This window comes from Streptomyces sp. NPDC053431 (genome assembly GCF_044544925.1).
Lineage (GTDB): Bacteria > Actinomycetota > Actinomycetes > Streptomycetales > Streptomycetaceae > Streptomyces.
Genome location: NZ_JBITXX010000010.1, coordinates 127,212 through 242,554 on the forward strand (window position 1 = coordinate 127,212; position 115,343 = coordinate 242,554).

89 protein-coding genes and 1 pseudogene (1 of these 90 only partly in view) are annotated in these 115,343 nt (G+C 73.8%); 71 read left to right on the plus strand and 19 right to left on the minus strand.

Going from position 1 to position 115,343, the window contains the following annotated elements:
- A partial coding sequence (locus ACIGXE_RS23315; protein ID WP_399750560.1) for a helix-turn-helix domain-containing protein occupies positions 1-436 on the minus strand: 436 nt, incomplete at its 3' end.
- A gap of 107 nt (positions 437-543) precedes the next feature.
- Positions 544-675, minus strand: a complete 132-nt coding sequence (locus ACIGXE_RS23320; protein WP_399750346.1) for a hypothetical protein — start codon at positions 673-675, stop codon at positions 544-546.
- A gap of 255 nt (positions 676-930) precedes the next feature.
- Between ACIGXE_RS23320 and ACIGXE_RS23325 the strand changes: the two genes are divergently transcribed.
- Genes ACIGXE_RS23325 through ACIGXE_RS23365 form a run of 9 tightly spaced genes read left to right on the plus strand, consistent with a single transcriptional unit; the run spans position 931 to position 15,667 of the window.
- On the plus strand, positions 931-6,738 hold the full coding sequence (locus ACIGXE_RS23325; protein WP_399750348.1) for an amino acid adenylation domain-containing protein: 5,808 nt from the start codon (positions 931-933) through the stop codon (positions 6,736-6,738).
- A complete protein-coding gene (locus ACIGXE_RS23330; RefSeq protein WP_073898706.1) occupies positions 6,735-6,944 on the plus strand; it encodes an MbtH family protein in 210 nt (69 codons plus the stop codon). Before ACIGXE_RS23325 ends, ACIGXE_RS23330 begins: the two co-directional genes overlap by 4 nt.
- Positions 6,941-8,209, plus strand: a complete 1,269-nt coding sequence (locus ACIGXE_RS23335) for an MFS transporter (protein WP_399750350.1) — start codon at positions 6,941-6,943, stop codon at positions 8,207-8,209. Before ACIGXE_RS23330 ends, ACIGXE_RS23335 begins: the two co-directional genes overlap by 4 nt.
- A complete protein-coding gene (locus ACIGXE_RS23340) occupies positions 8,206-9,018 on the plus strand; it encodes a thioesterase II family protein (protein ID WP_399750352.1) in 813 nt (270 codons plus the stop codon). The genes ACIGXE_RS23335 and ACIGXE_RS23340 overlap by 4 nt, the downstream gene beginning before the upstream one ends.
- Positions 9,018-10,787 carry an amino acid adenylation domain-containing protein gene (locus ACIGXE_RS23345; protein WP_399750354.1) on the plus strand — a complete coding sequence of 590 codons (1,770 nt, stop codon included), beginning with the start codon at positions 9,018-9,020 and terminating at the stop codon, positions 10,785-10,787. Before ACIGXE_RS23340 ends, ACIGXE_RS23345 begins: the two co-directional genes overlap by 1 nt.
- Positions 10,784-12,043 carry a cytochrome P450 gene (locus tag ACIGXE_RS23350; protein WP_399750356.1) on the plus strand — a complete coding sequence of 420 codons (1,260 nt, stop codon included), beginning with the start codon at positions 10,784-10,786 and terminating at the stop codon, positions 12,041-12,043. The genes ACIGXE_RS23345 and ACIGXE_RS23350 overlap by 4 nt, the downstream gene beginning before the upstream one ends.
- Entirely contained in the window at positions 12,040-13,641 is a 1,602-nt protein-coding gene (locus tag ACIGXE_RS23355) for a condensation domain-containing protein (protein ID WP_399750358.1), read from the plus strand. The genes ACIGXE_RS23350 and ACIGXE_RS23355 overlap by 4 nt, the downstream gene beginning before the upstream one ends.
- A complete protein-coding gene (locus ACIGXE_RS23360) occupies positions 13,638-14,930 on the plus strand; it encodes an acetyl-CoA carboxylase biotin carboxylase subunit family protein (protein WP_399750360.1) in 1,293 nt (430 codons plus the stop codon). The genes ACIGXE_RS23355 and ACIGXE_RS23360 overlap by 4 nt, the downstream gene beginning before the upstream one ends.
- Positions 14,927-15,667 carry a thioesterase II family protein gene (locus ACIGXE_RS23365; protein WP_399750362.1) on the plus strand — a complete coding sequence of 247 codons (741 nt, stop codon included), beginning with the start codon at positions 14,927-14,929 and terminating at the stop codon, positions 15,665-15,667. The genes ACIGXE_RS23360 and ACIGXE_RS23365 overlap by 4 nt, the downstream gene beginning before the upstream one ends.
- A 93-nt stretch (positions 15,668-15,760) precedes the next feature.
- Here ACIGXE_RS23365 and ACIGXE_RS23370 read toward each other — a convergent pair whose 3' ends face one another.
- Positions 15,761-16,777, minus strand: a complete 1,017-nt coding sequence (locus tag ACIGXE_RS23370) for a GlxA family transcriptional regulator (protein ID WP_399750364.1) — start codon at positions 16,775-16,777, stop codon at positions 15,761-15,763.
- A 137-nt stretch (positions 16,778-16,914) separates the two neighbouring features.
- Here ACIGXE_RS23370 and ACIGXE_RS23375 point away from each other — a divergent pair, with 137 nt between their 5' ends.
- From ACIGXE_RS23375 to ACIGXE_RS23385, 3 genes are read left to right on the plus strand one after another with little or no spacing between them, the layout of a single operon-like run.
- Positions 16,915-19,668, plus strand: a complete 2,754-nt coding sequence (locus tag ACIGXE_RS23375) for a YfhO family protein (RefSeq protein WP_399750366.1) — start codon at positions 16,915-16,917, stop codon at positions 19,666-19,668.
- 39 nt (positions 19,669-19,707) lie between these two features.
- Entirely contained in the window at positions 19,708-20,673 is a 966-nt protein-coding gene (locus ACIGXE_RS23380) for a glycosyltransferase family 2 protein (protein WP_399750368.1), read from the plus strand.
- A 3-nt stretch (positions 20,674-20,676) separates the two neighbouring features.
- Positions 20,677-21,963: a polysialyltransferase family glycosyltransferase gene (locus tag ACIGXE_RS23385; RefSeq protein WP_399750370.1), complete on the plus strand. Its 1,287-nt coding sequence runs from the start codon at positions 20,677-20,679 to the stop codon at positions 21,961-21,963.
- A 134-nt stretch (positions 21,964-22,097) separates the two neighbouring features.
- Here the strand turns inward: ACIGXE_RS23385 and ACIGXE_RS23390 are convergent, their stop codons facing one another.
- Positions 22,098-22,874 (minus strand): VOC family protein, encoded by a 777-nt coding sequence (locus ACIGXE_RS23390; protein ID WP_399750372.1) that lies wholly within the window; start codon positions 22,872-22,874, stop codon positions 22,098-22,100.
- A 212-nt stretch (positions 22,875-23,086) separates the two neighbouring features.
- Here ACIGXE_RS23390 and ACIGXE_RS23395 point away from each other — a divergent pair, with 212 nt between their 5' ends.
- Positions 23,087-23,914, plus strand: coding sequence for a sulfurtransferase (locus tag ACIGXE_RS23395; RefSeq protein ID WP_399750374.1), 828 nt, complete (start codon positions 23,087-23,089; stop codon positions 23,912-23,914).
- A 734-nt stretch (positions 23,915-24,648) separates the two neighbouring features.
- Here ACIGXE_RS23395 and sepH read toward each other — a convergent pair.
- Positions 24,649-25,701, minus strand: coding sequence for a septation protein SepH (gene sepH, locus ACIGXE_RS23400; protein WP_399750376.1), 1,053 nt, complete (start codon positions 25,699-25,701; stop codon positions 24,649-24,651).
- A gap of 432 nt (positions 25,702-26,133) precedes the next feature.
- Here sepH and ACIGXE_RS23405 point away from each other — a divergent pair, with 432 nt between their 5' ends.
- Positions 26,134-26,970, plus strand: coding sequence for a hypothetical protein (locus ACIGXE_RS23405; RefSeq protein ID WP_399750378.1), 837 nt, complete (start codon positions 26,134-26,136; stop codon positions 26,968-26,970).
- Positions 26,971-26,973: 3 nt separating this feature from the next.
- Here ACIGXE_RS23405 and ACIGXE_RS23410 read toward each other — a convergent pair whose 3' ends face one another.
- Together ACIGXE_RS23410 and ACIGXE_RS23415 are read right to left on the minus strand one after the other, a co-directional pair.
- The gene (locus ACIGXE_RS23410; protein WP_399750380.1) at positions 26,974-28,326 is read right to left on the minus strand and encodes a D-arabinono-1,4-lactone oxidase; all 1,353 of its coding nucleotides are present in this window, start codon (positions 28,324-28,326) and stop codon (positions 26,974-26,976) included.
- A complete protein-coding gene (locus ACIGXE_RS23415; protein WP_399750383.1) occupies positions 28,253-29,527 on the minus strand; it encodes an MFS transporter in 1,275 nt (424 codons plus the stop codon). Before ACIGXE_RS23415 ends, ACIGXE_RS23410 begins: the two co-directional genes overlap by 74 nt.
- 193 nt (positions 29,528-29,720) lie before the next feature.
- Between ACIGXE_RS23415 and ACIGXE_RS23420 the strand changes: the two genes are divergently transcribed.
- Together ACIGXE_RS23420 and ACIGXE_RS23425 are read left to right on the plus strand one after the other, a co-directional pair.
- The gene (locus ACIGXE_RS23420; protein ID WP_399750385.1) at positions 29,721-30,848 is read left to right on the plus strand and encodes a ferrochelatase; all 1,128 of its coding nucleotides are present in this window, start codon (positions 29,721-29,723) and stop codon (positions 30,846-30,848) included.
- A 13-nt stretch (positions 30,849-30,861) separates the two neighbouring features.
- Positions 30,862-31,662 carry an inositol monophosphatase family protein gene (locus tag ACIGXE_RS23425; protein WP_399750387.1) on the plus strand — a complete coding sequence of 267 codons (801 nt, stop codon included), beginning with the start codon at positions 30,862-30,864 and terminating at the stop codon, positions 31,660-31,662.
- A gap of 229 nt (positions 31,663-31,891) precedes the next feature.
- Here the strand turns inward: ACIGXE_RS23425 and ACIGXE_RS23430 are convergent, their stop codons facing one another.
- Positions 31,892-32,065 (minus strand): hypothetical protein, encoded by a 174-nt coding sequence (locus ACIGXE_RS23430; protein ID WP_399750388.1) that lies wholly within the window; start codon positions 32,063-32,065, stop codon positions 31,892-31,894.
- A 360-nt stretch (positions 32,066-32,425) separates the two neighbouring features.
- On the opposite strand from ACIGXE_RS23430, the gene ACIGXE_RS23435 reads away from it, so the two are divergent.
- From ACIGXE_RS23435 to ACIGXE_RS23450, 4 genes are all read left to right on the plus strand, one after another.
- Positions 32,426-33,079 carry a response regulator transcription factor gene (locus ACIGXE_RS23435; RefSeq protein ID WP_345485078.1) on the plus strand — a complete coding sequence of 218 codons (654 nt, stop codon included), beginning with the start codon at positions 32,426-32,428 and terminating at the stop codon, positions 33,077-33,079.
- Between the two features lie 4 nt (positions 33,080-33,083).
- Positions 33,084-34,319 carry a sensor histidine kinase gene (locus ACIGXE_RS23440; RefSeq protein WP_399750390.1) on the plus strand — a complete coding sequence of 412 codons (1,236 nt, stop codon included), beginning with the start codon at positions 33,084-33,086 and terminating at the stop codon, positions 34,317-34,319.
- 396 nt (positions 34,320-34,715) lie between these two features.
- Complete coding sequence (locus tag ACIGXE_RS23445; protein ID WP_003955561.1) at positions 34,716-35,012, plus strand: DUF4193 domain-containing protein; 297 nt, start codon at positions 34,716-34,718, stop codon at positions 35,010-35,012.
- 12 nt (positions 35,013-35,024) lie between these two features.
- Positions 35,025-36,032: a hypothetical protein gene (locus ACIGXE_RS23450; protein WP_399750392.1), complete on the plus strand. Its 1,008-nt coding sequence runs from the start codon at positions 35,025-35,027 to the stop codon at positions 36,030-36,032.
- A 194-nt stretch (positions 36,033-36,226) separates the two neighbouring features.
- Here the strand turns inward: ACIGXE_RS23450 and ACIGXE_RS23455 are convergent, their stop codons facing one another.
- Positions 36,227-36,715: a DUF3093 domain-containing protein gene (locus ACIGXE_RS23455; protein WP_399750395.1), complete on the minus strand. Its 489-nt coding sequence runs from the start codon at positions 36,713-36,715 to the stop codon at positions 36,227-36,229.
- A 58-nt stretch (positions 36,716-36,773) separates the two neighbouring features.
- Here ACIGXE_RS23455 and ACIGXE_RS23460 point away from each other — a divergent pair, with 58 nt between their 5' ends.
- The 8 genes and pseudogenes from ACIGXE_RS23460 (at position 36,774) to ACIGXE_RS23495 (ending at position 44,437) form a co-directional block, all read left to right on the plus strand.
- The gene (locus tag ACIGXE_RS23460; protein WP_399750398.1) at positions 36,774-37,358 is read left to right on the plus strand and encodes a PaaI family thioesterase; all 585 of its coding nucleotides are present in this window, start codon (positions 36,774-36,776) and stop codon (positions 37,356-37,358) included.
- Positions 37,358-37,870, plus strand: coding sequence for a dUTP diphosphatase (dut, locus tag ACIGXE_RS23465; RefSeq protein WP_399750401.1), 513 nt, complete (start codon positions 37,358-37,360; stop codon positions 37,868-37,870). Before ACIGXE_RS23460 ends, dut begins: the two co-directional genes overlap by 1 nt.
- A gap of 1 nt (position 37,871) precedes the next feature.
- Positions 37,872-38,630: a DUF3710 domain-containing protein gene (locus ACIGXE_RS23470; protein WP_399750403.1), complete on the plus strand. Its 759-nt coding sequence runs from the start codon at positions 37,872-37,874 to the stop codon at positions 38,628-38,630.
- 234 nt (positions 38,631-38,864) lie between these two features.
- Positions 38,865-39,533, plus strand: coding sequence for an ABC transporter ATP-binding protein (locus ACIGXE_RS23475; RefSeq protein WP_399750562.1), 669 nt, complete (start codon positions 38,865-38,867; stop codon positions 39,531-39,533).
- A gap of 214 nt (positions 39,534-39,747) precedes the next feature.
- Positions 39,748-42,308, plus strand: a pseudogene (locus ACIGXE_RS23480) (ATP-binding protein).
- A 224-nt stretch (positions 42,309-42,532) separates the two neighbouring features.
- Positions 42,533-43,219: a response regulator gene (locus ACIGXE_RS23485; protein ID WP_399750406.1), complete on the plus strand. Its 687-nt coding sequence runs from the start codon at positions 42,533-42,535 to the stop codon at positions 43,217-43,219.
- A gap of 72 nt (positions 43,220-43,291) precedes the next feature.
- Entirely contained in the window at positions 43,292-43,690 is a 399-nt protein-coding gene (locus tag ACIGXE_RS23490) for an OB-fold nucleic acid binding domain-containing protein (protein ID WP_393008098.1), read from the plus strand.
- Positions 43,691-43,693: 3 nt separating this feature from the next.
- Entirely contained in the window at positions 43,694-44,437 is a 744-nt protein-coding gene (locus tag ACIGXE_RS23495; RefSeq protein WP_399750408.1) for a DUF3159 domain-containing protein, read from the plus strand.
- A gap of 250 nt (positions 44,438-44,687) precedes the next feature.
- Here ACIGXE_RS23495 and ACIGXE_RS23500 read toward each other — a convergent pair whose 3' ends face one another.
- The gene (locus ACIGXE_RS23500; RefSeq protein WP_399750411.1) at positions 44,688-45,365 is read right to left on the minus strand and encodes a potassium channel family protein; all 678 of its coding nucleotides are present in this window, start codon (positions 45,363-45,365) and stop codon (positions 44,688-44,690) included.
- Positions 45,365-46,033, minus strand: a complete 669-nt coding sequence (locus ACIGXE_RS23505) for a TrkA family potassium uptake protein (RefSeq protein WP_046911473.1) — start codon at positions 46,031-46,033, stop codon at positions 45,365-45,367. The genes ACIGXE_RS23500 and ACIGXE_RS23505 overlap by 1 nt, the downstream gene beginning before the upstream one ends.
- Positions 46,034-46,412: 379 nt before the next feature.
- Here ACIGXE_RS23505 and ACIGXE_RS23510 point away from each other — a divergent pair, with 379 nt between their 5' ends.
- The 7 genes from ACIGXE_RS23510 to ACIGXE_RS23540 all read left to right on the plus strand — a co-directional run bounded on the left by ACIGXE_RS23510 (position 46,413) and on the right by ACIGXE_RS23540 (position 54,469).
- The gene (locus ACIGXE_RS23510; RefSeq protein ID WP_399750414.1) at positions 46,413-48,464 is read left to right on the plus strand and encodes an APC family permease; all 2,052 of its coding nucleotides are present in this window, start codon (positions 46,413-46,415) and stop codon (positions 48,462-48,464) included.
- A gap of 170 nt (positions 48,465-48,634) precedes the next feature.
- Positions 48,635-49,963, plus strand: coding sequence for a class I SAM-dependent RNA methyltransferase (locus tag ACIGXE_RS23515; protein WP_399750416.1), 1,329 nt, complete (start codon positions 48,635-48,637; stop codon positions 49,961-49,963).
- Between the two features lie 104 nt (positions 49,964-50,067).
- The gene (locus ACIGXE_RS23520) at positions 50,068-51,729 is read left to right on the plus strand and encodes an SWIM zinc finger domain-containing protein (RefSeq protein ID WP_399750419.1); all 1,662 of its coding nucleotides are present in this window, start codon (positions 50,068-50,070) and stop codon (positions 51,727-51,729) included.
- A 398-nt stretch (positions 51,730-52,127) separates the two neighbouring features.
- Positions 52,128-52,688, plus strand: a complete 561-nt coding sequence (locus ACIGXE_RS23525; protein WP_399750422.1) for a DM13 domain-containing protein — start codon at positions 52,128-52,130, stop codon at positions 52,686-52,688.
- Between the two features lie 296 nt (positions 52,689-52,984).
- A complete protein-coding gene (locus tag ACIGXE_RS23530; protein ID WP_399750425.1) occupies positions 52,985-53,332 on the plus strand; it encodes a TetR/AcrR family transcriptional regulator in 348 nt (115 codons plus the stop codon).
- 65 nt (positions 53,333-53,397) lie between these two features.
- On the plus strand, positions 53,398-53,706 hold the full coding sequence (locus tag ACIGXE_RS23535) for a hypothetical protein (protein ID WP_399750428.1): 309 nt from the start codon (positions 53,398-53,400) through the stop codon (positions 53,704-53,706).
- A gap of 52 nt (positions 53,707-53,758) precedes the next feature.
- Positions 53,759-54,469: a TetR/AcrR family transcriptional regulator gene (locus ACIGXE_RS23540; protein ID WP_399750430.1), complete on the plus strand. Its 711-nt coding sequence runs from the start codon at positions 53,759-53,761 to the stop codon at positions 54,467-54,469.
- Here ACIGXE_RS23540 and ACIGXE_RS23545 read toward each other — a convergent pair.
- Positions 54,466-54,981, minus strand: coding sequence for an ATP-binding protein (locus ACIGXE_RS23545; RefSeq protein ID WP_399750433.1), 516 nt, complete (start codon positions 54,979-54,981; stop codon positions 54,466-54,468). The genes ACIGXE_RS23540 and ACIGXE_RS23545 overlap by 4 nt on opposite strands.
- Before the next feature lie 195 nt (positions 54,982-55,176).
- Positions 55,177-58,284 (minus strand): TIM-barrel domain-containing protein, encoded by a 3,108-nt coding sequence (locus tag ACIGXE_RS23550; RefSeq protein ID WP_399750435.1) that lies wholly within the window; start codon positions 58,282-58,284, stop codon positions 55,177-55,179.
- 347 nt (positions 58,285-58,631) lie between these two features.
- Between ACIGXE_RS23550 and ACIGXE_RS23555 the strand changes: the two genes are divergently transcribed.
- From ACIGXE_RS23555 to ACIGXE_RS23565, 3 genes are read left to right on the plus strand one after another with little or no spacing between them, the layout of a single operon-like run.
- A complete protein-coding gene (locus tag ACIGXE_RS23555) occupies positions 58,632-59,888 on the plus strand; it encodes an extracellular solute-binding protein (protein WP_399750437.1) in 1,257 nt (418 codons plus the stop codon).
- A 35-nt stretch (positions 59,889-59,923) separates the two neighbouring features.
- Positions 59,924-60,910, plus strand: coding sequence for a carbohydrate ABC transporter permease (locus tag ACIGXE_RS23560; protein ID WP_399750440.1), 987 nt, complete (start codon positions 59,924-59,926; stop codon positions 60,908-60,910).
- Positions 60,907-61,794: a carbohydrate ABC transporter permease gene (locus tag ACIGXE_RS23565; protein ID WP_399750444.1), complete on the plus strand. Its 888-nt coding sequence runs from the start codon at positions 60,907-60,909 to the stop codon at positions 61,792-61,794. The genes ACIGXE_RS23560 and ACIGXE_RS23565 overlap by 4 nt, the downstream gene beginning before the upstream one ends.
- 41 nt (positions 61,795-61,835) lie before the next feature.
- Here ACIGXE_RS23565 and ACIGXE_RS23570 read toward each other — a convergent pair whose 3' ends face one another.
- A complete protein-coding gene (locus ACIGXE_RS23570; RefSeq protein WP_399750447.1) occupies positions 61,836-62,621 on the minus strand; it encodes a DeoR/GlpR family DNA-binding transcription regulator in 786 nt (261 codons plus the stop codon).
- Between the two features lie 253 nt (positions 62,622-62,874).
- Between ACIGXE_RS23570 and ACIGXE_RS23575 the strand changes: the two genes are divergently transcribed.
- The 10 genes from ACIGXE_RS23575 (at position 62,875) to ACIGXE_RS23620 (ending at position 73,753) form a co-directional block, all read left to right on the plus strand.
- Complete coding sequence (locus tag ACIGXE_RS23575) at positions 62,875-63,747, plus strand: SIS domain-containing protein (protein WP_399750449.1); 873 nt, start codon at positions 62,875-62,877, stop codon at positions 63,745-63,747.
- 140 nt (positions 63,748-63,887) lie between these two features.
- Positions 63,888-64,928, plus strand: coding sequence for an ROK family protein (locus ACIGXE_RS23580; protein ID WP_399750452.1), 1,041 nt, complete (start codon positions 63,888-63,890; stop codon positions 64,926-64,928).
- On the plus strand, positions 64,925-65,851 hold the full coding sequence (locus tag ACIGXE_RS23585; RefSeq protein ID WP_399750455.1) for a 1-phosphofructokinase family hexose kinase: 927 nt from the start codon (positions 64,925-64,927) through the stop codon (positions 65,849-65,851). The genes ACIGXE_RS23580 and ACIGXE_RS23585 overlap by 4 nt, the downstream gene beginning before the upstream one ends.
- 9 nt (positions 65,852-65,860) lie before the next feature.
- Positions 65,861-66,721, plus strand: coding sequence for a ketose-bisphosphate aldolase (locus ACIGXE_RS23590; protein ID WP_399750457.1), 861 nt, complete (start codon positions 65,861-65,863; stop codon positions 66,719-66,721).
- 204 nt (positions 66,722-66,925) lie between these two features.
- Positions 66,926-68,185, plus strand: a complete 1,260-nt coding sequence (locus ACIGXE_RS23595; protein ID WP_399750564.1) for an SLC13 family permease — start codon at positions 66,926-66,928, stop codon at positions 68,183-68,185.
- Positions 68,186-68,469: 284 nt separating this feature from the next.
- The gene (locus tag ACIGXE_RS23600; protein WP_399750460.1) at positions 68,470-70,512 is read left to right on the plus strand and encodes a calcium-binding protein; all 2,043 of its coding nucleotides are present in this window, start codon (positions 68,470-68,472) and stop codon (positions 70,510-70,512) included.
- A 170-nt stretch (positions 70,513-70,682) separates the two neighbouring features.
- On the plus strand, positions 70,683-71,105 hold the full coding sequence (locus ACIGXE_RS23605; protein ID WP_399750463.1) for a cell division protein SepF: 423 nt from the start codon (positions 70,683-70,685) through the stop codon (positions 71,103-71,105).
- Between the two features lie 55 nt (positions 71,106-71,160).
- Positions 71,161-72,747, plus strand: a complete 1,587-nt coding sequence (locus tag ACIGXE_RS23610) for an AAA family ATPase (RefSeq protein WP_399750465.1) — start codon at positions 71,161-71,163, stop codon at positions 72,745-72,747.
- On the plus strand, positions 72,734-73,117 hold the full coding sequence (locus tag ACIGXE_RS23615) for a nucleotide pyrophosphohydrolase (protein WP_399750467.1): 384 nt from the start codon (positions 72,734-72,736) through the stop codon (positions 73,115-73,117). Before ACIGXE_RS23610 ends, ACIGXE_RS23615 begins: the two co-directional genes overlap by 14 nt.
- A gap of 126 nt (positions 73,118-73,243) precedes the next feature.
- Positions 73,244-73,753, plus strand: coding sequence for a DUF6099 family protein (locus ACIGXE_RS23620; protein ID WP_399750469.1), 510 nt, complete (start codon positions 73,244-73,246; stop codon positions 73,751-73,753).
- Positions 73,754-74,131: 378 nt separating this feature from the next.
- On the opposite strand, the gene ACIGXE_RS23625 is transcribed toward ACIGXE_RS23620, so the two are convergent.
- Positions 74,132-74,368, minus strand: coding sequence for a hypothetical protein (locus tag ACIGXE_RS23625; protein ID WP_399750471.1), 237 nt, complete (start codon positions 74,366-74,368; stop codon positions 74,132-74,134).
- A 251-nt stretch (positions 74,369-74,619) separates the two neighbouring features.
- Between ACIGXE_RS23625 and ACIGXE_RS23630 the strand changes: the two genes are divergently transcribed.
- The 16 genes from ACIGXE_RS23630 (at position 74,620) to argF (ending at position 104,183) form a co-directional block, all read left to right on the plus strand.
- On the plus strand, positions 74,620-75,543 hold the full coding sequence (locus tag ACIGXE_RS23630) for an LLM class F420-dependent oxidoreductase (protein ID WP_399750473.1): 924 nt from the start codon (positions 74,620-74,622) through the stop codon (positions 75,541-75,543).
- Positions 75,544-75,547: 4 nt separating this feature from the next.
- Entirely contained in the window at positions 75,548-76,450 is a 903-nt protein-coding gene (gene mmuM / locus ACIGXE_RS23635; protein ID WP_399750475.1) for a homocysteine S-methyltransferase, read from the plus strand.
- A 421-nt stretch (positions 76,451-76,871) separates the two neighbouring features.
- Positions 76,872-78,485, plus strand: coding sequence for a 3' terminal RNA ribose 2'-O-methyltransferase Hen1 (locus tag ACIGXE_RS23640; protein ID WP_399750477.1), 1,614 nt, complete (start codon positions 76,872-76,874; stop codon positions 78,483-78,485).
- Positions 78,482-81,058: a polynucleotide kinase-phosphatase gene (locus ACIGXE_RS23645; RefSeq protein WP_399750479.1), complete on the plus strand. Its 2,577-nt coding sequence runs from the start codon at positions 78,482-78,484 to the stop codon at positions 81,056-81,058. Before ACIGXE_RS23640 ends, ACIGXE_RS23645 begins: the two co-directional genes overlap by 4 nt.
- Positions 81,059-81,599: 541 nt before the next feature.
- Positions 81,600-82,325 (plus strand): Crp/Fnr family transcriptional regulator, encoded by a 726-nt coding sequence (locus tag ACIGXE_RS23650; RefSeq protein ID WP_399750481.1) that lies wholly within the window; start codon positions 81,600-81,602, stop codon positions 82,323-82,325.
- Between the two features lie 85 nt (positions 82,326-82,410).
- Complete coding sequence (locus ACIGXE_RS23655; protein ID WP_399750483.1) at positions 82,411-83,349, plus strand: hypothetical protein; 939 nt, start codon at positions 82,411-82,413, stop codon at positions 83,347-83,349.
- Complete coding sequence (locus ACIGXE_RS23660; RefSeq protein WP_399750485.1) at positions 83,346-85,748, plus strand: hypothetical protein; 2,403 nt, start codon at positions 83,346-83,348, stop codon at positions 85,746-85,748. The genes ACIGXE_RS23655 and ACIGXE_RS23660 overlap by 4 nt, the downstream gene beginning before the upstream one ends.
- Positions 85,745-87,115, plus strand: a complete 1,371-nt coding sequence (locus ACIGXE_RS23665) for a hypothetical protein (protein WP_399750487.1) — start codon at positions 85,745-85,747, stop codon at positions 87,113-87,115. Before ACIGXE_RS23660 ends, ACIGXE_RS23665 begins: the two co-directional genes overlap by 4 nt.
- On the plus strand, positions 87,112-87,687 hold the full coding sequence (locus tag ACIGXE_RS23670; RefSeq protein WP_399750489.1) for a Pycsar system effector family protein: 576 nt from the start codon (positions 87,112-87,114) through the stop codon (positions 87,685-87,687). The genes ACIGXE_RS23665 and ACIGXE_RS23670 overlap by 4 nt, the downstream gene beginning before the upstream one ends.
- Before the next feature lie 7 nt (positions 87,688-87,694).
- On the plus strand, positions 87,695-90,160 hold the full coding sequence (locus ACIGXE_RS23675; RefSeq protein WP_399750491.1) for a VWA domain-containing protein: 2,466 nt from the start codon (positions 87,695-87,697) through the stop codon (positions 90,158-90,160).
- A gap of 240 nt (positions 90,161-90,400) precedes the next feature.
- On the plus strand, positions 90,401-93,805 hold the full coding sequence (locus ACIGXE_RS23680) for a tubulin-like doman-containing protein (RefSeq protein ID WP_399750493.1): 3,405 nt from the start codon (positions 90,401-90,403) through the stop codon (positions 93,803-93,805).
- Positions 93,802-96,327 carry a hypothetical protein gene (locus ACIGXE_RS23685; RefSeq protein WP_399750496.1) on the plus strand — a complete coding sequence of 842 codons (2,526 nt, stop codon included), beginning with the start codon at positions 93,802-93,804 and terminating at the stop codon, positions 96,325-96,327. The genes ACIGXE_RS23680 and ACIGXE_RS23685 overlap by 4 nt, the downstream gene beginning before the upstream one ends.
- The gene (locus tag ACIGXE_RS23690; protein ID WP_399750498.1) at positions 96,324-98,597 is read left to right on the plus strand and encodes a hypothetical protein; all 2,274 of its coding nucleotides are present in this window, start codon (positions 96,324-96,326) and stop codon (positions 98,595-98,597) included. Before ACIGXE_RS23685 ends, ACIGXE_RS23690 begins: the two co-directional genes overlap by 4 nt.
- Positions 98,588-101,695 carry a hypothetical protein gene (locus ACIGXE_RS23695; RefSeq protein ID WP_399750500.1) on the plus strand — a complete coding sequence of 1,036 codons (3,108 nt, stop codon included), beginning with the start codon at positions 98,588-98,590 and terminating at the stop codon, positions 101,693-101,695. The genes ACIGXE_RS23690 and ACIGXE_RS23695 overlap by 10 nt, the downstream gene beginning before the upstream one ends.
- Before the next feature lie 40 nt (positions 101,696-101,735).
- On the plus strand, positions 101,736-102,968 hold the full coding sequence (locus ACIGXE_RS23700) for an arginine deiminase (protein WP_399750503.1): 1,233 nt from the start codon (positions 101,736-101,738) through the stop codon (positions 102,966-102,968).
- 201 nt (positions 102,969-103,169) lie between these two features.
- Positions 103,170-104,183, plus strand: coding sequence for an ornithine carbamoyltransferase (argF, locus tag ACIGXE_RS23705; RefSeq protein WP_399750505.1), 1,014 nt, complete (start codon positions 103,170-103,172; stop codon positions 104,181-104,183).
- An 88-nt stretch (positions 104,184-104,271) separates the two neighbouring features.
- Here the strand turns inward: argF and ACIGXE_RS23710 are convergent, their stop codons facing one another.
- Positions 104,272-104,715, minus strand: coding sequence for a MerR family transcriptional regulator (locus tag ACIGXE_RS23710; RefSeq protein WP_399750507.1), 444 nt, complete (start codon positions 104,713-104,715; stop codon positions 104,272-104,274).
- An 81-nt stretch (positions 104,716-104,796) separates the two neighbouring features.
- Between ACIGXE_RS23710 and ACIGXE_RS23715 the strand changes: the two genes are divergently transcribed.
- Entirely contained in the window at positions 104,797-105,639 is an 843-nt protein-coding gene (locus tag ACIGXE_RS23715; protein WP_399750509.1) for an MBL fold metallo-hydrolase, read from the plus strand.
- Positions 105,640-105,749: 110 nt separating this feature from the next.
- On the opposite strand, the gene ACIGXE_RS23720 is transcribed toward ACIGXE_RS23715, so the two are convergent.
- Positions 105,750-106,214 (minus strand): ATP-binding protein, encoded by a 465-nt coding sequence (locus tag ACIGXE_RS23720; protein WP_399750511.1) that lies wholly within the window; start codon positions 106,212-106,214, stop codon positions 105,750-105,752.
- Between the two features lie 329 nt (positions 106,215-106,543).
- Here ACIGXE_RS23720 and ACIGXE_RS23725 point away from each other — a divergent pair, with 329 nt between their 5' ends.
- The 3 genes from ACIGXE_RS23725 to ACIGXE_RS23735 all read left to right on the plus strand — a co-directional run bounded on the left by ACIGXE_RS23725 (position 106,544) and on the right by ACIGXE_RS23735 (position 110,324).
- On the plus strand, positions 106,544-107,371 hold the full coding sequence (locus tag ACIGXE_RS23725; RefSeq protein WP_399750566.1) for an enoyl-CoA hydratase family protein: 828 nt from the start codon (positions 106,544-106,546) through the stop codon (positions 107,369-107,371).
- The gene (locus tag ACIGXE_RS23730) at positions 107,356-109,812 is read left to right on the plus strand and encodes a bifunctional salicylyl-CoA 5-hydroxylase/oxidoreductase (protein ID WP_399750513.1); all 2,457 of its coding nucleotides are present in this window, start codon (positions 107,356-107,358) and stop codon (positions 109,810-109,812) included. The genes ACIGXE_RS23725 and ACIGXE_RS23730 overlap by 16 nt, the downstream gene beginning before the upstream one ends.
- A gap of 122 nt (positions 109,813-109,934) precedes the next feature.
- Positions 109,935-110,324, plus strand: coding sequence for a VOC family protein (locus ACIGXE_RS23735; protein ID WP_399750515.1), 390 nt, complete (start codon positions 109,935-109,937; stop codon positions 110,322-110,324).
- 48 nt (positions 110,325-110,372) lie between these two features.
- Here ACIGXE_RS23735 and ACIGXE_RS23740 read toward each other — a convergent pair whose 3' ends face one another.
- Both ACIGXE_RS23740 and ACIGXE_RS23745 read right to left on the minus strand, forming a co-directional pair.
- On the minus strand, positions 110,373-111,179 hold the full coding sequence (locus ACIGXE_RS23740; RefSeq protein ID WP_399750517.1) for a PaaX family transcriptional regulator C-terminal domain-containing protein: 807 nt from the start codon (positions 111,177-111,179) through the stop codon (positions 110,373-110,375).
- A 4-nt stretch (positions 111,180-111,183) separates the two neighbouring features.
- A complete protein-coding gene (locus tag ACIGXE_RS23745) occupies positions 111,184-112,839 on the minus strand; it encodes an AMP-binding protein (protein WP_399750519.1) in 1,656 nt (551 codons plus the stop codon).
- A 402-nt stretch (positions 112,840-113,241) separates the two neighbouring features.
- Between ACIGXE_RS23745 and ACIGXE_RS23750 the strand changes: the two genes are divergently transcribed.
- The 3 genes from ACIGXE_RS23750 to ACIGXE_RS23760 all read left to right on the plus strand — a co-directional run.
- Positions 113,242-114,372 carry an acyl-CoA dehydrogenase family protein gene (locus ACIGXE_RS23750; RefSeq protein WP_399750521.1) on the plus strand — a complete coding sequence of 377 codons (1,131 nt, stop codon included), beginning with the start codon at positions 113,242-113,244 and terminating at the stop codon, positions 114,370-114,372.
- Complete coding sequence (locus ACIGXE_RS23755; protein ID WP_399750523.1) at positions 114,369-114,767, plus strand: RidA family protein; 399 nt, start codon at positions 114,369-114,371, stop codon at positions 114,765-114,767. Before ACIGXE_RS23750 ends, ACIGXE_RS23755 begins: the two co-directional genes overlap by 4 nt.
- A gap of 109 nt (positions 114,768-114,876) precedes the next feature.
- Positions 114,877-115,343 carry the 5' end (the start) of an MFS transporter gene (locus ACIGXE_RS23760; RefSeq protein WP_399750525.1) on the plus strand. The gene runs 1,084 nt beyond the window's last position, so the window shows 467 of its 1,551 coding nt (coding positions 1-467); its start codon is at positions 114,877-114,879; its stop codon lies beyond the right edge, outside the window.

Genomic DNA, 115,343 nt, shown 5'->3' on the forward strand with positions numbered 1-115,343 from the left:
GGGGGGGCCCGCGCCCGGCCGCGCGCCCCCCGCGGGGGGGGGGGGGGGGGGGGGCCCCCCCCCCCCCGGGGGGGGGGGGGGGGCGGGGGGCGGGGGGGGGGGGGCCCCCCCCCGCCCCCCCCACGTCCACGTGCTCGGCGCGCAGGAGCGCCGACTCGAGCATCCGCCGGGCGTGCCCGGACTCCTCGCCCGCCACGAGGACCGCGGCGAGGACGTCCACCAGGTCGGAGGGGTCCGTCGCCTCGAAGGCGCCGGCCGGGACGCCGAGGCGTTCCGCGAGGATGGCGACGGCGCGCTCCGTGGGCGGGCGGGCGCCCGATTCGAGGCGCGACAGGTAGGCGGAGGACATGCCGGGGCCGGTGAGGTCCGACTGGGTCTTTCCGCGCTGCTGCCGGAGTTGCTTCAGTCGGCGGCCGAATGAGGGCTGCGTCAGCATGTTTCGTCCCCAGGCTCGTGTCCGTGTTCCCCCTCCCTGACCGCAATGTTGTCAATCAGGTACTTGATAAGTCAAACAGTGAGTGAATTCGCGGTGGGCGAGTGCTCTCACGGCCATTCGATGGACGCCTGCTGCGCCGTGTTCCGGAGGGGTTCCCCGCCCTGCGCGACGACGGTCGCGGAGGTGCCCAGGGCGACGACGGCGAGGGCGGCCAGAAGTATGCGGCTGATGCGTTTCATGGGGGGTTTCTCTTTCTGTTCGCCACCTCGGACCAGGGTCGGGCCCGGCGGCGGCGACACTCCGTCCGGGCGGTCGTCCGAAGTGTCTGACCAGGGGTTACATCCTGAAGGTAGCGAGTTGCCTCGGGTTAGGCAAGAGATTGACAAGATCTGGCAAGTGCTCTTACGTTCTCGTCATCAGTACGGTTCCGCCGATCACTTTCCGGTCGAGTGCGGACGTACGTCGCACCCTTCTCGGAAGCGGGGGATCTGGGCATGCCGAACAGCGCTGCCAACCATTCGACCGAAGCGACTCTGGTGAGTGCCTTCCTGGCAACCGTCGAGCGCCATCCGGCACGCGTCGCCGTCAAGTGCGGGGCGGACACGCTGACCTACGAGGAACTCGACGCCGCGTCGACCGCCCTCGCGGCACGCGTCCAGGCGCGGACCGACCAGCCCGCCCGGCCGCTCGCGATCCTCCTGGAGCGCTCCTGCGACATGGTGGTGGCCGCCCTCGCGGTCCTGAAGACCGGCTCGTCCTACGTGCCGCTCGACCCGGGAGCCCCGGCGGCCCGCCTGGCCACCATCCTGGAGGACGCGGCGCCCGCGCTCGTCCTCACCACCGCCGAGCTGGCCTCCGCGCTCCCCGCCGGGCAGGACGTCCTCGTCCTCGACGACCCCGCGCCGGAGACGCCGGCCGCGCCCCCGCGGCCCGTGACGATCACCCCGGACACCCGGGCGTACATCATCTTCACCTCGGGAACCACCGGCCGCCCCAAGGGCGTCGAGGTCACCCACGGCAACGTCGTGCGGCTGTTCACCGAGACCGAGTCGCTCTTCGGCTTCGGGCCCGACGACGTCTGGTCGATGTTCCACTCCTTCGCCTTCGACTTCTCCGTCTGGGAGATCTGGGGCGCCGTCCTGTACGGCGGCACCGTCGTGATCGTCCCCGGGGACGTCGCCAAGGACCCCGCCCGCTTCCGCGCCCTGCTGCGCGACGAGCGGGTCACCATGCTCAGCCAGACCCCCACCGCCTTCGGCCAGCTGATCGCCGAGGAGCGCGGCCACGAGGACCGGCTGCCCGTACGCTCCGTGGTCTTCGGCGGCGAGGCCCTGCGGTTCTCCGACCTCGCGCCCTGGATCGCCAAGTACGGCGACGCCACGCCCGAGCTCGTCAACATGTACGGCATCACCGAGATCACGGTGCACGCCACCCACCGCCGGGTCACGGCCGCCGACCTGGCGCAGGACCGCAGCCTCATCGGCCGCCCGCTGCCGGACCTCGGCATCGAGCTCCTGAACGAGGACCTCACCCCGGTCGCCGAAGGGGAGACCGGCGAGATCGTCGTCACCGGACCCGGCGTCGCCCTCGGCTACCTCGGCCGCCCCGACCTGACCGCCGAGCGCTTCGTCACCCTCACCGCGGCGGACGGCTCGCCGCTGCGCGGCTACCGCTCCGGCGACCTCGCCCGCCGGCTGCCCGACGGCGACCTCGAATACCGCGGCCGCCGCGACGCCCAGGTCAAGATCCGCGGCTTCCGCATCGAGCTCGGCGACATCGAGACCGCGCTGGGCGCCCACCCGGACGTGCGCCAGGCGGCCGTCGCCGTCAAGGAGTTCGACGGGGAGCGCGAGCTGGCCGGATACGTCGTGCTCGCCGACGGCGCCGCCCTGGACGTGGCGCGGCTGCGCGCCCACCTGCTCGCGCTGCTGCCCTCGTACATGGTGCCCGTCGCCTTCCGGGCGATGAGCGAGTTCCCGATGACGGTCAACGGCAAGCTGGACCGCGACAAGCTGCCCGCGCCGGCCGCCACCGCCGCCGAGACCGCCGCCGTCGCCGGGGCGGCGTCCGCCCGCTCGCTGCGCGAGGAACTGCTGTGCGAGCTGTTCGCGCAGGTCCTCGGCCGCACCTCGGTCACCCCCGACGACGACTTCTTCGCCCTCGGCGGCCACTCCCTCATGGCGATCCGCCTCGTCAACCGCATCCGCGCCGTCCTCGGCCTGGAGGTCGCCGTCAAGGACCTCTTCGACGCCCGCACCCCGGGCGCGCTCGCGGCCCGGGCGCACACCGGACGCACCCGCCCGGCCGTACGGGCCCGCACCCGCGAGGGCGACGCCCCGCTCTCGTACGCCCAGCAGCGGCTCTGGTTCCTGCAGCAGGTCCACGAGGGCACGGCCGCCTACCACATCCCGCACGCCCTGCACCTCACCGGCAGCATCGACGTCGCCGCGCTGGAGGCGGCCGTGCGCGACGTGGTGGCCCGCCACGAGGTGCTGCGCACCGTCTATCCGCAGCGCGACGGCGTCGCCCACCAGCGCGTCCTCGCCGCCGCCGACGCGCGGCCGGAGCTGAAGGTCGTCGAGACCACGCCCGAGCTGGTCGACGAGCAGGTGACGGCCGCCGCCCGCGCCCCCTTCGACCTCACCCGCGACCTGCCGCTGCGCGCCCGGCTACTGCGCACCGGCGACGAGCAGTGGGTCCTGCTCCTCGTCCTGCACCACATCGCGGGCGACGGCTGGTCGCTCGAACCCCTCATCCGCGACCTGGCCCGGGCCTACACGGCGCGCCTGTCCGGGGCGGCCCCCGACTGGGAGCCGCTGCCCGTCCAGTACGCCGACTACGCGGCCTGGCAGCACGAGCTGCTCGCGGGCGAGGACGACCCGGACAGCCTCGTCTCGCGCCAGCTGGACTTCTGGACGAAGACGCTCGCGGAGCTTCCCGACGAGCTCGACCTGCCCACCGACCGGCCCCGGCCCGCCGGCGGCGACTTCGCCGGCGACATGGTCGTCGGCGACCTCGACCCGGAGCTGCACACCGCGGTGGCGGCCCTGGCCCGGACCACCGGCACCACCGTCAACATGGTGCTCCAGGCCGCCGTCGCCGCCCTGCTCACCCGGCTCGGCGCGGGCACCGACATCCCGCTCGGCAACGCCGTCGCCGGCCGCACCGACGACGCGCTGACCCCGCTCGTGGGCTTCTTCGTCAACAGCCTGGTCCTGCGCGCCGACACCTCCGGCGACCCCAGCTTCGTCGAGCTCCTCGGGCGCCTGCGGGCGGTGAACCTGTCCGCGTTCGACCACGAGGACCTGCCGTTCGAGCGGCTCGTGGAGGCGCTCAACCCGGTGCGCTCGGCCGCCCGCCACCCGCTGTTCCAGGTGATGGTGGCCGCCCAGAACAGCATGCCGGACGACTTCGGCCTGCCCGGCGTCACCGGCACCGCCTACCCCGTCCTCAGCGGCACCGCCAAGTTCGACCTGTCCTTCAAGTTCGAGGAGCGGCGCGGCGCCGACGGCGAGACCCTCGGCATCCGGTCCGCCCTGGAGTACAGCACCGCGCTGTTCGACCGCGACACCGCCGAGTCGATCGCCGACCGCCTCGCCCGGCTGCTGCGCGCCGTCGCCACCGCCCCCGCCACCCGGCTCAGCCAGGTCGAGCTGCTGACCGAGGCGGAGCGGGCGTCGCTGGTGCGCTGGAACGACACCTCGACGCGGCCCGCCACCACCGAGCTGACCGCCGAACTGGTCGAACGCCAGGCGGACGCGACGCCGGACGCCGTCGCCCTCACCCAGTCCGGCGCCACCTGGACCTACCGCGCACTCGACGAGCGCGCCAACCAGTACGCCCACCGGCTGCGCGCCCTCGGCGTCGGCCCGGACAGCCGTGTCGCGCTGTGCCTGCGGCGCGGCCCCGAAGCCGTCGCGGCGATCCTCGGCGTGTGGAAGGCCGGCGGCGCCTACGTCCCGCTGGACGCCGAACACCCGGCCGAGCGGCGCGAGTTCATGCTCGCCGACTGCGGTGCCGGCGTCCTGCTCACCGAGGCCGACCTCGGCGACGACCTCAGCCTGCCCGAGTCGGTGCGGCTGCTGCGGGCCGACCGCGACGAGGAGCTCGCCGCCGCCCCCGTGCACCGCCCCGCCCCCGTCGCGGGCGCCGGCGACCTGGCGTACATCATCTACACCTCGGGCTCCACCGGCCGGCCCAAGAGCGTCCTGATCGAGCACCGCGGTGTCGCCACCCGCCTCACCGACGTGATCGAGCGCTTCCGGCTCACCCCTGCCGACACGAGCCTGCAGATCACCGCCCTGGGCTTCGACCCCTCCGTCCGCGAGCTGTTCGCGCCGCTCGCGGTCGGCGCCACGGTGGCGCTGCTGCCCGCCGACGGCGCCCGCGACCCGCGCGTCGTCGTCGACGAACTGCGCGCCGTCCGCCCCACGGTGATCCTGTTCATCGTCCCGTCCCTCCTGGAAGCCGTGCTCTCCTACGACCTCCGGCCCGCCGACGTCGCCGCGCTGCGCCTGGTCGGCACCGGCGGCGAGGCGCTGCGCGCACCGGAGGCGGGCACGCTCCTGAACGAGTGGGGCTGCGAGGTCGTCAACCAGTACGGCCCCACCGAGAACACGATGATGTCGTGCGTCCACCCGGTCACCGCGGCGGACCTCGACGGGCGCATCCCCGTCGGCGGCCCGCTCTCCCACACCCGCGTCCACGTCCTCGACGCGCACCTGAACCCGGTGCCCGTCGGCGTCGTCGGCGAGGTGTACCTGGCCGGCATCGGGGTCGGCCGCGGCTACCTGGGCCGCGCGGGTCTGACCGCCACCCGCTTCGTCGCCGACCCCTTCGGCGGGCCCGGCGAGCGCATGTACCGCAGCGGCGACCTCGCCCGCCGGCGCAAGGACGGCACGCTGGACTTCGTCAGCCGCGTCGACGGCCAGGTCAAGCTGCGCGGCTTCCGCATCGAGCTCGGCGAGATCGAGGAGGTGCTGGCCGAACACCCGGCCGTCGCCCGCGCCGCGGTCGTGGTGCGCGAGGACCAGCCGGGCGACCGGCGCCTGGCCGCCTACGTCGTGCCCGTCGAAGGCGCCGAGGCGCCGACCCCGGACGAGCTGCGCGGCCAGGTCGCCGCCCGGCTGCCCGACTACATGGTCCCGGCCGCCTATGTCCCGCTCGACGCGCTGCCGCTGCGCGGCAACGGCAAGCTCAACCGCGACCTGCTGCCGCGCCCCGAGATCGGCGCCACCACCTCCGGCCGGGCCCCGCGCAGCCCGCGCGAAGAGGTCATGTGCCAGCTGTTCGCCGAGGTCCTCGGCCTGCCGCACGTCAGCATCGACGACGACTTCTTCCAGCTCGGCGGGCACTCGCTGCTGGCCGCCCGGCTCATCGCCCGGGTCCGCGCCGCCCTCGGACTCGAACTGTCGATGGTCTCCTTCTTCGAGGCGCCCACCGTCGCCGGCCTGGCCGAGCGGGCCGGCGTCGACAACGGCGCCGCCGCCCTGGAGACGGTCCTGCCGCTGCGCACCGGCGGCGACCTGAAGCCGCTGTTCTGCATCCACCCCGGCGGCGGCCTCGCCTGGAGCTACTCCAGCTTCCTCAAGTACGTACCGGAGAACATGCCCGTCTACGGCATCCAGGCCCGCGGCCTGCTGCACCCCGACGACATGCCCGCGACCGTACGGGAGATGGCGGCCGCGTACGTCCAGGAGGTCCGGCGCATCCAGCCCCAGGGGCCCTACCACTTCCTGGGCTGGTCCTTCGGCGGCGTCGTCGCCTTCGAGATGGCCACCCAGCTGCAGGCCGAGGGCGACGAGACGGCGCTGCTCACGATGCTCGACTGCTACCCGGGCGTGCCCGACCACTACCGCGTCAACGAGCAGAACATGGTCGCCGCCCTCCTCGACCCCGAGCGGCCCGGCGTGGTGCCGCAGGCCGGCTCCAAGGAGATCACCGACGTCCTGGAGGTGCTCAAGCAGGACACCGGCGCGCTGGCGAGCCTCACCGAGGACCAGCTCGTCGCGCTGCTGACGGCGATGTCGCACAACCGCCACATCGTCAAGGACCACGAGCCGGAGAAGTTCCTCGGGGACGTGCTCTTTTTCCTGGCCACCGAGGGCCGTAACGACGGCGCGCCCATGCCCGACGTCTGGGAGCAGTACGTCGCCGGCCGGGTCACCTGGCACTCCGTCAAGACCACCCACACCGCCATGAACCAGCCGGAGTCGCTGGCCCAGATGGGGCCGGTTCTCGCAGAGGCGCTGGCCGAGATCACCGCTGCCCGGCGCAGCGAGAAGCAGGGGAATGACCGATGACCAATCCGTTCGACGACGAGACCGGCCGCTTCCAGGTGATCGTCAACGCCCGGGGACAGCACTCGCTGTGGCCCGAGTTCGCCGAGGTGCCGGCCGGCTGGTCGGTGGTCCTGCCGACCGACAGCCGTGAGGCGTGCCTCGCCTACGTGGAGGCGAACTGGACCGACCTGCGTCCCGCCCCCGTCGAGGAGGGCGCACCGGTATGACCAGCGACTTCGCGGTCCTGAAGGACCGCTCCGTGCTCGCGCTGTTCGCCGCGAGGTCCACCTCCCTGCTCGGCAACGCGATCGCTCCGATCGCGCTCGCGTTCACCGTGCTGCACCTGCCCGGCGGTTCCCCGACGATGCTCGGCGTCGTCCTGGCCGCGCGGCTGCTCAGCCAGGTCACGTTCGTGCTGCTCGGCGGGGCGATCGCCGACCGGCTGCCGAAACTGCGCGTCATGGTCGGCGCCGACCTGGCCGCCGGCCTCACCCAGGGGCTCGCCGCCGTCCTGGTCATCACCGGACACGCCACCCCGTGGATGCTGGCCGGCTTCGCGGCCCTCGCCGGAGCGGCGACCGCGCTCTTCGAGCCCGCCTCGCGCTCCGCGATGCCGCTGCTCGTCTCGGGCGACGACCTGCAGTCCGCCAACTCGCTGCTCAAGCTCTCGATGCGGGGCGGCGGCATCCTCGGCGCCGCCCTGGGCGGTGTGCTGGTCTCCACCATCGGGGCCGGGAACACCATGGTCGTGCCCGCCGCGACCTTCACGCTCTCCGCGCTGCTGCTGCTCGGCGTCAAGGTCGCCCACCAGCCGCCGCCGTCCGACGCGCCCACGCTGATCCGGCAGATCCGCGAGGGCTGGCAGGAGTTCACGGCCAAGCAGTGGGTCTGGGTGATGGTCTCCCAGCTCGCCTACGTCAACGTCCTGCTCGCCGGCAGCTTCTACGTCCTCGGGCCGGTCATGGCCGACCGGTCCCTGGGCGGGGCCGGCGCCTGGAGCGTGGTGCTCATCGCGCAGGCCCTCGGCTTCATCGTGGGCAGCGTGGTGGCCATCAAGTTCCGCCCGCGCCGCCCGGTGCGCGCGGCCGCCCTCCTCACCATGGGCTTCCCGCTGTCGGTGCTGCTCATGGCCGCCGAGGCACCGCTCGCGGCGATCGCCGTCGCCACCTTCCTGGCCGGCGTCGTCATCGACGTCTACGAGGTCCTGCTCGACACGGCGCTGCAGAAGAACGTGCCGCCGCACGCCCTGTCGCGCGTCATGTCCTACGAGTCCCTGGGCTCCTTCGCCCTGGTGCCGCTGGGCATGGCGGGCGCCGGTCCGGTGGCCGACGCCGTGGGTGTGCAGACCGCCCTGTACGGAGCCGCCGCGCTGATCATGCTCGCGGGACCGGCCGTCCTGCTGCTGCGCTCGGTGCGGACCGTGACCGACGTACCCGAATCCGAGGCCGGGCACGAGGCCGGGGCCGAGGCCGCAGAGAAGAGCAAGGCATGACCGCATCCGCCCACGCCGCCCCGACCGCCCCCGCGAAGTTCCCGCGCTCCCTGCTGCGCAAGCCGTCGGACGACGCGGCCGCCCGCGTCTTCTGCTTCCCGTACTCGGGTGTCGGCGCCTCGATGTTCAACCGGTGGCCGCGGATGATCGGGGAGGTCGAGATCTGCCCCGTGCAGCTGCCGGCCCGCGAGAACCGCTTCCGCGAGGCCCACTACGGCACCTACCAGGACCTCGCGAAGAACCTCGCCGACGAGCTGCTGCCCTACCTCGACCGGCCGGCCGTGTTCTTCGGGCACTGCGCGGGCTCCCTGCCCGCCTTCGAGACCGCGCTGCGCCTCGCGGAGCTGGGCGGACCGGTGCCGCGCGAGGTCGTCGTCTCCGCGCAGGTCGCCCCGCAGGACTGCCCCAAGGACCGGTTCCTGGACATGACCGACGAGGCGCTCGGCGCCGAGCTGTCGGAACTCGTCGTCGCCCGCGGCGGCGAGGCGCACCCCATGCTGATCGAACTGACCCTGCACGTGCTGCACCAGGACCTCGACGCCAACCGGGTCTACCACCGGCCGGAGCCGGTCCGGCTGCCCTCCGCCGTCACCGCCCTCACCTGGAGCGAGGACCCGGAGATCGAGCCCGCCGAGCTGACCGGCTGGCGGGAGTGGTCCGAGCAGGTCACCTTCACCGAACTGCCCGGCGCGCACTACGCGTTCCTGAACGCCCCGGCCGAACTGACCCGGCTGCTGCACTCGCTGGCCCTGCCCGGCGCCCCGCTGCCCGCCGCGGCCGTCTCCTCGCCCGCCGAAGGACACCACTGATGACCGACACCATCGACTCCCTGTTCGCCCGCCTCGCGGCCGAACACCCGCACCGCACCGCGGTCACCGGCGACGACGCCACGCTGACGTACGCCGAACTCGACATCCGCGCGAACCGGCTGGCCCACCGTCTGCGCGCCGAGGGCGTACGCCCCGGCGAGATCGTCGCCCTCGCCGCCGGCCGCGGCGCCGCGACCGCCGTCCACCTGCTCGCCGTCCTCAAGGCGGGCGCGGCCTACCTCGGCCTCGACCGCCGCCAGCCGGCCGCGCGCCGCGACCTGATCCTGCGCGACGCCGCGGTCCGCGTGGTGCTCGCCGACAAGGGCGCCGCCGACGACCTCGGGGACGCGTACACCGTGCTCGTCCCCCAGGACGAGCCCTCGGACGAGACGGAGACCGGAACCGCCCCGCCGGCGCCCGTCGCCGGCGGTGACCGCGTCGCCTACGTCGCCTACACCTCCGGCTCCACCGGCACCCCGAAGGGCGTGTGCGTCCCCCACCGCGCCGTGCTGCGCCTGGTGCGCGGCGCGGACTTCCTGACCGCCACGCCCGACGACGTGTTCCTGCACTTCGCGCCGCTCGCCTTCGACGCCTCCACGCTGGAGGTCTGGGGCGCCCTGCTGAACGGCGCCCGCCTCGCCGTCGCGCCCGACGGCGACCTCTCCCTGGAAGGACTGCTCTCCTTCGTACGGGAGGAGCGGGTCAGCGTCATGTGGCTGACCGCCGGCCTCTTCCACCAGGCCGTGGACCTCGGGCTGCGCGACCTGCCCGCGCTGCGCCATCTGCTGGCCGGCGGCGACACCCTCTCGGCCGCACACGTCGACCGGGCGCTCGCCGCGCTCCCGCACACCGTCGTCGCCAACGGCTACGGGCCCACCGAGAACACCACGTTCACCACCGTGCACGCCATGACCGAGCCGACCGGGGCGACGGCCGTCCCCGTCGGCCGGCCCGTCTCCGGCACCGGCGTCCTGCTCCTCGACGAGCGGCTGCGCCCCGTCGCCGACGGCGAGACCGGCGAGATCTACGCGACCGGCACCGGCCTCGCCCACGGCTACCTCGGCAACCCGGGCCTGACCGCCGCCCGCTTCGTCGCCGCCCCCACCGGCGTCCCGGGCGAGCGCATGTACCGCACCGGCGACCTGGCACGCCGCACCGCCGACGGCACCCTGGAGTTCCTCGGCCGCGCCGACGGCCAGGTCAAGATCCGCGGCTTCCGCATCGAGACCGGCGAGGTCGTGGCCGCGCTGACCGCCCTGCCCGCGGTCGCCCGCGCCGAGGTCGTCGCCCCGCGCGACGGCTCCGGCACCCGCCGGCTGATCGCCTACGTCGTCCCCGCCGACACCGCGGCCCGGCCCTCCGCGCTCGAGATGCGCACCCGGCTCGCCGAGACCCTGCCCGCCTACGCCGTCCCCTCCCTGGTGCGCGTGGTCGACGAGCTCCCGCTCACCCCGAACGGCAAGGTCGACCGCACCGCGCTGGAACAGCGCTCCGTCCAGGAGCGCCCCGAGGTCAACGCCTCCCACCGCGCGCCCGAAGGCGTCCTGGAGCAGGCCGTCACCGGCATGTGGTGCGACCACCTGGGCCTGGAGGGCATCGGCGCCGACGACGACTTCTTCGAGCTCGGCGGGCACTCGCTGCTCGCGGTGGCGCTCATCGCCGAACTGCACCGCGAGTTCGGCGTGGAGATCTCCCCGATCTCCTTCTACCTCGACCCGACCCCGGCCGGACTGGCCCGGTCCCTGACCCAGGCGGGAGTGACCAGGTGAAGCTGACCGACGTCACGGCCGCCGACCGGGCCGCGGTCGACCTGTCCCGCGTCGACCTGTTCGACGCGGCCTACCACGCAGAGGGCGACCCGCACGCCGCCTGGGCCGTGATGCGCGAGCAGGCCCCGCTGCACCGCAGCGAACTGCCCGACGGACGCGCCTTCTTCAACGTCACCCGCTACCACGACGCCTGCCGGGTCCTGGGCAACCACCGCGAGTTCACCTCCGAGCGCGGCAGCCTGCTCAGCCAGCTCGGACACGACGACGCCGCCTCCGGCCGGATGCTCGTCGCCACCGACCCGCCCCGCCACAGCGAACTGCGCCGCCCCCTGAACAAGATGTTCACCGGCCGCGGCCTGGCCCGCAGCGAGGACCGCATCCGCGAGGCCGTGCGCTCCCTGGTCGCCGGCGCCCTCGACGGGCCCGTCTGGGACCTGGCCCAGCAGGCCACCATGCTGCCGATGGCCATCGCCGGCGCCCTGATGGACCTGCCCGAGCCGGACTGGAAGGACCTGGTCCAGTGGACGGGGATGGCCGCCGCCCCGCAGGACCCGGTGTTCACCATCCGCAACCCGCACGCCACCCTCGCCATCGCGCACCACCAGCTCTTCGAGTACTTCGCCACGCAGTACGAGGCCCGCAAGGGCACCGACGGCGACGACGCCTTCCGGCTGCTGATGACCATGCGGGACGGCGAACTGACCCGCGAGGAGGTGGTCGTCAACTGCTACAGCCTGCTCCTGGGCGCCAACGCGACCACCCCGCACACCGTGGCCGGCACCGTCCTCGCCCTGATGGAGCGCCCCGACCAGCTCCGCGCCGTGCGCGAGAACCCCGAGCTGATCCCCTCGCTCGTCGAGGAGGGACTGCGCTGGACCTCCCCGGCCAGCAGCTTCCTGCGCTACGCCGTGGACGACGTGGAGATCGCCGGGGGAGTGGTGCCCCGGGGCGAGGCCGTCGCCGTGTGGGTCGGCTCCGCCAACCGCGACGCCGACGTCTTCCCGGAGCCGTACCGCTTCGACGTGCGCCGCTCCGACAACCGCCACATCGCCTTCGGCTACGGCGCCCACTACTGCCTGGGTGCGACCGTGGCACGCCTCACCCTGCGCCTGTTCTTCGAGGAAGTCCTCGACCGGTTCGAGGAGTTCGTGCCGGCCGGCGAACCGCAGCACCTTGTGTCCAACTTCGTCGCGGGCTTCACCAGCCTTCCGGTCCGCGCCGTACCGCGCCGCGTCGAGGCGGTGGCGGGCCGATGAACGAGAGGAACCCCCACACCATGGAGCAGTCCGCGACGGACCTGACCGCCGTACTGACCGGCATCGTCGGCGAGCAGCTCGGTGGCCAGGAGGTCGACCCCGACGACGACTTCTACGCCCTGGGCGGCGACTCGCTGATCGCCCTGCGCGTCGTCTCGGCCGTGCAGGAGCGGGGCATCGCGATGACCCTCAAGGACCTTCTCTTCCACCCGACCGTCCGCGAGCTGGCCGCCCACCTCGCGACACAGGCCCCCGCGCCCGCCGCCGCCCCGGCGCCGGCCGCGGAGCGGGACGCGCTCCTCGACCCCAGCGACCGCATCCTCGTACCGGCCGGCGTCGCGGCGGCCCTGCCCGCCTCCGCCCTCCAGGTCGGCATCATCTACCTGTGCGAGACCAGCGGTGACCCGGAGCTCTACCACTCCATCATCGGCTGGGAGACCGTCGCCGCCTTCGACGAGCGGCTGTTCCGCGAGGCCCTGGCCGAACTGTGCGACCGCCACGCCGCGCTGCGCACGTCCTTCGACCTCGGCACGTACTCCGAGTCGGTGCAGCTGCAGTGGGAGAAGGTCGAACCCCCGCTGACCGTCGAACGGATCGGCGACGACAACCCGGCCAAGGGCCACGACAGCATCCGCGACTGGAGCCGCGAGGGCCTGACCCTGCCCATCGACTGGAGCCGGGCGCCCCTGTTCCGCTGCCACGTCGTGGCCCAGCCCGACTCCTTCCACGTCGCGATCGCCAGCCACCACGCGATCGTCGACGGCTGGAGCTACGGCCGGCTCATCGTCGACCTCCTGGAGCTGTACGCCGCCAAGCTGCGCGGCGAGGACGCCGAACTGCCGCGGCCGCCCGCCACCGGCGAGCACGACTTCATCGTCGCCGAGCGCGAGCTGCTCGCCTCCGGCGAGGCCGCCGACTTCTGGCACGGGCAGGCCGACAGCGAGCCGCTGCTGTTCTCCCGCGGGCAGTTCCACGGCGCGGCCAACGCGGTCGCCGGCGTCGAGTTCACCGTGCCCGGTGCGGTGCTCGACGGCATGCGCGCCACCGCCCGCGACGCCGGCGTCTCGCTGAAGTCGCTGGCGCTCGCCGCCCACGCGCGTGCCCTGTCCGCCTGGACCGGCCGCGACGACGTGGTCACCGGTGTCGTCGTCAACACCCGCCCGGAGCGGCCGGGCGCCGACCTGATGGTCGGCCTCTACCTCAACACGGTGCCGCTGCGGCTGACGGACCTCGGCGCGCCCCTGCCCGAGCTGGCCCGCAGGGCCCACGCGTCGGAGCGCGACGGAGCGCCCTACCGGGCCTTCCCGCTCGCGCAGATCGAGAGCCGCCTGGGCCGGCCGCCCTTCGACGTGACCTTCAACTTCATGAACTTCCACGTCTACGAGGACCTGGACGGCACCCAGGGCCTGCGGACCCGCGACTGGTGGGTGAAGGGCAAGCCGAGCTTCCCCTTCCGCGTCGACTTCGAGGTCGACGGCGCCGAGGCCGGCAGCCGCGTCTCGGTCGCCTACGACCCCGCGCTGCTCGACGAGGCCCGCGTGCGCGAGTACGCCCGCCACTTCGAGGCCGCCCTCACGGCCGCCGGAGGCACCGCATGAGCGAGCGTCGCCGCACCCTGGCGGTGCTCTACGACGACGGCGCGGCCTCCGCGGGCGAGATCGGGGTCGGCCTGGCCGACCTCGGGGACATCGTGTTCCTGCTCCCGCCCACCGGCCACGCCGAACGGCTGCGGCCCGTCCTGGAGAACTTCGGCACCGTCGTGCCGCTCACGGGCACCACGGAGGGCGACATCGCCCTCGCGCGGGACCTGGCGCCGGACGCGGTGGTGACCTACAGCGAGCGCATGGTCCGCAGGACGGCGGAGATCGCCGAGGCGCTGGGCCTGCCGTCCCACACCCCGGAGGTGGCCGCGACGGTCACCGACAAGATCCGCCAGCGCCAGGTGATGCGCGACGCCGGCGTCGACAAGGTCCGCTCCCACCCGCTGAGTTCACCCGACGAGTGGCCGCGGGTGTACGACGCCGTGGGCCTGCCCGCCATCGTCAAGCCGGTGCGCGGCGGCGGCAGTCGCGACACCTACGCCGTCACGACCGCCGCCGAGGTGGCGGAGCTGCTGCCGCGGCTGTTCCCGGAGGGCGCGGAGGCCGCGTACACGGTCGAGGAGCTCCTGGAGGGCGTGCCGAGCGCGCCGTACGGGGACTACGTGTCCGTGGAGAGCGTCTGCACGCCGCAGGGCGTGCGGCACCTGGCGGTGACCGGCAAGTTCCCGCTGCTCAAGCCGTTCCGCGAGCTGGGCAGCTTCTGGCCCTCGCACCTGCCGGACGACGTCCTGGCGGAGGTCACCGACCTCACCACCCGCGCCCTGGACGCCCTCGGAGTGCGCTACGGCATCACCCACACCGAGCTCAAGCTCACGGCCGACGGCCCGCGCGTCATCGAGGTCAACGGCCGGCTCTCGGGCCATCTCAACCTGATGAGCCGCCGGGTCTGCGGCGTCGACATGGTGCGCCTCGGCGGCCTCCTCGCCCTCGGGGACACCTCGCAGATCCCGGAGTTCGACTACGGCGGCCGCGTCCACTTCCTGTTCAACACCATGGCCCCGGTGGAGCCGTGCCGGCTGGAGGCCATCCACGGGGCCACGGACGTGCGCAAGGTGGAGGGCATCGACGGCATCCGCCCCTACGTCCGCCCGGGCACCGACCTGGCCGGCGGGGTGATGACCACGCCGCTGGACGTCATCTGGGGCTCCTGCGCCGACCACACGGCGATGCTCGACGCCCTGGAGGAGGCGCTGCCGAAGCTGACGTACGTCTTCACCCGACCCGACGGCACCGTGCGCGAGGCGACCGCCGCGGCGCTCACCGACGTGAGCGAGGCGGGCGCATGACGGCCGCGGTGGGCCCCAGGACCTGGCTGCGCAGGTTCCACAGCACGCCCGACCCGGCGACCCGCCCGGTCCAGCTGGTGTGCCTGCCGCACGCGGGCGGCGCGGCGGGCTACTTCGTCCCCCTCTCCGCGGAACTGTGCGAGGTGGCCGACGTGCTGGCCGTCCAGTACCCCGGACGCCAGGACCGCTGGCAGGAACCCGCCGTCGACGACCTCCACGAGCTGGCCCGGCAGGTCGTCGCCGCGCTCGAACCGGCCCTGGACGACCGCCCGGTGGTGCTGTTCGGACACAGCATGGGCGCCCTGGTGGCGTACGAGGCGGCCCGCCTCCTGAACCCCGCGCGGCTGTACGTCTCCGGATGCCCCGCCCCCTCGCGCGGCGTCGAGAGCGAGCGGGAGATCACCGACGACCAGGGCATCCTCGACGACCTGCGGGCGCTCGACGGCACGGACGCCGAGCTGCTCTCCGACCCGGCGCTCCTGGAGCTGATCCTGCCCGCGCTGCGGGCGGACTACCGGGCCGTACGCACCTACCGCTGGCGGCCGGGCCCCGAACCGTCCTGTCCGCTGACGGTGCTCACCGGCGACCGCGACCCCCGCACCCCCGCGGACGCGGTCCTGGAATGGAAGCGGCACGGCACACAGGACATCCGCTTCCGCGCGTACGAGGGCGGCCACTTCTACCTCACCGAGCACACCCGGGAGGTCGCGGAACTGATCGCCGCCGACCTCGCCTGAACCCGGCGGGCCGATCGGCCGCGCGCCCCGGGTCCTGTCGTCGAACTCCCGTCGTCGCCCGTCGCGGGGCGGGCGGGAGTTCGACGACAGGACCTAGGGAGCGCCCGCCGCAGGCACGACCGACGGCACCGCCCGGAAACGGCGCCGGTACTCCATCGGCGTCGTGTCGAGCCTCCGCCGGAACGCCCGCACCAGCGTGTCCGTCGTGCCGAAACCGCAGCTGCTCGTGATGCGTTCGAGGGTCGCGTCGGTCGACTCCAGCATGTGGCGGGCGCGCTCGACGCGGGCCGACTCGACGTAGGCGCTCGGGGTCGTCCCGAGCTCGGCCTTGAAGATCCGCGTCAGCTGGCGCTCGCTGACGTGGGCGCTGGCGGCGAGGTCCGCGAGGGTGAGCGGGGAGCCGAGGTTGCGGGTGATGTAGTGCCGCAGGTCCTCGACGCGCCGGGTCGTGGAGACCGGTTCGAGCGGCACGCTGAACTGGCTCTGCCCGCTGGGCCGCTTCAGGTACATCACCAGCTGCCGCGCCACGCGCAGCGCCAGCGTCTCGCCGAAGTCGTCGGCCACGAGCGCCAGCGAAAGATCGAGGCAGGAGCTGATGCCGGCCCCGGTCCACACGTCGCCGTCCCGGATGAAGATCGGGTCGGCGTCGACCTCCACGGCCGGGTGGTCGGCGGCGAGCTGCTGCGCGGTCGACCAGTGGGTGGTGGCGCGCCTGCCGTCGAGCAGCCCGGCGGCGGCCAGGATGTGCGCGCCGACGCAGACCGAGGTGACGCGCCGGGTCCGCTCCGCCAGGGTCCGGACCCACCCGACCACCGTCGGATCGACCAGGGCGCGCACCCGCCGCTCGCCGTCCACCTCGACGGAGCCGGGCACCAGCAGCGTGTCGATGCTCCTGCCGGCCGCCTCCTCGAAGGTGAGGTCGGGCAGGACGCGCACGCCGGCCGAGGTGGTGATCGGCGCCATGGTCTCGGCGGCCAGGACGACCTCGTAACCCGACGCGTCGTCGGTCTCCCGCCGCAGGAGGGCGAACACCTCGGGCGGTCCGGTGACGTCGAGCAGGTCGACCCCCTCGAAGAGGACGATCACGATCAGGCGTCCGAGGGTGCTCATGATCCGCATCGTACGGACCGGGGCACCGGGTGTTCACCTGAGGTGCGCCCAGGAACCTCCTGCCGCTCGGGTGGGGGTCGTCCGGCTCGGCGGTAATGCGGCTCCGAGGCGATCACCGCAGAGCTCCTGGAGGACGTGTGCCACCCGCTGCCGAGCCCGAGCCCTCCCCGTCCCGGCCGAGGCTGCGGGCAGCGGCCGGCGCGGCCGCGCTCACCGGCCTGCTGTTCTGTCTCGCGGGGCGGCTGGCGGGGAGCCACCCCTTCGGACCCAGGACCCGGAACATCGTCGACCTGGGCCAGCAGTACCTGCCCTTCCACGCGTACTGGCGGAAGCTGCTGACCGGGGAGACCCACGGTGACCTGTTCCTCAACTGGACGTCGGGATTCGGCTCCAACTTCCTCGGCGACGTCGGCACCTATCTGAGCAGCCCGTTCGACCTGCTCGTCGTCCTCTTCCCGGCCGACCGCACCGAACTCGCCCTGTACGTCGTCACCGCGCTCAAGATCGCCACCGCGGGCGCGGCCATGGCGGCCCTGCTCCTCACGCTCAGGCGCGGCCCGTGGCCGGTGGCGGCCGTCCTCGGCACCGCGTACGCGCTGTCGGGCTGGACCTTCAACTACGCCGCCACCGTACCGATGTGGCTCGACGGACTCGTCGCCTTCCCGCTGCTCTGCCTGGTGGGGGAGTGGGCCCGGTGCCGGCGCAGGCCGGTCCTCGGACCGCTGGTCGTCGCCCTCGCCTGGTGCGCCAACTTCTACACCGCCTACATGGCGACCCTCGGCGCCGCCGTCGTCCTCGCCGTACGCCTCCTCACCGCCGACGACGTCCCCGGCGCGGGCCTCGGACCGCGGCTCGCCGGGCTGCTGCGGGCCGCCCGCGCCGTCCTCATCGGCATCGGACTCGCCGCCCCGCTCGTCGTCGTCGTCTTCCTCGCCACCAAGGTCGCCGACCCCACCCCACCCACCGCCTTCGCCCCGGCCGCCTGGACGGACGTCCTCGCCCGCTTCCTGCCGGCCACGGCGAGCGTGGCCTCGCCCGCGCTCTTCATCGGCACGCCCGCCCTCGCGCTCGCCCTCACCCTGCCCTTCCACACCTCCGTCGCCGCCCGCGTCCGCGCCGGCTGGGCCGTGGCGATCGTCCTGGTCACCCTCTCCCTCCAGTGGGAGCCCACCCATCTGATCTGGCACGCGGGCGCCTCACCCAACGGCATCCCCTACCGCCAGACCTTCGTCCTCTGCGGCCTGCTCGTCATGGCGGCCTGGCTGTCCGTGGCCCGGGGCGTGCCGAGGCCCCTCGCGCTGCTCGGCGGCGCCGGACTGCTCGCGTTCGCCGCCCGCGCGGCCGCCGTCAGCAGGGACATCGACCGCTGGACCTACCCGGCCGCCGCCGCTGCCGCCGCCCTCGCCGTGCTCGCCGCCGTCGCCGCGCTGCTCGCCCGCGCGGTGACGGGCCGCCGCGCCGCGCGGCTGCTGCCCGTCCTGGCCGTCGGACTGCTGCTCACCGCGCAGGCCGGAGAGACCCTGGTCACCGGCAAGCGCATCGAGGAACAGCAGCTGGCCAAGGTGTCCTGGGCGCCCCGCGTCGGCCCCTGGCACACCGACATGACCCGCGCCGTCGCGGCGAAGGACGCCTGGCCGAAGCACCGCACGGACCCCGGCGAGGTGCCCGGAGGCAACGACGTCCTGCTCGTCGGCGGAGAGGGCGCCGACTACTACAGCAGCCTCACCGCCGACACGTACTCCCGTACCCTCGCCGGCCTCGGCTTCGGCTTCTACGCCAAGGGCCGGCACCCCGTCAGCCTCGACAACCCCGTCACCGACGCGATCTTCTCCATCGGCACCCGGATGCGGTCCACGCCGAAGTCCGAACTCGCCGTCGACCGGCTCCCCGAGGCGGAGATCACCGTCACCGACACCCCCGTACCGCCGCTCGTCACGGTCCACCCGGCCCGAGAGGCGGGGGCGGGGGCGGAGGTGGGGACGGGGGCCGGGACGGAGCGGGGGACGGAGCGGGAGCCGGGGACGGAGCGGGAGCCGGGGACGGAGCCGTCCGGAGCCGACACCGCCGGAGCCGGCACGGCCGCCACCGCCGAAACGGCCGCCGCCACCGCCGACACGGCCGACACCGACACCACCCCCGCCGGCAACGCCTTCGCCCGGCAGGAACAGATGCTCGGCCACATCGTGTACGAGGTCCCCGCCGCCCCGCGCCCCGCCGGCGCCCCCGACGGCACCGCCACCCTCACCACCCGGTGCCCGGCGGGCTCCCAGGTCTGGTTCTGGGCGCCCGAGTACCAGGGCACCGCCGCGCTCGTCGGCGGCCCGGCCGTCGGCTTCGCCGGCAAGCTGCCCGCCGTACTCGCCCCCATGCAGCCGCTCGGCACCGTCCCGGCCACCGGCGCCGTACGGATCGAACTGCGCCCCGAGGACGGGGCGAAGCCCCGGCTGAAGCTGCCCGCGCAGCCCGTCGGCTGCCTGGAGCAGCGCCGGCTCGCCGCCGCCGTGCGGCAACTCACCGCCACCGGCGCCACCGACGTCCGCACCACCGGCCACACCGTCACCGCGGACCTCCCCGCCGGCAGCACCGGCACCGCCGTGCTCGCCGTCCCCCGGATCTCCGGCTGGCGCTGCGCCGCCGGCGACGCGCCGCTCACGCCCGCGCGCAGCCGCCTCGGCCTGCTCGCCGTCCCCCTCGACGGCAAGGCCACCTCCGTGACCTGCTCCTTCCGCCCGCCGGGCGTCCGGCTCGGCGGCGCGGTCGGCGCCGCGGCCCTCCTCGCCCTGCTGGCCACCGCCGTGCTCCACCGGCGCCGGACCCGCGCACCCGAGGGACCGGAAGAGTTCACCACCCGTGCACATCCGGCTCGTTCACCGGAGAAGAGCGCTGTCTAGTCTGCCCGCCCGTACCGCTACGCGAGCCGAGGATTCCGAGTGCCGAAACTGTCCGTCGTCGTGCCCTTCCACAATGTCGGGCCCTACGCCCCCGACACCCTGCGCAGTCTCGCCGACAACGCGGACGCCGACACCGAGTTCCTGCTGGTCGACGACCACTCCACCGACGAGACGCCGGACCTCCTCGACCGCTGGAAGGACCGCATCCCGCAGGCCACCGTGATCCGCCACGAGACCAACCTCGGCGTGGCGCAGGCCCGCAACACCGGCATCGACGCGGCGACCGGCGACTACCTCACCTTTCTCGACGGCGACGACTGGTACGCCCCCGGGCACCTGCGCGCGATGGTGACCGGCATCCACCGCCTCGGCTGCGACTTCGCCCGCACCGACCACGTCCTGTCCACCGACCGCAACCGGCAGATCCGCTACGCGCCGGCCAAGGAACGCGACACCGTCATGGACCCCCGGGACGGCATCGCCCCGGCGAGCATGGTGACGATGGTCGACTACCCCTTCGTCCCCTTCGGCGTCTACAGCGCCCGCCTTTTCGAGAACGGCGGCTCACGCTTCGAGACGAAGCTGCGCACCGCCGAGGACCGGCTGTGGATCTGGCGGCTCCACCTCACCGCCCGCAGCTACGCGGCCCTCTCCCTGCACGGGGTCTTCTACCGGCGCGGCGTCACCACCTCGCTGACCCAGATCACCGACAACCGCCAGCTCGACTTCATCCCGTCCTACGACCTGCTGCTCGACGAGGTCTCCCGCGACCGCGACGCCGACCGCTTCCTGCCGAAGGCCGTCCGCACCTACTGCGCCATGATCGCCTTCCACATGGCGAAGGCCGACCAGTACGAGCCGGCCGTCGCCAGGCGACTGCGGCGCGACGTCACCGACGCCCTGCGCCGGATGCCGCAGCCGGTCCTCGACGAGACCCTCGCGACCATGGACACCCGCCGCGGCACCCTGCTCAGGAGCCTGCGCGACACCGGAAAGGCCGCCTGACCCATGGCGCACGACCGCGTTCAGATCTTCCAGGTGTCGACGCTCTACGGAGCCGCCACCGTCGCCGCCGCCCTCGACGCCGGCCAGTTCGGCGCCCCCGGCCACGCCCACCGCCTCCTGCTGATCTCCCACAACGCCGAGATCCCCGAGACCGCCGTCCGCATCGACTCGATGACCGGCTACGAGCGGATCGCCGCCCGCTTCGACGAGGTCGTCGACTGGAACGAGGCCGTCCACCCGCACCACCCCAGCTCCTGGGCGCCCCGCCCCGAGGAGGCGCCGCTGTGGCAGCGGGTCTTCCGCACCGCCTGGGGGCTCGGCACCGCCACCGTCGAGGTGATCGTCGAGTCCATCCAGGTCAATCCGGCGAAGGCGCTCGCCGCCGTCTTCGCCGAGAGCGCCGTGCACGTCTACGCCGACGGCCTGATGAGCTACGGCCCCACCCGCGACGAGCTGCCCCAGTCGATCGCCGCCCGGGTCCGCCGGGTCCTCCACCTCGATCTCGTGCCGGGACTGCGGCCGCTGCTGCTCACCGAGTACGGCGTCGGGGCCGAGCTCGTCCCCGACGACGCCTTCCGCGCGGTCCTGCGGGAGATCGCGGAGGACGCGGGCGACGACGACGCCCGGCTCGCGGGCGCGGTGGCCGCCGCGCCGACCGCGCTGCTCCTCGGCCAGTACCTCGCCGCCCTCGGCATCCTCACCGCCGAGGAGGAAGAGGAGCTGCACGTCCGGATGGTGCGGGGGGCGGCCGCGGCCGGCCACCGCTCGGTCGTCTTCAAGCCGCACCCCACGGCCCCGGCGAGCTACTCGAACGCCCTCCACGAGGAGGCCGCCCGCACGGGCGTCACCCTCACCGTCCTGGACGGGCCGCTGCTCGCCGAGACCTTCTACGAGCGCTGCCGCCCCGAGCTCGTCGTGGGCTGCTTCTCCACCGCGATGCTCACGGCCGCCGTCCACTACGGCGTCCCCGTCGCGCGCGTCGGCACCGACACCGTCCTGGCCCGGCTCACGCCGTACGAGAACAGCAACCGCGTCCCGCTGACGATCGTCGACCACATCGTCCCCGACCTGGAGGGCACCGCCCAGCCCGGCGTCCCGGGCGAGGCGCCCGCCGGCCTCGCGCCGCTGATCCGGGCGGTCGGCCACTGCATGCGCCCGACCGCGTACCCGGGCCTGCGCGCCGAGACCGTCGCCTACCTCGCGGAACACGGCACCGCCCCCTCGGCCGCCCTCCACTTCCCGGCGGAACGGCTGAGGGAACTGGACCTGCCGATCCCGGCGCGCGCGTAGCCGCGCGGGTCGGCGGGGGCCGGGGGGCGTCGGTCAGACGGGCTCCGGCGACCCGGGTCGCCGGCTACCCGGGTCTCGGGATGTCGGAGGCCGTCTCTCCGGTCTCCATGTCGACCCGCTGACCGGTCGGCGCCCTAACTCCGGGTCGCCGACCGCACGAGGGTGAACACCGCGCCCTCAGGGTCGGTCACGAGGGCGAGCCGCCCCGCCGTGCCTTCGCGCGGCGGGCGTAGGACCTGGCCGCCGAGCTCGACGACCAGGCGGGCGGACGCGTCCACGTCGTCGACCTCGAAGTACGTCATCCAGTGGGCCCCACGGTCCCGCGGCAGCGCCACGCCGACCCCGTGCAGGGAGGCGACCGGACGGCCGTCGAGGTGGAGCGTCAGATAGTCGAAGTCGGCGGAGACGACGGGCTCGGCCTCGTACCCGAAGATCGTCCGGTAGAACTTGCCGACCGAGGACGTCTCGTACGTGAGGAGCTCGTTCCAGACCGGTGTCCCGGCGTGTCCGGCCGTGGCGGTGCCGTGGTGGGCCTCGGCCTGCCAGACGCCGAAGACGGCGCCGGCCGGGTCGGCGCAGATCACCATGCGCCCGGCCTCGCCCGCGTCGAGCGGGCCGACGGCGACCGTGCCGCCGCAGCAGCGGATGCTCTCCGCGGTCTCGTCGGCGTCGTCGGTGGCGAGATACGTCGTCCAGGCGATCGGCAGATGCCGGTCGGGGGGCAGCTGGCCGATGCCGGCCACCTCCCGGCCGTCGAGCAGCGCGCGCACGTAGGGGCCGAGCTGCTGCGGCCCGGGCACGAACTCCCAGCCGAACAGCGCGGCGTAGAACTCCTGCGTCGCGTCAATTCCGTGCACCATCAGGCTCACCCAACAGGGTGTACCGGGTGTGCGCCGAGTCGCCTCGGTCATCGTCACTCTCTCCTCGCCCAGTGGCCGTACGAGGTGGGGGCCGGCAGTGCGTACGGGGGCGCCCCGGCGGGTCCTGCCCGCCGTCCGCCCCTCCTACACCTGCACCGGTCGTACGCTCCGTGCTGATCGTTGCACCGCGTCGGGGGCCGCGCGCCCCGGAGGAATCCTGGAGTGGTCCGATTTCAGCGTGCGGGCTGAGCGAGGATGGCCCTATGAAGCCCATCATCTCCGCAAGCGAACTCGTGAGCGAATCGACCGGTGCGAGGCCGCCGGTCGTCCTGGACGTCCGCTGGACCCTCGGCGGGCCGCCCGGGCGCCCCGAGTACGAGGCCGGGCACCTCCCCGGTGCCGTCTACGTGGACCTCGACACCGAACTCGCGGGCCCGCCAGGGAGCGGGGGGCGGCACCCGCTGCCGGACGTGGCCGCCTTCGGCGCGACGATGCGCCGGGCGGGAGTCTCGGCGGACTCACCGGTCGTCGTCTACGACGGAGGCCTGGGCTGGGGCGCGGCGCGCGCCTGGTGGCTGCTGCGCTGGGCGGGCCACACGGACGTCCGGGTCCTCGACGGCGGGCTGGCGGCGTGGACGGGGGAGCTGTCCAAGGACGTCCCGGCCCCGGAGCCGGGTGACTTCGAACCGCGCCCGGGCGGCCTGGGTCTCCTGGACGCGGACGCGGCGGCGAGTTGGGCCCGTTCGGGACTCCTGCTCGACGCGCGGGCCGCGGAGCGCTACCGGGGGGACGTGGAGCCCATCGACCGGGTCGGCGGCCACATCCCGGGCGCGGTCTCCGCCCCGACGACGGAGAACGTCGGCCCGGACGGCCTCTTCCTGCCCGCCGAGGCGCTCGCGGCCCGCTTCTCCGCGCTGGGCGCGGCGGACGGCGCGGACGTGGCCGTCTACTGCGGCTCGGGCGTCTCCGGGGCCCACGAGGTGCTCGCGCTGGAGATCGCCGGGATCCCGGCCGCCCTCTACGCCGGCTCCTGGTCCGACTGGTCCGCAGACCCCACCCGCCCCGTAGCCACCGGCCCCGACCCCCAGTAGCCCCGGCCCTGCGGGGCGAGTCCGCCTCCGGTCCTGTCCGCCGCCCCCCGCCCCCCCCGAGGCGGCCACTCCTTCCACCGGGGCGTTGCCCCCACCCTGTCGCCGCCCGCTCCTTCGTGGGTGCTCCATCCGCTGGGGCGGTGCCCCCACTCCGCCCGTTGTGGGCCGCCGCCACCCCGTTGTGGGCAGTCGTTCCGCTGGGGCGGAACGGGTGGGCACAACGGAACATCGCGCCTTGCCGCGCCTAGGCTTCCGCGCCTTGACGCCCGCCTGGAGGGCGCGGCGTCGTGAGGGGTGGGCGTAGGTACAGGGAGCGGACGCGCCGCCAGGCGCGGTCCCGTGTGCCCACCCGTCCCGCCCTGGGCCCCCGGACGAAGTCTGGGGGAGGGACGATTGCCCACACGGGGGTGGGCGACTGGGCAACAGGCGGAACGTGCCCCCGAGGCGGACCCGGTACGGCGAAGGGCCCGCGCAGAACCAGGTACGGCGCAAGGCGGTGAGGCTGGGTACGGCGAAGGCCCGCGCGGACCCAGTACGGCGAAGGGCCCGCGCAGAACCAGGTACGGCGAAGGCCGGCGCGGGGCCGGGTGTGGTGAGGGCCCGTGCGGGGCCAGGTACGGCGACAGGCCCGCGTGGGGCCGGTACGGCCATGGGCCCGCGCGGGGCCACGGGCGGTGAAAGGGGCGGGTGTGGCGGAAGGCCCGCGCCGGGTGGCGCGGGCCTTCCGTGAAAGGTCAGTCCTGCTTCTTGCGGCGGGTGCCGAAGACGATCTCGTCCCAGCTCGGAACCGCCGCCCGCCGCCCCGGCCGCACCCCGTCCGCCTCGGCCTGCCGGTCCGTGGTGCCGATGAGCCGGTCGCGGTGACCCGAGACCGCACGGGGCATGAGCACGTCCGCGTAGGCCGAGCCGGCCCCCGCGGAGGCCGCCGGAGCCGGAGGCTCCTCGGCCTCGACCTCGTCGGAGGGTTCCGTGTCGGACGGCTCGGGGACGACCATGTCGCCCCGGAAGCTCGGCACCGCCTCCAGGAGGCTGGTCAGCGAGTCCCGCTCCTCCTCCGGCTCCGGCACCGGAGTCGGCCGCTCGATCTGACGGTCGAGCGCACGGTCCAGCGGCCGGTCCCGGGGCAGCCGGGCGATCCGCGGCACGAAGGGGAAGCTCGGCTCCGGGACGGCGGCCAGCGTGTCGTCGGTCTCGCCGATCAGCGCCCGCGCCTCGTCGTCGACGGCCTGGACGAGCCGCCGGGGCGGGTCGTACGTCCAGCTCGCCGTGTGCACCTCGCCCGCGACGCGGTAGACGAGCAGCACCTCCCACGTGCCGTCGTCACGCCGCCAGGAGTCCCACTGCACGGTGTCCTTCTCGGCGCCGCGCAGCAGCAGCCGCTCCTGGACCGCCTCGCCGAGCTGGGGGCCGGTGTTCTCACCGGGCCGGCGCACGGGGGTCTTGCGGGCCCGCTCCGCCATGAAGGCGCGCTCGGCGAGTACGGGGCCCTCGAAGCGCCGTACCCGGTCGACGGGGATGCCGGCGAGCTGCGCGACCTCCTCCGCGGACGCGCCCGCACGTATCCGTGCCTGGATGTCGCGGGGGCGGAGGTGGCTCTCCACCTCGATCTCGATCTGCCCGAGCCGCGCGCGGTCGTTGCGCACCGCGGCCCGCAGGCGCTCGTCGATCGGAAGCGTGTACTCCGTGCTGTCAGCAGCCTTCAGCACCAGTCGTGTGCCGTCGTTCGAGACGGCCACGACACGCAGTTCGGGCATGGGAACCTCCCGGGTGGTGCCTGCCGACGTCACGTGCGTCGCTGCTTCCGCTAGTCGAGTGTGGCCTGCCCGGGTGCAGCCTGCCACAACCCTGCCGAGTTGCCCGGCGTGTCGGGCATGGACCCTGGAGCGCCGTTATGGCACGGTTACCTGATTGCGACGCAGAGTGACAGGCCGTCACGCTGTGTCGCGGTGCCCGTGCGGTGCCGTGGCGCCGCCGGTTCGAGTGCCACCTTCGGCCCCCTTCCGTCGATTCCGGACACCCGTGAGGGAATCCGGACCCAGGGCTCGCCACAGTACTCCATTCGGGCCACCTGGGTGGACCGCCGCGCCGCCCAACTTCTCGGGAGGTTCGGGAGTTGAGTCTCCGCCCTCCGTTCCCCGGCGTGTCCCTCTTCACAGAAACGCCAGAAACGGAACTAATCCCTTCGCCCATTTGTCCCTTGTGGGTGCATGGTGGAACAGATGAACAAGCAGGGGTCGGAGATGCATCACACGCCGGAAACCGGCACCGAGGAGCGGAAAACCGGCGCAAAGGAGCACGAAAACCAGAAGAAACGCTTCGACCTGAGCGTGCCTCAGGTCGCGGGCAGCGCCCTCGCCGCCGTCCTCGCCGCCAAACTCGCCTCCACCCTCGGGGTCTACGGCACCATCCTGGGCGCCGGTGTGATCAGCGTCATCGCCACCTGCGGCGGTCCGCTCCTCCAGCACCTCTTCAAGCGCACCGGCGAGCAGATGCGCGAGGCCGCCACCGTCCAGGCCAGGCCGAAGGCCCGTCAGCTGCCCGTGCCGGCCGGAGGCGTTCCCGGCGAGGAGTTCGGTGCGCCCACCACCCACGGCACCCGGGTCCGCGGCTGGAAACGCCCCGTCCTCGGCGCCGCCGTGGTCTTCCTGCTCGCGATGGGCGGCATCACCGCGTACGAGCTGAGCTCCGGTCAGGACCTCGGCGGTACCCAGGGCTCCACCACCTTCGGCTCCGCCGTCCGCGGCGGCGCCCACGGCGAGGACAAGGGCGAGGAGCGGCCGGCCGAGGGCGTCACCCCCGGCGTCACGCCGAGCACCGGCGACGGGTCCGCCGACGGGCGGGGAACGGCCCCCACTCCGGACAGCACCCCCGGGACCGGCTCGGCCACCCCCGACGGCACCCCGACCCCGACCCCGACCCCGACGCCCACGCCGACGCCCACGCCGTCCGTCTCCACCGAGCCCCCCGACGGCGGCACGACCCCGCCCCCCACGGCGCCGCCGGCCACTCCGCCGGCCACCGCCCCCGACGGCGCGCGGGGGACGGCGACCGAGTGACCGTCAGTCGCCCAGCACCCGGCGCAGGTAGTCGTTGGCGAAGCGCCGGTCCGGGTCGAGCCGGTCCCGCAGCTCGACGAACTCGCCGAACCGCGGATAGACCTTCTCGAAGTAGGCCGCGTCCCTGGTGTGCACCTTCCCCCAGTGCGGCCGGCCGCCGTGCTCGGTCATGATGCGCTCCACCGCGGTGAAGTACGCCTGGTGGGGCGTGCCCTTGTACAGGTGCACCGCGATGTAGGCGGACTCCCGGTCCGAGGCCGTGGACAGCGCGATGTCGTCGGCGGGCGCCGTCCGCACCTCCACCGGGAAGCTCACCTTCAGGGGCGAGCGCTCGATCATCGCCTTCAGCTCGCGCAGCGCCGGCACCGCCGCCTCACGGGGCAGCGCGTACTCCATCTCCAGGAAGCGCACCCGGCGCGGCGAGGTGTACACCTTGTACGGGATGTCCGTGTACGTCCGGGCCGACAGGGCACGGCTGGAGATCTTGGCGATCGACGGGATGACCGGCGGCACGGCCCGGCCCAGCGAACAGGCCAGGTGGAAGACGCCGTTGGACAGCAGCTCGTCCTCGAGCCAGCCGCTCAGCCTCCCGGGCGGGGCCGCCGGGCCCGCGCTGCGGTTGTTGCGCTTGGTGTTGCAGTTGTCCGTGTGCGGGAACCAGTAGAACTCGAAGTGCTCGTTCTCCGCGTGCAGCTCGTCGAACTCCGCGGTCACCCGGTCGAAGGACATCGGCTCCTCGCGCGCGGTGAGCAGGAAGATCGGCTCCACGGCGAAGGTGATGGCGGTGATCACGCCGAGCGCGCCCAGGCCGATCCTGGCGGCGGCGAAGACCTCCGGGTGCTCCGTCCTGGAGCAGGTCATCAGGCTCCCGTCGGCCGTGACCAGTTCCAGCTCGCGGATCTGCGCGGCGATGGAGGCCGACTCACGGCCGGTGCCGTGCGTGCCCGTGGAGGTCGCCCCGGCGACCGTCTGCTCCATGATGTCGCCCATGTTCGTGAGCGACAGGCCCTCCCGGGCCAGCGCCACGTTGAGCCGCTTCAGCGGCGTACCGGACTCCACCGTGACGGTCATCGCCTCACGGTCGATCCTGCGGATGCCCGTGAGCAGTCCGGGCCGGACGAGCACGCCGTCCGTGGCCGCGATCGAGGTGAAGGAGTGGCCGGTGCCGACCGTCTTCACCCGCAGCCCGTCCTCGGCGGCCCTGCGCACGGCGTCGGCGAGCTCCTCGGCCGAGGCCGGGCTCACCTCCCGAACCGGGCGGGAGGTGACGTTCCCCGCCCAGTTACGCCATGTGCCGCTCGCCGTCCCGGTGCTCCCCGACCCCTGCGTCGTCTGCGCCCTCGGCGTCCTGCTCACGCTGCCCCTCCCGCGTCGGCACCGGCCTGCGCAGCCGGCGGAAGCCGAGGAGTGCCACCACGACCGCGAGCGCGCCCGAGACCACGGGCACCACGTACGCCGCCTCCGCCCCGGACGCGTCGACCACCCAGCCGGCGGCCGAGGAGCCGAGCGCCACACCGATCGCGAGCCCGGTCCCTGTCCAGGTCATGCCCTCGGTGAGCTTGGTGCGCGGTACGTGCGCTTCGACGAGGGCCATCGTGGTCACCATCGTCGGTGCGATGGAGAGGCCCGCGACAAAGAGCGCCACGGCCAGCAACGGCAAGTTCCCGGCCAGTAGGAGGGGGATCATACTCACGGCCATCGCGCAGACGCCCAAGAGCCACCTCAGCGACGGCTCGCCCTTGAGATGGAGCAGGCCGAAGACCGCGCCGGCCAGGCAGGAGCCCAGCGCGTAGACGGCCAGAACCAGACTTGCGGCGGCCTTGTGACCCTGCTCCTCGGCGAACGCGACCGTCACCACGTCCACCGAACCGAAGACGGCGCCGGTGGCGACGAAGGCCAGCGCGAGCACCTGCAGACCGGGGGAGCGCAGCGCGGATCCGCCGGTGTGCGCCTCGCGCGGGTGCGGAGCGGGCTCGGTGGCACGCTGCGCGGTCAGCCAGAAGACGCCGATGGCGAGGAAGACACCGGCGAGCAGCGGACCGGCCTCCGGGAACCAGATGGTCGACAGGCCGATGGAGACGATCGGGCCGAAGATGAAGCACACCTCGTCGACGATCGACTCCCACGAGTACGCCGTGTGCAGCCGCCGCGCCTCGCCCCGGTAGATGTCCGCCCACCGGGCGCGGGTCATCGCGCCCACGCTCGGCACGCAGCCGACGAAGGCCGTGAACACGAACAGCGTCCAGTCCGGAGCCCCGAACTTCACGCACAGCAGGAGCCCCGCGCCCGCCGCGAGCGAGACCAGGGTCGCCGGGCGCAGCACCCGCCGCTGCCCGTGCCGGTCGACCAGGCGCGAGATCTGCGGGCCGAGCGCCGCGGCGGACATCGCGAGCGTGGCCGAGAGCGCGCCGGCGAGCCCGTACCGCCCGGTGACCTGGGAGATCATGGTCACGATGCCGATGCCCATCATGGACAGCGGCAGCCGGCCGACGAAGCCGGCGATCGAGAAGGCTCTGGTGCCGGGCGCTGTGAAGATCGCGCGGTAGGGACTGGGCAAGGGGATCTCCGGGCTCGGGCAGGGCGTGCGGACGCGCACGGGCGGGGCGGGCGCGCTCAACACGTGTAATTAATAGCTAAAGCCTACGGCTTTGAAGTGGTTCGGTCACTCGTTTTTTTCGGTCGGCCCCCGCCCGGGGACGTCCCCCGGCCCTCGCCGCCGCGGGCGGGGGAAGGGTGGGAGGATCATTGCCATGTCCGACGAGCTCGATCCCGCCCCGTACGACGCCCTGCTGCTGCTCTCCTTCGGTGGCCCCGAGGGCCCGGACGACGTGGTCCCGTTCCTGGAGAACGTGACCCGCGGCCGAGGCATCCCCAAGGAGCGGCTGAAAGAGGTGGGCCGGCACTACTTCCTCTTCGGCGGCGTCAGTCCCATCAACGACCAGAACCGCGCCCTGCTCGCCGCCCTGCGCGCGGACTTCGCCGCCGAAGGCCTCGACCTGCCGGTCTACTGGGGCAACCGGAACTGGGCGCCGTACCTCACCGACACCCTGCGCGAGATGATCACCGACGGGCGGCGCCACATCGCCGTCCTCGCGACCAGCGCCTACGCCTCGTACTCCGGCTGCCGCCAGTACCGCGAGAACCTCGCCGACTCCCTCGCCGAGCTGGAAGCGGAGGGGCTGCCGCTGCCCCGGGTCGACAAGCTCCGGCACTACTTCAACCACCCCGGCTTCGTCCGCCCCATGGTCGAGGGCGTCCTCGCCTCGCTCGACGAGCTCGACCCGGCCGTACGCGACGGGGCCCACCTCGCCTTCACCACCCACTCCATCCCCGACTCCGCCGCCGACACCTCGGGCCCCGTCACCGAACACGGCGAAGGCGGCGCCTACGTGAAGCAGCACCTCGACGTAGCCCGGCTGATCGTGGACGCGGTCCGCGAGGAGACCGGCGTCGAGCACCCCTGGCAGCTCGTCTACCAGTCCCGCAGCGGCGCCCCCCACATCCCGTGGCTGGAGCCGGACATCTGCGACCACCTGGAGGAGCTACACGGCGCCGGCGCCCCCGCCGTCGTCATGGTGCCGATCGGCTTCGTCTCGGACCACATGGAGGTCCTCTACGACCTCGACACCGAGGCCACCGCCAAGGCCGCCGAGCTGGGACTCCCGGTACGGCGCTCGGCCACCGTCGGGGCCGACCCGCGGTTCGCCGCGGCCGTGCGCGAGCTCGTCCTGGAGCGGGCCGCGAACGAGCGCGGGGAGCGCGCCGAGCGCTGCGCCCTCGGCGCGCTCGGACCCTCCCACGACCTCTGCCCGATCGGCTGCTGCCCCGCCCGGGCCGAGCGGCCGGCGGCGGCCGGCGCCGACAGCCCGTACGCCTAAGGAGACCGCCCCCGTGACCGACCCCCTGCTCCCCGAACTCCTCGACCTGGCCCTGGAGGCCGGCCGCCGGGCCGGAGCCCTGCTGCGCGACGGGCGCCCGGACGACCTGGCGGTGGCCAGGACCAAGACGAGCGCCATCGACGTGGTCACCGAGATGGACATCGCCGCCGAGAAGCTGATCACCGGCTTCCTCGCCGAGCACCGCCCCCAGGACGGCTTCCTCGGCGAGGAGGGCGCCTCCAGCGCCGGCACCAGCGGGATCCGCTGGGTCGTCGACCCCCTGGACGGCACCGTGAACTACCTCTACGGCCTGCCGACCTGGTCCGTGTCCATCGCCGCCGAGCGGGACGGCGAGACCGTCGTCGGCGTCGTCGAGGTCCCGCTGCGCGGCGAGACCTTCCACGCCGTCCTCGGCGGCGGCGCGTGGCTGGGCGACCGGCGCCTGGCCGTCCGCCCCTCCCCGGCGCTCGACCAGGCCCTCGTCGCCACCGGCTTCGGCTACCTCCAGGCCCGCCGCGCGCACCAGGCGGACGTCGCCCAGCGCCTCCTCCCGCGCGTCCGCGACATCCGCCGCGGCGGCTCCGCCGCCATCGACCTCTGCGACGTCGCCGCCGGCCGCCTCGACGCCTACTACGAGCGTGGCCTCAACCCCTGGGACCTCGCGGCGGGCGACCTGATCGCCCGCGAGGCGGGCGCCCGCACCGGCGGCCGCCCCGGCGCCCCGGCGTCGGGCGACCTGGTCCTGGCGGCCTCCCCGGGCCTCTTCGGCACCCTGCAGGACTTCCTGGAGGAGTCCGGCGCCTGGCACGACTGAGCGGCGGCGCCCGGCACGGCGGAGCACCGGCGCCCGGCACGGCTGAGCACCGGCGCGCCTCCCGCAGCGGCGGGGCCGGCACGACCGGGTCAGGCCGGACGACCGGGTCAGGCCGGACGACCGGGTCAGGCCGGACGACCGGGTCGGGCTGGTCGACCGGGTCGGGCCGGACGCGACATGGGTGGGCCCCCGGAGTCGGTGACTCCGGGGGCCCACCCATGTCGCGGGGTCAGGCGCAGGCCGCGCCGACCTCCACGCCGTGTTCGGCGGCCAGGCGGTGCAGGTCGTCCAGCTCGGCCTGCTCGACGTCCGCGAGGAAGTCGTCGCCCGCCTCACGAGCGCGCGTGAGGTCGGACTGCGTGGTCCTGATGCGGTGCAGCAGTCCTGCGGTGAAAGCGTCCATCGTGCGCCCCCTCGTGGTGGGTCGGTGGCACGGGGAGTGCCGGGGGTGGGTGGACCACGCACCGCTACCTCTGGGGGACAGAGAGCGGTAGGTGGCGTGCCACCTACAGGGCGTGATCGCGGGGTGTGAAGTCGTCCTCCCCAGCCCTTTCCTCACAGAAACCTCAACTGGCCGGTGGATCAGGTGAATTCTTCCGGCCCCACTCCACCGGCCCCCTCCCGCCCACCTCCCCGCCGCCCTGCGCACACCCGTCTTACAGCCGGTTTACGCGCGTTCGGGGCAGGATGGACACGCACAGTCAGTGCGCAGAACCGCCCCGTCCACCAGCGGGACCAGGGCGCCAGGAAAGGACTTACAGACGTGCGCGTACTCGTCGTCGAGGACGAGCAGCTGCTCGCGGATGCGGTGGCCACCGGCCTGCGCCGGGAGGCCATGGCCGTCGACGTCGTGTACGACGGCGCCGCCGCCCTGGAGCGGGTCGGGGTCAACGACTACGACGTCGTCGTCCTCGACCGGGACCTCCCCCTGGTCCACGGCGACGACGTCTGCCGCAAGATCGTCGAGCTCGGCATGCCCACCCGCGTCCTGATGCTCACCGCCTCCGGAGACGTCAGCGACCGCGTCGAGGGCCTGGAGCTGGGCGCCGACGACTACCTGCCCAAGCCCTTCGCGTTCAGCGAGCTCACCGCCCGCGTGCGCGCCCTCGGCCGCCGCACCACCGTCCCGCTCCCGCCCGTCCTGGAGCGCGCCGGCATCAAGCTCGACCCCAACCGCCGCGAGGTCTTCCGCGACGGCAAGGAGGTCCAGCTGGCCCCCAAGGAGTTCGCGGTCCTGGAGGTCCTCATGCGCAGCGAGGGCGCCGTCGTCTCGGCCGAGCAGCTGCTGGAGAAGGCCTGGGACGAGAACACCGACCCGTTCACCAACGTCGTACGGGTCACCGTGATGACCCTGCGCCGCAAGCTGGGCGAGCCCCCGGTCATCGTCACGGTCCCCGGCTCGGGATACCGGATCTGACCCGATGCCCCAGACCCCGGCGCCCCCGCACGCGCCTCCCAAGCCGACCTGGGACCCCAGGGACCCGGTCCGCCCGCTGCTGCGTCCGACCATCCGGATAAGACTGACCCTGCTCTACGGCGGCATGTTCCTGATCGCCGGCATCCTGCTGCTGGCGATCATCTACCTGTTCACCGCGCAGGCCCTGCGGGACAGCACCAGCGAGCTTCCCTTCAAGGTGGTCACCGGCACCGTCACCGCCACCACGGACTGGTGCCGGCTGCCCGACAAGTCCACCGGCGAGCAGCTCAACAACGCCGTCTCCATGTGCCTGCGGCACCAGAGCGACCTCGCCCTGGACGACCTGCTGCGCCGGTCCCTGTTCGCCCTGCTCGGCCTGAGCATCATCGCCTTCGCCTTCGGCTACGCGATGGCCGGCCGGGTGCTCTCCCCGCTCGGCCGGATCACCCGGACCGCCCGCCAGGTGGCCGGATCAGATCTGTCCCGGCGGATCGAGCTCGACGGGCCCGACGACGAGTTCAAGGAGCTCGCCGACACCTTCGACGACATGCTGGGACGCCTGGAGCGGGCCTTCAGCGCCCAGCAGCGCTTCGTCGCCAACGCCTCGCACGAGCTGCGCACGCCGCTCGCGATCAACCGCACGCTCCTCGAGGTCCAGCTCTCGGACCCCGGGGCGCCGGTGGAGCTCCAGCAGCTCGGCAAGACCCTGCTCGCCACCAACGAACGCAGCGAGCAGCTGGTCGAGGGCCTGCTGCTGCTGGCCCGCAGCGACAACGAGATCGTCGAACGCAAGCCGGTCGACCTCGCCGAGGTCGCCTCGCGGGCCGTGGACCAGGTGCACGCCGAGGCCGAGGCGAAGGGCGTGGAGTTCCGGGGTGAACGCGCCCCGGCCGTCGTCCAGGGCAACGGCGTCCTGCTGGAACGGATCGCCCTCAACCTGGTGCAGAACGCCGTCCGGTACAACGTTCCGGAGGACGGCTGGGTCGAGGTCACCACCGAGAGCGGGGACGGGCAGGCGGTCCTGGAGGTCTCGAACACCGGTCCCGTGGTCCCCGCGTATGAGATCGACAACATCTTCGAGCCATTCCGGCGCCTCCGGCAGGACCGCACCGGCAGCGACAAGGGGGTGGGCCTCGGCCTGTCGATCGCGCGCTCCGTCGCGCGCGCCCACGGCGGCCGTATCATCGCGGAGCCCCGCGAGGGCGGTGGCCTCGTGATGCGTGTCACCCTCCCGATCTGACACACTGCACGTGCCGACCGGATTTGTTCGCTTTGGGCGGAATTTCTGGTTCTCATTTCTGAGACGGTCCTGTGTGATCGATCACAGGAATGGGTGTCCGGCCCTCCACTCTCCGTGATCGCGAATTCCCTCGGAAAACCCGGAAAAGTCCGGGTTTCCGGGGGTCCGAATGACGGGAAGTACACGGGGTGGCACCCGTGAAGGAGGGCCTGCGGACCGTGTACGGTCCGCTTCGCCACCCAAAGCCGGTCACTCGTGAGAGGGCGGATTGGGTGTCGATTGAGTAACAGACCTTGATGTGAGGCAAAATCTCCGCCTCGGGTCGGGCACAAGTCCGGCCTCTCACGCGTTACGTGCGCTGGAGACACCGCAAACCACCCAGAGGGGGAGAGCGACATGGCAACGGATTACGACACCCCACGCAAGACCGACGACGACGTCGACTCGGACAGCCTTGAAGAACTGAAGGCCCGCCGGAACGACAAGTCGACCTCGACCGTCGACGTCGACGAGTTCGAGGCCGCCGAGGGCCTGGAGCTCCCGGGAGCCGACCTCTCGAACGAGGAGCTGGCCGTCCGGGTCCTGCCCAAGCAGGCGGACGAGTTCACCTGCATGAGCTGCTTCCTCGTGCACCACCGCAGCCAGCTGGCTCGGGAGAAGAACGGCCAGCCGATCTGCCGCGACTGCGACTGAGATCGAGTGGCCGTGGCAGGCGACACACCGTCTCGGAAGCGGCGGCTCCGGCTCTTCGGGAGGTCGGAGACGTACCAGGGCGGCTCGGGCTCGGCAGAGGGCGTCGACGACGCCCCCTCCGCCGTGCACTCCGCCCCCCTGCCCACACCTGGCGCACGTGACGACGAGCGAGGCCGAGCGGCCTCGCTCGAAGCAGTCGACACGCCGCACGGGGCCCACCCCGGCCCCACCCCGGAGCAGGACGACACCCCCGAGGGCAAACCCAAGGGCGGCGTCCTGCGGCGCGTGGCCAACCCCGCACGCGTACAGCTCGACCGCATCAAGCTCGACAACGCCCGCATCGAAGCCGTACGGCGCGGAGTCAAGCGCGGCGGACAGGGCGCCAAGGCTGGCATCGGCTACCTCGTGGACCGCGTCATCGAGATCGCCCCACGCGTGCCCGTACGGGACCTCGCCACCCTGCGCCGGCAGTTCCCCGGGCTCGGCCCCGACGAGATCGCCGACAAGCTCGTCAACGGCGCGGCCAACGCCAGCGCCACCGTCGGCGCCGGCATCGGAGCCGCCGCCATGCTGCCCGTACCGCCCGCGATGCCCGCCGAACTCGCGGCCGAGATCACCGGCGTCGCCGCCGTCGAGATCAAGCTCATCGCCGAGCTCCACGAGATCTACGGCCTGCGACCGCCCGGCACGCTCACCCAGCGCTCGACCGCGTACCTGACCTCCTGGGCGGAGGAGCGCGGCATCGACCCCACCAAGCCCACCACGGTCAACGCGGCCCTCGGCGGCCAGCTCAAGCGCGAACTGCGCCAGCAGATCACCAAGCGCATGGTGCGCAACCTGCCGAACCTCACCCCGTTCATGGTCGGCGCCGCCGTCGGAGCCGTGATGAACCGGCGCGACACCAAGAAACTCGCCACACACGTCCGCAAGGACCTGCGCGCCCGCCAGATCCCGTGGGACGCCCTCCCGGACCTGCCGCCGCTGGAACAGCCGGAGAACCCCAAGGAGATCGACTTCTAGCCCGTCGGTCCCCCCGGGCCTCTCCGAGGGCCCCAGGCGCCTCTCACGGGGCGCCTAACGCCCTTCCCGAGGCGCCTACCGCCCTGCACGGGGCGCCTACCGCCCTTCCCGAGGCGTCCATGCGCCTGCCGCGGGGCGCCTACCCCCTCCCGGGGCGCTTGCCGCGCTTCACCAGGCACATCGGAAGCCGCCGACTACCGGACCTCGGCGCGAGCCTTCTCCAGGGCCTTCGCCAGCCCCTCCGGGTCCCGGCTCGACAGGTAGACGTACGGCGTCGGATCCGCCGGGTCCGTCACCTCGACCCGCACCGCCGTCGGCACATAGCTGCGCATCACCATGAAGGCGCGCGGATCGGCCCTGTACGAGCGCCAGGCGCGCGCCTCCTCCACGTCCAGCACCTCCGGGGCTCCCAGCGCCGACACCGGAATCCGCGCGTCCCCCGCCACCAGCGAACCCGCCACCACCCGGACCCGGGCGGAGCCGTACGAGGACACCGCCACCGCCGCCAGCGCCGCCGCCGCGATCACACCGACCAGCGTCGGCACCGTGCCCAGCGGAAACATCACCAGACCGCCGGACAGACCCAGCAACACCACGATCACCCACCACGAGGCGGGCGCGGTGAGGCGCTCGTCGAAGCTCGGCGCGGCGGGCTGTGCGGAAGACGATGCGGAAGGCTGCATGCGTCCAAGCTTGGCACGGCGCGACCAGCGCCCGGCCGCGCGGGTAAGGTCTGCGCCTGTGACTGGAACATCTCCCGCTCTCACCCCGCCGGCCGACGCCATACCGCCGGTACGCCACCCGGACGCGCCCGCTCCCGGCGAGCTGCTCGGAGCGCACTACGAGTACTGCTTCGGGTGCGGCGGCGGGCAGCCCCACGGGCTGCACCTGGAGGCGCGCGCGGGCGAGGGCGTGACCGTCACCGCCGAGTTCACCGTGACCCCCGACCACCAGGGCGCCCCCGGCCTCGCACACGGCGGCGTCCTCGCCACCGCGCTCGACGAGACGCTCGGCTCCCTGAACTGGCTCCTCCGGGTCATCGCCGTGACCGGCCGCCTGGAGACCGACTTCGCCCGGCCCGTGCCGGTCGGCACCGTGCTCCACCTGCAGGCCGAGGTCACCGCCGTGCACGGCCGCAAGATCTACTCGACCGCCGTCGGCCGGATCGGCGGGCCCGAAGGCCCCGTCGCCGTCCGCGCCGACGCCCTCTTCATCGAGGTCAAGGTCGACCACTTCATCGACAACGGGCGCCCGGAGGAGATCCAGGCCGCCATGTCCGACCCCGACCAGGTCAGGCGCGCCCGCGCCTTCGAGGTGAACCCCTGATGCGCAATCCCGTCGACGTACTCATCCGCCGCCTGGACCCGGACGTGCCGATCCCGGCCTACGGGCACCCCGGCGACGCGGGCGCCGATCTGGTGACCACCGAGGCCGCCGAGCTCGCCCCCGGCGAGCGGGCCGTCCTGCCCACCGGCGTCTCCATCGCCCTCCCCGACGGCTACGCCGCCTTCGTTCACCCGCGCTCCGGTCTCGCCGCCCGCTGCGGCGTGGCACTCGTGAATGCCCCGGGGACGGTCGATGCCGGGTACCGTGGAGAGATCAAGGTGATCGTGGTCAATCTGGACCCGCGCGAAAGCGTGCGGTTCGAACGATTCGACCGGATCGCCCAGCTGGTCGTCCAGCAGGTCGAGAAGGTGCGCTTCCACGAGGTCGCGGAGCTTCCCGGCTCCGCGCGGGCCGAGGGGGGCTTCGGGTCCACCGGCGGTCATGCCGCCGTGGACGCGACTACGGGTGGGAATCGATACGCTTCGGTCGTATCCGACCGGGAAGGACAGTGACGTGTTCGGACGTCGCAAGAAGAGCGGTGCCGCCGAGGACGCGGCGGGCGAGGCCGAGCAGGTCGTCGACGCAGTGGACTCCGAGGACGCGGCCACGCCGCGCCGGGTGAACCTTCCGCCGGCGCCCCGGCCCGACGGGCCCTGGGACATCTCCGAGGTCAGCGCGCCCGAGGAGGGCCGAGTGGACCTCGGCGGCATCTTCGTGCCCGGCGTCGAGGGCATGGAGCTGCGCGTCGAGGTGGCGGGCGACGCGATCGTCGCGGCCACCGTCGTACTGCACGACAGCGCCGTACAGCTCCAGGCCTTCGCCGCGCCGAAGAAGGAAGGCATCTGGGGCGAGGTCCGCGACGAGATCGCGGAGGGCATCACCCAGCAGGGCGGTGTCATCGAGGAGGTCGAGGGCCCCCTCGGCTGGGAGCTGCGGGCCCAGGTCCCCGTGCAGCTGCCCGACGGCAACCGGGGCGTACAGCTCGTACGCTTCGTCGGCGTCGACGGCCCCCGCTGGTTCCTGCGCGGCGTGATCTCCGGGCAGGGCGCGGTCCAGCCCGAGGCCGCCGGCCTGCTGGAGCAGATCGTCCGCGACACCGTGGTCGTCCGCGGCGAGGGCCCGATGGCCCCGCGCGACCCCATCGTCCTCAAGCTGCCCAACGACGCCCAGATGGTGCCGGACGGCGTGCAGCAGGACGACCAGACCGGCTCCCGCTTCTCCGGCGGCATGGGCCAGCTCCAGCGCGGTCCGGAGATCTCCGAGATCCGCTGACCGCATGACCAGGCCCGGTGGGCCGCTCCCGCCCGGGAGCGGCCCACCGGGCTTTTCCCACCCCCACCACCCCCCACCACACCCACCCCTCCCCGGTTATCCACAGGCCTGGCACCGGCTGCCCCCCTGTGCCCATACTGGCGGCGCACACGATCGCACCAGGGGGGTAGCACGGTGAGTGAGAGCAACACGCGGGCCGGCACGGCCGTCGTCGAGGACCCGGCCGTCGCGCCCATGGTCCGCGTGGAGAACCTGCACCGGTCGTACGGGACGGGCGCCGCCGCCGTCCACGCCCTGCGCGGGGTCTCCTTCGACATCCCACGCGGCGAACTGGTCGCCCTCAAGGGCCGCTCCGGCTCCGGCAAGACCACCCTGCTCAACCTCGTCGGCGGCCTCGACACCGCCGACCAGGGCCGCATCGTCATCGACGGCACCGACCTCGCCGACCTCGGCGAGGAAGGACTCCTGGAGCTGCGCCGCGACCGGATCGGCTTCATCTTCCAGTCCTTCGGCCTCATACCGATCCTCACCGCCGCCGAGAACGTCGGCGTGCCCCTGCGCCTGCGCAAGGCCGACCCGAAGGAGCGCGAGGAGCGCGTCGCCCTCCTGCTCGCCCTGGTGGGCCTCGCCGACCACACCGCCCAGCGCCCCGGCGAGCTCTCCGGCGGCCAGCAGCAGCGCGTCGCCATCGCCCGCGCCCTCGCCAACCGACCCGCGCTCCTCATAGCCGACGAGCCGACCGGCCAGCTGGACGCGGAGACCGGCCTCGCGGTCATGGAGCTCCTTCGCGCCGTCGTCCGCAGCGAGGGCTGCACGGCCCTCGTCGCCACCCACGACTCCCAGCTCCTGGGCCTGGCGGACCGCGTTCTGGAGCTGAGCGACGGGGAGATCATCGAGCACTGAAGGTGCGCTGGGCGGGAGCGGGACGCCGGGGTGCGCGCTGGGTGGAGCAGTCCTGCCGTGGCGCCGGGGGCGGGGAGCACTGGAGGTGGGGAGGGGGAGGGAGGGGGGAGGGAGGGGGGAGGGGGCCCCGGAGGGCATCAGAATCACGTCAATACGCGCTCGGGACGCGTACACCCGTGCGGAATGTCCGTTTCCCGCGACGTAAGGTCGAGCCATGGGACGCGGCACACTACGCATCTACCTGGGCGCGGCACCGGGCGTCGGCAAGACGTACGCGATGCTGTCCGAGGGGCATCGCCGGGTCGAGCGGGGGACGGACTGTGTGGTCGCGTTCGTGGAGCATCACGGGCGGCCGCGTACCGAGGTGATGCTGCACGGTCTCGAGCAGGTGGACCGGCGGCGGATCGAGTACCGGGGTACGGCCTTCCCCGAGATGGACATCGACGCAGTGCTGGCCCGCAGGCCCACCGTGGCGCTCGTGGACGAGCTCGCGCACACCAACGTGCCCGGCTCGCGGAACGCCAAGCGGTGGCAGGACGTCGAGGAGCTGCTCGCCGCCGGCATCGACGTCGTGTCGACCGTCAACATCCAGCACCTGGAGTCACTGGGTGACGTGGTCGAGTCGATCACCGGCGTACGGCAGCGGGAGACCGTCCCGGACGAAGTGGTCCGGCGGGCCGACCAGATAGAGCTGGTCGACATGTCGCCGCAGGCGCTGCGACGGCGCATGGCGCACGGCAACATCTACCAGTCGGACAAGGTCGACGCGGCGCTGTCGAACTACTTCCGGCCCGGCAACCTCACCGCCCTGCGCGAGCTGGCGCTGCTGTGGACCGCGGACCGGGTCGACGAGTACCTGCGCGAGTACCGCGGCGAGCACGACATCCGCTCCACCTGGCAGGCCCGTGAACGCATCGTCGTCGGCCTCACCGGCGGCCCCGAGGGACGCACCCTCATCCGCCGGGCCGCCCGCCTCGCCGAGAAGGGCGCGGGCGGCGAGGTCCTCGCCGTCTACATCTCCCGCAGCGACGGCCTCACCTCCGCCTCCCCGAAGGAGCTGGCGGACCAGCGGACCCTGGTCGAGGACCTCGGCGGAACGTTCCACCACGTCATAGGCGACGACGTGCCCTCCGCCCTCCTGGAGTTCGCCCGCGGCGTCAACGCCACCCAGATCGTCCTCGGCTCCAGCCGCCGCCGCTCCTGGCAGTACGTCCTCGGCCCCGGCGTCGGCCAGACCGTGGCCCGCGACTCGGGCCCCGACCTCGACGTCCACATCGTCACCCACGAGGAGGCCGCGAAGGGCCGGGGCCTCCCCGTCGCCCGCGGCGCGCGGCTCGGCCGGGCCCGGATCATCTGGGGCTGGGTCGTCGGCGTCGGCGCACCCCTGCTGCTCACCCTGCTGCTCACGCACGTCGACGCGGATCTCGGCCTCGCCAACGACATGCTGCTCTTCCTCGCGCTGACGGTCGCCGCGGCCCTGATCGGCGGATTCCTGCCGGCCCTCGGCGCCGCCGCCTTCGGCTCGCTGCTCCTCAACTGGTTCTTCACCCCGCCGGTCCACCGCCTGACCATCGCCGACCCCACGAACATCGTCGCCATCGCCGTCTGCCGCTCGACGGGCCGGGCGCCGACGGCGGCCACGCAGGTCCAGGGGGCGAGGTCGCCGGAACGTTCCAGGAGGGCGACGGAGTCCATGGAGAAGGTCTCGCGGACGCGCCCGAGAAGGGGCGGCCTGGTGGGTGCGGCGGGCCGCGAGGTCGACCACGGAGGCCACGGACATGCCGACGCCGAAGAACCGGCTGCGCGCCGAGTCCGAGGTTCTCTCCCATCTCGCGGGCAGCGTCCTGCGCGGCGAGTCCAGCGTCCAGGCCCGAGGACGCCGACGTCGACATGCCCGTCGGCGACCACCTCGCGCTCGCCCTGAGCGGCCGGGTGCTGCCCGCCGAGGACCGTCGGGTCCTCGGCGCGTTCGCGGCCCAGGCCGCCGTCGTCCTCGACCGTCAGCGCCTCGTCGGCGAGGCGGAGGAGGCCCGCCGGCTCGCCGAGGGCAACAAGATCCGCACCTCGCTGCTCGCCGCCGTCAGCCACGACCTGCGCACCCCGCTCGCCGGCATCAAGGCCTCCGTCTCCTCCCTGCGCTCCGACGACGTGGAGTGGTCCGAGGAGGACCGCGCCGTCCTCCTCGAAGGCATCGAGGAAGGCGCCGACCAGCTCGACCACCTGATCGGGAACCTCCTCGACATGTCCCGGCTCCAGACCGGCACCGTCACCCCGCTCATCCGCCCCACCGACCTCGACGAGGTCGTGCCCATGGCCCTCGGCGGCGTCCCCGACGGCAGCGTCGAACTGGACATCCCCGAGACCCTCCCCATGGTGGCCGTCGACCGTGGCCTGCTGGAGCGGGCCGTCGCCAACATCGTCGAGAACGCCGTCAAGTACAGCCCCGAGGGCGTTCCGGTGGCCGTCGGCGCCAGCGTCCTCGGCGAGCGGCTCGAACTGCGGGTGACGGACCGCGGCCCCGGCGTCCCCGACGAGGGCAAGGACGGGATCTTCGAACCGTTCCAGCGCTTCGGCGACGCCCCGCGCGGCGCGGGCGTCGGCCTCGGCCTGGCGGTCGCCCGCGGCTTCGTCGAGGCCATGGGCGGCACGGTCTCCGCCGAGGACACCCCGGGCGGGGGCCTGACCATGGTCCTCACCCTCCGGACCGCCGCCGGCACGGCGCCGCCCCCGCCCGCCGGCCCCGACGCGACGGCGTCCGTCCACACCTTCACGTAGCGCGGCCCGAGCCCGTAACCACTGAGAACCGCAGAGAATCGCCGAGAGCCACCGAGCCCCGCCGAGCACGGCCGAGAAACGCAGAGAACCACCGAGCCCCGCCGAGCACCGCTCAGAACCACCGAGAACCACCGAGCCCCGCCGAGCCCCGCTCAGAACCACCGAGAACCGCCCGACCCCCACCGAGCCCCGCCCAGAACCACCGACAAGAAAGGCACCCCTCCATGACCCGGGTCCTCGTCGTCGACGACGAGCCACAGATCGTCCGCGCCCTGGTGATCAACCTCAAGGCGCGGAAGTACGAGGTCGACGCGGCGCCCGACGGCGCCACCGCCCTCCGGCTCGCCGCCGAGCGCCACCCCGACGTCGTCGTCCTCGACCTCGGTCTGCCCGACATGGACGGCGTCGAGGTGATCAAGGGTCTGCGCGGCTGGACCCGGGTGCCGATCCTCGTCCTCTCCGCCCGGCAGACCTCCGACGAGAAGGTCGAGGCGCTCGACGCGGGCGCCGACGACTACGTCACCAAGCCGTTCGGCATGGACGAGCTCCTGGCCCGGCTGCGCGCCGCGGTCCGCCGGGCCGAGCCGGTCGGCGGCGGCGAGGAGGGCGTGGTGGTCGTCGAGACGCACGGCTTCACCGTCGACCTGGCCGCCAAGAAGGTCCACCGTGACGGCAAGGACGTCCGGCTCACCCCGACCGAGTGGCACCTCCTGGAGGTCCTCGTCCGCAACAGCGGCCGCCTGGTGAGCCAGAAGCAGCTGCTCCAGGAGGTCTGGGGGCCGTCGTACGGCACCGAGACGAACTATCTCCGCGTGTACATGGCGCAGTTGCGGCGGAAGCTGGAACAGGACCCCTCGCACCCCCGGCACTTCGTCACCGAACCGGGCATGGGCTACCGCTTCGAACACTGAGTTCGGTGGCGGGTCCCGATGCCGGGTCTCGGCGCCCGGTTCCGTGTCGGCAGGGGCCGGTACGCTTTCTGTATGAGTGCTGCACCCCGAACAGAGAAGCCGGCCGGGCGCTTCCGCCGCTTGCTCGACCGCCTTTCCACCTCGCAGGAGGAGCTGGAGTCGGTGGAGCTCCAGGAGGACTCCGCGGCCTCGGGGTGCACGCGCATCTCGGACTGTTCCGACCGCCAGATAGTCAAGGTGACTGGTACGTTGCGCACGGTCACCCTGCGCCCCCGGGCGGGCGTGCCCGCGCTGGAGGCCGAGCTGTTCGACGGCACGGCACCGCTGGACGTCGTGTGGCTGGGCCGCCGGTCCATCGTGGGCATCGAACCGGGCCGCAAGCTGATCGCCTCCGGTCGTATCTCCATGAGCCACGGCCGGCGGGTCCTCTTCAATCCCAAATACGAGCTCCGACCGCTCGGACAGGAGTAGCCGGTGACGTCAGTCGACAAGCCGACCGCCGACCCGTCGGCCCCGGACCAGGACGCCCGGACCGACAAGGCGGTGACCGAGGCCGCCCTCTTCGAGGCCTTCGGCGGGGTCCGCGGCATGGTGGAGACGGTCCTGCCGGGCCTGCTCTTCGTCACGATCTACACGATCAACAAGAACCTGCACGTCTCCGCGATCGCCGCCCTCGCGGTCTCCGTCGTCCTCGTGGTCGTGCGGCTGGTCCGCCGTGACACCGTCAAGCACGCCTTCAGCGGCGTCTTCGGCGTCGCCTTCGGCGTGGTCTTCGCGATGATGACGGGCAACGCGAAGGACTTCTACCTGCCGGGCATGCTCTACACGCTCGGCCTGGCGGTCGCGTACATCGTCACGACCCTCGCCGGCGTGCCGCTGATCGGCCTGATCCTCGGTCCGGTCTTCAAGGAGAACCTCTCCTGGCGCACCCGGAACCCCGGTCGCAAGAAGGCGTACGCGAAGGCCAGCTGGGCCTGGGGTCTGATCCTGCTCGCCAAGTGCGCGATCCTCTTCCCGCTGTACTGGTGGGCCGACACCACGCAGCTCGGCTGGGTCCTGGTCGCCCTGAAGATCCCGCCGTTCCTGCTCGCCGTCTATCTGACCTGGGTCTTCCTCGCCAAGGCGCCGCCGCCGATCGACGTCTTCGCCGAGATGGAGGCCGAGGAGGAGGCCGAGAAGGCCCGCAAGGCCGCGGCTCAGGGGCGTAACGACGCCTGAGCCGCGTCGCCGCCGTTCGTACGGAGAAGGGCCCGGGACCTGTCACAGGTCCCGGGCCCTTCCGCGGAGCGGCTCCATCAGGGGGTTCGGCGTATCGGCCGCCTCGGGAGGCACCGCGTACCGGGTCCGTCGGGGGCGCCGGGTGTCGACGCCCCGACGCCCTCAGACGGCTCCAGACGCCACCCTCCGGCCCCCGACGCCCTCAGATGGCTCCAGAGGCCACCGTCCGGCCCCCGATACCCCCGCGCCGTCAGCTCTCCGTCGGCTCCCGGCGGACCGACAGCAGGTCCTCCAGCTGCTCCTCGCGCGCCTGGGTGGCCACGAACAGCAGCTCGTCGCCCGCCTCCAGGGTCTCCTCCGCGCTCGGCGTGAGGACCCGCGAGCCGCGGATGATGGTGACGAGGGAGGTGTCCTGCGGCCAGGCCACCTCGCCGACCTGGGTCCCCGCGATCGCCGACTCCGGCGGCAGCGTCAGCTCCACCAGGTTGGCGTCGCCGTGGCTGAAGCGCAGCAGCCGGACCAGGTCGCCGACGCTCACCGCCTCCTCCACCAGCGCGGACATCAGGCGCGGCGTCGAGACGGCGACGTCGACGCCCCACGCCTCGTTGAACAGCCACTCGTTCTTCGGGTTGTTGACCCGGGCGACGACGCGCGGCACGCCGTACTCGGTCTTGGCGAGCAGCGAGACGACCAGGTTCACCTTGTCGTCGCCGGTCGCGGCGATGACGACGTTGCAGCGCTGCAGCGCGGCCTCGTCCAGCGAGGTGATCTCGCAGGCGTCGGCGAGCAGCCACTCCGCCTGCGGCACCCGCTCCACCGAGATGGCGGTCGGTGCCTTGTCGATGAGCAGGACCTCGTGGCCGTTCTCCAGGAGCTCGCCCGCGATGGAACGGCCCACCGCGCCGGCTCCGGCAATAGCGACACGCATCAGTGACCGCCCTCCTCGGGCCCCTCGGCGAAGGCCGCCTCGACCTTGTCGATCTCGTCCGTGCGCATCATCACGTGGACGAGGTCGCCCTCCTGCAGCACCGTCTGCGAGGTCGGAAGAATCGCTTCGCCCAGCCGGGTGAGGAAGGCCACGCGCACGCCGGTCTCCTCCTGGAGCCGGCTGACCTTGTGACCGATCCACGCCGGGGAGGTGTGCACCTCGGCGAGCTGCACTCCGCCACTCGGGTCACGCCACAGCGGCTCGGCGCCGGACGGCAGCAGCCGCCGCAGCATCTGGTCGGCGGTCCAGCGGACCGTCGCGACGGTCGGAATGCCCAGGCGCTGGTAGACCTCGGCGCGCCGGGGGTCGTAGATGCGGGCGGCGACGTTCTCGATGCCGAACATCTCGCGCGCGACCCGCGCGGCGATGATGTTCGAGTTGTCGCCGCTGCTCACCGCGGCGAAGGCGCCGGCCTCCTCGATGCCCGCCTCGCGCAGCGTGTCCTGGTCGAAGCCCACGCCCGTGACCCGGCGGCCCCCGAAGCCCGAGCCCAGGCGGCGGAACGCCGTCGGGTCCTGGTCCACGACCGCGACCGTGTGCCCCTGCTGCTCCAGGGTCTGCGCGAGAGCGGCTCCCACTCGCCCGCAGCCCATGATGACGATGTGCACGTCCCCTTACCCCGCACTCCTGATCGTCTTACTGACCTGCGAAAACACCCTGCTCACAACTTCCTGGCCGCGTCCGCGGCCAAACCGTCCGGCTCGACGCCGGCCTGACACCGGCCCTTTTCGGACAGGTATCCGGCCCGACTGGCCCGGGCCGTGGCGGACGGGCACGGGCGCCCGTCCGGAACGAGCTTATGCGGCCACGGTGACGGTGACCTCACGCAGCCCTCGTTAGAAACGCGTCAAGACACCGTCATGACCGCGTCAGTCGCGTCGAGGGGTACTCGCGGGGGCCTCGGCGGAGGTGGTATCCAGGGAGATTCGGTGCCGATAAGGGGTGGTGGGTCGGCGCGGCCCTTTTCGAACGCTTACGATCCTCTGCGTGTCCAAACTGACCGACGTGCCCAAACGGATCCTGATCGGGCGGGCCCTGCGCAGCGACAAGCTCGGCGAGACCCTGCTCCCGAAGCGGATCGCCCTCCCCGTCTTCGCCTCCGACCCGCTGTCCTCGGTGGCGTACGCGCCGGGCGAGGTGCTTCTCGTCCTCTCCGTCGCTGGCCTGTCGGCCTACCACTTCAGCCCGTGGATCGCGCTGGCCGTCGTGGTGCTGATGTTCACGGTCGTCGCCTCGTACCGGCAGAACGTGCACGCGTACCCGAGCGGCGGCGGCGACTACGAGGTCGCCACCACCAACCTCGGGCCCAAGGCCGGACTGACCGTCGCGAGCGCCCTGCTCGTCGACTACGTCCTCACCGTCGCGGTCTCGATCTCCTCCGGCATCGAGAACCTCGGCTCGGCCGTGCCGTTCGTCGTCGAGCACAAGGTCGCCTCGGCCGTCGCGGTGATCGTGCTGCTCACGCTGATGAACCTGCGCGGCGTGAAGGAGTCCGGCGGCCTCTTCGCCATTCCGACGTACGTCTTCGTCTTCGGCGTCTTCGTCATGATCCTCTGGGGTGCCTGGCGCGGTCTCGTCCTCGACGACACCATGCGGGCCCCCACGGCCGGCTTCGAGATCAAGGCCGAGCATCAGGGCCTGGCCGGTTTCGCCCTGGTCTTCCTGCTGCTGCGCGCCTTCTCCTCCGGCTGTGCGGCGCTGACCGGCGTCGAGGCCATCTCCAACGGCGTGCCCGCCTTCCGCAAGCCCAAGTCGAAGAACGCGGCGACCACGCTCGCCCTCATGGGCGGCCTGGCCGTCACCATGTTCTGCGGCATCATCTTCCTGGCGATGGCCACCGACGTCCGGATGGCCGAGAACCCGGCCGAGGACCTGCTGCACAACGGCGTCCCGCTCGGCGCGGGCTACGTCCAGGACCCGGTGATCTCGCAGGTCGCCGCCGCCGTGTTCGGCGACGGGACGTTCTTCTTCGTCCTGCTCGCCGCCGCCACCGCGCTCGTCCTGTTCCTGGCCGCCAACACGGCGTACAACGGCTTCCCGCTCCTCGGCTCGATCCTCGCCCAGGACCGCTACCTGCCCCGCCAGCTGCACACCCGCGGCGACCGCCTCGCCTTCTCCAACGGCATCGTGCTGCTGGCCGGCGCCGCCGCCCTGCTCGTCTGGATCTACGGGGCCGACTCGACCCGCCTGATCCAGCTGTACATCGTCGGCGTCTTCGTCTCCTTCACGCTCAGCCAGATCGGCATGGTCCGGCACTGGAACCGCCATCTGCGGACCGAGAAGGACGCGGCCAAGCGCCGGCACATGATCCGCTCGCGCGCGATCAACGCCTTCGGCGGCTTCTTCACCGGCCTCGTCCTGGTCGTCGTCCTCGCCACCAAGTTCACCCACGGCGCCTGGGTCGCCCTGCTCGGCATGGTGATCTTCTACGTGACGATGACCGCGATCCGCCGCCACTACGACTCCGTGGCCGCGGAGATCGCCGCCGCCGAGGAGCGCCCCGACGAGTACGTCCGCCCCTCCCGGGTCCGGTCCGTCGTCCTCGTCTCCAAGCTCCACAAGCCCACCCTGCGGGCCCTCGCGTACGCGAAGCTGCTGCACGCGAACGAGCTGGAGGCGCTGACCGTCAACGTCGACCCGGCGGAGACCAAGGCGCTCCGGGAGGAGTGGGAGCGGCGCGGCATCAACGTGCCGCTGAAGATCCTCGACTCGCCGTACCGCGAGATCACCCGGCCGGTCATCGAGTACGTGAAGAACCTCCGCAAGGAGAGCCCGCGCGACGCCGTCTCGGTCTACATCCCCGAGTACGTGGTCGGCCACTGGTACGAGCACCTGCTGCACAACCAGAGCGCCCTGCGCCTCAAGGGCCGCCTGCTCTTCACCCCGGGCGTCATGGTGACCTCGGTCCCGTATCAGCTCCAGTCCTCCGAGGCCGCGAAGAAGCGGGCGAGGAAGCGCCAGGAGTGGAACGCGCCGGGCTCGGTGCGCCGCGGTCCGGTGGAGAAGGGCTCGAAGGAACCGGCCGCCAAGAGCAGCTGAGAAAGACCCGAAGAGAACCCGTAGAAGATCCGTCGACGACCCGACGAAGATCCGAAAGCGGATGCGAAAAACGGATCCGAAAACGATCCGAAAAAAGGCAACTAGACTGGTGGGCTGCTGTCACGACAGCAGCCCACCTCTCTTCCCCTTCCTCCCTGGAGCCCCCGGTCATGCAGAACACCCCTGTTGCGTCGTTGGTCGGGGAGGAGTACGAGGTCGAGGTCGGCCCGGTGGCTCACGGCGGCCACTGCATCGCCCGCACCGAGGAGGGCCGCGTCCTCTTCGTCCGCCACGCCCTGCCGGGCGAGCGGGTCCGCGCCCGGGTCACCGAGGGCGAGGAGACCTCCCGCTTCCTGCGCGCCGACGCCGTGGAGATCCTCGACCCGTCCAAGGACCGCATCGAGGCCCCGTGCCCCTTCGCCGGCCCGGGCAAGTGCGGCGGCTGCGACTGGCAGCACGCCAAGCCGGGCGCCCAGCGCCGGCTGAAGGGCGAGGTCATCGCCGAGCAGCTGAAGCGGCTCGCCGGCCTCACCCCGGAGGAGGCCGGCTGGGACGGCACCGTCGTGCCGGCCGAGGGCGACAAGCTCCCCGCCGGCGAGGTCCCGCAGTGGCGGACCCGCGTCCAGTACGCGGTCGACGCCGAGGGCCACGCCGGCCTGCGCAAGCACCGCTCGCACGAGGTCGAGGTGATCGACCACTGCATGATCGCCGCCGAGGGCGTCTCCGAGCTGGGCATCGAGAAGCGCACCTGGGAGGGCATGGCCTCCATCGAGGCCATCGCCGCGAGCGGCTCGCAGGACCGCCAGGTCATCCTGACCCCGCGCCCCGGCGCCCGCCTCCCCATCGTGGAGCTCGACAAGCCCGTCTCCGTCATGCGCGTGGACGAGAAGGACGGCGGTGTCCACCGCGTCCACGGCCGCCCCTTCGTGCGCGAGCGCGCCGACGACCGCACCTACCGCGTCGGCAGCGGCGGCTTCTGGCAGGTCCACCCGAAGGCCGCGCAGACGCTCATGCTCGCCGTCATGCAGGGCCTCACGCCCCGCAAGGGCGAGACGGCCCTCGACCTCTACTGCGGCGTCGGCCTCTTCGCGGGCGCCCTCGCCGACCGCGTCGGCGACCAGGGCGCCGTCCTCGGCATCGAGTCCGGCAAGCGCGCGGTGGAGGACGCCCGCCACAACCTGGCCGACTACCCGCGCGTCCGCATCGAACAGGGCAAGGTCGAATCCGTCCTCCCGCGCACCGGCATCACGGACGTCGACCTCATCGTCCTCGACCCGCCCCGCGCCGGCGCCGGCAAGCAGACCGTCCGCCACCTCTCCTCCCTGGGCGCCCGCCGCATCGCCTACGTCGCCTGCGACCCGGCCGCCCTGGCCCGCGACCTGGCCTACTTCCGAGAGGGCGGCTACCGGGTCCGGACGCTGCGGGCGTTCGACCTGTTCCCGATGACGCATCACGTGGAGTGTGTGGCGATTCTGGAGCCTGCCGACAAGGGCCGCTGATCTGCCGTTTCTCCACATGTGCATCTCGGGCGTCACCTGCGTGGGGTGGCCGTTACTGTGGGGGCCGGTCGGGGAGTCCGAGCCGGAGCGGAGCGCGGTGAGTCGTGGGCGGTCTTACGGAAGCGAAGCTGAGGGCGCTGGCCGGGGAGCGGTCGTTCGAGCGTGGACTCGCCTATGCCGACGAGGTGTCCGGGGTCGAGTTCGGTGACGGCTGGATCAGGGCGTCGGTACGCGGCACGGAGCGGTACGAGGTGGAGCTGCTCCTGGGCGGGCGCGGGAAGCCGGCGGGCACGTGCGACTGCCCGTACGGCCAGGAGGGCAACTTCTGCAAGCACCTGGTCGCGCTCGGTCTGACGGTGATTGCCGAGGAGGCCGACCTGCCTCGCCGGCGGCAGGCTGCGCGGGACCGGGCCCGGAACCTCGACGCCTGGCTGACCGGCATGTCACGGGACGATCTGCTCGCTCTTGTGCGGGAGGAGATGGCCGAAGACCGTCAGCTGCGGCACCGCCTCGAACTGCGTGCGGCGAGCGCTCGCGGAGATCTGGCCCAGCTTCGCTCCCGCATCCGTGAACTGCTCGACATCGGGCCGTTCGCCCGGTACGGATACGTCGAGTACGCCGACGCCCGTGCCTACGCCGACCAAGCCGGGCAGGCGGCCAACGCGATCCGGTCACTGACGGCCTCCGGCCGGGCGGCTGACGCGATGGCTCTGGCCCGCGAGGCGATCGGCATGCTGGCCGGGGTGGTCGAGAGCGTCGACGACTCCGACGGCCGGCTCGGCCAGATCGGCGCGGACCTCGCTGACGCCCACCACGACGCGTGCGGCGCGGCCCGCCCCGACCCGGAGGAACTCGCCCACTGGCTCGTGACGCACGCGCTCGACGACGCGGCCGACCTGACGGACGTCGATCCGTTGGATTACGAGGACCTGCTCGGCGGGCGGGGGATGGCCGCCCTGCGCCGCTACGCGACGGAGGCATGGAAGGCGAACCGCACCCGCTGGGCCGAGAAGCACCTCATGCAGCGCCTCGTGAAGTCGGGGCGGGACATCGACACCGTGATCGCCGTACACGCCGCCGACCTCGCGCCGAACGGCCACACCCATCTGCTCATCGCCCGCGAGCTCGACACCGCGCGCCGCACCGACGAAGCCCTGGAGTGGGCCGAGCGCGGCATCCGCGAGACCGTGGACACCGCCCTCGTCGACCACCTCACCGACCGGTACACACAAGCCGGCCGGCTCGCCGACGCCGTCACGTTGCGCCGGGACCACTTCGCGGCCCGCCGCACCCTGCTCGCCTATCAGCAACTGCGTGCCGTGGCCATCGCCGCTGCGTGCTGGCCGACCGAGCGCGAAAAGGCGAGGGCACTTCTCCGCGACGATGCCGCACGGGCGGACACGCGCGGTCAACCGGTCCTCCTCGACGTCCTGCTGGACGACGGGGACCTCGATGCCGCCTGGCGGACAGCCGAGGAGCACGGTGCCCACGACGGCCAGTGGCTCACCCTCGCCGACCAGTCCCGCTCCACCCGCCCCGCGGATGCCCTCGCCGTCTACCTCCGCCTGGTCACTCGCCTCACCCACGAGACCGACAAGCGCGCCTACGAAGAGCTCGTCGGCCTGCTGCTGGGCATCCGCGACTGTCACCGCCGCCTCGGCACACTCGACGACTTCACCGCTTACATCGCCGACCTGCGCACCGCCCAGAAGCGGAAGCGGAACCTGATGCGGCTGATGGACGACCACGGGCTGCCGGGCTCGTGACGACGACCGTCGTGCTGGTGGGCGTCTCCAGGGAGGTCGATACAGGACGACAGAGGACCTGCATGGAAATGCCTCCCGGTCCGGGGAGGTCCACCGCGCGGCTCGCGGTCGAGCATGTCCCCGACCCGAACTGCGCACCCTGGTCGCCGGTCAGGTCCCCCTGCCGCTCGCCGAGACCGCCGGCCTCGGAGCACAGCGGGCCGAGGGCCTTGGCCGGGCCGTCACGCCGTACCGGGGTCTGGTCAAGCCCTTCGCTCTGACCGGACGGATGTTCTCGGCCCGCCGGCGTAAGGCCGCCGGCGTAAGACTTTCGTCATCGGGCCGAGGCTGTCCGGCGGGCGTTCGAGCGTCTTGAATGGCGTTACGAAGGCGAACAGCGGACACGGAGGAGGGGCGTCGTGGGGCGCGTCACGAGGAAGCAGCGGTGGGGCGCGGTGATCGTCGCGGGTCTGGTGGTGGCCGTGGCCGGGCTGCTGTGGTTCAAGCCCTGGGCGCTGTGGGTGGACGAGACCGTGAACGAGGCGCTGCCCTCCGCGGGCGCGACCTCGCAGGCGCCGACGACGGGTGCGCCGCCCTCCGCGTCGGCCGCCCCCGCGCCGTCCGGCCCGGTCACCGTCGCGCAGGGCCGCTTCGTCAGCCACGAACACGACACCACGGGTGTGGCGAAGGTCGTACGGCTCGCGGACGGCACCCACACGCTGCGCCTCGAGGGCCTGGACACGAGCAACGGCCCTGAGCTGCGCGTCTGGTTGAGCGACGCCCCCGTGAAGGAGGGCAGGGCGGGCTGGGACGTCTTCGACGACGGCGCGTACCTCAACCTCGCCAAGCTGAAGGGCAACAAGGGCGACCAGAACTACCCCCTGCCCGCTGACGTCGACTGGTCGCGGTACCGGAGCGTCAGCATCTGGTGCGACCGGTTCGACGTCTCCTTCGGGGCTGCGGCGCTCGCCCGCGTCTGACACCGGTTCGCGGGGCCGCCCGCCGCCCACGATGCCCCGGAGCCGCTTCGCGCCCGGGGCATCGCCGAACGGTCGCTCGGTGACGGCGGATCGGCGAACGGCCGCTGGGTGACGCGGCATCGGCGAACCGCCGCGCGGTGATCGGGAGTTGCAGGGCGTGGCGTGGTCGGCGTCGGGTGGGGGCAGCCGTCTTGACGCCGCCCAGGGCGGACGTCCTAGAGCGGCGTCCGGCGCCGGTAGGACGAGCGTCCTAGTGAGGGTGAGGGTGAGGGTGTTTGGGTGGGGGAGGTCGCGGGATGGCGGGGAACGTGGAAACGCGGGCGCAGATCGTCGATGCCGCGAACCGGCTCTTCTACGTGAGGGGCTTCGAGCACACGTCGTTCGCGGCGATCGCCGAGACGGTGGGCATCTCGCGGGGGAACTTCTACCACCACTTCAAGAGCAAGGACGAGATCCTCGGCGCGGTCATCGAGGCTCGGCTCCACAGCACGCGCGTGATGCTCGCCGAGTGGGAGCGAGACGCGTCAGGCCCTGCCGAGCGGGTGCGACAGTTCGTGGAGATCGTGCTCACCAACCGCGCGGAACCGGCCGACATCCTGGCAGCCCTCGACGCCCTCGACGCCCTCCACGACCTCGGCCGCTGAGTCGACGGCGCGGAGGTGGGTGGCCGCAGGGTCACCGGGCCCAGGGCAGTTCGCGGGTGCCCTCCGTGCCGGGGACGGAGGCGACTCCGTCGGCGGGCATCGAGACGTGGGCGCACGTGCACCGCGACCTCGGCCGCGTCGACCTCGCCCACGACCACGCCCGCCAGGCCCTCGACCTCTACACCGCCCTCGCGGTCCCCGAGGCCGACGAGATGCGCGTCTCCCTCGCCGGGCTCCCGCCGACCGCGCCCGGGTCCACTGCGCACCAGTCCGCAACGGACGTATCCGTCGCGCACGATTCCGTCGCGCCCGAGGCGACCGCGCACGAGTCCACCGCGCCCGGGTCCATCGCGTACGAGCCCAGCCGGGCGTGAAAACGTAGAGGTGCGAGGTTTTGCCCTCGAAGGGTCTGGTTACAGTGCACGGGTGACCACGCGACGCCCCCGGGGCCCGTACGCCAAGACGGCCGCCAAGCGGCAGGAGATCCTCGACGCCGCCCTGGCCGCTTACGCGGAGGCCGGCAGTCGGGGCGTCTCCGTGCGGGACATCGCGCAGCGCGTGGGGCTGACCGACGCGGGCGTGCTGCACCACTTCGGAAGCCGGGAGGCGCTGCTCACGGCGGTGGTCGAGGCCCGTGACACGGCGGCGTCCGAGGCCTACAGCCCGGAGACCGTGCTGTGGCGGACGGAGCTGCTGGCGCAGAACGCCGCCACGCCCGGTCTGGTGAAGCTGTTCCTGGACATCGCCGCGGCCTCGGCCGACCCCGAGCACCCGGGGCACGCGTTCTTCACCGAGCGGTACCGCGGCCTCCGGCTCCAGATCGCGGAGCTGCTCGCCGGGGGGCCGCCGCCGGAGCTCGGCTCCGAGGAGCCGGTGGCGGACGTCGACGCCGACTGGGCCGCCCGGATCCTGCTGGCCGCGACGGACGGCATCCAGCTCCAGTGGCTGCTGGAGCCGACCATCGACATGGCCAGGGACATCGGCCGGCTGCGGGACGTGCTCCTGGCGGCGCTGGACCGGAGGCCGGAGCCGGAACGGCCGCGGCAGTCGGCCCCGGAGCCCCGGCGACAGTCGGTCCCGCGGTCGGACTCCGCCGCGGATGCGGAGCCGGAGGCCGGGGGCGCCGCGTCGGCCTAGGGCCGCCCCGCCGGGTTCTGGTCCGGCGTCGCGTCGGCGGGCAGCGTGACGGCCACGCGCGTGCCGCGTGCCGTCCGGACGATCGCGCAGTCCAGGGCGTAGGCCCGTACCAGACGCAGACCGCGGCCGCAGCACGCGGCGTCGTCGCCGGGGCGTCGGGTGCGCCGGTTGCGCCATGTGCCGGAGTCCTGGACCTGGAGGCTGAGCGTGCCGCCGGTGGCGGTCAGCAGGACGGCCACGTCCGGGCTGCCGCTGTGCCGGACGGCGTTGGCGACGAGTTCGGTCGCGATGACGCCGAGCGCCTCGTCGGCCCCGTCGCCGATCCAGCGGCGGGCCGTCTCCCGCACGAAGCGGCGCAGCAGCGGGACCGCCTCGACCGTCGCGCGCATCACGCACAGGGCCCGGCGCTCCTCCCGCGGACGGGGGAGGGCGGGAGAGGCGGAAGGGTCGGTGAGCGGCGTGCTCCGCGGGGGCTGGGCGGGGAACGGGGCAGCGAACGAGGCAGTGAACATGGGGGCTCCTGTGCGCCTGGGGGGCGGGGCGCGGGGGGCGGCCGGGAAAACCGCCGGTCCTGCCACGGTAAGCACGAAAACTTTGGATGTCTAGGTTTTCGTGGCATATGCGCGCCGGCATCTCGTCCCGCGCACAGCGCCGCGCCCCCGACCGGTGCCGGTCGGGGGCGCGGCTTCCTCCTCAGGTGGTGGCCGTCAGGGCGTGGGCGTCCATCGCTGGGACGCCGTGCCCGCGCAGGTGGCGAGCGTCAGCTTCGTGCCGTTCGCCGTGCCCGCCCCGACCGGGGCCAGGCAGCGTCCGCCGCTGGTGATCGTCGCCTGGGCGCCGAGCTGCCACTTCTGGCCGGCCGAGCCGTTGCACGCCTGGACGGTGACCGTGCTGCCGGAGCCGTCGAGGCAGACCCCGTCCTTGCCGGTCAGGGTCCCGGCGGCGGTGAAGGTCCAGCGCTGGTTGGCGCCGCCGTGGCAGTTGTAGAGCGTCGGCTGCGTGCCGGGGGCGGTGGCGCTGTACGGCAGGTCCACGCAGGTGCCCGACGCCCCGTTGACGAGGGTCGCGTTCGCGGGGAGGGGGGTGGCCCGGCCGGTCGCGGAGATCTCGGCCGCGCTGGTCCACGGGCCGCTGTCCCCGGCCTCGGTGAGCGCCTTCAGCCGCAGGTAGCGGCCGGTCCTCGGAGCGAAGGAGGCCTTCTTCTCCGTGGCGCTGTCGGCCCACACCCCGGTCGCGACCGGGCTGCCCCAGCTCGTGGTGGTGTCGGAGACGTACACCTCGTACGAGCCGATGCGCCCGTTGCTGCCGCCGTCCTGCCGCGGCAGGTACGACAGGCTGTCCACGTCGTAGCGCGCCCCGAGGTCGATCTGGACCTCGTGGGGGAGCTGCGCGGCCGTGCCGCCGGAGTAGGCGGTGTGCCACATGGTCGCGGGGTCGCCGTCGACGGCGTTGGCCGCGGCCCCGTTCTCGGCCGTGGTCTCCTGGCTGTCGGTGTACGCGATCTTCCAGGCGGCCTGGGAGATCGGCTCGCCCGAGGCCGGGACGCCGGTGGCGGGGAGCAGCGTCACACCGGAGGCGGTGACCGTGAAGGCGCCGGACTTCGAGCCCGTCTTGATCCACAGGGTGCCGGAGCGGTCGGCCGGGTCGAAGTACCAGCCGGTCGTGGCGGAGTCGTACCCGGCCTTCGAGGTCAGCGCCGGCAGCGCCGCGCCGTCGACGGTGACGCCGCTGGGGGCGGCGGCCGCGTGGACGGTGAACTCGTAGCCGCGCGAGGCGGGCTTGCCGGTGTAGCCGCCGGTGCTCGCGCCGACGCCGATCCTCACGTCGCCGGTGCCGGAGGCGGGGGCGGTGACGTCGACCTTCTGCTTCGCGTACGCGCCGGTCTGGTACTGCCGGGTGATCCCGTCGTCCTCGTACAGGGTGAAGCTGGAGGCGCCGCGCGGGTACACGTCGTAGGTGAGGGTGTCGACGGGCTTCTCGCCGGTGTAGTTCATCTGCGGCCACATCGGCACGATCCCGCCGCCCTTGACGAACATGGGGAGCCGGTCGAGCGGGGCGTCGTAGCCGTTCAGCCAGCCCGGTCCGCTGTACGTCCGGCCGCTCCAGTAGTCCGTCCACGTGCCGGCCGGCAGGTAGATGCCGTCCCGCTTCGTGGTGTCCGACACGACGGGGGCCACCAGCAGCGAGTCGCCGGACATGAACTGGCCGCTCGTCTGGTTGCCGCGCGCGACCGGGTCGTTCGGGTACTCCAGGACCATGGCCCGCACGGTGGGCGTACCGGTCTCGGTCGCCACCCGGCTCATGGAGTAGAAGTACGGCATGAGCCGCATCTTCAGCTTGAGGTACGTGCGGTTGATGGACAGGTACGGCTCGGAGAAGCGCCAGGGCTGCTTGTCCTGGTAGCCGGCCTCCGGGTTGGTGGCGCCCCAGCCGGACATCGTCATGAAGACGGGCGTCATCGCCTTCCACTGCAGGTCGCGGACGTACGTCTTCGGGCTGCCCTGGAAGATGCCGTCGACGTCGCCGGAGGCGTAGTTGAGCGCGGACAGGCCCGCGCCGGTGATCGCCGGGACGTGCCAGCGCATGGCGTCCCAGGTGCCCGGCGTGTCGCCGGTCCAGACGATGGCGTTGCGCTGGGTGCCGGCCCAGCCGTCCACCGTCCAGACGTAGCGGCGCGCGTCGGAGTTCTTCTCGATGCCGTCCACCGCCTGCTGCACGCCGTCGAAGGCGTACTTGTAGCCGCCGCCGATCCAGGCGACGTCGGTCTTCACGCCACGGCTGCCCGCGACGCCGACCTCGGTGCCGATGTTCGCCAGGCCGGTGGAGGTCCACAGGCCGGTCTGGAAGCCCTTCGCCTTCAGGCCGTCGACGGTCGTCTTGAGGTCCGTGTAGCCGCAGCCGTAGCCGTCGTTGGGGAGGAACCAGCCCGAGGGCATGTCGGCGGCGCGGGCGTCCGTCGCGTAGCCGAGGACGTCCTTCGTGGTCTGGTGACGGAGTCGGTTGTGGTCACCGGTGTAGTCGGGGTTCGTGGCGTTCCAGCAGTCGGCGTTGCCGAGTTCGAATCCCCACATCGGCGCCAGGAACGGCTTGCCGCTGACATCGGTGTACGCGTCGAGCACGCCCTTGAGCGAGTCGCCGACGAAGTACCAGGCGTCGAAGCGGTTCTCGTTGTGCGTGAACGTGCCCGGCGCGCCGAAGTCGTACGTGCCGGGGGCCCAGGTGTTGCGCATGACGCCGTAGTTGTTGGTCGACATGTAGAAGGGCGCGGGGCTCGCGTTGTGGTTCTCCAGCCACTTGTTGCTGCCGGAGACGGGGACGGTCTTGCCGCGCAGCGCCCATTCCCCGAGCCGCAGGCCCGTGCCGTAGAACTGCTCGTCGGCGCCCTGGTTCAGGTACTGGCTGGTCTGGGTGCCCGTCCAGGAGAGCGGTTGCGACTCCGCCCACACCAGGGTGGAGTTGTCGGCGCGGTAGACGGAGAACCGCAGCGGTGACTTGTCGACCCGGATGTTCAGCGCCGGGGTGGTGATCCGGTAGTACGTTCCGGCGTCCGTGACGCCGGTGGTCACCGCGCCGAAGTCGGTGTCGGCCGCGAGGGCGTTGCCCGCCGGGTCGTCGGTGAAACCGCCGTTCGGCGACAGCCAGATGCGGAAGATGTCCTGGCGGGCGACCGTGACGCGGACCTTCGCCGCCGTCGAGGTGCTGATGGTGAAGGTGTTGCCGGTCTGGCTGACGCCCGTGGCGTCCCCGGCGGTCGCCGCCGCGGCCGGCGACACCGGACCCGCGACGGAGAAGACCGCGGCCACCAGGGCCGCCACCAGGGAGAGGACGGCTGGTCGTCGCCCTCTCCCCCTGATTCGTAGGGAAGAGCGTGCTCGCATCGCTGTCGCCTTTCGCTCGCCGACACTGCCGAGAGTGGTGCGCGAGCATGACAGCAGCCGCCTCTGAATGACGTCAAGTGCTCGCTTGGCCCTCGTTTCAATCAATAACAATCAGACCCGCGCACAGGCTCACGCGGGCGGCTCCCACGGTCACAGGTCCATAACTGCACCGGATTCTTGGGTGACGCCGGAGGGGTTGCGTGCTCTAACTTGAGCGATACGCGCCAACCTGCTCAGTTTCGCGCGTCAGCCCCCCTCTCCTTCTGAACCAGGCGGTACCAGCCATGAAGCGACGTCTTCTCACCCTGTCCGCCGCCGGCATCGTCGGCGCGCTCGCGCTCACGGCCTGCGGGGCCGGATCCGGCGGTTCGACCGGCGCGGACGGGGTCACCACGATCAAGTTCGTCGCGGCCGACTACGGCTCCAACGGCGACAACCCCAGCCAGGCGTACTGGCAGGACGTGATCAAGGCCTTCGAGAAGAAGCACCCGAAGATCAGGGTCGACCTCCAGGTGATCAACTGGAACGACATCGACGCCCAGGTCAAGACCATGGTCCAGAACGGCGACCAGCCGGACGTCCTCCAGACCGGCGGCTACGCGGACTACGCCAAGAGCGGCCTGCTGTACTCGGCGCCGGAGGTCCTCTCGGTGGCCACCGAGGGTGACCTCATCCCCTCCATGGCCGACGCCGGCCGCCAGGACGGCACCGAGTACGGCATCCCCTTCGTCTCCAGCGCCCGGATGTTCCTCATCAACAACGCGCTGTTCCGCAAGGCCGGCCTCGACCCCCGGAAGCCGCCGCAGACCTGGGCCGAGGTCACCGCCGCGGCGACCGCGCTCAAGAAGGCCGGTGTCGAGGTGCCCCTCGGCGTCCCGCTGGGCAAGGAGGAGGCGCAGGCCGAGGCGTTCATATGGATGCTGGGTAACGGCGGCGGCTACCAGAACTCCAGCGGAAAGTACGCCATCGACTCCACCGCCAACGTCGAGACGTTCACCCAGCTGAAGGCCTGGACCGACGCGGGGCTCACGGAGAAGAGCCCGGCCGCCGTCAACCGCACCGACCTCACCAAGAACTTCGCCTCGGGCAAGGTCGGCATGATCAACGGCTTCCCCGGCCAGCTCGCCGAACTCAAGGGCCTGGACGTCACCTGGACCGCCATGCCGGGCGCCCACGGGAAGAGCCCCAGCACCCTCGGCGTGGCCGACTGGGTCATGGCCTTCAAGAAGGGCGGCCACAAGGAGCAGATCAAGGCCTTCCTCGACTTCGCGTACGGCAAGGAGAACACGGTCAGGTTCGCCAAGACCTACAACCTGCTGCCCGTCACCCAGTCGGCCCGCTCGGCACTCGTCGCGGACCCCGCGCTGGCGGACCTCAAGCCCTTCCTCGAGATCCTGCCGACCGCGACCTTCTACCCGCTCAGCGACCCGACCTGGCCGGGCGTCTCCGCCCAGATCAAGACCCGGATCGGCAGCGCCCTCGACGACCCGCAGAAGAACCTCGACGCCCTCCAGACGGCGGCCGAGCAGGCGGGGCGGTGACGGACCGCGACCGGACGTCCGAGACGAGAACCCACGTGACCACCAGCACCACCCCCCGAAGCGCCGGCCGACGGGCCCCCGCGGCCCGCCGGCCCGCAGCCCCGGGACCCGGCCGGCGCCGCCCTGACCGGCCGGCCGGGTCCCGGCCCCACTCCTGGTTCCGGCGCCTCGGCGCCCTGCCCTGGATCGCCCCCTCCGTCCTGCTCATCCTGGCCGTCGTCGTCTGGCCGGTCGTCGAGATGGTCCGCACCTCGCTGCGGAGGATCGACACCTCGGGCGTCGACCTGGGGCCGGCCGGGCTCGACAAGTACCGCAAGCTGTTCGCCGACCCCCGGCTCCCCGACGTCCTGGTCTGGACGGCGGTGTGGACGGTCGTCGTCGTCGCGCTGACCATGCTGATCTCGCTGGCCCTGGCCCAGCTGTTCGACCAGCGCTTCCCCGGCCGCCGCATCACCCGCTGGGCCCTCGTCGCGCCCTGGGCGGCCTCCGTCCTGATGACCGCCATCGGCTTCCGCTGGATGCTCGACCAGGTGGCCGGCGTCCTCAACCGGATCCTCCTCGACCTCGGCCTGATCGACGCGGCCGAGGCGTGGACCGGCGACGCCGCGCACGCCAAGCCGTGGCTGATCGCCGTCGCCGTCTTCGTGTCCCTCCCCTTCACCACGTACACGCTGCTCGCCGGGCTCCAGACCGTGCCCGCCGAGGTGTACGAGGCGGCCCGCGTCGACGGCGCCTCGCGCCCGCAGACGTACCTCCGGATCACCCTGCCCCTGCTCCGGCCGGCATTCCTCGTCGCCCTGGTGATCAACCTGATCAACGTCTTCAACTCGTTCCCGGTCATCTGGGGCATGACCCAGGGCGGCCCCGACGCCGACACCGCGACCACCACGGTCTTCATGTACATGCTGCGCAGTTACGACGTGGCCGAGTCGGCCGCCCTCTCGGTGGTCAACTTCGCCGCCGTCGTCGTCATGGTCCTGATCTTCCTCAAGGTCAGCGGCTGGAAGGAGGCGGACCGATGAGCACCGCGACCCTTGGCACCCGCCCGGGCCCCGGTCCGCGCCCGCGCCGCCGCCCTCGTCCGCGCCCCCGCCCTCGTACGAGAACGGTGCTGCTCACCGTCACGGCCTGGGCGCTGGCCGCGCTCTTCCTGCTGCCGTACGTCCAGATGGTGATCACGGCCGGGCGGCCGGCCGACGAGCTGCGCGACAACGCCTATCTGCCGTCCCGCTTCGACTGGTCCGCGTTCACCCGCGTCTGGAGCGAGACCACGCTCGGCCAGAACCTGTCCAACACGCTGCTGATCGCGGCCGGTTCGACACTTCTCGTGCTGCTCGTGGCGCTGCCCGCCGCGTGCTGCACGGCACGGGTCCGCTTCCGCGGGCGCGGCGCCTTCCTGCTGCTCGTCCTGGTCACGCAGATGTTCCAGCCGACGGCCCTGCAGGTGGGCCTCTACCGGGAGTTCCACGCGCTCGGTCTGCTGGACACGACGACCGTGCTCATGGTGGCCAACGCCGCCTTCAACCTGGCCTTCGCGATCTGGATCATCAGCGCCTACATCGGCTCGATCCCGGTGGAGCTGGAGGAGGCGGCGATGACGGACGGCTGCGGCCGGGCCCGCGCGCTCTTCCGGGTGACCCTGCCGCTCGCCATGCCCGGCATCGTCACCGCCGTGATCTTCACCTTCATCGCGGCGTGGAACGAGTTCGTCATGGGCCTGACGCTCACCACCTCACCCGAGCGGCAGCCCCTGACCGTCGGCATCAACAACATGATCGGGGCCTACAGCGTGCAGTGGAACCAGGTGTTCGCCGCGTCGCTGGTGGCCATCGTGCCGGTGATCGCGCTGTTCGCGGTCATCGAGCGCCAGGTGGTGTCCGGACTGACGGCCGGCTCGGTCAAGTAGGGCCGCTCCGGCCGGTGTTCGTCCCCGGCGTCCACCGCGTCCTAGACGCAGTGGACGTCGACGCCCTGGGCCGTGAGCTGCTCGACCAGCTCGTCCGGGGCGTCGTGGTCGGTGACGAGCACGTCGATCTCGGGGATCGTGCAGACCCGGGCGAACGCGCGCTGGCCGAGCTTGGTGGAGTCGGCGACCACGATCACCTTCTCCGCCCGCTCGGCCATGGCGCGGTTGGCGCTGGCCTCCCCCTCGTCATGGGTGGCGGCGCCGAACCGCGGGTCGACGGCGTTGACGCCGAGGACGGCGTAGTCGAGCGAGAGGCCCTGGAGCACCGCCGTCGCCAGCGGGCCGGTCAGTTCGTACGACTGGGGGCGGGCGACCCCGCCCGTCACCACGGTCTTCACGTACGGGCGGACCGCCAGCTCGTTGGCGATGTTCACGGCGTTGGTGACGATCGTCAGCGCGATGGACCCGCCGTGCTCGGCCAGGTCGGCGCGGGTCGCCAGCTCGCGGGCCACCTCGGAGGTGGTGGTGCCGCCGTTGAGCCCGACGACGGCGCCGGGCGGGATGAGCGCGGCGGCGGCGCGGGCGATGCGCTGCTTCTCGTCGGCCTTGCGCGCCGTCTTGTAGCGCAGCGGCAGGTCGTAGGTGACCCCGCTCAGCACGGCGCCGCCGCGGGTGCGGGTGAGCAGCTGCTGGCGGGCCAGCTCCTCGAGGTCGCGACGGACGGTGGCGGGGGAGACGTCCAGCAGTTCCGCGGCCTCGCCGACCTCGATGCTGCCGCGCTCGCCCAGCGCCTCGAGCAGTCGCGTCCACCGCTCGTGCGTGCCCATCGCCGTTCTCCTCGCCTCATGACATCGCTGGTGACGCCGCTTCACGACATCGCTCACGACTCTGCTCATGACGTCGCGCACGTCGGTCGTGACCTCGTCTCGCGACATCCAGGAGCCGAGGGTAACCCGGTTCCCCGATTCTGTGATCAACCGTGCGCATGGTTGCTCGAAGTTGAGTGCAGCAGCTATAAACGAATCATCTTCAATCATGCGGCTGGCTCGGACCGGCCGTCGCGCCTTCTGGGAGGCCCCCGTGAGTCACGTCGACGTGGAAATAGCCGACCAGCCCTCGTGCTGGCGTCGTGCGCTGGAAGTCCGCCCGGCCGGTCTGCCGGAGACGGGCGAGCGGGTGGCGGTCGTGGGCTGCGGCACCTCGCTGTACATGGCGCAGGCCTACGCGGCACTGCGCGAGGGCGCCGGGCTCGGTGAGACGGACGCGTTCGCCGCCTCCGACTTCCCGGCCGCGCGCCGCTACGACCGCGTCGTGGCCATCAGCCGCTCCGGCACCACGACCGAGGTCCTGGACGCCCTCGAACGGGCCGGCGACACCGCGACGGTGGCGCTGACCGGCGACCTCGACACGCCGATCAAGGACGCCGCCGACACCGTCGTGGACCTGTCCTTCGCCGACGAACGCTCGGTCGTGCAGACCCGTTTCGCCACGACCGCGCTGGTGCTCCTGCGGGGGAGCCTCGGGCCGGTGCCGGCGGACCTCCCGCGGCAGGCCACCCACGCCCTGGCGGCCCGGCTGCCCGACGAGATCCTGAGCGCCGGCCAGTTCACGTTCCTCGGCACCGGCTGGACCACCGGCCTGGCGCACGAGGCGGCGCTGAAGCTGCGCGAGGCCTCCGGATCGTGGACGGAGTCGTACCCGGCGATGGAGTACCGGCACGGCCCCATCAGCGTGAGCGGCCCCGGCACGGTCGTGTGGTTCTTCGGCGAGCCGCCCGCCGGCCTGGCCGACCAGGTCCGCGCGACCGGCGCGTACCTCACGACCTCGCCCGGCGACCCGCTCGCCGACCTGATCCGCGCGCAGCGCCTGGCGGTCGCCCTCGCCGAGCGCCGCGGCCTGGACCCGGACCAGCCGCGCAACCTCACCCGCTCGATCGTCCTCACGGGCTCATGACCCCGGCCATGAGGGGGGCCGTGAGCCGGGCCGTGGACCCGGCCGTGCGGACGGCCTTGACCAGGGCCGTGACCCCGGCCGGGGGCGGGGCCGTAACCCCGGCCGGGGGCGGGGCCGTAACCCCAGCCGTGGGCAGGGCCGTGACGTCGGCCGCGGGCATGGGGAGTGCGGCGAGCACCACGGGCACCACAAGCTCCCTTGGCGTCACGGGCCCCGCCAGGGCGGCCGTCGCGCGCCCGGCCGTCGCGCCGGCCGCCGCCGGCCGGACGGTCATCGCGCTGGACGTCGGCGGCACCTACATCAAGGGCGGCGCCCTCACCGGCGGCGCCCCCACCCTGGAGCACACCGACCGCTGGTACACGCGCGCCGACCGCGGCCCCGAGGCGGTCCTGGAGACCGTCCTCGGCTGTGCCGCGGAACTCCTGGAACGCTGCCCCGGCGCGGAGGCGGCCGGAGTCGTCGTCCCCGGCATCGTCGACGAGGAGTCCGGACTGGCGGTGCTCGCCGCCAACCTCGGCTGGCGCGGCGTGCCCGTCCAGGACTGGCTCGCCGAACACCTCGACCTGCCCGTCGCGTTCGGCCACGACGTCCGCGCCGGCGGACTGGCCGAGGCGCGCCTCGGCGCGGGCCGCGGCTGCGCCGACTTCCTCTTCGTGCCGATCGGTACGGGCATTGCCGCGGCCGCCTTCAGCCGGGGCCGCCCGCTCACCGGCGCGCACGGCCGGGCCGGCGAACTCGGGCACGTGGTCGTGCGGCCCGGCGGCGCCCGCTGCCACTGCGGAGGGCGCGGCTGCCTGGAGACCGTGGCGTCGGCCGCGGCCGTCGCCCGCCGCTACGCCCGCGCCGCCGGCTGGCACGGCATCACCGCCCGCGAGGTCCGGCACCGCGCCGACGCGGGCGACGCGGTGGCCGCCGGGATCTGGACCGAGGCGATCGAGGCGTTCGCCGACGCCCTGGCGATCGCGGTCACGCTGTACGACCCCGAACGCGTCGTCCTCGGCGGCGGACTGGCCCGCGCGGGCGAGGCCTACCTGGCGCCGGTGCGCGACGCCCTCGCCCGGCGGCTGACCTTCCAGGCCGTCCCGCAGGTGACCGAGGCCCGGCTCGGGGACCGGGCGGGCTGCATGGGCGCGGCGCTGCTGGCGCACGACCTCCTCGAACAGGCCGGGGGACGCCCGTGATCGTCACCGTCACCCTCAACGCGGCCCTCGACATCACCCACCGCGTCGACCGCCTCCGCCCCCACTCCGCGCACCGCGTCCACGGCGTCGGCGCCCGGGCGGGCGGCAAGGGCATCAACGTGTCGCGCGTCCTGCACACCCTGGGCCTGCCCACGCTCGTCACCGGCCTGGCCGGCGGTCCGACCGGTGAGGCGGTGCGCCGTGAACTCTGCCGGGCGGAACTGCCGGAGCGCCTCACGCCCACCGGGGGCGAGACCCGCCGCACGGTGGCCGTGGTGGACGAGCACACCGGCGACACGACGACGCTCCTCGAACCGGGCCCCGTCGTCCAGCCGGAGGAGTGGCACGGCTTCCTCGCCGACTTCGCCGCGTGCGTCGACGGGGCCGCGGCCGTCGTGCTCTCCGGCAGCCTCCCGCCCGGCCTCCCCGCGGACGCGTACGCCACACTCGTCCGCGCCGCCCGGGCCCGGGGCGTCCCGGCGCTCCTCGACACGAGCGGCCCGGCACTCCGCGCCGCCCTTCCCGCCGGCCCCGCCCTCGTCAAGCCGAACGCGGACGAACTGGCCGAGGCCACCGGCGAGTCGGACCCGCGGCGGGCGGCGGAGACCCTGCGCGCCGCCGGCGCCGAAGCGGTGGTCGCCTCCCTCGGCCCGGACGGCCTCCTCGCGGTGACCCCGTCCGGCGCCTGGCGGGCCGTGCCGCCCGAGCGGCTGCGTGGCAACCCGACCGGCGCCGGGGACGCGGCCGTCGCGGCCCTGGCCCGGGGTCTGGTGGCCGGTGTCTCCTGGCCGCGGCGGCTCGCCGAGGCGGTGGCGCTGTCGGCCGCCGCCGTCGCCGCGCCGCTGGCCGGCTCCTTCGACCCCACCGTCCACCAGCGCCTGTGCGGCGCCGTGGACGTCCGTCCCCTCCCGCCCCTCGCGTAAGGAACCGCCATGCCTCTCGCCCGTACCGGGGACATCGTCGCCCCCGCCGCGCACGCCGGACACGGTGTGGGCGCCTTCAACGTCATCCAGCTCGAACACGCCCAGGCGATCGTGGCCGGCGCGGAGGCGGCCGACGCACCGGTGATCCTCCAGATCAGCGAGAACGCGGCCCGCTACCACGGCGGTCTCCACGCCGTCGGCCCGGCCACCCTGGCCGTGGCCCGCGCCGCCCGGGTCCCGGTCGCGGTCCACCTCGACCACGCGACCTCCGACGCTCTGGTGCACGAGGCCGTGGAGCTCGGCTTCACCTCGGTCATGTACGACGCCTCCGTCCTCCCGTACGGGGAGAACCTCCGCGCCACCGGGGCCATCACCGCCCACTGCCACGCGGCCGGGGTCTGGGTGGAGGCCGAACTCGGCGAGGTCGGCGGCAAGGACGGAGTCCACGCCCCCGGCGCCCGCACCGACCCCGGGGAGGCCGCCGCGTTCGTCGCCGCCACGGGAGTGGACGCGCTCGCGGTGGCCGTGGGCACCTCCCACGCGATGCTCACCCGGGACGCGGCACTGGACTTCGCCCTGATCCGGGCGCTGCGTGCGGCCGTCCCCGTACCGCTGGTCCTGCACGGCTCCTCGGGTGTCGCCGACGACGAGCTGACCGCCGCGGTCGAGCACGGCATGACCAAGGTCAACCTCGCCACGCACCTCAACCGGGTCTTCACCACGGCCGCGCGGGAGGTGCTCGACGGCGACCCGGCGCTGGTCGACACCCGCCGCTACCTCGGCGCGGGACGGACGGCGATGGCCGCCGAGGTGACACGGCTGCTCGGCGTGCTCAAGGCCCCGGCCGCGTCCATGGTGCCGACGCACTGACGCGGTGCGGGCGGAGGGGGTGCGGGGCGGAGGGGAGCGGAGGGGAGCGGAGGGGAGGGAGGTGGGGCGGAGGGGAGCAGAGGGGGCCGAGGGGAGGAGAGGCGGGGCGAGGGGAGGAGAGGCGGGGCCGAGGGGAGCGGAGGGAGGGAGAGGGGGCGAGGGGAGCAGAGGGGGGCGCCGGATCGGGGCGTGGGCCCGGTCGGGATGATCGAGGGCGTGCTCCTCTCGTTCCTGTCCGTCGCCGCGCTGGTCGTGGTGCTGGTGTGTGCCGTCGTCCGCCCGTTCCGCCTGCCCGAGGCGGCCTTCGCCGTGCCCGCCGCCGCGGTCGTGGTGGCCGCCGGGGCGATCCCGCTCGCGGCCGTACGGGAGGAGGCCGCCCGGCTCGGCCCCGTCATCGGCTTCCTCGCCGCGGTGCTGGTGCTCGCCAAGCTCTGCGACGACGAGGGTCTCTTCCACGCCTGCGGGACGTGGATGGCGCGCTGGGCCCACCGGCGGCCGCGGCGCCTGCTCGGAGCGGTCTTCGCGCTGGCGTCCGCGATCACGGCCGCGCTGAGTCTCGACGCCACCGTCGTGCTGCTGACCCCGGTGGTCTTCGCCACCGCCGCCCGGATGGGCGCCCGGCCCAAGCCGCACGTCTACGCGAGCGCCCACCTGTCGAACACGGCCTCACTGCTCCTGCCGGTGTCGAACCTGACGAACCTGCTCGCCTTCGCCGCCGCCGGGCTGACCTTCACCCGTTTCGCGCTGCTCATGACGCTGCCGTGGATCGTGGCCGTCGCCGTCGAGTACGCCGTCTTCCGCCGCTTCTTCGCCGCCGACCTCGACACCCCGACCGCGCCGACGGATCCGGAGGAGCCCCCGGAGCTGCCGCTGTTCGCGCTCGTCACCGTGGCCGCGACCCTGGCCGGTTTCGCGGTGGCGTCCGCGCTCGGCGTCGACCCGGCCTGGGTGGCGGCCGCCGGCGCGACGGTGCTCGCCGTACGGGCGCTGGCCCGGCGGCACACCACCCCGGCCGCGGTCGTCCGCTCGGCCGCCGTGCCGTTCCTCGCCTTCGTGCTCGCCCTCGGCGTCGTCGTACGGGCCGTGGTCGACAACGGACTCGGCCAGGGCCTCGGCCGCCTGGTGCCCGACGGCACCTCCCTGCCCGCTCTCCTCGGGACCGCCGCGCTGGCCGCCCTGCTCGCGAACCTGATCAACAACCTGCCCGCCGTCCTCGCCCTCGTCCCGCTCGCCGCGCCCTCCGGACCGGGCGCGGTCCTGGCCGTCCTGCTGGGCGTCAACATCGGCCCCAACCTCACCTACGCCGGCTCCCTGGCGACCCTGCTGTGGCGGCGCATCGCCCACCGTCACGAGCACGAGATCGCCCTGAAGGAGTTCACCCTCCTCGGCCTGTTCACGGTCCCCGCCGCCCTGCTCGCCTCCACCGCCGCCCTCTGGCTCTCGCTCCGGACCCTCGGCCCCTGACGCTCGGCTCCTGACGCTCGGCTCCTGACGCTCGGCTCCTGACCCGCGGCCCTTGACCCGCGGCCCTTGCCCCTCGGCTCCTGACGCTCGGCTCCGGACCCTCGGCTCCTGACCCTCGGCCCCTGACCTGACGCCCTCTCGGCCGGGGCTCCCTCTCCGGGGTGGTTCCCCGGGGCCAGTGGGCGCAGTGCGGCACGGCCCGCCGGGGTGGGGCGGTGCGCGGGCTGGAAGCTGTGCGCGCTGGTTCGGTTGCTCAGCTCGCGAAGACGGAGGTTCGTTCGCCTATGACCCCCCACGCACACCTCAGGCCGGCGGGACGGCGGCGCAGACCGGCGCGCGGGGTGCTGGCCGCGCTCGGGCTCGCGCTCGGCCTCTCGTTCGCGCTCGTGACGCCCGGTACCGCGATGGCAGCCCCCGGCGACCTGGATCCGACGTTCGGGCTCGGCGGGCGGGTGGTCACGCCGATCACCGGCTACGCGGAAGGCCACGACATCGCGCGGCAGGGCGACGGCAAGCTGGTCGTGGCGGGCGTGAGCGAGGGCGGCTTCACGCTCGCCCGCTACAACCCGGACGGCAGCCTCGACCCCGGCTTCGACGGGGACGGCACGGCGACCAGCGACTTCGGCGGCGGCAGCCACACCGCCAACGCGGTCGCGATCCAGCAGGACGGCAAGATCGTCGTCGCGGGCACCACCGAGGTGCTGGGCGACGAGGGCGGCTGCTGCTTCTTCTCCGTGGCCCGTTACAACGCCAACGGCAGCCTCGACACCGGCTTCGGTGAGGGCGGCCTGGTGCGGGTCCAGGAGTTCGGCGGGTCCGCCGACGGCGCGGACGTCGCCGTGCAGTCGGACGGCAGGATCATCGCGGCCGGCAAGGGAAGCGGCGGCGGATTCGCGCTCGTCCGCCTCACCACCACCGGCAGCCTCGACCCCACCCTCGGCGGTGACGGCGCCGTCGTCGCCGGCTTCACGCCCGGTTCGCCCCAGGACGCCGGTGGCATCGCCCGCGGCATGGCGCTCCAGTCCGACGGAAAGATCGTGGTGGTCGGCTACGTCGGCAACACCGCCTTCGACATCGGCGTGGCCCGCTACAACACCAACGGCACCCTCGACGGCACGTTCAGCGGCGACGGCATGGTGACCGCGGACTTCGGCGGCACCGAGTTCGGCAACGCCGTGGCCGTGCAGTCCGACGGCAAGATCGTCGCCGCGGGCTCCGGCGGCCTCGGCTTCGCGCTCGTCCGCTACAACAGCGACGGCGCCCTCGACACCGGCTTCGGCTCCGGCGGCCGTACCTCGGTCAACTTCCCCGGCGACAGCGGCTTCCCGTACGCCATGGCGCTCCAGACCAACGGGAAGATCGTCGTAGCCGGACGCGCCGACGACCCCAACAGCAGCGAGGCCAACGACTTCGGCATCGCCCGCTTCAACACCAACGGCACCACGGACACCGGCTTCGGCGGCGACGGCTTCGTCGTCACCGGCTTCAACGACTGGGACGAGGCCCGCGGCGTGCTCGTACAGCCGGACGGCAAGATCGTCGCCGCCGGCGTCGGAGCGGGTTACGCGTTCGCCCTGGCCCGCTACCAGGGCGGCGACGGCCCGCCCCCGTCCACCCCGTACGCCGATCTGTCGGTGACGAAGAGCGGCACGAGCACCGTGAGCATCGGCGACCGCGCCACGTACACGGTGAAGGTGACCAACTCGACGGGCTCCACCGCCACCGCGACCGGCGTCACGCTCACCGACACGGTCTCCGGGGCCGGTGCCACCCTCGTCTCGGCCACGCCGACGCAGGGCAGCTGCACCACCACCGCGACCGGCGCCGGCTGTTCCCTCGGCTCCCTCGTCCCGGGCGCCTCGGCGACCGTCACGGTCGTCGTCGAACCCCGCGTCGGCGGCACCCTCACCGACACGGCGTCCGTCAGCGCCGCCCAGCAGGACACCATGACCAGCAACAACAGCACCACCTGGAACACCACGGTGAACAACTCCCGCGGCTGCACGATCATCGGCACCAGCGGCGCGGACACCCTGACCGGCACCTACGGCGCCGACGTCATCTGCGGCCTCGGCGGCGACGACACCATCCGCGCGGGATACGGCAACGACACCGTCCACGGCGGCTACGGAAACGACAACATCGACGGCGGCTACAACGACGACACGCTGATCGGCGACACCGGTAACGACACCCTGACCGGCTACTACGGCAACGACCGTCTCACCACCACCGACGGCGTCTCCGGCAACGACACCGCCAACGGCGGCTACGGGACGGACACCTGCACCACGGACCCGGGAGACATCCGCATCAGCTGCCCCTGACCCCCTTCCCGTCGCGGCGCCTTCCGCCGCCCGCTCCCGCGCCCACCTCCGGCCGTGCTCGGCACGCTCGGAGGTGGGCGCGCTCATGTCCTACGTCCTCCGTCGACGGCCGGGGCACTCGGTTCGTGTCGGTGTTGGGCCGAACGGGTGAGTAACGGGAGGATGGGCGCATGAGTAGGTACGAGAGGTACGACGTCACCGACGAGCAGTGGGAGGGCCTGGCCCAGGTCGTTCCTCTGCGCGGCCGTGACGAATGGCCGTCCAGGGTTGACCACCGCACCATCCCCGAGCAGTACGAGACCGCCGAACAGCGCCGCATGGTCGTGCTGCGCGTCCAGGTCTTCGCCGACGCCCGCGAGGTCGCCGAGTACCTCATCGCCCAGATCCCCGTGCTCCTCGACCTCACGAGCGCCGACACCGAGGTCGCCAAGCGCATCCTCGACTTCAGCAGCGGCGTCGTCTTCGGTCTCGGCAGCGGCATGCACCGCGTCGACCGCAACGTGTTCCTGCTGGCCCCGGCCGGTACGGAGGTGGAGGGCGTCGAGGACGAGGGCGCGGAGGACGCGGACGAGGGCGCGATCCCCCGTTCGTAGGAAGGTCGTTCAGACGTAACGGTTCGGCGTTCGGGCGGCTGCGTACCGTCCGATCATGACCACCACCGGCGGCACCGCCCCCGACCGTACGCAGACCCCGTCGGCCGGCCTCCTGGCCGACCCGGCGCCCGGCCGGACGCACGTCCCCTCGCAGGGGCGCGCCCGCGGCCCCCTCGCTCCTTCCGGTCACGCCACCGCGCCTGCGCCTGCGCGTGCGCCTGCGGGTCCGCCTGCGGGTCCGCCTGCGTCGGTGTCGGAGCCGGCGTCGGGCTCCGCGCCGGTGCTCGCGCCCGCGCTCGGACCCGCAGGCGCAGGCGCGCTCGGACCGGCGCCCGCGCCGCCGTTCACGTTCACGGAGCGGGCGAGCGGGGCGGCGGTCGTCCGGCCCGCCGTCACGGAGTTGCGGCTCTCCGCCTTCGGGGCGCTGCGCGGGACCGTGCTGCCGCTCGGGCCCGTGACGCTGGTCAGGGGGCCGAGCGGCAGCGGCAAGTCGACGGTGCTGCGCGCGTACGAGGTGCTGGCGACGCTCGGCTCGGGGGCCGGGCTCGCCGAGGCGTTGCCGGACGCCGCCGACCGCGTACCGGAGTGGGCGCGGCCCGACGCGCAGGGGCGGCGGGGGTTCCGGATCGGGTGCACGGTCGACGGCCCGGTGGGGCCCGTCCATCTCGACGTGGCCGTACAGGCCGAACCGTCCCTGAGGATCGTCGGCGAACGGCTCACCGGACCCGACGGCCGCACCCTCCTCGCCACCGCGCTGCGGGACCCCGGCCGTGGCACCGTCCAGGCGGAGTGGCACACGGCGGGCAGCACGCCGGTCACCCGGGCCCCGTTCCCCGACGACCTGCTCGGCACGGCGCTGCTGCCGCTGCGTGTCGCGGGGAAGACGCCCGGGCAGCGGGACGTGCTCGCCGCGGCGGAGCAGGTGGTGGTGGGGCTGCGCTCGGTGTTCCCGTGCGACCCCCGACCGCGGCGCATGCGGGCGGCGGTGCCGGTGGGCGAGGGGCGACTGCGGCGCGACTGCCGCAACCTCGCCGAGGTGCTGCACCGTACGGCCACCGAGTGCCCGCGGCGGCACAGCCGACTCGCGGCGTTCGCGGGCGCGGGCTGCGTGGGGCCGGTCACGGCCCTCGGTTTACGGGAGTCGGCGGAGGACGGCACCGTTCAGGCCGTGCTCGAACGTCCCGGTCGCGCCGCGACCCCGCTGGGCCGGCTCGGCGACGGCGAACTGCGCTATCTCGCCCTCGGGCTCGTCCTGCTGACCGGACCCGGGGTGCTCGCGATGGACCCGGTGGCGGAGGTGCCCCAGGCGATGCAGACGCTCACCGTCCTCGCGGACGGCCTGGACCGCGGCCTGGACGCCCGCCAGGTGCGCGCTCTGCTGGAACTGGCGGGCGAGATCGGGGCGAGCGGACACCTGAGGCTCCTCGCGACGGTGGGGGAGGGCGTGCGGCTCGGGGACGGAGGGGCGGCCGGGGAGAGCGTGCGGGAGGTGCCGGAGACGTCGGGGTCGTCAGGGCCGTCGGGCAGTTCGGGGCCGTCGGGCGGTTCGGGGAGGTCGAGGAGGTCGGGGTGGCCGGGGGCGTCGACGGCGCCGAATGTGCCGGGGGTGACGGTGGTAGACCTGGGTCGTGACAGAACATGATGTGGCGGGCCTGCAGCGCCGCCTCGCCGACTTCGCCGCGGCCAGGGAGTGGCAGCCGTACCACACGCCGAAGAACCTGGCCGCCGCGCTGAGCGTCGAGGCGGCCGAACTCCTCGAAATCTTCCAGTGGTTGACGCCGGAGGAGGCCGGGCGGGTGATGACCGACCCGGACACGGCGCACCGGGTCACCGACGAGGTCGCGGACGTCCTGGCCTATCTGCTGCAGTTCTGCGAGGTGTTGGGGATCGATCCGCTGACGGCGCTCTCGGCGAAGATCGACCGCAACGAACTCCGCTTCCCGGTCCGGCGGCGCGGGTCCGCAGGGCCGGACACTCCCTCCGACGACCCTGATCGTCACTCTTCGGAGTGATCGGGTTTTCCCCATCGAGCCTCCTGTCCACAGATTTCCGAATTCCCCTGGTGTTTGGGCTCAGCCGGCCTCACGCTGGGTAATGGAATGAGTGAGCGGTAAGTCATCAGAACGGGGGCGGCGTTGATGGAAGCGGAGCGACTCGTCGCGACAGGTCGGCACGCGCTGGCCGAGAGCCGCACGGCGCTGGACATCGTGGCGGAGGCCTGGCAGGCGCAGGCCCTCGCGCAGGCGATAGGGAGTCATCTCGCGCTGTGTGGGCCGTTGGAGCTGAGGAGCGAGGCGCGGGGACTGAGTGAGATAGGCGGCGGGCGTGGCGTGGTCGACCACCCCGCCCTGCGCACCGGCGGACTGCGGGCCGCGCAGCTCACGGGCGTGTCGGAGGCGCGCTCGGCGCTGACCGCGCTCGGCGCGCTGCTGGGAGAGGTGGGCATCGCCCTCGTCGGCGTGGCCTGTGCGACCGACGAGGAAGGGCTGTACTGGCAGTGCATCGAGGCCATCGACGCCGCCGACGAGGCGGGGGACCGGGTCCGCGCCATGCTCCGCCGCCTCGCGGCCCGCGACCGCGACCGAGCCCGCGCCCGCCCGCCTGACCCGGCCCGGGGCCGCGCGGGACCGGGCGGGGGGCCGGGCTGAAGGACGAAGACGGGCAGGGGACGGGTCCGAAGACGCAGAGCTAGGTCCTGTCGTCGAACTCCCGTCGTTGCCCGGAGGGCGGCCCCGCGGCGTCAGGTGCGTGCTCTCGGTGTGCCGGGCGCGAGGCCTCGTACTGGACGTACTCGGGCTTGTGCCCGGTGCGGCGAGAGCGCGTGCATGGCGTCGTGGGGCAGGCGGGAGTTCGACGACAGGGCCTACGGCAGCTGGACCGTGGGGCCGGCGCGGGACGCCCTTGTGCGGCGGGCCGGCAGGGAGGCCGCGGCGCCCACCGGGCGGCTGCGCGACGGGGCCGCGCGGTACGCCGACGGCGAGTGGCCGGACTCGTGTGGGCGGTGCCTGTGCCCGGGCCTGGGCCCGTCAGGCGGGGCCGGGGCCCGGGTGGTCGGGGGCGGCGGTGGTCTGGCGGTCCGCCGAGGACTGGAGATCGGCGTCGAGCTGCGAGAGGTCGGCGGTCAGGGCCGCCATCAGCTCCTCCATCTGCTCCAGCAGGCCCTTGGGGGCGCCGCCGCCCTGCTGCTCGGGCACCGACCGGGCCGACGGCTGCACGGGCGGCACCGGCGACACGGGCTGCTCCGGCGCGGCTTCCTGGGACATGGCGGCCTCCTCGGCCCGGGGGCCCTCCGGCGGGGGAAGGTCCACAAGAGAGAGCGACGCACCGGCAGCGGCCGCCGGCACGCGGGCCGGGCGGTCCGGCTCCGCCCGAGCCAACGACGGCTCCCCGGCCCCGGTCACTGGCCCGGCGGGAGGCCGCCCGTCAGAGGGGTGGATATTCACCCGACCGTGCCGGAGGAGATCATCCGCTGACGAAAAGGTTGACACGCACCCGGCGGTGCAGGATGGGAGGTATGGATCTTCGAATCTTCACGGAGCCCCAGCAAGGGGCCGACTACGACACGCTGCTCAAGGTCGCCAGGGCGACCGAGGAGCTCGGCTTCGACGCCTTCTTCCGGTCCGACCACTACCTGAGCATGGGAGCGGCCGACGGTCTGCCCGGCCCGACGGACGCGTGGATCACGCTGGCGGGTCTCGCCAGGGAGACGAAGCGCATCAGGCTCGGCACGCTGATGACCGCGGGCACCTTCCGGCTGCCGGGGGTCCTGGCCATCCAGGTGGCCCAGGTGGACCGGATGTCGGGCGGGCGGATCGAGCTCGGCCTCGGCGCGGGCTGGTTCGAGGAGGAGCACCGGGCCTACGGGATCCCGTTCCCCAAGGAGAAGTTCGGGCGCCTTGAGGAGCAGCTGGAGATCGTCACCGGGCTGTGGGACACCGAGGTGGGCAAGACGTTCTCGTACGACGGGAGGTACTACCAGCTGGCCGACTCGCCCGCGCTGCCCAAGCCGGCCCAGGCGAAGGTCCCGGTCCTGATCGGCGGGCACGGCGCGAGCCGCACGCCCCGGCTGGCGGCGCGGTTCGCCGACGAGTTCAACATCCCGTTCGCCTCGCTGGAGGACACCGGGCGCCAGTTCGCCCGGGTACGGGCGGCGGCGGAGGAGGCCGGGCGGCCGGCCGACGCGCTGGTGTACTCCAACGCGCTCGTGGTGTGCGTCGGCCGCGACGACGCGGAGGTGGCCCGCAGGGCCGCCGCGATCGGGCGGGACGTGGACGAGCTCAAGGCGAACGGCCTGGCGGGTTCACCCGCCGAGGTGGTGGACAAGATCGGCAGGTACGGTGCCCTGGGCTCCACCCGGATCTACCTCCAGGTCCTCGACCTTGACGATCTGGACCACCTGGAGCTGATCTCCGCACAGGTACAGACGCAGCTGGGGTGACCCGATGAAACCCGACCGTTCGCTCGCCGCCGCCCTCGCCGAGGGGGTGCTCGTCCTCGACGGCGGGCTTTCCAACCAGTTGGAGGCGCAGGGCTGCGACCTGTCCGACGCGCTCTGGTCGGCGCGGTTGCTCGCCGACGCGCCGGAGCAGATCGAGGCGGCCCACGCGGCCTATGCGCGCGCGGGAGCGCAGGTGCTGATCACCTCCAGCTACCAGGCCACGTTCGAGGGTTTCGCCCGGCGCGGGACCGGCCGGGAGGAGGCGGCGCGGCTCCTCACCCGCAGCGTGGAGCTCGCTCGGGCGGCGGGGGAGCGGTCGGCGCGGGAGATCTGGGTCGCGGCGTCCGTCGGCCCGTACGGGGCGATGCTGGCGGACGGCAGCGAGTACCGCGGCCGGTACGGCCTGTCGGTGGCGGAACTCGAACGCTTCCACCGGCCCCGGGTCGAGGTCCTGGCGGAGGCCGCGCCCGACGCCCTGGCGCTGGAGACGGTGCCGGACGCGGACGAGGCCGAGGCGCTGCTGCGGGCCGTCGACGGGTGCGGGGTGCCGGTCTGGCTCTCGTACACGATCGACGGCCGGCACACCCGGGCCGGGCAGCGCCTGGAGGACGCCTTCGGCCTCGTCGCGGGCGTCGACCAGGTCGTCGCGGTCGGCGTGAACTGCTGCGACCCCGCCGACGTCGGACCCGCCGCGGAGATCGCCGCCGCGGTGACCGGCAAGCCGGTGGTCGTCTACCCCAACAGCGGCGAGCACTGGGACGCCGAAGCCCGCGGCTGGCACGGCGGCGCCACCTTCACCCCGGCCACGACCACCACCTGGCGCACCTCCGGCGCCCGCCTCATCGGCGGCTGCTGCCGCGTGGGGCCGAACGCGATCGCGGGCCTGGCGACGACGCTGGAGGGGTGAGGGGGAAGGGGAGAGGAGCCAAGGGGCGCAGGGCGGAGGGGCGGAGGGGCGGAGGGGAGCGGGGGAGGGGGGAGGGGGGAGGAGCCCCCGGGTGGGTTCCCCCCCGGGTCGGGTCCGCCCCGGGCTTGCCCCCCTGGGTTGGGGTCGGCCCCGGTTGGGTCCTCCCCCTGGGGCTTGGGCCCCTAGGCTCGGGCCCCCAGGCTTGGGCCCCCGGGTTGGGTCCCCCCGGCTTGGGCCCGCCCCTCGGGTTGGATCCGCCCCCGGGTTGGGTCCGCCCCCCCTGGGGCTTGGGCCCCTAGGCTCGGGCCCCCAGGCTTGGGCCCCCGGGTTGGGGGAGCCCTCCCCAGGTCAGGGGGCTCCCCCCCCCGGGGCCGGGGAAAATGCCTGGTCGGGTGGGGCGGGGGTGGTCATACTCGGACGGGTGTTCCTGACGATCAGTACCACCGGTACCCATGAGCGGCCCGCGACCGATCTCGGCTTCCTGCTGCACAAGCATCCCGAGAAGGCGCAGTCGTTCTCGACCTCTCACGGCACCGCGCACGTCCTCTACCCCGAGGCGAGCGCGGAGCGGTGCACGGCGGCGTTGCTGCTCGAGGTGGACCCCGTGGCGCTCGTGCGCCGGGGGAAGGGCAAGGGGCGGGGCGGGGCGCCCGACGCGGCGCTCGCGCAGTATGTGAACGACCGTCCCTACGCGGCCTCTTCGCTGCTCGCCGTCGCGCTCGCCAAGGTGTTCAAGAGCGCGCTGCACGGCGCGTGTGCGGCGATGCCCGAGCGGGCCGCCGCGCCGATGCCGCTGCGGATCGAGGTCCCCGCGTTGCCCGCGCGCGGCGGAGCGGAGCTGGTGACCCGGCTGTTCGGGCCGCTGGGCTGGGCTGCCGTCGAGGCGGAGCCGGTCGCGCTCGACCCGGAGTTCCCCGAGTGGGGCGCCTCGCGCTATGTGCGGCTCGTCCTGGAGGGCGAGCTGCGGCTCGCCGACGCGCTCAACCAGCTGTACGTGCTGCTGCCGGTGCTCGACGACGCCAAGCACTACTGGGTCGCCCCGGACGAGGTCGACAAGTTGCTGCGCGCCGGTGACGGCTGGCTCGCCGACCACCCCGACCGGCAGCTGATCACCAGCCGTTACCTCTCCCGCCGCTGGGGCCTGACCCGTGCGGCGACCGAGCGTCTGGAGCTGGTGCGGCTCGCCGAGGCCGACGGGCTCGACGTCGAGGACGTCGACAACGCGGTCGACGAGACGACGGACACCGAGGAGCGGCCGGTGCCGCTCGCCGAGCAGCGCCGTGAGGCGATCCTCGGCGCGCTGCGCACCGCCGACGCGGCCCGCGTGCTCGATCTCGGCTGCGGCCAGGGCCAGTTGGTGCAGGCCCTGCTCAAGGACGTGCGGTTCACCGAGATCGTCGGCGTCGACGTGTCGGCGCGCGCCCTGGCCGTGGCGGCCCGCAGGCTGCGCCTGGAGCGGATGGGCGAGCGCCAGGCCGCCCGGGTGAAGCTGCTCCAGGGCTCCCTCACGTACACCGACAAGCGTCTGACCGGCTACGACGCGGCCGTGCTCAGCGAGGTCATCGAGCATCTCGACCTGCCGCGGCTGCCCGCGCTCGAGTACGCGGTGTTCGGCTCGGCGCGGCCGCGGACGGTCGTGGTGACGACACCGAACGTCGAGTACAACGTGCGCTGGGAGTCGCTGCCGGCCGGGCACGTCCGGCACAGCGACCACCGCTTCGAGTGGACCCGGGAGGAGTTCCGGCAGTGGGCCGGCGGCGTGGCCGAACGCCACGGGTACGAGGTCGGGTTCGTGGCCGTCGGGCCCGACGACGCCGAGGTCGGGCCGCCCACGCAGATGGCCGTCTTCACCCGCGTCGAGCAGGGCGCCGAGGCCGCGGAGCGGAGCCTGAGGAGCGAGCAGGGCAGCGGGAGCGAGCAGGGCGACGGGAACCAGCACGGCAGCGGGAACGAGCAGGGCGGCATGAACGAGCAGAGCGGCAAGAGCGAGCAGGGCAGCGAGAGCGATCAGAGCCCGAAGGAGGACGCGGCATGAGCGGCACCGACGACACCACCGACACCACCGGGACCCCGAGCCGTACGCTGCCCGTCACCGATCTCTCCCTCGTGGTCCTGATCGGCGCGACCGGCTCCGGCAAGTCGACCTTCGCGCGGCGCCACTTCAAGCCGACCGAGATCGTGTCCTCGGACTTCTGCCGCGGGCTCGTCGCCGACGACGAGAACGACCAGAGCGCGAGCAAGGACGCCTTCGACGTCCTCCACTACATCGCGGGCAAGCGGCTCGCGGCCGGGCGGCTGACCGTCGTCGACGCCACCAGCGTGCAGAGCGAGGCGCGGCGGCAGCTGGTGCGGCTCGCCCGCGAGCACGACGTGCTGCCCATCGCGATCGTCCTCGACCTGCCCGAGGAGGTGTGCGCGGCGCGCAACGCCGCCCGCCCCGACCGGGCCCACCTGCCCCGGCACGTCATCCAGCGGCACCGCCGTGAGCTGCGCCGATCCCTGAAGGGGCTGGAGCGCGAGGGCTTCCGCAAGGTGCACGTCCTGCGCAGCGTGGCGGAGGTCGAGGCGGCCGAGGTCGTGCGGGAGAAGCGGTTCAACGACCTGCGTCACCTCACCGGTCCCTTCGACATCATCGGTGACATCCACGGCTGCCGCTCCGAGCTGGAGACGCTGCTCGCGAAGCTCGGCTACGTCGACGGGCACCACCCGGAGGGCCGCACCGCCGTCTTCGTCGGCGATCTCGTCGACCGCGGCCCCGACAGCCCGGGCGTGCTGCGCCGCGTGATGGGCATGGTGGCCGCCGGGGACGCGCTGTGCGTGCCGGGAAACCACGAGAACAAGCTCGGGCGCTGGCTGCGCGGCCGCAAGGTGCAGGAGACCCACGGCCTCGCCGAGACCATCGAGCAGCTGGGCCGTGAGCCGGAGGAGTTCCGCGCCGAGGTCTCGGAGTTCATCGACGGGCTCGTCAGCCACTACGTCCTCGACGGGGGCCGGCTGGTGGTCTGCCACGCGGGTCTGCCGGAGAAGTACCACGGCCGCACCTCCGGCCGGGTGCGGGCGCACGCGCTGTACGGGGACACGACCGGCGAGACCGACGAGTTCGGGCTGCCGGTGCGCTACCCGTGGGCGGAGGACTACCGCGGCCGCGCGACCGTCGTCTACGGGCACACGCCCGTGCCGACCACGTCCTGGATCAACAACACCATCTGCCTCGACACCGGCGCCGTGTTCGGCGGCCGGATGACCGCGCTGCGCTGGCCGGAGCGCGAGCTCGTCGACGTACCGGCGGAGCGGGTCTGGTACGAGCCGGCCCGGCCGCTGGCGCCCGAGGCCCCCGGCGGCCACCAGGGCCGGCCCCTCGACCTCGCCGACGTGCACGGCCGGAGGATCGTGGAGACGCGGCTCGCGGGCAACGTGGCGGTGCGCGAGGAGAACGCCGCCGCCGCGCTGGAGGTCATGAGCCGGTTCGCCGTCGACCCGAGGCTGCTCGCGTACCTGCCGCCGACGATGGCGCCGACCGCGACCTCGAGGGTGGAGGGGTATCTGGAGCACCCGGCCGAGGCGTTCGCGCAGTACGCGGCCGACGGGATCGAGCGGGTCGTGTGCGAGGAGAAGCACATGGGTTCGCGGGCGGTCGCCCTCGTCTGCAGGGACGCGGAGGTGGCGGCGGAACGGTTCGGCGTGGCCGCGGCTGACGGGGTGACCGGTGCGCTGCACACCCGTACCGGCCGTCCGTTCTTCGACGACCGGGAGACCACCGAGCAGGTCCTCGGGCGGCTGCGGGCGGCGATCGGCGCCGCCGGGCTCTGGGAGCGGCTCGACACGGACTGGCTGCTGCTCGACGGCGAGCTGATGCCGTGGTCGCTGAAGTCGGCCGGTCTGCTGCGCTCCCAGTACGCGGCCGTCGGCGCGGCCTCGCGGGCGGTCTTCCCGGGCGCTCTCGGGGCGCTCGAACAGGCTGCCGCGCGTGGCGTGTCCGGGCTGGACGAGCTGCTCGGCCGGCAGCGCGAGCGGGAGGCCGACGCGGCCGCGTTCACCGACGCGTACCGGCGCTACTGCTGGCCGACCGAGGGCCTGGAGGGCGTGCGGTTCGCGCCGTTCCAGGTGCTCGCGGCCCGCGGGCGCTCGCTGGCCGCCGTCCCGCACGACGAGCAGCTGGCCTGGCTCGACCGGCTCGTCGAGCACGATCCGACCGGGCTCCTCCAGGTCACGAGGCGCCTCGTGGTCGACCCGGCCGACGAGAAGTCCGTGGCGGCCGGTGTCGACTGGTGGCTCGAAATGACCGCGGCGGGCGGCGAGGGCATGGTCGTCAAGCCGCTCGCGGCGGTGGCCAGGGGCACGGACGGGCGCGTGGTGCAGCCGGGCGTGAAGGTACGCGGCCGGGAGTACCTGCGGATCATCTACGGCCCCGAGTACACCCGCCCGGACAACTTGGAGCGGCTGCGGCAGCGGTTCCTCGGCCACAAGCGTTCGCTGGCGCTGCGGGAGTACGCGCTCGGCCTGGAGGCGCTCGACCGGCTGGCGGACGGCGAGCCGCTGTGGCGGGTCCACGAGGCCGTCTTCGCGGTCCTCGCCCTGGAGTCGGAGCCGGTCGACCCGCGGCTCTGAGGCCCGGCGGCGGCCGTCGCGGGGAACGGGCCGCGGCGGCCTGCCGGGTACGGGCCCGGCGGCTCGCCTGCAACGGGCCTCGGCGGCCGTCGGTGGAACCGGCCGCGGCGCGTCGGACCTGGAACCGCGGCCGCGGCGCGCCGGACCTGGAACCGCGGCCGCGGCGCCGGCCTGGAACGGGGCCGCGGCGCCCGCCTGGAACGGGGGCCGCGGCCCTCGCCCGGAACCGGCCGCGGCGCCCGCCCGAAGGCCGCCGCGGCGCTCGTCCGGAACCGGCCTCGGCGGCCGTCGGTGGAACCGGCAGGTTGCGGGCCGGTGCGCGGGCGGTCACAGGCAGGGCACAGGGGGCGCAGGGGGGCTGAAAACAGCGCTCCCTTGCGCCCCTCGTGTCTGCCCCCACCCGCGTTGACGCGATTCTTCGCCAGCCCCTAGCGTTCTTCACCCCACGGAGTGACGCAGCGTCAACAACGTGACTGCGGTTGCTCGTTGGTGTGGGAACAAGCACGCGAAAGCGCAAGTCGTGCGGGGGTGTGAGCGACCTTTGAGTCTTTTCGGCCAGGACCGCTCCTTCCTGCACGCCCTCCCCGCGGCCGACCGCCGGGTGCTGCTCGCCGAGGGCGCGCCGCGGAGCTACGAACCGGGCGAGATCATGATCCGTGAGCGGGACACCTCCGCCTACGTCCTCGCCCTCCTCTCCGGCTGGTCGGTGGTCTCCGTCGGCACCGAGCGCGGCGCCCGGCTGATCCTGGCGCTGCGTGGGGCCGGCGAGGTCGTCGGAGACCTCGCCGCGGTCGACCGCCGGCCGCGCAGCGCCACCGTCACCGCGCTCGGCCGGGTCGAGGCCGTCGCCGTCTCCGGCGACCGCTTCCGGCGCTTCCTGGCCGCCCGGCCGCACGCCACCTCCCTGATCATGCGGCAGCTCGCCACCCGGCTGCGCAGCGCCGACGTCGAGCGCCGCTCGCTCGCCTCGGAGACCGTGCTCCAGCGGCTCGCCGCCCGGCTGGTCGAACTCGCCGAACGGGCCGGCCGGCGTGCCGAGTCCGGCACCGTACTGGAACTGCCGCTGCCCCAGCACGACCTGGCGGCGGCCATCGGGGCGACCCGCGAAGCCGTGGCCAAGGCGCTGCGGCTGCTGCGTGAACAAGGCGTCGTCCGCACCGCCAACCGCACCGTGATCGTGGTCGACATGCCCGTCCTCGTCCTGCTCGCGCGGGGGCGCACACACCCCGGCGCGCATTCCTCCGACAAACCGCCCCCTGCTGTGTAAACGGCTACATCGCCCGCGGGCCGCAGCCGCCAGGCTGGACGCGTCACCACCACGGAACCACCTGAACCACATCAGAGGAGTCCGAGTGAGCACTACGGGACCGCACGCGGAGGCGCACGCGGGGGCGAGCGCCGGTGCACTCCACCGGCTCGTCGTCTTCGGCGACGTCGTCGGCTCCGGACGCCTCGGCATGGACGAGAAACGGCTGACCCGCGCCGCCATGTACGAGGCCTTCGGCGAGGCGTACGCCTCCGTGGGCATCGAGCCCGGCACCGTCCACCAGGAGGACCGCGGCGACGGCATCCTCGCCGCGCTCCGCCCCGACGTGCCGCCGGCGCTCATGGTCGGGCGCTGGATCGACACCCTCCACGAGAGCCTGCGCGCGCACAACACGGGCCGGCGCGGGCGGCTGCGGATGCGCGTCGGCATGAACGCCGGTCTCGTCCTCGACGACGGCCGGGGCCTCGTCGGCAGGGCGGTCGACCTCGCCTGCCGGCTGTGCGACAGCGCCCCCGCCAAGCGGATCATGACGGACGCCCCGGACGTCGACCTGCTGATCGTGGTCTCCGACTGGCTCTACCGGAACGTGGTCGTCGAGGGCGGGCGCTATGTCGAGCCCGACCGCTACCGGCAGGCCGCCGTCGTCTCCAAGGAGACCGACGAGGACGCCTGGTTCCACGTGCCCGGGCTTCTCGAGCCGCCGACGGGACCTGGCGCGGCGGGCGCCGCGGGCCCGGCACGCCGGGGTGGTGACCCACGGACCGGCGGTGGGCCGTCGCGGGGGGACGGCTCACCGCCCAGGGCGCCCGCGGGCAACCGGTCGTACACGGCCGGCCGCGACATCCAGGTGATCGAGGGCAACACCTTCCACGGCGCCTTCACCGGCATCCGCAACGACGCCAGGGCCGTGGATCCGGAGGGCCGCGGGGGCGGTCACCGGAGCGACCAGGGGGGATCCCGCGGGGGCGACGAGCACGGCGGCGCCGCCCGCGACGGGGACGACGAGACGGAGGTCCCGGCATGAGCGACGACGACCTCGACCACGGCGGCGGAGCCGCCCCCGCCCCGGAGCCCAAGGGCGAGGCCGGGCAGGGGCGTTCGGGAGGCGGCGAGAGGGGCGGAGGCCAGGGCGCGGCCGGCGCCGCCAGGTCCGGCTCCGGTTCCGGCTCCGGGGCGGCGAACGGGACCACGGGCAGCGGCGGTGACGGCGCGCCCGGTGAACAGCCCCGCGAGTCCAGTCCCTTCGACAGCGCCGGCCGCAGCCCGCTCGGCGGCGCCGGGACGACCGGCGGCGCGGGTACGGCGCGTGCGGCGCGGCGCTCCCTCACGGGGCCGCGACCGGGCGACCACCGCACCTCGGCGGGCCGCGACGCCTACGTCCACTACGGGGACCGCTTCGACCTGCGGATCGGCGACCGCACCCACTTCGTCCAGGGCACCGTCCCGGGCGAGACCCTCGACCACCTCGACGACGTCTACTGCGAGACCGCCGGATACCAGCGGATGAAGGAACGGCTGCGCAGCCACCGCGTCCTCGTCCTGTGCGGCGAGCCCGGCAGCGGGCGCAAGGCCACCGCGCTCGCCCTGCTCTCCGAGGTCGCCAGGCGCCAGGTGTTCCGGCTCGACCCGCGCCACGGCGTCGACGAGATCACCGCGGACGCCCTCCACGGGAAGGCGGGGCACCTGCTCGAACACCTCACGGAGGAGGTCCGCACCGAGAGCGAGCCGCGCCATTCCCGCGGCGAACGCAGCGACCCCGCGCCCCGGCCCCCGGTGCGCCTCTCCGAGCTGCACCTCGACCGGTTCGCCGACCTGCTCGGCGGGATCGACGGCTACGCGGTGGTCGTCGTCGGGAACGGCGACCTCGCCGACCGGCTGCTGCGCGGCCGGTACGGCATGTACTGCGCGCCGCCGCCCGCCGACGAGGTCCTCCACCGCCACCTGCGGCTGCTGCTGCGCGGCGCGTCCGAGGACGTGCTCGCCGACGCCCGGGCGCTCGCGGTCCGCCCCGACGTGGTCACCGCCCTCGGCCTGGAGGAGCTCAGGCCGCGCGAGGCCGCCCGGCTCGCCGAGCACCTCGCGGGCCGGCAGCGCGGCGACCTCGACGACGAGCGACTCCTGGGCGAGTGCGCCGACTTCGTACGCGTCCAGGCGCGCGAGTGGTTCGCGGGCGCCGACCGGCCCGGCACGCTGCCCGAGGCCCTGCCCTCGCTCGGCGCCGCCGCCCTCCGGATCGCGGTCGCCGTCTTCAACCGCTCCGCCTACAGCATCGCCACCGAGGCCGCCGAACTCCTCACCTGGGAGCTCGCCGTCACCCTGGACCCCGAACACCCGGCCGGGCGGCGCCTGTTCGGCACCCACGCGGAGCGGCGCCCGGTGCTCGCCCGGTCCGTCCTGGAGGACGCCGAGCTCGACCTCGGCCCGGTCAAGGTCCCCGTGCGTGCCGTACGTTTCCAGGGCGACGCGCTCGCCACCGCCGTGCTCGGCGAGGTCTGGCACGGCTACCACAACGTGCGCGGCCCGGTGGCCCGCTGGCTGCGCGCCCTCTGCGACGACCCGCGCCCCGAGGTGTGGGTCCGCGCCTCCATCGCGGCCGGGGTGCTCTGCTCCTGGGACTGGATCCACGGCTACCGCGAACTCGTCGCCCCCCTCGCCGGTACGGACGACCCGGTGGCCCGGATGGCGGCGGCGACCGCCCTCGCCGAGGCCGCCCGCGATCCCGCCGTACGCCCCGCCGTCGCCGCCACCGTCAAGGACTGGGCCGACTCCGACGACCCCAACCTCCTGGAGACCGCGCTGCTCACCCACGGCTACGTGCTGGCGGCCGGCGGACTGCGCGGCTCGCTCGACGCCGTGGCCCGCGTGGTCCGGGCGCACGACGCCGACGACGTGGACATCCTCGTGCCCGCGTCCTTCACCGTCGCCCGACTGCTCGCCTCCGGCGAGCCCGAGCCCGTCGTGCGACGCCTGGAGCGCTGGCTCGCGGACGGACGCCTCAACCTGGCCAACGTCGTGCACCTGGCGGTGATCAGGACCCTGACCACCCGCACCACCCACCTGTGGGGCCTGCGCGACGTGCCCGAGCTCGACGAGCACGCCGCCCGCCCCCTGCTGGTCGCGCTGCTCGCCACCCGGCCCGAGCTCGCCCCCGCGCTCGGCGCCCTGCTGCGTCACAGCCTGAACACCGCGCGCTCCGGCGAGGCGGCCCTCGACGGCCTGGGCAGCCTGCTGCGGCGCGCCGCCAAGGACACCACCGCCCTCGACCTCGTCTGCGACCTGCTGCCCCTGCTCGCGGTCGAGCGACGCGACCGCGACCGGCTCCGCGGACTCCTCAACGAGCTCGTACGGGACCGGGACCGGCCCCTGGACAAGAGCGCGGCGCGCCGCATGTGGGACGCCGTCGCGGAAGGAGCGAAGCGATGAACGCGCCGAACCAGGGCGGACAGGAGCAGCGCGGCCAGGACGCCAGTGCGGGCCAGGGCGGCGGCCGGCCCGCCCGGGGCGGCCAGGACGGCCGGGCCCGTGCGGGCACGCCGGGACAGCAGGGCCGGCCGGGGCAGGCGCGGCCGCAGCAGGCCGGGGGCGTGCGGGGCGGCAAGGGCGCCGGCAAGGGGCCGGTCGGGCCGCTGCTCCGCGAGTGCCCGCCGCCCTACCGGCGTACGAGCGGACTCATCGCCGCCGTCCTGCTCTACCGCAACGGCGGCCACCGGATCATGTGGCCCGACCGCAACGAGGACACCAACAAGCCCCTGATCGGCTCCCCGTACACGGTCTTCGAGGTCCAGCTCGGCCGGAACGTCACCGAGTTCGCGCTCCAGCTGCCCGCCGCCGGCGACGGGGCCACGTTCAACGCGCGGGTCCGGGTGCAGTGGACGGTCGACGACCCGTACCTCGTCGTCAGGGAACAGGTCTGGAACGTCGCGGAGCTGCTCCACGACGACCTGCTCGACGGACTGCGCTCGCTCTCCCGCCGGTTCCAGCTCACCGAGGCCCAGCGCGCCGACGAGGCCGTACGCGACGAGCTGGCCACGGGGCGGCTCGTCGTCGGGCGGGACATCGGACTGCGCACCCAGGTCTACGTGTTCTTCGACCTCGACGAGAAGATCAGGGACGTGGTCGCCCGGGCGGACCTGGTCGACGTGACCATCCGCGCCGACGCCCGCGAGGCCGAGGCCGAGCTGCGCAAGGAGCAGTGGGAGCGGAAGCGGATCGCGGCCCGCGCCGACGAGCTGGAGGCGATGTTCCGGCGCGGCGACCTGGCCCAGATCGCCCACCACATGGCCCGCAACCCGGACCAGGAGTGGGAGATCCGCACCCAGCTGCAGCGGGAGAAGCGCGAGGGCCAGGCCGACCTCCTCGCCGTGTTCAACCGGCTCCTCGACTCCGGCGTGCTCGAACGCCACGAGGTCGACGAGCAGGCCTACCAGATCCTCCAGCACCTGCGCAGCAGCACCGGCGCCATCATCGGCGGTGTTGCCGGGCAGGTCCTCGACCCCGCGCACCGCGGGGGCCGGCGGGCCCTGGAGCGCTCCCGCCCCGAGCCCACCGCGCCCAACTGGGAGGACGAGCCCGAGGCCGACACGCCCCCGGACCCCCGCGTCTACGAACCGACCCGCGTCCAGGCCTCCTTCGAACGCGACGAGCCCGAGGACCGCTTCGCGGACCGTTCCGACGACCGCTTCGACCACCGGCCGGAGCCCCCGCGCGACGAGCGCGCCGCCCCGGATCCGTACGACGCTCCCCGGCGCTCCCGGCCGAGCGCCGAGTTCGACGACTGGGACGACGAATGAGCACCCCTCAGCCGCCCGGCGCCCCGGCCCCGGCCACCGAAGCGACAGCCGACCCCACCTCCACGCCACCCGCACCCACGCCGACGCAGGGCCCCGGACCGGCGCCCGGCGCCGCCGAGACGCGGCGGATGGCCGAGCAGCTGCTCACCACGGTCCGGGAGGACATCGGCCGGGCCGACACCAAGGCGGCGATCCTGCTGTCCGGCGCCCTGGCGTTCCTCGCCGTCGTGTTCTCGCGCGACCAGGGCCCGTTGCCGACCGGTGGCGGCCTCGCCGTGCTCGTCGTGGCCGGGGTGCTCTGGACCGCGGGGGTCGTGATGCTGGTCTCCGTCGTCCTGCCCCGCACCCGCCCGGGCGCCGAGCGCACGCTGCTGCGCGAGCTCGTCTCCGGCACCTCGGCGGCGAGCCTGCGGGCACGGCTGGAGTCCTCCGGGGCGGACGCCACCGGCTGGCTCCTGGAACAGGCGAGCGTCCACGGGGTCGTGCTCGCCGCCAAGTACCGGTGGCTGCGGCTCGGCGTCGCCGCCCTCGCGCTCGGCGCCCTTCTGGCCCTCTTCAGCGAACTGTGGTGAGTCGACGATGCAGGTGACCGTGATGCTGACCGGGCGGCGCAGCCGCCGGAGGGGCGCGCTGCTCCTCGCCGGGGCGCTGCTCGCCCTGTCCGGACCGCTCGGCGGCCCCGCCGGCGCGGCCCCGGCGCCCCTGAGGGCGTCGGCCGTCCCGGCGGCCGAGGGACCCGACCCGATCGACTTCGCCGTCGTCGTCGACCAGTCGGAGAGCCTCGCCGACGAGGACCTGGCCCGTGAGACGGAGGCCGCCGCGCTGCTCAGTCAGGGCGAGATCTCCGAGCGGTCCCGGGCCGCCGTGATCGGCTTCGGCAGTTCGGAGAAGCCCGGCCAGTCGCCGGTGCGCGAGGTGTGCCCGCCGACCGTCGTCGACGCGGCCGGACGCCGGCGCCTCAGCGACTGCGTCAAGCAGCTCGCGCGCCGCGACCGGGACCGGGTGGGCCCCGGCACCGACTTCCCCGCCGCGATCCGCCAGGCCGTCGCCCGCCTCACGGAGCCCGACAGGAGTTCGGGGAACGGCGGAAATTCGAGCAGCGGCAGCGGCACCGGCGTGGCCGGCGGCAAGGCGCCGAAGGCACCCAAGGTGGTCTTCCTCCTCACCGACGGCCGGCTCGACGTCGGCGACAGCCCCGAGTACGGGGCCGACCCCGCGAGCCGCCAGGCCAACGGCGAGAAGCGCCTCGAAGAGGAGCTGGCCCGCGCCCGGGACGCCGGCGTGCAGATCTGGCCGCTCGGTTTCGGTGACGAGATCGACCGGGCCGCGCTCACCGCGATGGCCGAGGGCGGCTACCGCGGCGCCTGCTCCGACGTGCCCGGCTCCGCCCCCCGGATGCGGGTCGTCGCCGGCTCCGCCGAGATCGACGAGGCGCTCCAGGAGACCTTCGCCGCCGCCCGCTGCGCCCGGGTGACGCAGGGCACCGTCGGCAAGCCGCCCGCCGACCTGTACGTCACGATCCCGCCCATCGCCACCGACGGCTCCCTCACGGTGAGCAAGCACGACCCGAAGGTACGCGTCACCTACTTCGACCCGGCGGGCCACCAGGTGCCCACCCACGGCGACTTCGACGGCTCCACCTTCGAGGTCAGCGGCGAGGACGGGCCCGTGGAGGCGCTGCGCGTCAAGAACCCGCTGCCCGGCCGCTGGCGGGTCCGGGTCGAGGCGCCCGAAGGACACCGGGACCGCGAGGTCGCCGTCCGGGCGATCTGGCAGGGCCGGCTGAGCTCCGCCGTGCTCCTCGACCCGGTCGCCCCGCGCCCCGGCCAGGAGGCCGTGATCGAGGTGCGGATGCAGACCCGGCGCGGAGTCGTCATCGCCGACCCGCACCAGCTGGCCGGCGTCACCGTAGACGCCCGGCTGTCCGGCGCCGGTTTCGCCCCGGTCGGCGTCCGGCTCGCCGACGACGGGAAGGCTCCCGACCGCAAGGCCGGCGACGTGCGCTTCACCGGCACGCTCACCGTGCCGTCCGGAGCCACCGGCGACCTGGAGATCGTCACCGAGATGGCCGCGCCGGGCGTCACCTCCGACCGGCGCCCGTTCCACACCGGCGTCACCGAGGGCACCCCGCTCCTCGGCGCCCAGGTCTCGGTCGAACGGGTCACCGTCCACCCCGGCGACACCGTGCGCGGATTCCTCGACATCAAGAACGACGACAGCGTCCCGCACACCCTCCGCCTCGCCCTCGGCGACGAGCGGGACCGGCAGGGCGGGGCGGACCCGGCCGGGGCGCCGCGCGCCCTGCCGGCCCTCACCCCCGCCACGGTCGTCGCCCGGCCGGGCCCCGCCACCCGCGCGGAGTTCACGCTGACCCTCCCCGCGGACACCCCGCTCGGCGAACTCGGAGGCCTGCTCACGGTCGTGGACACCACCCGGGGGGACCAGCTCCTCGACTCCTCCTTCCTCGACGTGCGCGTCGAGGCGCGGCCCACCTGGTGGGACCGCCGGTGGCCGTACGTCGTCGGGGGCGCCGCCGCCGTCCTCGTGGCCGCCGCCCTCGCCGGCGTCCGGCTCGCGGCACGCCGGCGCCGCCGGGACCTGGCCGGGGTCAGGATCGAACTCCGCAAGGACGGCCGGGTCCTGGACAGCCTCACCGTACGCACCGGCCAGAGCGCGGGCGGCGAGTTCCTCTTCACCGTCGAGGAGCCGCGCGGCGCCGCGCCCACCCTGCGGCGGGCGCGCGGTGCCGGGACCGCGCACCGACTGCGCAGGACCGGCGCGGGCGAACTCCTGCTCCGCCCCCACGGGGGCCGCGAGACGCCCGTACGGGCCGGGGAGCCCGTGGAGGTGGAGGAGTGCGAGGTCGTCGTCCGGGACGGCCGCCGCCCCGGCCGGAGCCGCCTGCGCCCGCGTACCCCCCTGCCCCGCCCGGGCCGCCGCGCGACGCCCGGCCCCCGCACCGCCCCGGGCCCCGGAACCCCGACCGCCCCCGACTCCCCGACCACGGCGACGACGCCAGGAGGCGGCTGGGACCCGGACTTCTGACCCGCCCGCACCGCCCCACCCCAAGACCCCTACAACCCCAGACCCGCACCCCACCTGCCAGACCCGCACCCCACATCCGAACCGCATCCGAACCGCATCCGAACCCGCACCCGTCCCTCCACCTTGCCCCGCCCCTCCACCCCGCACCTCCGCACCCACGACGCCCACCCCCCGCGCCCCACCCCCACACCACGCCCCACGAACGATCCACGGGCCCTCGGGTCCTCAGGGGAGACGACAATGAAGATCTACCAGCCCATGCTCTTCGTGGGCCTCGGCGGCACCGGCGGACGCATCGGCAGCGAGCTGGAACGCAGCCTGCGCCGCGAGCTGTGCGGCCCCGACGGCACCGAGCTCGTCGACGGCGGCCGGCGGCTGCCCTTCCAACTGCCGGACTGCCTGCAGTTCGTGTACGCCGACTTCAGCGAGGCGGAGCTGCTGAGCCAGCCGCAGTTCCGGGCCAAGGGAGCCGAGAACGCCGCCTTCGCCCGCACCTCCCGCATGGTGCGCGACCTGCTGCCCACCGACTACGACTCCTCGCCCGAGGTCACCCGCATGCTGCGGGTCGCCCTGCACGAGGAGACGCGGACATGGCTGCCGCCGCAGGCCCGCCAGCCGCGCGTCGCGCCGCTCCACAACGGCGCGGGCCAGCTGCCCACCGTCGGCCGGGCCGCGCTCTTCGCGACCATGCGCTCCGGCGTCGACCCCGTCCTGCGTCAACTCCGCGACGCCATCGGGGCGATCGGCAACGCGGCCGGCGACCTGCGGAGGGTCGGCGGGGGCCGCATCCGGGGCTGTGACGTCTTCGTCGCCTTCTCCGTGGCCGGCGGCACCGGAGCCGGCATCTTCTACGACTTCATCCACCTCATCGGGCACGAGTTCCGCAGGGGCAACGTGCCCGGCGTCAAGATCTACCCCCTCGTCGTCATGCCCTCCGCCTTCCCGCCCGAGGCGGGCGGCGGCCGCGAGGCCGAACTCAACGCCGCCCGCGCCCTCGTGGACCTCTCCCGCCTCGTCGACGACCAGAACGTGCCCAACGCGCTCGAGGACGTCGGCGACGTCGAGCAGCGCGGCCGGATCAGCGTCCAGTACCCCGTCGACGGGGTGGTCGCCCTGCGCCCGTCCACGGTGCAGACCGCCTTCCTCTTCTCCAAGCCCGCCGTCATCGGCACCGAGGACCTGCGCCGCTCGATCACCGCCATGGTGATGTCCCTCATCGGCACCGAGCTCAGCGACGAGACCGGCGCCGCCGGGCGCTCCGAGGACGACTACCAGTCCTTCGCCGCCAGCTTCATCAACAAGAGCGTCGAGCGCTCCACCCCGGCCCGCACCGGCATCGGCTACCGCGGCATGTCCACCAGCCTCGCCGCCTCCCTCACCGTGCCGGTCGACGACCTCGCCGAGATCGTCGCGGCCCGGCTCCTCGCCCAGGCCGTCCGCGGCCTCGGCGAGAAGGCCCGCCGGGTCACCCCCGAGGACAAGCACCTCGTCCAGGACATGTTCAACCGCTCCGGCATCGGCCGGTTGTGGACCCGCGAGGCGCCAGACGTGCCCCTGCCCGAGCAGCTCCCCAAGGGCAGCAAGGCCATCACCCAGGAACTGCGCAACCGGCTCGGCGACATGGAGGACGCGCTGCGCCGCCTGGAGGCCGAGCTCGCCCGCGAGGTGCCGCGCCTCAGCGAGGGCTTCAAGTCGGGCACCGCCGTGCGCGAACTCCTCGGTGTCGTCAGCCCCTTCCGCGTCGAGGCGGTGCTCAACGGACAGCCCGGCCACCCCGACCGGGTCGCGGCCGCGGGCTTCACGGGCATGCTCGACAACCGGCGCAACGACCCCGAGCGCCCGGCGGACGTCCAAACCTCCGCCCCCGCCATCCCGCACATCAAGCGCACCGCCGGCGGCATCGTCGCCGCCCGCTGGAGCGACCCGGACGTCCAGGACGCCCTGGCCCGCCAGGAGGCCTGGTACCAGTGGCGCGCCAAGATGCTGTGGCACCGGGCCTGGCAGGCCGGCGAGTCGCAGTGGCGGCCCCCGCTCACCAGGACCCTCCACGAACTGGGCGAGCTCGCCAAGGTGCTGCGCGCCCACGAGCAGGACGAGGGCAAGGCCTTCGCCGACCGGCGCCGCGAGCTCTACCGCGACGACCGCACCGGCATCTCCTACCTCCTGCCGCCGCAGAACAGCCTGCGCGCCTTCTACGACGACGTCCTCGACCGGCTCGTGCAGAGCATGGGCCTGCCCGAGGCCACCGACGCGGCGGGCCTCCTGGAACGCCTGGTCCGCCCCGAGGAGTGGCGCAGCGCCCTGGACGCGGTGCGCCGCTCGCCCGGCGCCGCCGTCAAGGAGATCAAGCAGGTCGTCGAGCGGCGGGTGAAGAAGCTCTTCGGCGAGGCCAACGACGACCGGTTCACCCGTCCGCTGCTGCCCTCCATGGAGCTGCTGCTGCGCGCCGCGTCCGGCGACGAGTCCGCCGAGCAGAAGGTCGACCCCCGCTGGCTGGAGCAGTTCCGCGCCGCGCTCGCCGGACTCCTCCCGGTCGGCTTCACCCCGGACGGCGGCGGCCCCCTCAAGATCCTCATCGTGCACCCGGCCAGCGAGTCCGACGGCCGGGCGGCCGACTACCTGCGCCAGGAGCTCAACCTGCCGGCCCGTGCCACCCAGGAGTACCGGGCCGTCGACACCGAGTCCATCACCGTCGTCCTCTTCCGCAGCGGCATGAACCTCACCGACATCTCCGAGGTGCGCGGCGTCCTCAGCCAGTGGGCCGAGGCCCGCGACTCCGGCGGTCAGGAGGACTTCCTGCACTGGCGGCAGCGGCTCGGCCACCATGACGACTGGCTGGTCTCCACCGAGGAGGACCGGCGGCGCATCCTGCACCGGCTGCTGTGCGCGATGTGGAACGGGCACTTCCACACCGAGGGCCCGGCCGACTCGCCGCACCTGGTCCGCATCCGCCTCCAGGAGGGCGAGTCCGCGACGATGTCCCTGCGCCTGGAGGACTTCGACGGCGCGCTGTCCAGCTGGGCGGGCCTGCTCAGGGCGTACGAGCGCTGGGCGCTGCTCGACGAGGGGCAGATCATCGAGGAGTTCTGCGGCCGGCTGATGCAGGCCCTGCCGAAGGGCCTCTCCCACACCCCGGCCCCGCCGTCCCCGCTCTTCGTCCACTTCGTCGAGAAGGTCGCGCCGCGCCAGCTGGTGCTGCTCGACGAACTGGGCGCCGAGTACGGGGAGGAGGACACCGAGTGGCTGGCCCCGCTGCGCGACTTCTGGGAGGTCACCTACCCGGCGGCGCTCGACATGCGCTTCGCCGGCGCCGGCCGCCCCACCCGGCCCTCCCTGCGCGCCCTCTACGAGCGCCACGCCCCGTCCGCCGCGCCCGGCACGGCGCACCCGCCGGCCCCGGCTCCCGCGCCGGCCGGCGCCGAGGACACCGCCTGGGCGCCCGGTCCGGCGCCGGCCGCCGGCCCCACCTCCGTACCCGTGCCGCCGCAGCAGGCTCCGCGGCCTTCTCCGCAGCCGTCGTGGCAGCCCTCCGCGCGCCCTTCCCCGGCGCCTTCTCCGGCGCACTCCGCGCAGCCCCCGGCACAGCCCGCCCCGGAGCCCGTCGACGGCGGCTACCCGTGGGACTGGGACGGTGAGGAGGAGTGAACCCCCGTGTCGTGCCCGACCGTCCGCTGCCGGGCCACGCCGTCTGCCTCGACCTGCGGGCCGAGGCGCACGACCCCGAGGACCGGCACGCGCCCGAAGACGCCGTCCGCCGGGCCCTGACCACCCCGCAGCCCGCGGGCGAGCGCCGCTTCCTCGTCGTCGACGACGCCGACCGGCTCGTCGGTCACCAGCTCCTGCACGAACTGCTCTCCTCCTACGGCCCCGCCCACGTCGTCTGTCTCGCCGTCGGCGCGCCGGGGGAGCGGACCCTGCGCCGCACCCTGACCCTGCGGCCGCCGGCCGCCGGCGTCCTGTGGCTGCTCGACGGCTTCCACGGCCCCGACGCCGCCGCCCTGCGCCCGCTGGTGGAGGTGCTCGCCACCCCGGAGGTCTTCGACGCCGTGCTGCGTGCCCTCGGCCAGGTCGCCGGCGGCGTCGCCGTCCCCTCCGTCCGCGTCCTGGAACACGACCTGAGCGACGAGGCCCGGGCCCGGGCCTGGCGGCAGGCCGTGGAGGCGCTGACCGGACCCGACGTGCCGGCCGCCGGCTCCGTCGGCAAGGTCCCCGGCGAACTCGCCCTGCTCCTCGACGAGTCGGTGCCGCGCTCGCTGACCACGCACGACTGGCTGCCCGCCGGCGGCCGAGCGGGCACCCAGCTCCGGGCCTGCGAGGACGCCCTGGAGGACGCCGTCGACGGCTACGCGCGCGTACGCGGCCCCGCCGGGCTGCTCACCCGCGCCGGACGGGACACCGACCTGCCCGGCACCGTCGAACGCCTCGCCATGGCGCTGCGCGCCCTCCGGGGCACCGTCGCCGACGCCTTCACCGTCGCGGGCGCCACCCGGCCCAGCGTCGAGGAGCGTGGACTCCTCGGCGACCGGGGCATCCGGCTCCCGGAGATGCCCCGCGAGATCACCCGCACCGGCATCGTCCCGGCCCTGCGCGACCACACCCGCGAGCTGATCGCCGACCGCCTTCCGCTGCGCTCCGTCGCGGCCCGGCTCGCGGCCCTCTCCGCCCGCACCGCCCCGGCCGGCAGCGCCGCCCGTCTCACCGCACTCGACACCGTCTGCGGGCCCGCCCGGCTCGACCGGATCGCGACCTCACACCCCTTCCTGGCGGGCGGCTCGCGGTCCACCGCCGCCCTCGTGACCGGCGTCCTCGCCCTGCTCGCGGGCCTGTGGCCGGGCGCCGGGTGGGCGCTCGGCCCGGCCACCGGACTGCTCGCCGCGGCACTCGCGCTGCTGATGCTGCGCCGCCGCCCCAACCGCTCGCCCGACGGGCGCCTCGACGGCGGCGGCAGCACGGGCTCGGGGCCCCGGCTCCTCGGCGGCCTCGTCGGCGGCCTCGCCGGCGCGGGCCTCGGACAGGCCCTCGGCCCGCCCCTCTGGGCGACGGCGAGCGCCCTGGCCGTGGCCGTCGCCGCCGTCGTGCTGCTCGCGTTGCGCGACTGGACCAGGGCCGTGGACGACTGGTGGGACCGCGTGGACCCCGAGGACGCGGGCAACGCCCTCCAGGAGGTCCACGCCCTCGTCGTCACGACCGCCGTGCACGACTGGCTCTTCGCCGACGTGCGTCACCACTGTTCGGACGGCGCCGGCGCGGTGGCCCGGCTCCTGCGCGGCCTCGCGGCGACGGCGGAGGCGTACGGGGGGCCGGGCACCCCTGACCCGAACGGAGGGCCGGGCACGGCCGCTGCGTACGACGGGGGCGGAACGGGCGGGGCGTACGGCAGTGGCGGCATCGGTGGCGCGTTCGGCACCGGCGGCGCGTACGGCGCCAGCGGCAACAGCGCGTCGGCGGACACCGGTTGGGACTGGGACGACTGGTCGGACGGCGCCGACGACGACGTCTGGTCCGACCGGGAGGAGCCGGGCAGGGCAGCTCCGGCAGCTCCGGATGCTCCGGCCTGGCCGCCCGCCACGGTCACCGCCCCCGCGCCCCCCGCACCGGCGCCGGAGTGGCTGGACCGGCGGTACGGCGACGGGGGACCGGCCCTCGTCGACACCCTGCTCTCCGACCTGGTCGAAGGGGTCACCGGCGTCCTCGACACCTGCTGGGCCGGCATCGAACGCGACCCCGGGAACGCGGGTCGGCTCCCCCTGGACGCGCCGATGACGGCCCTGCTCGACGAGACCCGTACCCGTCTGGAGCGGGACGCCGCCGCCTCCCCGCCGCCCGGCCGGGAGCGGGGCGAACGCCCCGACGCCGCCCGGCTCATCGGCGTCTCCCCGGAGGGCGTCGTCCGGCTGCTCGCCGCCGACGACGACCCCGACCTGACCGTCCCGCTGTGCGGGCCCGAACACCTGCGGCTGCTGTCCCACGTACCGGGCGCGGTGCGCCGGGTGCGGTTCGTGCCCGAGACCATGCGCCGGGGGGCCGCCGGGGACGACATCTGGCGGGGCGCCGCGGAGGAGGTGGTGTGGACGGGGGGCGGCCGGCACGCGGGCGTCCTGCGCCTCGTACCGCTGCGCTCCGACGTCGTGCACACCGTCAGGGCGGAGGAGGGGGGAGCCCCATGACGACCGCGGACCGACCACAGGACCCCATGCCTCACGACCGCACTTCCGACGCCCATGGCCGCGACGCTCAAGGCCGCGACGCCCATGGCCGCGACGCTCAAGGCCGCGACGCCCACGGCCGCGACGCCCACGGCCGCGACGCCCCTGACCGCGACGCCCAGGGACCCGACGAGGAGCTGGAGTTCCTCACCCCGCAGGAGGAGCCGGTCCGCTTCGCCGTCCGCTACGGCGAGGACGCCCGCGCGCCGGGGCGGCCGCACCTGAGGACCCGACCGGTCACCCTGGGCGCGGGCTGGCCCGTCGTCCAGTTCCGGCTGCCGTCGTCCGCTCAGGGCGACCCGCACGCGCACGGCCTGCTCGAACGGGAGGTGGCCGCGGCCGTCGCCCTCGAACGGCGTTACGGCGGTGAGAAGTACGCCGAGGTGTTCACCCGCGTCGTGGGCTTCGACCTCGACGGCGCCGAGCCGTTCGTGCTCTACCGCCGCTCCGCCGGCACCCCGCTCACCGAGTGCCTGCCCCGGCTCGGCGCGGACGAGCAGCAGCGGATCGTCGGCCAGCTCGCCCTCGCCGTACGGCTCCTGGAGGAGGCGGGGTTCGTCCACCGGGCGCTCGCGCCCGACACCGTACGCTGGGACGGCGGCCATGTGCGGCTGTGCGAGCCGTACGCGGCGCTGCGCGCCGGGGAGGCCCGCGAGCCCTTCGGCGCCGCCCCCTGGGCCTCGCCCGAACAGCGCGCCGGCCGCGGCGCCGCCGACTGCCGCGACGACCTGTGGTCGCTCGCTCGGATCGCCTACCTGCTGCTCTCCGGCCACCCCGGGCCGCCCGGCCGCACCGACCGGGCCGACGGGCCGCCCGAGGACCTCGGCGACTACCGGGGGCTCGCCGCCCTCGCGCAGAGCGGTCTCTTCGCCGCCGAGGCCGCCGCCCGGCCGTCCCCCGCCGACCTCCTGCGGCTGCTCCGTCTGACGGACCCGCTCGCCCACGCCGTCGGCACCGCCGACCCGCTCGCCGCCGGGCGGGCCAGGTACGACGCCGAACTCGCCCGCAAGCGGGCCGCGTTGCGGGCGGCGCGCGGAGAGACGGCGGGCCCGGAGCCGGAGGCCGCGCCGCCGCGACGGGGCATCCGCGCCCTGCTCTTCGGGGACCCTCCGCCGCTCGCCCAGCAGGCGCAGACGCAGGCGCAGGCGCGGCCGGAGGCCGAACCGCCGCCCCCGCGCGGGCGGTTGTGCCCGCACTGCCTGCTGCCCGTCGAGTACGACGAGCGGCTGCTCGTCACCATCGACGCCAAGGGCAACCGCATCCCGCTCGACCTGGCGGCCGAACACCGCCCCGGCCGCCGCCAGGACCTGAGGCGCACCGCGTACCACCTGTGCCCCCACACCGGCGAGGGCGACGAGGCGCACGAACTGCCGGTGCCCTACCTCACCAACGGCGAGCCGCTGTCCATCGCCTTCGTCGGCAGCTCGGCCGTCGGCAAGACGCATCTGATGGCGGCGATGCTCGGCGAGGTCGAGCTCGGCGGCCTGGAGCCGTACGGGCTCAAGTGCCTGCCCCTCAACCCGGAGGCGCACCGCACCTACCTGCGCGAACGGGTGCAGAGCCTCCAGCAGGGGCGGCAGCTCGGGCGCACCGGCCAGCAGACGTTCGCCCGGTTCGCCGACGGTCTCCTCGTCTCCGCGCCCGGCCGGACCCCGCGGCCCGTCGTCTTCTTCGACCTCGCGGGCGAGGACCTCGCCCAGGACGGAGAGGTGACGAGCTTCCTCACCGGGGTGGACGCCTTCGTCTTCGTGGTCGACCCGCTGCGCGCGCTGCGGATGCCGGCGCTCGACCCGGTGCGCGAGCGGTACGGGCTGCCGCGCCGTGACCTCGGCGACGAGGCGTTCACGACCGTCCTCAACCGGCTGCCCCGGAGGGACGGGTTCGTCGCGGCGCCCGCCGCGCTCGCCGTGAACAAGAGCGATCTGGTGCGCTTCGAACCGGCCGTGGACCGCTGGCTCGGGCGGGCGCTGCCCGAGCGGTACGACGGGGCGGCCGAGCAGGACGAGAGCCGGGACGCGTACGCGTTCCTCGACCGGCACGCGAGCGCCGCCTGGCTGCGGCCCTTCGACGACTGCGCCCACTGCACCCTGCACTTCGTCGCCGCGACCGGCGGGCAGGCGCGCGGCGACCGCTTCCCGCACGGCGCGCGGCCGCGACGGGTGCTGGCCCCGCTGCTGTCCGTCTTCGCCGCGTGCGGGCTGCTTCGAGGAGGGAGTGACCCATGGCGATGACGCCGACCGACGGCGGGGCCGACCGGGTCGACCAGATCGTCTTCCGCTGGGACAGCGGGAACGCCTCCGGCACCACCGGCTTCGGGCCGGTGGCCTGGTCCGGCGGGCGGGACGAGGCGGAGGCGCTGTTCCGCAGCGCCGGTACGGTGCTGCGGGCGAGCGGCGAGGAGACCCGGCCGGCCCTCGTCCGGCTTCAGCGCCGCGCCGAAGCCATGCTGATCCACCGCATCCCCTGGATCGACCCCGGCGGCGGCGCCTCCACCATCTGCCACGCCCTGGTCGGCCCCTCGGACCTCCTCGACCCGTCGCTCTGCCTGGGCCTGCACGCCTGGACCTGGGCGGGCGCGGACCTGCCGCTGGCGGCGGTACGGGGGGAGCTGCCGGCGGTACGGGAGGAGGCGCTGATCCCGGCGGCGGGCCTGGGCCAGCACGCGCTCGACGTACGGCTCCCCGGCGCCGCCGACGAACTCGTCGGCGCGGTCGCGGAGTTGCTGCGCCGCCCCGAGGGCCGCTTCACGCTCCTCGACGAGCGGGGCGACACGGCGCTGCCCGTCCTGTGGGGCCTCTACAGCATGTTCGGCGAGCTCACCGACCTCCGCTGGACCTTCGCCACCCACGACACGGCCGAACTCCGCGCCCTCCGCTTCGTCTTCGTCGGCCGCTGGGCCGGCGCGGCCAGCAGCAACAACGACCGCCACCGCGCCGACCCCCGCGAACGCGTCGACGACGAGGCGGAGTCCCTGGCCGCGCGCCTGGTCGACCACCACCTGCGCGGGGTGGCGGCGGGCGCCGACCGCGAGTACGCCGTCGGCGCCGCCCTCCGCCACGCCCTGACCCGCCCGGGCGCCCCCCTCCTGACCACGGCCCGAGCAGCCGCGACCCGCCTGGACCGCCGCTACCCACCAGGCGCCGCCGACCCGGGACCGCGCCGAGCGGGCACGGGGGGCTCGGCGGGGGCGCCGGGCCCTGGGGCCGGGCCGCGTCCGGTCGGGGGCAAGGGGTCGGCCTCGGGGGCCGGGCGGGCCTCCGGGGCAGGTTCAGCCGTGGGGGAAGGTTCAGCCTTGGGGGTGGGGCCGGCCTCGACCGCGGGGGCCTCCGCCGCTCCTGGGGCGGCACCCGACTCGGTATCTGCGCCCGCCCCGGCGGCTCGGCCGGGCCCGGGGGCGCCGACGGTGCCTGGGTCTCCTCCAGGCGCGGTGCCTGGTACTTCGCAGGGCGCGGCGCCGGCGGAGACATTGGAGGCACCGCGGGGCGCCGGGGTGCCACCGGCGGCTGGGACCGCGCGAGGTCTGGAGGCACCGGAGGCATCGCCAGCCTTCGGGGCACCGCCGGCACCGGGGGCGCCTCCGGTGCCCGGCGCGGTGCCCGGCGCGGCGGGGACAGCGGGGCAGGAGTCCACGGCCGGGTCGGCCGGGACGGGCAGCGGCGCCCGGCCGCCCGAGCCGGGCGCCGGAGGACCCGGTTCGCGGGTGGGCCCGTCCGGTGCTGGGGTGTCCGAGCCGGGCGCCGGAGGACCCGGTTCGCGGGTGGGCCCGTCCGGTGCTCGGGTGTCCGAGCCGGGCGCCGGAGGACCCGGTTCCCGGGCCTCGGGTGATGCGTCGGCCCCGGTCGATCGCGACACCGGGGCGCGAGGCGGAGGGGCGCCCGAGCCGGGGGAGGGGCCTGACGGCGCCCTGCCGCCGGGCTTCGCGCCGGCGTCGGGGGCGGCAGGCCAGGCGGGCTCGGGTTCTCGGGCGCCGGTGGTCGGCGGCGCCGTCGCGGCCGACCGGGCCGGTCCCCGACCGTTCGAGGCCGGTGCGGCCGGCTCGGGATCGGGACCCTTGCCGGCAGCCGACCCGCGCGCGTCGGCCCGCCCGCGCGGCACCGCTCCGGCCACCGAGGAACCGGGCCTGCTCCAACCGACCGACAGGTCGGTCCCGGCCGGCCCGTCATCCGGGACCGACGCCGGACGTTCGGTCCCGTCGCCGTCGCCGTCGCCGTCGCCGTCGCCGTCGCCGTCGCCGTCGCCGTCGCCGGACGTCGCGGCGGGCTCGTATCCGTCGTCGGACGGGGCCGTCGCCTCCCACGCGGGGAGTGTGCTCGGGGCCGCCTGGGCCGGGCCCGCGGTGACGCGGCGCAGATACCGGGGCCGTCGGCGGGCGGTGCGGCGGGAGACCGGGCTGGAGGAGCGGCTGCTGCGGGCGGAGGACACGGGGGCGGTGCGGGAGGCCGTGCACGGGGCGGCCGACGAGGAGCTGCTCCGGGCGCTGCAAGACCGTGGGCGGACGCACGTCGTCACCACCGCCCTGATCCAGGAGGTCGTCCGCCGCTTCCCGGCCTGGGGGCGCGGACTCCGGCGTCAGCTGTGCGATCTCGTGATAGCCGAGGAGTACTTCGTCGGGCGCGTCCACCCCGACGACCGGGTCGACGCCGCCGAGCGTGCCGCCGAGGCCGCGGTCCTGCACGACTGGGCCGTCCGCCCGGTGCTCGGCGGCGCGAAGGAGGGCGACGAGCGGGCCGAGCGGCTGGCCGCCGTACTGGCCCGGTTCCGTACCAGTCCCCATCCGGCCGCCCGGGCCGCGTTCCGCCGGATCGTGGAGGGCGAGCGCCCGGGGCTGCCCGAGTCGGTCTGGCGCATCCTCGTCCTCGACGTCCGTTCCCCGTCCCCGCACCCGCTCGTTCCGCACCCCACCGTGCCGAACACCGCGTCCGCCGACCCGGCCGCTCCTGACCCGGCCGGGCGGTCCGCCTCCTGGCCCCGCTCCCTCCGTAGTTCGCACCACGCGCCCCCCGGCCCGCCGCACCCCGACGTCTCGCGCCCCGACCCTTCTGTTGTTCCGACGGGCTCGTCCCCGCTCCCTTCGTCCACGTCCCCCGCGCCGCCCCAGTCCCCGTCCCCGTCCCCGTCCACGCCCCGCACGCCGTCCCCGTCCCCGTCGCCCGCGCCGTCCCCGTCCTCCGCTCCCCGGTCCGCCGCCGCCCCGCGTCCGTCCGCCTCCGGCCCCCCGTCCGCCGGGGACCGTAACGACGGGCGCATGGCCTACGCCGTGCTCGGGTGTGCCCTGTTCACCCTCGTGTTCCTGGTCGTCGTCATCGTCGCGGCCTTCCTGACACGCTGAGTACCACGCACGGGCCGTCCCGCTCCGTCAGGATGGGCGCATGGGATTCCATGTCGATTCCGAGACCGGGCGGCTGCGCCGCGTCATCCTGCACCGACCGGATCTGGAGCTGAAGCGGCTCACCCCGACCAACAAGGACGCCCTCCTCTTCGACGACGTGCTCTGGGTGCGCCGGGCCCGTCAGGAGCACGACGGGTTCGCGGACGTACTGCGCGACCGGGGCGTCGAGGTGCATCTCTTCGGGGACCTCCTCCGGGAGGCCCTGGAACTGCCCGCGGCGCGCGAGCTCGTGCTCGACCGGGTCTTCGACGAGAAGGAGTACGGCCCGCTCGCCACCGACCACCTCCGCGCCGCCTTCGACTCGCTCGACGCCCCGGAGCTGGTGGAGGCGCTCGTCGGCGGGATGACGAAGCGTGAGTTCCTCGCGGCCCACCGCGAGCCGACCTCGGTCCGCTTCCACGCCCTGGACCTGGACGAATTCGTCCTCGGCCCGCTGCCGAACCACCTCTTCACCCGGGACACCTCCGCCTGGATCTACGACGGGGTGTCCATCAACGCCATGCGCTGGCCCGCCCGGCAGCGCGAGACCGTCCACTTCGAGGCGATCTACAAGCACCATCCCCTCTTCACCGGCCCGAAGGCGGGGGCGTTCCACCACTGGTCGGAAGGGCAGTCCGACTACCCCTCGACGATCGAGGGCGGCGACGTCCTCGTCATCGGCAACGGCGCCGTCCTCATCGGCATGAGCGAGCGCACCACCCCGCAGGCCGTGGAGATGCTCGCCCGGGGGATGTTCGCGGCCGACTCCGCCCGGACGATCATCGCGCTCGACATGCCGAAGAGCCGTGCGTTCATGCACCTGGACACCGTGATGACGATGGTCGACCAGGACACCTTCACCCAGTACGCGGGGCTCGGCATGCTGCGCTCGTACACGATCGAGCCGGGCGACGAGGGACAGTCCCTGCGGGTGACCGACCACCCGCCGGAGCAGATGCACAGCGCCATCGCCGCCGCCCTCGGCCTCCAGGACATCCGGGTCCTCACGGCCACCCAGGACGTCCACGCGGCGGAGCGGGAGCAGTGGGACGACGGGTGCAACGTCCTCGCCGTCGAGCCGGGGGTCGTGGTCGCCTACGAGAGGAACGTCACCACGAACACCCATCTACGCAAGCAGGGCATCGAGGTGATCGAGATCCCGGGGAGCGAGCTCGGCCGGGGCAGGGGCGGGCCCCGCTGCATGAGCTGCCCCGTGCAGCGTGATGCCACGTGACCGCGTAGGAGGGGCTCGTCGGGGCCGGTCGCCGGCCCCGAGGGGGACGCTCGGGACCGGTGGGGGTGGCGGGGGGCTGTATAAGAATGCTGAATGTCGTATAGACTTCCAGCGTTCCCGACCCCGTCGTCCCCCGGCGTCCATGACGTCCATGACGTCCGGACGTGTTCGACGTGCCCGACCGTAACCCAGGAGCGCCCCATGGCCACCGACCTCACCGGCCGCCACTTCCTCAAGGAGCTGGACTTCACCGCCGAGGAGTTCCGCGGCCTGGTCGCGCTCGCCGCCGAGCTCAAGGCGGCCAAGAAGGCCGGCACGGAGGTGCAGCGGCTGCGGGGCAGGAACATCGCCCTGATCTTCGAGAAGACCTCGACCCGCACCCGCTGCGCCTTCGAGGTGGCCGCCGCCGACCAGGGCGCCTCCACCACCTACCTCGACCCCTCCGGCTCCCAGATCGGCCACAAGGAGTCGGTGAAGGACACCGCCCGGGTGCTCGGCCGGATGTTCGACGGCATCGAGTACCGCGGTGACAGCCAGGCCGCCGTCGAGGAGCTGGCCGCGTTCGCCGGGGTGCCCGTCTTCAACGGGCTCACCGACGACTGGCACCCCACCCAGATGCTCGCCGACGTCCTCACCATGACCGAGCACAGCGACAAGGCCCTCGACGAGACGGTCTTCGCCTACCTCGGCGACGCCCGCTTCAACATGGGTAACTCGTACCTGATCACCGGCGCCCTGCTCGGCATGGACGTCCGGATCGTGGCCCCCAAGGCCTACTGGCCGGCCGAGGGGTTCGTCGCCGAGGCCCGGCGGCTCGCCGAGACCAGCGGCGCGACGATCACCCTCACCGAGGACGTCGCGGAGGGCGTGCGCGGCGCCGACTTCGTCGCCACCGACGTGTGGGTGTCCATGGGTGAGCCCAAGGAGGTCTGGGACGAGCGGATCGCCGCCCTCGCGCCGTACGCCGTCACGATGGACGTCATCCGCGCCACCGGCAACCCGGACGTGAAGTTCCTGCACTGCCTCCCGGCCTTCCACGACCTCGGCACCGCCGTCGGCCGCGATATCCACGCGCGGCACGGCCTCACCGAGCTCGAGGTCTCCGACGAGGTCTTCGAGTCGGCCCACTCCGTCGTCTTCGACGAGGCGGAGAACCGGATGCACACCATCAAGGCCGTCATGGTCGCCACGATGGGCGACCCCGTCCACCCCTAGGTCCTGTCTCGCGCCCGGCGCACCGAGAGCACGCACCTGACGCCGCGGGCCCGCCCTCCGGGCGCCGACGGGAGTTCGACGACAAGACCTAGGCGATCCGCGCAGGACCCGACGGAGCCGGCCGCGCGGCGGCCGCGTCGCCGGGCACGTTGCCGACGGCGCGCAGGAAGTCCGGGCAGTCGACGATCGGCTCGTGGTCGCAGACGGCCGCGTGCCGCAGGCTGTCACGGAGCCGGGTGAGCCGTCCGATCTGCTCGTCGAGGTCGTCGGCCCTGACGGTCATCCGCGCGCGCAGCTCCGCGTCGGACGGGCGCGCCACCAGGAAGCGCTCGATCTCGGCGATCGAGAGTCCGGCGCTCCGGGCGCACGTCACGAGCGCCAGGCGTTGCAGCACCTCCGGGCGGTACGTGCGCCGCAGGCCGTTGCGGCCGTCGGGGGAGATGAGGCCCTTCTTCTCGTAGAACCGCAGCGCCGAGGGCGCCAGGCCGGAGCGCTCGGCGACCTCGGCGATGTCCAGCAGCGTCCCGTCCACGGCCGCCCCTCCTCGATGTGAACCGCCCTCACCACGCGGCGGCTTGACTTGAACCGCGCTTCAAGTCGCAGCCTACCCGTCATGAGGATCCATCACCTGAACTGCGGCTCCGTCCGCACCGTCGACCCCACCTACGACGGCCCCGCGTCCCTGCCCGCCGTCAACCACTGCCTGCTCGTCGAGACCGACGCCCACGGCCTGGTCCTGGTCGAGACCGGCCTCGGCCTCGGCGACGTCCGCGAGCCGGAGGCCACCCTCGGCGCCGACTGGGTCGCCATGGCGCAGCCCGCGCTAGACGAGGAGGAGACGGCGGTCCGGCAGGTCGCCCGCCTCGGGTACGACCCGGCCGACGTCCGGCACGTCCTCCTGACCCACCTGGACGTGGACCACTGCGGCGGCCTGCCCGACTTCCCCGGCGCGCGGGTGCACGTACTCGCCGCCGAACTCGCCGCGGCGCGCGCCGAGGCCCCGAACCACCGCTACCGGCCCGCCCACTGGGCACACGAGCCGGACTGGGTCACGTACCAGCCGGCCGACGCACACGCCGACCCCGGAGCCGACCACGGTGCCGTCGAGGACTGGTTCGGCTTCGACGGGCTGCGGCCGGAGGGTCTGCCGCCCGAGTTCCGGCTCGTCCCGCTCGGCGGCCACACCGCCGGCCACACCGGCGTCGCCGTCCGGGACGCCGACCGGTGGCTGCTGCACTGCGGCGACGCGTACTACTACCACCGCGAGATGGCGGACGCGAAGGAGCCGCATCCGCTGATGGACGTCGTCCAGACGCGCTCGCAGGTCCATCGCGACCTGCGGATCGGCACCCAGGCCCGGCTGCGCGAGCTGGTCCGCGACCACGGGGACGAGGTGACGGTCTTCTCGGCGCACGACCCCTGGGAGTACGCACGCCTCGCGGCCGCACCCGTATAAGCCCCGTACAGGGCCGCCCCCTGTAAGCCCCGTACAGGAAGGTGCCCGGCCAGGTGCCCGGCCGGTCCCCCCGTCCGCTGCCCGCCGCCCGCCCCGCACTCCGCGGCCGGTCACCGCTCCGGGCCGTGACCACGCTGTCGCGGCACGGACGGCAGCGTGAACCAGACCGCCTTGCCCTGTGCGGTGGGGCGGTGACCGCAGTCGCTGCTGAGTGCCCGGATCAGGAACAGCCCGCGGCCGTGCTCCTGCCACGGGTCGACCGGGGCGCCGGGCCCTCGGCCGATCAGCTCGCCCGGGGCCGCCCGGCGGCCGTCGTGAACCTCGATCTGGCAGCCGCCGAACGCCGGGAGCAGCTCGACGACCAGCTCGATCGGGCCGTCGCCCGCGGTGTGCTCGACGGCGTTGGCGACGAGCTCGGCGGTGAGCAGCTCGGCCGTCTCGCTGTCGGCGGCGGCGCGTTCCGCGCCCTCGATCTCGATGAGGGCGGAGCGGACCAGGGCGCGGGCGAGCGGCACGGCCGCCGTGGTGTGCGGCAGCTCGACGCGCCAGGACGCGGGGCCGGAGGCTTCGAACACGGCGGGGTTCCGTTCGGGCTCGAGGGTGGTCGGGGCATGGGGCGGAGCGTGGCCAGGTGGGGGCCACCGGACGTGCGGGGGCGGACGGGGCACGTCCTGGTTTCAACCTTACGGACCCAAAAATCTGGATACAGAGGCGGTCGCCCACATCCGGTAGGGACCTGCGTCCGTCTCCGTGCGGGACCTTTGAAGACGGATGACGGGGGCGACGAGGGAAGGGAGAAGTGGGGTGCTGTATCGCGCGCTCGTGACGATGGTCAGATTTGAGTGATACCCTCATCGTGGTGGTGCCGTACCCGTACGTGTACGCAACAGGGAGGTTCTCCCGGATGAGCCCCTTCACCGGGTCCGCGACCCGCACCGAACGCTGGCGGCACCTGCGCCTCACCGTCGACGACGGGGTCGCCACGATCACCCTCGCCCGCCCCGAGAAGCTGAACGCGCTCACCTTCGGCGCCTACGCCGACCTGCGCGACCTGCTCGCCGAGCTCTCCCGCGAACGGGCCGTCCGCGCGCTCGTCCTCGGCGGCGAGGGGCGCGGCTTCTGCTCGGGCGGCGACGTCGACGAGATCATCGGCGCCACGCTCTCCATGGACACCGCCCAGCTCCTCGACTTCAACCGGATGACCGGGCAGACCGTGCGCGCCCTGCGCGAATGTCCCTTCCCGGTGATCGCCGCGGTCCACGGCGTCGCCGCCGGCGCCGGAGCGGTCCTCGCCCTCGCCGCGGACTTCCGGGTCGCCGACCCCACCGCCCGCTTCGCCTTCCTCTTCACCCGCGTCGGGCTCTCCGGCGGTGACATGGGCGCCGCCTATCTGCTGCCCCGGGTCGTCGGACTCGGCCACGCGACCCGGCTCCTCATGCTCGGCGATCCGGTCGGCGCCGCCGAGGCCGAGCGCATCGGCCTGATCAGCGAGCTGACGGAGGAAGGCGCCGTGGGCGCCCGCGCCGCCGCCCTCGCCCGCCGGCTCGCCGAGGGCCCCGCCCTCGCCCACGCCCAGACCAAGGCGCTGCTCACGGCCGAGCTCGACATGCCGCTGGCCGCGTCCGTCGAGATGGACGCCGCCACCCAGGCCCTCCTCATGCACGGCGAGGACTACGCCGAGTTCCACGCGGCCTTCACCGAGAAACGCCCCGCGAAATGGCGGGGGCGGTGACCATGCCCGCCCCGGCCCCCCACACCGCCCCGGGCTCTCGCCCCGCCCCCGACCGCCGCCCCACCCCCGACCGCCGCCCCACCCCCGACCCCCGCCCCACCCCCGACCCCCGCCCCACCGCCGACCGCCGCCCGACCTCCGACCCCCGTCCCGCGCCGGGCGGCACCGGCGCGGGCCGGGGCGGGGGGCGGCGGCCCCTGCGGGTGGCCGTCGTCGGGGGCGGACCCGGGGGGCTCTACGCCGCCGCACTGCTCAAGCGGGACGACCCGGACCGCGAGGTCACCGTCTGGGAGCGGAACGCCCCGGACGACACCTTCGGTTTCGGGGTCGTCCTCTCCGACGAGACCCTCGGCGGCATCGCGGAGGCCGACCCCGAGGTCCACGCGGCGCTGCGCCGCGAGCTCGTCCGCTGGGACGACATCCACATCGCCCACCGCGGCCACCTCCTCACCTCCACCGGCCACGGCTTCGCCGCCCTCGGCCGCCGCCGGCTCCTGGAGCTCCTGCACGAGCGCTGCGCCGGGCTCGGCGTACACCTCCGCTTCCGTGCCGAGGCCCCGCCCGCCGAGGTCCTCGCCACCGACCACGACCTGGTCGTGGCCGCCGACGGCGTGCACAGCCGCACCCGCGAGGCCCACGCCGAGGTCTTCCGCCCCACGGTCACCACCCACCGCTGCCGCTACATCTGGCTCGCCGCCGACTTCGCCCTCGACGCCTTCCGCTTCGACATCGCCGAGACCGAGTACGGCGTGATGCAACTGCACGCCTATCCGTACTCCGCCGACTCCTCCACCGTCATCGTCGAGATGCGCGAGGAGGTCTGGCGGGCCGCCGGGTTCGACGAGCTCGACGAGGCCGAGTCCGCCGCCCGCTGCGCCAAGCTCTTCGCGGAGCCGCTGCGCGGCCGTGCGCTGCGCTCCAACAGCTCCGCCTGGACCGCCTTCCGTACCGTCGTGAACGCCCGCTGGTCCCACGACCGCACCGTCCTCCTCGGCGACGCCGCCCACACCGCGCACTTCTCCATCGGCTCCGGCACCAAGCTCGCCGTCGAGGACGCCGTCGCCCTCGCCGCCGCCGTCGACCGGCACCCGGACCTCGCCGAGGCGCTGGCCGCCTACGAGGCCGAGCGCCGTCCGGTCGTCGAGTCGACCCAGCGGGCGGCCGCCGCGAGTCTCCGCTGGTTCGAGGAACTCGCCGCCCAACTCGACCGGCCCCCACGCCAGTTCGCGTTCAACCTGCTCACCCGCAGCCGTCGCGTCACGCACGCCAACCTGCGCCTGCGCGACCCCGCCTTCACCGCCTCCGTCGAGGAGGAGTTCGGCTGCCCGCCCGGCACCCCGCCCATGTTCACCCCGTTCCGGCTCGGCGGCCTGACCCTGCGCAACCGGATCGTCGTCTCGCCCATGGACATGTACGTGGCCGAGGACGGCGTCCCGGGCGACTTCCACCTCGTGCACCTCGGCGCCCGCGCCCTCGGCGGCGCCGGCCTCGTCATGACCGAGATGGTCTGCGTGAGCGAGCGCGGCCGGATCACCCCCGGCTGCACCGGACTGTGGACCGACGAGCAGGCCGAGGCCTGGGCCCGCGTCACCTCCTTCGCGCACGCGCAGGCCCCCGGCGCGGCGATCGGCGTCCAGCTCGGCCATTCCGGCCGCAAGGGCTCCACCCGGCGCATGTGGGAGGGCATTGACGAGCCGCTGCCCGAGGGCAACTGGCCGCTCGTGGCCGCCTCCCCGCTCCCGTACCGCCCGGGCGTCAACCAGGTCCCGCACGCCCTCGACCGGGCAGGGCTCGCCGCGATCCGCGAGGAGTTCACCACCGCGGCGCGGCGGGCCGCCCAGGCCGACTTCGACCTCCTCGAACTCCACTGCGCCCACGGCTACCTGCTCTCCGGCTTCCTCTCCCCGCTCACCAACCACCGCACGGACGCCTACGGCGGCGACCTCACCGGCCGGCTGCGCTACCCGCTGGAGGTCTTCGACGCGGTCCGCGAGGTGTGGCCGGCCGAGCGGCCCATGACCGTCCGCATCTCCGCCACCGACTGGGCCGAGGGCGGCACCACCGCCGAGGACGCCGTCGAGATCGCCCGGGCCTTCGCCGCGCACGGCGCCGACGCCCTCGACGTCTCCACCGGCCAGGTCGTCCCCGACGAGCGCCCCGAGTTCGGGCGCTCGTACCAGACCCCGTACGCGGACCGGATCCGCTCGGCCCTCGGGATCCCGGTGATCGCGGTCGGCGCGATCTCCTCCTGGGACGACGTGAACTCCCTGCTCCTGGCCGGCCGCGCCGACCTGTGCGCCCTCGCCCGCCCCCACCTCTACGACCCGCACTGGACTCTGCACGCCGCCGCCGAACAGGGCTACGAAGGTCCCGCGGCCCCCTGGCCGGCCCCGTACCGCGCGGGCAGCCGCCGCCCGCCGACCGGCCGAAAGGACCCCTGACCCGCGGGCCCCCTACCCGGCCCGCGCGACGCCCCGGTGGCACCGGCCGCGCCCGGGTGATCGACTTGTCGGGCGACGTGGCAGGCACGTCACGACCCAGGCCGACCCCGGGAGGGCACCCCATGAGGATCAACCTGACCAGCGTCTTCGTCGACGAGCAGGACAAGGCCCTGCGCTTCTACACCGAGGTGCTCGGCTTCGTGAAGAAGGCCGAGGTGCCGCTCGGCGGGCACAGCTGGCTGACCGTCGTCTCGCCGGAGGACCCCGACGGCGTCGAACTGGTGCTGGAACCCAACCAGCACCCCGCCGCCAAGGCCTACCAGGACGCGCTCACCGCCGACGGCATCCCGGTGAACTCCTTCGCCGTCGACGACGTGCGCGCCGAGTTCGCGCGACTGCGGGCCCTCGGTGTCCGCTTCACGCAGGAGCCCGTGGACATGGGCCCGGTCACCATCGCGATCCTCGACGACACCTGCGGCAACCTCCTCCAGATCGCCGAGTACAAGGACTGACCGGCGGGCGGCTCACACCCCGGCTCACACCCCGGCTCACACCCCGGCTCACACCCGTACGAACTCCGCGCCCAGGGCGTGCAGGCGCTCGTGCAGCGCCAGGAAGACCTCCGCCGAGCGGGTGCCCGGCCAGTTCTCCGGGAGCAGGCTGAGCGGCAGGACCGGGTCCGCGTACGGGAGACGGCGCCAGGAGTCGAGCGCGAGCAGGTAGGCGCGGTAGGCCTCCTCGGGCGTGCCCGGGGTGCTCGACCAGGTGCGCAGGACCGGCTCGTGGGCGTCCAGGAACTCCTCGTGGAGCTTGGCGATCGACGGCAGGTCCCACCAGCGGGCCACCGCCTCCGCCGTCGGCGCGAAGCCCAGGTGGTCGCCGCGGAACAGGTCCACGTACGAGGCGAGGTCCAGGCGCTCCAGGGTGTGCCGGGTCTCCTCGTACAGGCGGGCCGGCGCGATCCAGACGCCCGGCGCCGCCGTGCCGAAGCCCAGCCGGGCGAGCCGGGAGCGGAGCAGATGGCGCTTGTGGCGCTCGGCCTCGGGGACGGAGAACACGGCCAGCACCCAGCCGTCCGACAGGGCCGGCTCCGTACGGGTGTAGATCCGGCGGTCGCCGTCCTCCAGGAGCATCCGAGCGTCGTCCGACAGCGCGTACCCGGCGGCGCCGTCCTCCGTGCGGCCGGGCAGCAGAAGCCCGCGGCGCTTCAGCCGCGAGACGGAGGAGCGCACCGACGGGGCGTCCACGCCGAGCACGGCGAGGAGCCGGATCAGCTCCGCCACCGGCATCGGCGCGCCGTCGGGCAACCGTCCGTACGCGCCGTACAAGGAGACGATCAGGGATCGGGGAGTGTGCTGCTCGGCCACGTGATCACTTTAGGCGGCCGGGTCCCGCGCCGTCGTCCCGTAGCCGGTAGCGCTGCAGCTTCCCCGTCGCCGTGCGGGGCAGCGCGTCCAGGAAGACGATCTCCCGCGGTGACTTGTAGGGGGCGAGCCGGGCGCGCACGAAGGCCCGCAGCGCCGCCGCCGTGCTCGAGTCGCGCGGCACCCCGTCCCGTACGACCGTGTACGCCACGACGACCTGGCCGCGCCGCTCGTCGGGCCGGCCGATCACCGCCGTCTCCACGACGTCCGGGTGCGCGAGCAGGGCCTCCTCGACCTGCGGCCCGGCGATGTTGTACCCGGCCGAGATGATCATGTCGTCGGCCCGGGACACGTAGCGGAAGTAGCCGTCGGGTTCGCGGACGTAGGTGTCGCCCGTGATGTTCCAGCCGTCGTGCACGTACTCGGCCTGCCGCGGGTCGGCGAGATAGCGGCAGCCGATCGGTCCGCGCACCGCGAGCAGCCCCTCCTCGCCGTCCGGCAGCTCCTTCAGGCCCGGCCCGGCCCGGTCGACGATCCGCGCCTGCCAGCCGGGCACGGGCCGTCCGGTGGTGCCGGGGCGTATCTCGCCGTCGGCGGCGGAGATGAAGATGTGCAGCAGCTCGGTCGCGCCGATGCCGTTGATGAGCTTCAGGCCGGTCCGCTCCCGCCAGGCCTCCCAGGTGTCCGTCGGCAGGTTCTCGCCCGCCGAGACGCAGCGGCGCAGCGAGCCGAGGTCGTGTTCGTGCCCCGGTTTGCCGAGCTCGTCGAGCATCGCGCGGTACGCGGTGGGCGCGGTGAACAGCACCGACACCCGGTGCCGCTCGATCGCGGCGAGCAGCTGCTGCGGGCCCGCCTGCTCCAGCAGGACCGCGCACGCCCCGGCCCGCAGGGGGAAGACGACGAGCCCGCCGAGGCCGAAGGTGAAGCCGAGCGGCGGGGAGCCGGCGAAGACGTCGTCCGGCTCCGGCCGCAGGACGTGCGCGGAGAAGGTGTCGGCGGCGGCGAGCACGTCCCGGTGGAAGTGCAGGCACCCCTTGGGGCGCCCGGTGGACCCGGAGGTGAAGGCGATGAGCGCCACGTCGTCGGCGGCGGTGTCCACCGCCTCGTACCGATCGGGCTTGCCGATGGCGAGGCTGAGCAGGTCGTCGGGGCCGTCCCCGCCGTACGGGGTGACGCGCAGGCCCGGCACGTCCGCGGCGAGCAGCTCGTCGACCGCCCGCACGTCGCACAGCGCGTGGCTGCAGCGGGCCATCTCGCACATCACGGCCAGCTCCCGGGCCCGCTGCTGGGCGAGCACGGTCACGGCGACGGCGCCGACCTTCGCCACGGCGAGCCAGCAGGCCGCGAGCCAGGGGGTGGTGGGGCCGCGGAGCAGGACCCGGTTGCCGGGGCGGACACCGAGGTCGGCGTCGAGCACATGGGCGATCCGGTCGACCCGCTCGCGCAGCTGCCCGTACGTCCAGGCGTCGCCCTCGCCGTCCAGGAACACGGCGCGCTCGGCGCCGAATCGTTCCACCGTGCGGTCGAGCAGTTCGGCCGCGCAGTTGAGCCGTTCGGGGTACGCGAGGGAGGGCAGGTCGAAGAGGAGCTTCGGCCACTGTCCGGCGGGCGGCAGGTGGTCGCGGGCGAAGGTGTCCAGATGGGCCGAGGGTGTCAGCTCCACGTCCGTCCCCCTGTTCGGTGGGATGCTCGTCGATCGCGTGGCTTGCCTGGCGTGTACGGCTCGCGCCTCGTGCCTGGCCCGCGCCTTCTGTGTGGGCGTGTGCCTTCGTGCCTGGCCCGCGCCTTCTCCGTGGCGTGCGCCCTCGTGTGGCCCGCGCCCTCTGTGCGGCTCGCGCCTCGTGCGGGGCGCGAGCCATCCGTACGGCGCGCCCCTCTCGCGAGGTGCGCGCCTCTCCTGGGGCCCCGCCCCGTTCGCGGGGCCCGTTCCGTCCGCGTGGCTCGTCGTCGTGGGGTCGACCGTCGCTCCACGAGCGTATCGTGATGGTGACGACAGTCAACGGTTCGCGATACAAGCCAGCTCGTCGCCGTCCGGCGGCCGACGGGCGCGCCAGAGAGGGCCCCGATGGCCGCATTCTCGCTCGATCCCGAACAGATCACCTGGTGTGCGTCGCTGCGCACCCTCGCCGCCGAACAGTTGCGCCCCCTCGCCGACAAGGGCGAACCCGGCCGCGTCAACCGCCCCCTCGTCGCCGCCCTGGGCGCGCACGGACTGCTCGCCCGGCTCTTCGACTCGGGCGCGCTCGACCTCTGCCTCATGCGCGAGTCCCTCGCCCACGCCTGCACCGAGGCCGAGACCGCCCTCGCCCTCCAGGGCCTCGGCGCCCATCCCCTCGCCGCCCACGGCAGCCCCGCCCAGCGCGCCCGCTGGCTGCCCGAGGTCGTCGCCGGACGCGCCGTCGCCGCCTTCGCGCTCTCCGAACCGGGCGCCGGCTCCGACGCCGCCGCCCTGGCCCTGGAGGCCGTACCGGACCCGGCGACCGGCGGCTGGCGCCTGCACGGCGAGAAGCGCTGGATCTCGAACGCGCCCGAGGCGGATTTCGCGACCGTCTTCGCCCGAACGGGGGAGGGGACGGGCGGCGCCCGCGGCGTCACCGCCTTCCTGGTGCCCGCGGGACGGCCCGGGCTCTCCGGCGAGGCCTTCGACATGCTCGCGCCGCACGCCCTCGGCAGCCTCGTCTTCGACGGGGTGCCGGTCGGGCCCGAGGACGTCCTCGGCGCGCCCGGCGAGGGCTTCCGGGTCGCCATGACCACGCTCAACCTCTTCCGGCCCAGCGTCGGCGCCTTCGCCGTCGGCATGGCCCAGGCCGCCCTCGACGCCACCCTCGCCCACACCGCCGCCCGGACCGCCTTCGGCGGCGTCCTCGCCGACCTCCAGGCGGTCGCCCACCAGGTGGCCGAGATGGCCACCCGCACCGAGGCCGCCCGGCTCCTGGTCTACGCGGCGGCCGAGGCGTACGACCGCGGCGAGGCCGACGTGCCGCGCCGCGCCGCCATGGCGAAACTGCTCGCGACCGAGACCGCCCAGTACGTCGTCGACACCGCCGTGCAGCTGCACGGCGCCCGCGCCCTGCGCCGCGGACACCTCCTCGAACACCTCTACCGGGAGGTGCGGGCACCCCGGATCTACGAAGGAGCCACCGAGGTCCAGCGCACCATCATCGCCAAGGAGCTCTACCGGGAGGTCCGTCCATGAGCCTGCACCGCCACAACCCCGCGGAACTCTCCCCGCCCACCGGCTTCACGCACGCCGTCACCGCCACCGGCACCCAGCTGGTCTTCCTCGCCGGGCAGACGAGCCTCGACCGGGACGGCAAGGTCGTCGGGGACACGCTGCCCGAGCAGTTCGAGACCGCCCTCGCCAACCTCCTCGCCGCGCTCCGGCACGCCGGGGGCTCGCCCGCCGACCTCGCCCGCGTCACCGTCTACACCACGGACGTCGACGCCTACCGCCGGCACGCCCACGAACTCGGCCGCATCTGGCACCGGTTGGCGGGCCGCGACTACCCGGCGATGGCCGTGATCGGAGTGGTCCGCCTGTGGGACGAACAGGCCCGGGTCGAACTCGACGGCTTCGCCGTGCTGGACTGACCGGGCGCCGGCACCGCGCCCTTGATCAACTGGTCACTCCCGGGGGCCGGGCTTAGTGTCGAAAGGTGGACTGACCGGCCCATGTCCCTCAGTGAGGGCGCGATGCGCGATGAGTACACCGAAGCCGACGACCCCGCAGCAGACCGTCGCCCCGAAAGCGGGCGGCGACGGCAAGGGCATCGCCCTGTTCGTGATCGCCTCCTGCCAGCTGATGGTGGTCCTGGACATCACCATCGTGAACATCGCGCTCCCGCACATCCAGAGCGCGCTGGACTTCTCCACCACCAGCCTGTCGTGGGTGGTCAACGCCTACACGCTGACCTTCGGCGGCCTGCTGCTCCTCGGCGGCCGCGCCGGTGACATCCTCGGCCGCCGCCGCGTCTTCATCTTCGGCGTCCTGCTCTTCGGACTCGCCTCCCTGCTCGGCGGTTTCGCCCAGGAGTCCTGGCAGTTGCTCGCCGCCCGCGCGCTCCAGGGCGTCGGCGGCGCCATCGCCTCGCCGACCTCGCTGTCGCTGATCACCACCACCTTCGACGAGGGCCCCGAACGCAACCGGGCCTTCGGCGTGTTCGCGGG

Bases quoted from the DNA above. Each gene is read 5' to 3' on its own strand.
- ACIGXE_RS23340 (WP_399750352.1), top strand. From the start codon at position 8,206: ATGACCGCATCCGCCCACGCCGCCCCGACCGCCCCCGCGAAGTTCCCG.
- ACIGXE_RS23660 (WP_399750485.1), top strand. From the start codon at position 83,346: ATGAGCGACGACGACCTCGACCACGGCGGCGGAGCCGCCCCCGCCCCG.
- ACIGXE_RS23595 (WP_399750564.1), top strand. From the start codon at position 66,926: ATGATCGAGGGCGTGCTCCTCTCGTTCCTGTCCGTCGCCGCGCTGGTC.
- ACIGXE_RS23485 (WP_399750406.1), top strand. From the start codon at position 42,533: ATGACCCGGGTCCTCGTCGTCGACGACGAGCCACAGATCGTCCGCGCC.
- ACIGXE_RS23715 (WP_399750509.1), top strand. From the start codon at position 104,797: ATGAGGATCCATCACCTGAACTGCGGCTCCGTCCGCACCGTCGACCCC.
- ACIGXE_RS23695 (WP_399750500.1), top strand. From the start codon at position 98,588: ATGGCGATGACGCCGACCGACGGCGGGGCCGACCGGGTCGACCAGATC.
- ACIGXE_RS23440 (WP_399750390.1), top strand. From the start codon at position 33,084: ATGCCCCAGACCCCGGCGCCCCCGCACGCGCCTCCCAAGCCGACCTGG.
- ACIGXE_RS23755 (WP_399750523.1), top strand. From the start codon at position 114,369: ATGAGCCTGCACCGCCACAACCCCGCGGAACTCTCCCCGCCCACCGGC.
- ACIGXE_RS23645 (WP_399750479.1), top strand. From the start codon at position 78,482: ATGAGCGGCACCGACGACACCACCGACACCACCGGGACCCCGAGCCGT.
- ACIGXE_RS23730 (WP_399750513.1), top strand. From the start codon at position 107,356: ATGGCGGGGGCGGTGACCATGCCCGCCCCGGCCCCCCACACCGCCCCG.
- ACIGXE_RS23590 (WP_399750457.1), top strand. From the start codon at position 65,861: ATGCCTCTCGCCCGTACCGGGGACATCGTCGCCCCCGCCGCGCACGCC.
- ACIGXE_RS23690 (WP_399750498.1), top strand. From the start codon at position 96,324: ATGACGACCGCGGACCGACCACAGGACCCCATGCCTCACGACCGCACT.
- ACIGXE_RS23360 (WP_399750360.1), top strand. From the start codon at position 13,638: ATGAGCGAGCGTCGCCGCACCCTGGCGGTGCTCTACGACGACGGCGCG.
- ACIGXE_RS23385 (WP_399750370.1), top strand. From the start codon at position 20,677: ATGGCGCACGACCGCGTTCAGATCTTCCAGGTGTCGACGCTCTACGGA.
- ACIGXE_RS23370 (WP_399750364.1), bottom strand. From the start codon at position 16,777: ATGAGCACCCTCGGACGCCTGATCGTGATCGTCCTCTTCGAGGGGGTC.
- ACIGXE_RS23445 (WP_003955561.1), top strand. From the start codon at position 34,716: ATGGCAACGGATTACGACACCCCACGCAAGACCGACGACGACGTCGAC.
- ACIGXE_RS23630 (WP_399750473.1), top strand. From the start codon at position 74,620: ATGGATCTTCGAATCTTCACGGAGCCCCAGCAAGGGGCCGACTACGAC.
- ACIGXE_RS23500 (WP_399750411.1), bottom strand. From the start codon at position 45,365: ATGCGTGTCGCTATTGCCGGAGCCGGCGCGGTGGGCCGTTCCATCGCG.
- ACIGXE_RS23475 (WP_399750562.1), top strand. From the start codon at position 38,865: ATGGTCCGCGTGGAGAACCTGCACCGGTCGTACGGGACGGGCGCCGCC.
- ACIGXE_RS23530 (WP_399750425.1), top strand. From the start codon at position 52,985: ATGGCGGGGAACGTGGAAACGCGGGCGCAGATCGTCGATGCCGCGAAC.
- dut (WP_399750401.1), top strand. From the start codon at position 37,358: ATGCGCAATCCCGTCGACGTACTCATCCGCCGCCTGGACCCGGACGTG.
- ACIGXE_RS23455 (WP_399750395.1), bottom strand. From the start codon at position 36,715: ATGCAGCCTTCCGCATCGTCTTCCGCACAGCCCGCCGCGCCGAGCTTC.
- ACIGXE_RS23545 (WP_399750433.1), bottom strand. From the start codon at position 54,981: ATGTTCACTGCCTCGTTCGCTGCCCCGTTCCCCGCCCAGCCCCCGCGG.
- ACIGXE_RS23570 (WP_399750447.1), bottom strand. From the start codon at position 62,621: ATGGGCACGCACGAGCGGTGGACGCGACTGCTCGAGGCGCTGGGCGAG.
- ACIGXE_RS23345 (WP_399750354.1), top strand. From the start codon at position 9,018: ATGACCGACACCATCGACTCCCTGTTCGCCCGCCTCGCGGCCGAACAC.
- ACIGXE_RS23320 (WP_399750346.1), bottom strand. From the start codon at position 675: ATGAAACGCATCAGCCGCATACTTCTGGCCGCCCTCGCCGTCGTCGCC.
- ACIGXE_RS23665 (WP_399750487.1), top strand. From the start codon at position 85,745: ATGAACGCGCCGAACCAGGGCGGACAGGAGCAGCGCGGCCAGGACGCC.
- ACIGXE_RS23365 (WP_399750362.1), top strand. From the start codon at position 14,927: ATGACGGCCGCGGTGGGCCCCAGGACCTGGCTGCGCAGGTTCCACAGC.
- ACIGXE_RS23515 (WP_399750416.1), top strand. From the start codon at position 48,635: ATGCAGAACACCCCTGTTGCGTCGTTGGTCGGGGAGGAGTACGAGGTC.
- ACIGXE_RS23325 (WP_399750348.1), top strand. From the start codon at position 931: ATGCCGAACAGCGCTGCCAACCATTCGACCGAAGCGACTCTGGTGAGT.
- ACIGXE_RS23605 (WP_399750463.1), top strand. From the start codon at position 70,683: ATGAGTAGGTACGAGAGGTACGACGTCACCGACGAGCAGTGGGAGGGC.
- ACIGXE_RS23490 (WP_393008098.1), top strand. From the start codon at position 43,292: ATGAGTGCTGCACCCCGAACAGAGAAGCCGGCCGGGCGCTTCCGCCGC.
- ACIGXE_RS23675 (WP_399750491.1), top strand. From the start codon at position 87,695: ATGCAGGTGACCGTGATGCTGACCGGGCGGCGCAGCCGCCGGAGGGGC.
- ACIGXE_RS23395 (WP_399750374.1), top strand. From the start codon at position 23,087: ATGAAGCCCATCATCTCCGCAAGCGAACTCGTGAGCGAATCGACCGGT.
- ACIGXE_RS23405 (WP_399750378.1), top strand. From the start codon at position 26,134: ATGAACAAGCAGGGGTCGGAGATGCATCACACGCCGGAAACCGGCACC.
- ACIGXE_RS23735 (WP_399750515.1), top strand. From the start codon at position 109,935: ATGAGGATCAACCTGACCAGCGTCTTCGTCGACGAGCAGGACAAGGCC.
- ACIGXE_RS23600 (WP_399750460.1), top strand. From the start codon at position 68,470: ATGACCCCCCACGCACACCTCAGGCCGGCGGGACGGCGGCGCAGACCG.
- ACIGXE_RS23355 (WP_399750358.1), top strand. From the start codon at position 12,040: ATGAACGAGAGGAACCCCCACACCATGGAGCAGTCCGCGACGGACCTG.
- ACIGXE_RS23620 (WP_399750469.1), top strand. From the start codon at position 73,244: ATGGAAGCGGAGCGACTCGTCGCGACAGGTCGGCACGCGCTGGCCGAG.
- ACIGXE_RS23335 (WP_399750350.1), top strand. From the start codon at position 6,941: ATGACCAGCGACTTCGCGGTCCTGAAGGACCGCTCCGTGCTCGCGCTG.
- ACIGXE_RS23610 (WP_399750465.1), top strand. From the start codon at position 71,161: ATGACCACCACCGGCGGCACCGCCCCCGACCGTACGCAGACCCCGTCG.
- ACIGXE_RS23700 (WP_399750503.1), top strand. From the start codon at position 101,736: ATGGGATTCCATGTCGATTCCGAGACCGGGCGGCTGCGCCGCGTCATC.
- argF (WP_399750505.1), top strand. From the start codon at position 103,170: ATGGCCACCGACCTCACCGGCCGCCACTTCCTCAAGGAGCTGGACTTC.
- ACIGXE_RS23555 (WP_399750437.1), top strand. From the start codon at position 58,632: ATGAAGCGACGTCTTCTCACCCTGTCCGCCGCCGGCATCGTCGGCGCG.
- ACIGXE_RS23750 (WP_399750521.1), top strand. From the start codon at position 113,242: ATGGCCGCATTCTCGCTCGATCCCGAACAGATCACCTGGTGTGCGTCG.
- ACIGXE_RS23625 (WP_399750471.1), bottom strand. From the start codon at position 74,368: ATGTCCCAGGAAGCCGCGCCGGAGCAGCCCGTGTCGCCGGTGCCGCCC.
- ACIGXE_RS23330 (WP_073898706.1), top strand. From the start codon at position 6,735: ATGACCAATCCGTTCGACGACGAGACCGGCCGCTTCCAGGTGATCGTC.
- ACIGXE_RS23430 (WP_399750388.1), bottom strand. From the start codon at position 32,065: ATGGACGCTTTCACCGCAGGACTGCTGCACCGCATCAGGACCACGCAG.
- ACIGXE_RS23680 (WP_399750493.1), top strand. From the start codon at position 90,401: ATGAAGATCTACCAGCCCATGCTCTTCGTGGGCCTCGGCGGCACCGGC.
- ACIGXE_RS23420 (WP_399750385.1), top strand. From the start codon at position 29,721: ATGTCCGACGAGCTCGATCCCGCCCCGTACGACGCCCTGCTGCTGCTC.
- ACIGXE_RS23565 (WP_399750444.1), top strand. From the start codon at position 60,907: ATGAGCACCGCGACCCTTGGCACCCGCCCGGGCCCCGGTCCGCGCCCG.
- ACIGXE_RS23670 (WP_399750489.1), top strand. From the start codon at position 87,112: ATGAGCACCCCTCAGCCGCCCGGCGCCCCGGCCCCGGCCACCGAAGCG.
- mmuM (WP_399750475.1), top strand. From the start codon at position 75,548: ATGAAACCCGACCGTTCGCTCGCCGCCGCCCTCGCCGAGGGGGTGCTC.
- ACIGXE_RS23725 (WP_399750566.1), top strand. From the start codon at position 106,544: ATGAGCCCCTTCACCGGGTCCGCGACCCGCACCGAACGCTGGCGGCAC.
- ACIGXE_RS23390 (WP_399750372.1), bottom strand. From the start codon at position 22,874: ATGACCGAGGCGACTCGGCGCACACCCGGTACACCCTGTTGGGTGAGC.